Annotated in this window: 105 protein-coding genes and 2 pseudogenes (2 of these 107 only partly in view); 37 read left to right on the top strand and 70 right to left on the bottom strand. The window is 57.8% G+C overall.

Going from position 1 to position 115,343, the window contains the following annotated elements; translation table 11 throughout:
- On the top strand, positions 1–201 hold the end of the coding sequence (locus tag ABE456_RS03090) for an acyl-CoA thioesterase (protein WP_003253263.1). 285 nt of this gene lie to the left of the window's left edge; the window shows 201 of its 486 coding nt (coding positions 286–486); its start codon lies beyond the left edge, outside the window; it ends in the stop codon at positions 199–201.
- On the opposite strand, the gene pdxY is transcribed toward ABE456_RS03090, so the two are convergent.
- On the bottom strand, positions 198–1,070 hold the full coding sequence (pdxY, locus tag ABE456_RS03085; protein WP_346642644.1) for a pyridoxal kinase PdxY: 873 nt from the start codon (positions 1,068–1,070) through the stop codon (positions 198–200). The genes ABE456_RS03090 and pdxY overlap by 4 nt on opposite strands.
- Positions 1,071–1,190: 120 nt before the next feature.
- Between pdxY and ABE456_RS03080 the strand changes: the two genes are divergently transcribed.
- Positions 1,191–1,583, top strand: coding sequence for a DUF3301 domain-containing protein (locus tag ABE456_RS03080; RefSeq protein WP_346642643.1), 393 nt, complete (start codon positions 1,191–1,193; stop codon positions 1,581–1,583).
- On the opposite strand, the gene ABE456_RS03075 is transcribed toward ABE456_RS03080, so the two are convergent.
- Genes ABE456_RS03075 through zigA form a run of 3 tightly spaced genes read right to left on the bottom strand, consistent with a single transcriptional unit; the run spans position 1,584 to position 4,427 of the window.
- Positions 1,584–2,555: a CobW family GTP-binding protein gene (locus tag ABE456_RS03075; protein WP_346642642.1), complete on the bottom strand. Its 972-nt coding sequence runs from the start codon at positions 2,553–2,555 to the stop codon at positions 1,584–1,586. It abuts the gene before it with no gap.
- 40 nt (positions 2,556–2,595) lie between these two features.
- Positions 2,596–3,222 carry a DUF1826 domain-containing protein gene (locus tag ABE456_RS03070; RefSeq protein WP_346642641.1) on the bottom strand — a complete coding sequence of 209 codons (627 nt, stop codon included), beginning with the start codon at positions 3,220–3,222 and terminating at the stop codon, positions 2,596–2,598.
- Positions 3,219–4,427 carry a zinc metallochaperone GTPase ZigA gene (gene zigA, locus ABE456_RS03065; RefSeq protein ID WP_346642640.1) on the bottom strand — a complete coding sequence of 403 codons (1,209 nt, stop codon included), beginning with the start codon at positions 4,425–4,427 and terminating at the stop codon, positions 3,219–3,221. The genes ABE456_RS03070 and zigA overlap by 4 nt, the downstream gene beginning before the upstream one ends.
- A gap of 113 nt (positions 4,428–4,540) precedes the next feature.
- Here zigA and ABE456_RS03060 point away from each other — a divergent pair, with 113 nt between their 5' ends.
- Both ABE456_RS03060 and folE2 read left to right on the top strand, forming a co-directional pair.
- Positions 4,541–4,921, top strand: a complete 381-nt coding sequence (locus ABE456_RS03060) for a glutamine synthetase (RefSeq protein ID WP_346642639.1) — start codon at positions 4,541–4,543, stop codon at positions 4,919–4,921.
- A 25-nt stretch (positions 4,922–4,946) separates the two neighbouring features.
- A complete protein-coding gene (folE2, locus tag ABE456_RS03055; protein ID WP_346642638.1) occupies positions 4,947–5,852 on the top strand; it encodes a GTP cyclohydrolase FolE2 in 906 nt (301 codons plus the stop codon).
- On the opposite strand, the gene ABE456_RS03050 is transcribed toward folE2, so the two are convergent.
- Entirely contained in the window at positions 5,836–6,363 is a 528-nt protein-coding gene (locus ABE456_RS03050) for a DUF3617 domain-containing protein (RefSeq protein WP_346642637.1), read from the bottom strand. The two genes, folE2 and ABE456_RS03050, sit on opposite strands and share 17 nt — an antisense overlap.
- Positions 6,364–6,495: 132 nt before the next feature.
- Between ABE456_RS03050 and cls the strand changes: the two genes are divergently transcribed.
- Positions 6,496–7,935 (top strand): cardiolipin synthase, encoded by a 1,440-nt coding sequence (cls, locus tag ABE456_RS03045; RefSeq protein ID WP_346642636.1) that lies wholly within the window; start codon positions 6,496–6,498, stop codon positions 7,933–7,935.
- Positions 7,936–8,052: 117 nt separating this feature from the next.
- Here the strand turns inward: cls and cfaB are convergent, their stop codons facing one another.
- A complete protein-coding gene (cfaB, locus tag ABE456_RS03040; protein ID WP_346642635.1) occupies positions 8,053–9,237 on the bottom strand; it encodes a C17 cyclopropane fatty acid synthase CfaB in 1,185 nt (394 codons plus the stop codon).
- 207 nt (positions 9,238–9,444) lie between these two features.
- Between cfaB and lpdA the strand changes: the two genes are divergently transcribed.
- Positions 9,445–10,845: a dihydrolipoyl dehydrogenase gene (lpdA, locus tag ABE456_RS03035; protein ID WP_346642634.1), complete on the top strand. Its 1,401-nt coding sequence runs from the start codon at positions 9,445–9,447 to the stop codon at positions 10,843–10,845.
- Positions 10,846–10,929: 84 nt separating this feature from the next.
- Here lpdA and hcnC read toward each other — a convergent pair whose 3' ends face one another.
- The 5 genes from hcnC to ABE456_RS03010 all read right to left on the bottom strand — a co-directional run bounded on the left by hcnC (position 10,930) and on the right by ABE456_RS03010 (position 15,443).
- The gene (hcnC, locus tag ABE456_RS03030; protein ID WP_346642633.1) at positions 10,930–12,150 is read right to left on the bottom strand and encodes a cyanide-forming glycine dehydrogenase subunit HcnC; all 1,221 of its coding nucleotides are present in this window, start codon (positions 12,148–12,150) and stop codon (positions 10,930–10,932) included.
- Positions 12,151–12,152: 2 nt separating this feature from the next.
- Positions 12,153–13,547 carry a cyanide-forming glycine dehydrogenase subunit HcnB gene (hcnB, locus tag ABE456_RS03025; RefSeq protein ID WP_346642632.1) on the bottom strand — a complete coding sequence of 465 codons (1,395 nt, stop codon included), beginning with the start codon at positions 13,545–13,547 and terminating at the stop codon, positions 12,153–12,155.
- Positions 13,544–13,858 (bottom strand): (2Fe-2S)-binding protein, encoded by a 315-nt coding sequence (locus ABE456_RS03020; protein WP_346642631.1) that lies wholly within the window; start codon positions 13,856–13,858, stop codon positions 13,544–13,546. The genes hcnB and ABE456_RS03020 overlap by 4 nt, the downstream gene beginning before the upstream one ends.
- A 220-nt stretch (positions 13,859–14,078) precedes the next feature.
- A complete protein-coding gene (locus tag ABE456_RS03015; protein ID WP_346642630.1) occupies positions 14,079–14,834 on the bottom strand; it encodes an IclR family transcriptional regulator in 756 nt (251 codons plus the stop codon).
- 54 nt (positions 14,835–14,888) lie between these two features.
- The gene (locus ABE456_RS03010; protein WP_346642629.1) at positions 14,889–15,443 is read right to left on the bottom strand and encodes a VOC family protein; all 555 of its coding nucleotides are present in this window, start codon (positions 15,441–15,443) and stop codon (positions 14,889–14,891) included.
- Between the two features lie 98 nt (positions 15,444–15,541).
- On the opposite strand from ABE456_RS03010, the gene ABE456_RS03005 reads away from it, so the two are divergent.
- The 4 genes from ABE456_RS03005 (at position 15,542) to ABE456_RS02990 (ending at position 20,727) form a co-directional block, all read left to right on the top strand.
- Positions 15,542–16,387 carry a fumarylacetoacetate hydrolase family protein gene (locus ABE456_RS03005; protein ID WP_346642628.1) on the top strand — a complete coding sequence of 282 codons (846 nt, stop codon included), beginning with the start codon at positions 15,542–15,544 and terminating at the stop codon, positions 16,385–16,387.
- A gap of 54 nt (positions 16,388–16,441) precedes the next feature.
- Entirely contained in the window at positions 16,442–17,980 is a 1,539-nt protein-coding gene (locus ABE456_RS03000; RefSeq protein WP_346642627.1) for a bifunctional 3-(3-hydroxy-phenyl)propionate/3-hydroxycinnamic acid hydroxylase, read from the top strand.
- 83 nt (positions 17,981–18,063) lie between these two features.
- The gene (locus tag ABE456_RS02995; protein ID WP_346642626.1) at positions 18,064–19,404 is read left to right on the top strand and encodes an MFS transporter; all 1,341 of its coding nucleotides are present in this window, start codon (positions 18,064–18,066) and stop codon (positions 19,402–19,404) included.
- A gap of 72 nt (positions 19,405–19,476) precedes the next feature.
- A complete protein-coding gene (locus tag ABE456_RS02990) occupies positions 19,477–20,727 on the top strand; it encodes an OprD family porin (protein WP_346642625.1) in 1,251 nt (416 codons plus the stop codon).
- A gap of 856 nt (positions 20,728–21,583) precedes the next feature.
- On the opposite strand, the gene arsJ is transcribed toward ABE456_RS02990, so the two are convergent.
- From arsJ to ABE456_RS02950, 8 genes are read right to left on the bottom strand one after another with little or no spacing between them, the layout of a single operon-like run.
- Positions 21,584–22,816 carry an organoarsenical effux MFS transporter ArsJ gene (gene arsJ / locus ABE456_RS02985; RefSeq protein WP_346642654.1) on the bottom strand — a complete coding sequence of 411 codons (1,233 nt, stop codon included), beginning with the start codon at positions 22,814–22,816 and terminating at the stop codon, positions 21,584–21,586.
- Positions 22,817–22,825: 9 nt separating this feature from the next.
- On the bottom strand, positions 22,826–23,830 hold the full coding sequence (locus ABE456_RS02980; RefSeq protein WP_225789580.1) for an ArsJ-associated glyceraldehyde-3-phosphate dehydrogenase: 1,005 nt from the start codon (positions 23,828–23,830) through the stop codon (positions 22,826–22,828).
- Positions 23,831–23,862: 32 nt separating this feature from the next.
- Complete coding sequence (locus tag ABE456_RS02975) at positions 23,863–24,366, bottom strand: dual specificity protein phosphatase family protein (protein WP_094010870.1); 504 nt, start codon at positions 24,364–24,366, stop codon at positions 23,863–23,865.
- A gap of 12 nt (positions 24,367–24,378) precedes the next feature.
- Positions 24,379–25,095 (bottom strand): arsenical resistance protein ArsH, encoded by a 717-nt coding sequence (arsH, locus tag ABE456_RS02970; protein ID WP_051096016.1) that lies wholly within the window; start codon positions 25,093–25,095, stop codon positions 24,379–24,381.
- A gap of 3 nt (positions 25,096–25,098) precedes the next feature.
- Positions 25,099–26,160 carry an ACR3 family arsenite efflux transporter gene (gene arsB / locus ABE456_RS02965; RefSeq protein WP_135192580.1) on the bottom strand — a complete coding sequence of 354 codons (1,062 nt, stop codon included), beginning with the start codon at positions 26,158–26,160 and terminating at the stop codon, positions 25,099–25,101.
- A gap of 18 nt (positions 26,161–26,178) precedes the next feature.
- The gene (locus ABE456_RS02960) at positions 26,179–26,649 is read right to left on the bottom strand and encodes an arsenate reductase ArsC (protein WP_094010868.1); all 471 of its coding nucleotides are present in this window, start codon (positions 26,647–26,649) and stop codon (positions 26,179–26,181) included.
- 19 nt (positions 26,650–26,668) lie between these two features.
- Positions 26,669–27,025 carry a metalloregulator ArsR/SmtB family transcription factor gene (locus tag ABE456_RS02955; RefSeq protein WP_129931833.1) on the bottom strand — a complete coding sequence of 119 codons (357 nt, stop codon included), beginning with the start codon at positions 27,023–27,025 and terminating at the stop codon, positions 26,669–26,671.
- 8 nt (positions 27,026–27,033) lie between these two features.
- Positions 27,034–27,447, bottom strand: a complete 414-nt coding sequence (locus ABE456_RS02950; RefSeq protein ID WP_225789576.1) for an arsenate reductase ArsC — start codon at positions 27,445–27,447, stop codon at positions 27,034–27,036.
- A gap of 116 nt (positions 27,448–27,563) precedes the next feature.
- On the opposite strand from ABE456_RS02950, the gene ABE456_RS02945 reads away from it, so the two are divergent.
- A complete protein-coding gene (locus ABE456_RS02945; protein ID WP_225789575.1) occupies positions 27,564–27,902 on the top strand; it encodes a metalloregulator ArsR/SmtB family transcription factor in 339 nt (112 codons plus the stop codon).
- A 42-nt stretch (positions 27,903–27,944) separates the two neighbouring features.
- Positions 27,945–28,988: pseudogene (locus ABE456_RS02940) on the top strand (FAD-dependent oxidoreductase); the annotation flags it as partial.
- On the opposite strand, the gene ABE456_RS02935 reads toward ABE456_RS02940, so the two are convergent.
- From ABE456_RS02935 to ABE456_RS02920, 4 genes and pseudogenes are all read right to left on the bottom strand, one after another.
- Positions 28,963–29,487: an arsinothricin resistance N-acetyltransferase ArsN1 family A gene (locus ABE456_RS02935; protein ID WP_346642653.1), complete on the bottom strand. Its 525-nt coding sequence runs from the start codon at positions 29,485–29,487 to the stop codon at positions 28,963–28,965. The pseudogene ABE456_RS02940 and the gene ABE456_RS02935 sit on opposite strands and share 26 nt — an antisense overlap.
- Before the next feature lie 63 nt (positions 29,488–29,550).
- Positions 29,551–29,994, bottom strand: a pseudogene (locus ABE456_RS02930) (MarR family transcriptional regulator); the annotation flags it as partial.
- 401 nt (positions 29,995–30,395) lie between these two features.
- On the bottom strand, positions 30,396–32,093 hold the full coding sequence (locus tag ABE456_RS02925) for a phosphoethanolamine--lipid A transferase (protein ID WP_346642624.1): 1,698 nt from the start codon (positions 32,091–32,093) through the stop codon (positions 30,396–30,398).
- Between the two features lie 507 nt (positions 32,094–32,600).
- Positions 32,601–32,759, bottom strand: coding sequence for a hypothetical protein (locus tag ABE456_RS02920; protein WP_224459398.1), 159 nt, complete (start codon positions 32,757–32,759; stop codon positions 32,601–32,603).
- On the opposite strand from ABE456_RS02920, the gene ABE456_RS02915 reads away from it, so the two are divergent.
- From ABE456_RS02915 to ABE456_RS02905, 3 genes are all read left to right on the top strand, one after another.
- Positions 32,730–32,930: a zinc ribbon domain-containing protein gene (locus ABE456_RS02915; protein WP_224459391.1), complete on the top strand. Its 201-nt coding sequence runs from the start codon at positions 32,730–32,732 to the stop codon at positions 32,928–32,930. The genes ABE456_RS02920 and ABE456_RS02915 overlap by 30 nt on opposite strands.
- 55 nt (positions 32,931–32,985) lie before the next feature.
- A complete protein-coding gene (locus ABE456_RS02910; protein ID WP_346642623.1) occupies positions 32,986–33,891 on the top strand; it encodes a cation diffusion facilitator family transporter in 906 nt (301 codons plus the stop codon).
- A gap of 155 nt (positions 33,892–34,046) precedes the next feature.
- A complete protein-coding gene (locus ABE456_RS02905; RefSeq protein ID WP_346642622.1) occupies positions 34,047–34,397 on the top strand; it encodes a DUF3147 family protein in 351 nt (116 codons plus the stop codon).
- Positions 34,398–34,429: 32 nt separating this feature from the next.
- On the opposite strand, the gene ABE456_RS02900 is transcribed toward ABE456_RS02905, so the two are convergent.
- Complete coding sequence (locus tag ABE456_RS02900) at positions 34,430–34,756, bottom strand: DUF2790 domain-containing protein (RefSeq protein ID WP_013974870.1); 327 nt, start codon at positions 34,754–34,756, stop codon at positions 34,430–34,432.
- 699 nt (positions 34,757–35,455) lie between these two features.
- On the opposite strand from ABE456_RS02900, the gene ABE456_RS02895 reads away from it, so the two are divergent.
- Together ABE456_RS02895 and ABE456_RS02890 are read left to right on the top strand one after the other, a co-directional pair.
- Positions 35,456–36,130, top strand: coding sequence for a heavy metal response regulator transcription factor (locus ABE456_RS02895; RefSeq protein WP_094010859.1), 675 nt, complete (start codon positions 35,456–35,458; stop codon positions 36,128–36,130).
- Complete coding sequence (locus tag ABE456_RS02890) at positions 36,127–37,545, top strand: heavy metal sensor histidine kinase (protein WP_013974872.1); 1,419 nt, start codon at positions 36,127–36,129, stop codon at positions 37,543–37,545. The genes ABE456_RS02895 and ABE456_RS02890 overlap by 4 nt, the downstream gene beginning before the upstream one ends.
- A gap of 56 nt (positions 37,546–37,601) precedes the next feature.
- Here ABE456_RS02890 and ABE456_RS02885 read toward each other — a convergent pair whose 3' ends face one another.
- Entirely contained in the window at positions 37,602–38,189 is a 588-nt protein-coding gene (locus ABE456_RS02885; protein ID WP_182330087.1) for a hypothetical protein, read from the bottom strand.
- Between the two features lie 266 nt (positions 38,190–38,455).
- Here ABE456_RS02885 and ABE456_RS02880 point away from each other — a divergent pair, with 266 nt between their 5' ends.
- Entirely contained in the window at positions 38,456–38,677 is a 222-nt protein-coding gene (locus ABE456_RS02880; RefSeq protein WP_225789570.1) for a hypothetical protein, read from the top strand.
- Between the two features lie 940 nt (positions 38,678–39,617).
- On the opposite strand, the gene ABE456_RS02875 is transcribed toward ABE456_RS02880, so the two are convergent.
- From ABE456_RS02875 to ABE456_RS02855, 5 genes are all read right to left on the bottom strand, one after another.
- Entirely contained in the window at positions 39,618–39,941 is a 324-nt protein-coding gene (locus ABE456_RS02875) for a DUF2790 domain-containing protein (RefSeq protein WP_013974877.1), read from the bottom strand.
- Between the two features lie 182 nt (positions 39,942–40,123).
- On the bottom strand, positions 40,124–41,545 hold the full coding sequence (gene ltrA / locus ABE456_RS02870; RefSeq protein ID WP_346642621.1) for a group II intron reverse transcriptase/maturase: 1,422 nt from the start codon (positions 41,543–41,545) through the stop codon (positions 40,124–40,126).
- A 475-nt stretch (positions 41,546–42,020) separates the two neighbouring features.
- A complete protein-coding gene (locus ABE456_RS02865) occupies positions 42,021–45,182 on the bottom strand; it encodes a CusA/CzcA family heavy metal efflux RND transporter (protein ID WP_225789569.1) in 3,162 nt (1,053 codons plus the stop codon).
- A gap of 24 nt (positions 45,183–45,206) precedes the next feature.
- Positions 45,207–46,487, bottom strand: coding sequence for an efflux RND transporter periplasmic adaptor subunit (locus tag ABE456_RS02860; protein WP_013974879.1), 1,281 nt, complete (start codon positions 46,485–46,487; stop codon positions 45,207–45,209).
- A gap of 69 nt (positions 46,488–46,556) precedes the next feature.
- The gene (locus tag ABE456_RS02855; protein ID WP_080563836.1) at positions 46,557–47,828 is read right to left on the bottom strand and encodes a TolC family protein; all 1,272 of its coding nucleotides are present in this window, start codon (positions 47,826–47,828) and stop codon (positions 46,557–46,559) included.
- A 402-nt stretch (positions 47,829–48,230) separates the two neighbouring features.
- On the opposite strand from ABE456_RS02855, the gene ABE456_RS02850 reads away from it, so the two are divergent.
- Together ABE456_RS02850 and ABE456_RS02845 are read left to right on the top strand one after the other, a co-directional pair.
- The gene (locus tag ABE456_RS02850; RefSeq protein WP_013974881.1) at positions 48,231–49,574 is read left to right on the top strand and encodes an OprD family porin; all 1,344 of its coding nucleotides are present in this window, start codon (positions 48,231–48,233) and stop codon (positions 49,572–49,574) included.
- A gap of 490 nt (positions 49,575–50,064) precedes the next feature.
- Complete coding sequence (locus ABE456_RS02845; protein ID WP_225789568.1) at positions 50,065–50,739, top strand: heavy metal response regulator transcription factor; 675 nt, start codon at positions 50,065–50,067, stop codon at positions 50,737–50,739.
- 1,319 nt (positions 50,740–52,058) lie between these two features.
- Here the strand turns inward: ABE456_RS02845 and ABE456_RS02840 are convergent.
- The 8 genes from ABE456_RS02840 to ABE456_RS02805 form a co-directional block, all read right to left on the bottom strand.
- Positions 52,059–52,385 carry a four-helix bundle copper-binding protein gene (locus ABE456_RS02840; protein ID WP_346642620.1) on the bottom strand — a complete coding sequence of 109 codons (327 nt, stop codon included), beginning with the start codon at positions 52,383–52,385 and terminating at the stop codon, positions 52,059–52,061.
- A gap of 163 nt (positions 52,386–52,548) precedes the next feature.
- On the bottom strand, positions 52,549–52,899 hold the full coding sequence (locus ABE456_RS02835; protein WP_346642619.1) for a copper-binding protein: 351 nt from the start codon (positions 52,897–52,899) through the stop codon (positions 52,549–52,551).
- On the bottom strand, positions 52,896–56,054 hold the full coding sequence (locus ABE456_RS02830) for an efflux RND transporter permease subunit (RefSeq protein WP_346642618.1): 3,159 nt from the start codon (positions 56,052–56,054) through the stop codon (positions 52,896–52,898). Before ABE456_RS02830 ends, ABE456_RS02835 begins: the two co-directional genes overlap by 4 nt.
- Entirely contained in the window at positions 56,051–57,514 is a 1,464-nt protein-coding gene (locus tag ABE456_RS02825) for an efflux RND transporter periplasmic adaptor subunit (protein ID WP_346642617.1), read from the bottom strand. The genes ABE456_RS02830 and ABE456_RS02825 overlap by 4 nt, the downstream gene beginning before the upstream one ends.
- Positions 57,511–58,761, bottom strand: a complete 1,251-nt coding sequence (locus ABE456_RS02820; protein WP_346642616.1) for a TolC family protein — start codon at positions 58,759–58,761, stop codon at positions 57,511–57,513. Before ABE456_RS02820 ends, ABE456_RS02825 begins: the two co-directional genes overlap by 4 nt.
- Positions 58,762–58,847: 86 nt before the next feature.
- Complete coding sequence (locus ABE456_RS02815; RefSeq protein ID WP_060519763.1) at positions 58,848–59,195, bottom strand: hypothetical protein; 348 nt, start codon at positions 59,193–59,195, stop codon at positions 58,848–58,850.
- A 36-nt stretch (positions 59,196–59,231) separates the two neighbouring features.
- A complete protein-coding gene (locus ABE456_RS02810; protein WP_346642652.1) occupies positions 59,232–60,638 on the bottom strand; it encodes a heavy metal sensor histidine kinase in 1,407 nt (468 codons plus the stop codon).
- Entirely contained in the window at positions 60,638–61,315 is a 678-nt protein-coding gene (locus ABE456_RS02805) for a heavy metal response regulator transcription factor (RefSeq protein ID WP_129931848.1), read from the bottom strand. The genes ABE456_RS02810 and ABE456_RS02805 overlap by 1 nt, the downstream gene beginning before the upstream one ends.
- A 165-nt stretch (positions 61,316–61,480) precedes the next feature.
- On the opposite strand from ABE456_RS02805, the gene ABE456_RS02800 reads away from it, so the two are divergent.
- The 6 genes from ABE456_RS02800 to ABE456_RS02775 all read left to right on the top strand — a co-directional run bounded on the left by ABE456_RS02800 (position 61,481) and on the right by ABE456_RS02775 (position 66,463).
- Positions 61,481–61,687 carry a co-regulatory protein PtrA N-terminal domain-containing protein gene (locus ABE456_RS02800; RefSeq protein WP_060519770.1) on the top strand — a complete coding sequence of 69 codons (207 nt, stop codon included), beginning with the start codon at positions 61,481–61,483 and terminating at the stop codon, positions 61,685–61,687.
- 181 nt (positions 61,688–61,868) lie between these two features.
- The gene (locus ABE456_RS02795; protein WP_346642615.1) at positions 61,869–63,782 is read left to right on the top strand and encodes a copper resistance system multicopper oxidase; all 1,914 of its coding nucleotides are present in this window, start codon (positions 61,869–61,871) and stop codon (positions 63,780–63,782) included.
- A gap of 14 nt (positions 63,783–63,796) precedes the next feature.
- The gene (locus ABE456_RS02790; RefSeq protein ID WP_346642614.1) at positions 63,797–64,120 is read left to right on the top strand and encodes a hypothetical protein; all 324 of its coding nucleotides are present in this window, start codon (positions 63,797–63,799) and stop codon (positions 64,118–64,120) included.
- Positions 64,110–65,225 (top strand): copper resistance protein B, encoded by a 1,116-nt coding sequence (locus ABE456_RS02785; RefSeq protein WP_044047193.1) that lies wholly within the window; start codon positions 64,110–64,112, stop codon positions 65,223–65,225. Before ABE456_RS02790 ends, ABE456_RS02785 begins: the two co-directional genes overlap by 11 nt.
- 10 nt (positions 65,226–65,235) lie before the next feature.
- Complete coding sequence (locus tag ABE456_RS02780; RefSeq protein WP_013974894.1) at positions 65,236–66,018, top strand: cytochrome c; 783 nt, start codon at positions 65,236–65,238, stop codon at positions 66,016–66,018.
- Positions 66,008–66,463 carry a DUF411 domain-containing protein gene (locus tag ABE456_RS02775; protein WP_044047194.1) on the top strand — a complete coding sequence of 152 codons (456 nt, stop codon included), beginning with the start codon at positions 66,008–66,010 and terminating at the stop codon, positions 66,461–66,463. The genes ABE456_RS02780 and ABE456_RS02775 overlap by 11 nt, the downstream gene beginning before the upstream one ends.
- Before the next feature lie 105 nt (positions 66,464–66,568).
- Here ABE456_RS02775 and ABE456_RS02770 read toward each other — a convergent pair whose 3' ends face one another.
- Positions 66,569–66,757 (bottom strand): AbrB/MazE/SpoVT family DNA-binding domain-containing protein, encoded by a 189-nt coding sequence (locus ABE456_RS02770; protein ID WP_060519780.1) that lies wholly within the window; start codon positions 66,755–66,757, stop codon positions 66,569–66,571.
- A gap of 503 nt (positions 66,758–67,260) precedes the next feature.
- Between ABE456_RS02770 and ABE456_RS02765 the strand changes: the two genes are divergently transcribed.
- Complete coding sequence (locus ABE456_RS02765; protein ID WP_221933499.1) at positions 67,261–68,001, top strand: hypothetical protein; 741 nt, start codon at positions 67,261–67,263, stop codon at positions 67,999–68,001.
- On the opposite strand, the gene ABE456_RS02760 is transcribed toward ABE456_RS02765, so the two are convergent.
- The 5 genes from ABE456_RS02760 to ABE456_RS02740 all read right to left on the bottom strand — a co-directional run bounded on the left by ABE456_RS02760 (position 67,958) and on the right by ABE456_RS02740 (position 74,486).
- Positions 67,958–68,434, bottom strand: a complete 477-nt coding sequence (locus ABE456_RS02760; RefSeq protein WP_060519784.1) for a DUF488 domain-containing protein — start codon at positions 68,432–68,434, stop codon at positions 67,958–67,960. The genes ABE456_RS02765 and ABE456_RS02760 overlap by 44 nt on opposite strands.
- 193 nt (positions 68,435–68,627) lie before the next feature.
- A complete protein-coding gene (locus tag ABE456_RS02755) occupies positions 68,628–69,926 on the bottom strand; it encodes a HEPN/Toprim-associated domain-containing protein (protein WP_143494394.1) in 1,299 nt (432 codons plus the stop codon).
- Positions 69,927–70,189: 263 nt separating this feature from the next.
- Entirely contained in the window at positions 70,190–71,521 is a 1,332-nt protein-coding gene (locus tag ABE456_RS02750; RefSeq protein ID WP_346642613.1) for an AAA family ATPase, read from the bottom strand.
- Positions 71,518–73,527, bottom strand: a complete 2,010-nt coding sequence (locus ABE456_RS02745) for a transposase (RefSeq protein WP_283723455.1) — start codon at positions 73,525–73,527, stop codon at positions 71,518–71,520. The genes ABE456_RS02750 and ABE456_RS02745 overlap by 4 nt, the downstream gene beginning before the upstream one ends.
- Positions 73,524–74,486, bottom strand: coding sequence for a hypothetical protein (locus tag ABE456_RS02740; protein WP_346642612.1), 963 nt, complete (start codon positions 74,484–74,486; stop codon positions 73,524–73,526). Before ABE456_RS02740 ends, ABE456_RS02745 begins: the two co-directional genes overlap by 4 nt.
- Before the next feature lie 718 nt (positions 74,487–75,204).
- Here ABE456_RS02740 and ABE456_RS02735 point away from each other — a divergent pair.
- A complete protein-coding gene (locus ABE456_RS02735) occupies positions 75,205–76,749 on the top strand; it encodes a TnsD family Tn7-like transposition protein (RefSeq protein WP_346642611.1) in 1,545 nt (514 codons plus the stop codon).
- Between the two features lie 27 nt (positions 76,750–76,776).
- Here the strand turns inward: ABE456_RS02735 and ABE456_RS02730 are convergent, their stop codons facing one another.
- From ABE456_RS02730 to rpmH, 22 genes are all read right to left on the bottom strand, one after another.
- A complete protein-coding gene (locus ABE456_RS02730; RefSeq protein WP_346642610.1) occupies positions 76,777–77,691 on the bottom strand; it encodes a hypothetical protein in 915 nt (304 codons plus the stop codon).
- A gap of 480 nt (positions 77,692–78,171) precedes the next feature.
- On the bottom strand, positions 78,172–80,007 hold the full coding sequence (gene glmS, locus ABE456_RS02725) for a glutamine--fructose-6-phosphate transaminase (isomerizing) (protein WP_346642609.1): 1,836 nt from the start codon (positions 80,005–80,007) through the stop codon (positions 78,172–78,174).
- Positions 80,008–80,010: 3 nt separating this feature from the next.
- Complete coding sequence (locus tag ABE456_RS02720) at positions 80,011–80,787, bottom strand: DeoR family transcriptional regulator (protein WP_012274906.1); 777 nt, start codon at positions 80,785–80,787, stop codon at positions 80,011–80,013.
- A 226-nt stretch (positions 80,788–81,013) separates the two neighbouring features.
- Positions 81,014–82,381 (bottom strand): bifunctional UDP-N-acetylglucosamine diphosphorylase/glucosamine-1-phosphate N-acetyltransferase GlmU, encoded by a 1,368-nt coding sequence (gene glmU / locus ABE456_RS02715; RefSeq protein ID WP_346642608.1) that lies wholly within the window; start codon positions 82,379–82,381, stop codon positions 81,014–81,016.
- 121 nt (positions 82,382–82,502) lie between these two features.
- The gene (locus ABE456_RS02710) at positions 82,503–82,922 is read right to left on the bottom strand and encodes a F0F1 ATP synthase subunit epsilon (protein ID WP_201200279.1); all 420 of its coding nucleotides are present in this window, start codon (positions 82,920–82,922) and stop codon (positions 82,503–82,505) included.
- Between the two features lie 44 nt (positions 82,923–82,966).
- On the bottom strand, positions 82,967–84,343 hold the full coding sequence (atpD, locus tag ABE456_RS02705; RefSeq protein WP_003253197.1) for a F0F1 ATP synthase subunit beta: 1,377 nt from the start codon (positions 84,341–84,343) through the stop codon (positions 82,967–82,969).
- Positions 84,344–84,370: 27 nt separating this feature from the next.
- Positions 84,371–85,231 (bottom strand): F0F1 ATP synthase subunit gamma, encoded by an 861-nt coding sequence (gene atpG / locus ABE456_RS02700; RefSeq protein WP_346642607.1) that lies wholly within the window; start codon positions 85,229–85,231, stop codon positions 84,371–84,373.
- 48 nt (positions 85,232–85,279) lie between these two features.
- Positions 85,280–86,824, bottom strand: a complete 1,545-nt coding sequence (gene atpA, locus ABE456_RS02695) for a F0F1 ATP synthase subunit alpha (RefSeq protein ID WP_346642606.1) — start codon at positions 86,822–86,824, stop codon at positions 85,280–85,282.
- A gap of 21 nt (positions 86,825–86,845) precedes the next feature.
- A complete protein-coding gene (locus tag ABE456_RS02690) occupies positions 86,846–87,382 on the bottom strand; it encodes a F0F1 ATP synthase subunit delta (protein WP_003253191.1) in 537 nt (178 codons plus the stop codon).
- Between the two features lie 12 nt (positions 87,383–87,394).
- Positions 87,395–87,865, bottom strand: coding sequence for a F0F1 ATP synthase subunit B (locus tag ABE456_RS02685; protein ID WP_027917106.1), 471 nt, complete (start codon positions 87,863–87,865; stop codon positions 87,395–87,397).
- A 59-nt stretch (positions 87,866–87,924) separates the two neighbouring features.
- A complete protein-coding gene (gene atpE / locus ABE456_RS02680; protein ID WP_003097235.1) occupies positions 87,925–88,182 on the bottom strand; it encodes a F0F1 ATP synthase subunit C in 258 nt (85 codons plus the stop codon).
- A gap of 144 nt (positions 88,183–88,326) precedes the next feature.
- On the bottom strand, positions 88,327–89,196 hold the full coding sequence (gene atpB, locus ABE456_RS02675) for a F0F1 ATP synthase subunit A (RefSeq protein ID WP_003260030.1): 870 nt from the start codon (positions 89,194–89,196) through the stop codon (positions 88,327–88,329).
- 16 nt (positions 89,197–89,212) lie between these two features.
- Positions 89,213–89,620, bottom strand: a complete 408-nt coding sequence (locus ABE456_RS02670) for a F0F1 ATP synthase subunit I (protein ID WP_201200285.1) — start codon at positions 89,618–89,620, stop codon at positions 89,213–89,215.
- A 149-nt stretch (positions 89,621–89,769) separates the two neighbouring features.
- Entirely contained in the window at positions 89,770–90,642 is an 873-nt protein-coding gene (locus ABE456_RS02665; protein WP_346642605.1) for a ParB/RepB/Spo0J family partition protein, read from the bottom strand.
- Between the two features lie 9 nt (positions 90,643–90,651).
- Entirely contained in the window at positions 90,652–91,443 is a 792-nt protein-coding gene (locus ABE456_RS02660) for a ParA family protein (RefSeq protein ID WP_012274913.1), read from the bottom strand.
- A gap of 18 nt (positions 91,444–91,461) precedes the next feature.
- A complete protein-coding gene (gene rsmG / locus ABE456_RS02655) occupies positions 91,462–92,112 on the bottom strand; it encodes a 16S rRNA (guanine(527)-N(7))-methyltransferase RsmG (RefSeq protein ID WP_346642604.1) in 651 nt (216 codons plus the stop codon).
- Entirely contained in the window at positions 92,109–94,001 is a 1,893-nt protein-coding gene (gene mnmG / locus ABE456_RS02650) for a tRNA uridine-5-carboxymethylaminomethyl(34) synthesis enzyme MnmG (protein WP_346642603.1), read from the bottom strand. The genes rsmG and mnmG overlap by 4 nt, the downstream gene beginning before the upstream one ends.
- Positions 94,002–94,603: 602 nt before the next feature.
- On the bottom strand, positions 94,604–95,974 hold the full coding sequence (gene mnmE, locus ABE456_RS02645; protein WP_346642602.1) for a tRNA uridine-5-carboxymethylaminomethyl(34) synthesis GTPase MnmE: 1,371 nt from the start codon (positions 95,972–95,974) through the stop codon (positions 94,604–94,606).
- A gap of 88 nt (positions 95,975–96,062) precedes the next feature.
- Positions 96,063–97,745, bottom strand: coding sequence for a membrane protein insertase YidC (gene yidC, locus ABE456_RS02640; protein ID WP_346642601.1), 1,683 nt, complete (start codon positions 97,743–97,745; stop codon positions 96,063–96,065).
- A gap of 2 nt (positions 97,746–97,747) precedes the next feature.
- On the bottom strand, positions 97,748–97,993 hold the full coding sequence (yidD, locus tag ABE456_RS02635) for a membrane protein insertion efficiency factor YidD (RefSeq protein ID WP_346642600.1): 246 nt from the start codon (positions 97,991–97,993) through the stop codon (positions 97,748–97,750).
- Positions 97,986–98,390 (bottom strand): ribonuclease P protein component, encoded by a 405-nt coding sequence (gene rnpA / locus ABE456_RS02630; RefSeq protein ID WP_346642651.1) that lies wholly within the window; start codon positions 98,388–98,390, stop codon positions 97,986–97,988. The genes yidD and rnpA overlap by 8 nt, the downstream gene beginning before the upstream one ends.
- 13 nt (positions 98,391–98,403) lie before the next feature.
- On the bottom strand, positions 98,404–98,538 hold the full coding sequence (rpmH, locus tag ABE456_RS02625) for a 50S ribosomal protein L34 (protein ID WP_003253163.1): 135 nt from the start codon (positions 98,536–98,538) through the stop codon (positions 98,404–98,406).
- A 596-nt stretch (positions 98,539–99,134) separates the two neighbouring features.
- Here rpmH and dnaA point away from each other — a divergent pair.
- Genes dnaA through gyrB form a run of 4 tightly spaced genes read left to right on the top strand, consistent with a single transcriptional unit; the run spans position 99,135 to position 105,367 of the window.
- Positions 99,135–100,679 carry a chromosomal replication initiator protein DnaA gene (dnaA, locus tag ABE456_RS02620; protein ID WP_346642599.1) on the top strand — a complete coding sequence of 515 codons (1,545 nt, stop codon included), beginning with the start codon at positions 99,135–99,137 and terminating at the stop codon, positions 100,677–100,679.
- A gap of 40 nt (positions 100,680–100,719) precedes the next feature.
- The gene (gene dnaN, locus ABE456_RS02615) at positions 100,720–101,823 is read left to right on the top strand and encodes a DNA polymerase III subunit beta (RefSeq protein WP_346642598.1); all 1,104 of its coding nucleotides are present in this window, start codon (positions 100,720–100,722) and stop codon (positions 101,821–101,823) included.
- Positions 101,824–101,838: 15 nt separating this feature from the next.
- A complete protein-coding gene (gene recF / locus ABE456_RS02610; RefSeq protein WP_346642597.1) occupies positions 101,839–102,942 on the top strand; it encodes a DNA replication/repair protein RecF in 1,104 nt (367 codons plus the stop codon).
- A 4-nt stretch (positions 102,943–102,946) separates the two neighbouring features.
- Entirely contained in the window at positions 102,947–105,367 is a 2,421-nt protein-coding gene (gyrB, locus tag ABE456_RS02605; RefSeq protein WP_346642596.1) for a DNA topoisomerase (ATP-hydrolyzing) subunit B, read from the top strand.
- A gap of 61 nt (positions 105,368–105,428) precedes the next feature.
- Here gyrB and ABE456_RS02600 read toward each other — a convergent pair whose 3' ends face one another.
- Positions 105,429–105,836: an RcnB family protein gene (locus ABE456_RS02600; protein WP_346642595.1), complete on the bottom strand. Its 408-nt coding sequence runs from the start codon at positions 105,834–105,836 to the stop codon at positions 105,429–105,431.
- A 180-nt stretch (positions 105,837–106,016) separates the two neighbouring features.
- Positions 106,017–107,309: a sigma 54-interacting transcriptional regulator gene (locus ABE456_RS02595; RefSeq protein WP_346642594.1), complete on the bottom strand. Its 1,293-nt coding sequence runs from the start codon at positions 107,307–107,309 to the stop codon at positions 106,017–106,019.
- Between the two features lie 222 nt (positions 107,310–107,531).
- Between ABE456_RS02595 and ABE456_RS02590 the strand changes: the two genes are divergently transcribed.
- The 3 genes from ABE456_RS02590 to ABE456_RS02580 are packed head-to-tail and all read left to right on the top strand — an operon-like array spanning position 107,532 to position 110,540.
- Positions 107,532–108,416, top strand: coding sequence for an MBL fold metallo-hydrolase (locus tag ABE456_RS02590; protein ID WP_346642593.1), 885 nt, complete (start codon positions 107,532–107,534; stop codon positions 108,414–108,416).
- A 40-nt stretch (positions 108,417–108,456) separates the two neighbouring features.
- Positions 108,457–109,725, top strand: coding sequence for an FAD/NAD(P)-binding oxidoreductase (locus ABE456_RS02585; RefSeq protein WP_346642592.1), 1,269 nt, complete (start codon positions 108,457–108,459; stop codon positions 109,723–109,725).
- A complete protein-coding gene (locus tag ABE456_RS02580; protein ID WP_346642591.1) occupies positions 109,722–110,540 on the top strand; it encodes a sulfite exporter TauE/SafE family protein in 819 nt (272 codons plus the stop codon). The genes ABE456_RS02585 and ABE456_RS02580 overlap by 4 nt, the downstream gene beginning before the upstream one ends.
- Here the strand turns inward: ABE456_RS02580 and ABE456_RS02575 are convergent.
- Entirely contained in the window at positions 110,529–111,416 is an 888-nt protein-coding gene (locus ABE456_RS02575; protein ID WP_346642590.1) for a LysR family transcriptional regulator, read from the bottom strand. The two genes, ABE456_RS02580 and ABE456_RS02575, sit on opposite strands and share 12 nt — an antisense overlap.
- Before the next feature lie 176 nt (positions 111,417–111,592).
- Between ABE456_RS02575 and ABE456_RS02570 the strand changes: the two genes are divergently transcribed.
- Entirely contained in the window at positions 111,593–113,239 is a 1,647-nt protein-coding gene (locus ABE456_RS02570) for a GMC family oxidoreductase N-terminal domain-containing protein (RefSeq protein ID WP_346642589.1), read from the top strand.
- A gap of 97 nt (positions 113,240–113,336) precedes the next feature.
- Positions 113,337–114,956: an MFS transporter gene (locus tag ABE456_RS02565; protein WP_346642588.1), complete on the top strand. Its 1,620-nt coding sequence runs from the start codon at positions 113,337–113,339 to the stop codon at positions 114,954–114,956.
- 278 nt (positions 114,957–115,234) lie between these two features.
- Here ABE456_RS02565 and ABE456_RS02560 read toward each other — a convergent pair whose 3' ends face one another.
- Positions 115,235–115,343 carry the 3' portion of a lysophospholipid acyltransferase family protein gene (locus ABE456_RS02560; protein ID WP_346642587.1) on the bottom strand. Its footprint extends 677 nt past the window's final position, so only the last 109 of its 786 coding nucleotides appear in the window; the start codon falls outside the window, past its right edge — the gene reads right to left on this strand; it ends in the stop codon at positions 115,235–115,237.

Below are 115,343 nucleotides of genomic sequence, written 5' to 3'. Positions count from 1 at the left end.
CGCGAGCGCTCGGTGCGCCATTCCAACAGCTGCTTCTTCACCATGGTCGCGGTCGATGACAACCGCCGCCCGGTACCAGTACCGCCGCGCCAGCCGCACAGCAGTGAAGAAAAGCGCCGCTTCCTGCAAGGCCAGCAGCGCCGGCAGATCCGCCAGGAGCTGGAAAAGCGCTACCAGGACCTGAAAACCGACGCCATTTAAAGCGCCAGCTGCTGGGCTTCAAAGCGCACCCTTGGGTGGGCGATGCGATCCTGGGCCCGCACCAGCTGTAACTCATAGCTGGCGCAGGCCTGGGTTTCCAGCAGCACTTCGTGCACCGCTGCGGCGGTGAATTCGAACGCCTGCAACCAGCTGTCGCCAAGTAACACGCGGGCCAGGAACAGGCCGGAGGTCAGGTCGCCTACCCCCACCGGCTGGCGTGGGAACGCCAGCAGCGGCCGGCGTAGGTGCCAGCTGTGCTCGGCGGTCACCAGCAGCATCTCGAACTGGTCCTCGGCACGCCCAGGGTAGGCCAGGTGCTTGACCACTACCACCTGCGGCCCACGCTGCAGCAGGCTGCGCGCCATGTTCACGCAATCCTCCAGCGACTGCGCACGGCGCCCACAGAAGCTGTCCAGCTCCAGCTGGTTGGGGCAGAGGATGTCAGCCTTGGCAGCCGCTTCGTCGAGCAGGAACTCACTGACTTCCGGTGGCACGATGCAGCCCTTCTCCGGGTGCCCCATGACCGGGTCGCACAAGTACAAAGCCTTAGGGTTCACCGCCTTGATCCGTTCGACGCCTGCCAGAATCGCCCGCCCTTGCTCGGCACTGCCCAGGTAGCCGGAAAGCACTGCGTCGCAGTGGCCAAGCTCGCCAATGTTGGAAATGCCTTCCACCAACGCAGGAATTTGCGCCGGGGCAAGCACTTCGCCGGCCCACTGGCCATACTGTGTGTGATTGGAGAACTGCACGGTATTGAGCGGCCAGACATTGACCCCGATACGCTGCATGGGAAACACTGCGGCGCTGTTGCCGGCGTGGCCAAACACTACATGGGACTGGATGGCGAGCAGGTGCGGGGTACGTTTCATGCGGGAGGTTTCCAAAGCTGTTTCAGGGATTGTGCGCAGCGCAGTATGAACTCGATTGCCACCTGTACGACAGGCCAGGGACGCAGTTAAGCTGGATCTACCTGTTTGGAGCATATGCAAATGTTGACCCTGGAGAACCTCTTCGTCCTGATGCTGCTCGCCACGGCAGGCGCCTGGTTGTGGCACAACCACGGGTTGCGCGAAAAAGCCCTGGAGCGGGTCAAACAGCATTGCGCCAAGCTCGACCTCGAGTTGCTCGACGACGCCGTCGCGCTCAAGCGCATCGCCTTTGTCCGTGACGCAAATGGCCGCAAGCGCCTGGCGCGAGTCTACGCCTTTGAGTTCACCGTCACCGGCGAGCAGCGCCACCCCGGTACCGTGACCCAGTTCGGCGCGCACAGCGTGCAGATCGAGCTGGCGCCCTACCCGTTCGAAATCAAGACCCCACCGCGCGCCGACAACGTCATCGAGATGCAGCAGTGGCGCCAGGAACACAACCGCTGGCGCAACTGATCAACTGACGCGGCATTCGCTCAACCCGGCTTGCAGTTCGGGTTGCGATTGCGGCTGCTCGAAAATCAGCTCGATGCGGGTATCCCTGCGCCAGTCGCTGGGCTGCCAGGCGGGCATGTCCCCATTCAGGCCATTGAATGATTGCCAGCCCTCCACGCTGTGGATAACTCCTTTGGCCCGCCGCCACGGCCAGGCGCGCAAGAACGCCAGCAGCCGCTGTGGATAAAACTGCTGGCCGGGATGCCAGCGCCAGCCAATGCTCCAACCACCCTCCCCCTGCTGGGCAAGACAGACCGGCTGGCCGGGGTCTGTCCATAGCATTGCTGGGGCATGCTGCAGATTGTCGACAATCTTGTTTTCCACAAAAGGGCTGTCGACAATCTTCATGGATGCGGCTGGAAGGCCTGAAAAAGGCAGCTTTCCTTGGCTGATCCAGGTAATAGTCTTTTCAGGAAATTTATTAGTTATCAACAACTTAAATGATTCATCCACAGCCTCTGACTTGTTGAAAACAACGTTATCAGACGCGTCGAACGCTTGCTTTTGAGCGCCCGGAAGTTGCTCGTTCCGGGCCATTGACTGTGCATCTAAAACCATCAGCAACGGCTGTATTGTCAGCACTCCAGCCCACGGCGCTAGCTGCAACTGAGCGAGCAGTTGCAACGGATGACCCAGCCCGGAGGGCTCGATGAACAGGCGATCAGGACGAGCCTTGCGCAGCAGCCGGCCCAAACCGACCTGGAACGGCATGCCGTTGACGCAGCACAGGCAGCCGCCTGCGACCTCGCCGATGGCAATCCCGTCCTCATCGCGGCTAAGCAAGGCGGCATCCAGGCCCACAAGGCCGAATTCATTGATCAACACGGCCCAGCGCTCATTGGCCGGGCGCTGGGCCAGCAAGTGACGGATCAGGGTGGTCTTGCCGGCCCCCAGCGGGCCGGCAATCACATGGGTGGGAATGTTCTGCAGCATGGGGTGGCTTCAAGCGGTGGTGATGCCTCACTATGCGCCGTCAGGCCAACCAGTCAAGGCTGAGCAGCAGGCGCCCCTGCTGCACCGGGGGCGAGCGGTGCACCAGGCCTGCGCCTTCGTTGCCCTGCCACTTCTCGCCCTTCAGCACGGCCACTTCGCCGGCTTGCAGTCGCTGAATGTTATCCACAGCTGGTTTATCTGTGAGTAACTTAGCACGCTGGCTCTCGTGCTCTGGCAACCACTCACTGCCGGGGCCCACGTAGGTGGTTAGCAGGCGCAAGGGCACGTTATCCACATGGAAGCGTGGGCACATAGGGCCTGCCAATACCCGCAGCCGCAACCCAACCCGCCGTGCGCCTACCAGGCAGGCATAAGCAGCCACCAGCCAAGCCACATCAGCAACGAAGGCCTCGTAACCCTGCAGGTCTGCCGCTTCGCGCAACAGCTCGGTCAATACCGGCATCTGCTGCTCGTCCACATCGATCACACGCTGGTCAGCCAAGGGCTGGCCAAGGCTGACTAGCAACTCGGCAAAGTCCTCCAGCTGTGCCGGCAAGCGCCGGCGCCACACTGCCAGGTTCACGCCATCCTGCAGCACTTCGGTCAGCACCTGCGGTGTCTCGCCGAACACCTGGAAGATATCCACAGGCTGGTGCGCTAGTTTCATGCCGCCTCCTCCTCGTACCATGGGCCGAACGGATCAGGCAGGCGCAACCAGCCCATGTGTCCCAGGTCCATTTCCTGATCCGTCAACAGGCAGGCATCAAGTGCTGTGGATAATTTTTCAAAGTCGATATTCTGCCCTATGAACACCAGCTCCTGCCGGCAGTCACCGCTCTCGGCAACCCAATGTTTAAGGATTTCGGCGGTGTTATCCACACCCTCTGGCCACTGCTCGCGTGGCACGAAACGCCACCAACGGCCAGCCAAGCCATGGCGCATCATGCCGCCCGCCTGGGACCAGCTACCGGCCTCCTGATACTTGCTGGCCAACCAGAAGAAGCCCTTCGAACGCAGCAGTCGGCCGTTAACCCAAGGGGTGTGGATAAAGTCGAAAAAGCGCTGTGGATGAAGTGGGCGCCTGGCCTGCCAGGTCGTAGCCGCGATGCCGTACTCTTCGGTCTCTGGCACATGCTCGCCGCGCAACTCCCGCAGCCAGCCTGGCGCTTGAGCGGCCTGGTCAAAGTCGAACAGGCCAGTATCGAGGATGCATGCCAGCGGTACTTGGCCCATGACCATGGGCATGATCTGCGCCCGGGCGTTGAGGCTGCGCAAAATGGCGGTGAGTTCATCACGCTCGTGCTGGCTGATCAGGTCGATCTTGCTCAGCAACAGCACATCAGCAAACTCGACCTGTTCAATCAGCAAGTCACTGATCGACCGCTCGTCCTCTTCACCCAAGACCTCACCGCGGCTGGCCAGGCTGTCTGCAGCCTGGTAATCACGCAGGAAATTCAGGCCATCAACCACGGTAACCATGGTGTCCAGGCGCGCCATGTCCGACAGGCTGCGGCCTTGATCGTCACGGAAGGTGAAGGTCTCGGCCACCGGCAGTGGCTCCGAGATCCCCGTGGACTCGATAAGCAGGTAATCGAAGCGCCCTTGTTCAGCCAGCCGCGCTACCTCCTGAAGCAAGTCTTCACGCAGCGTGCAACAGATGCAGCCATTGCTCATCTCGACCAGTTTCTCTTCGGCGCGGTTGAGGCTGACGTTGCGCTGCACTTCGCTGGCGTCGATGTTGATTTCACTCATGTCGTTGACGATCACCGCAACCCGCAGGTTGTCGCGGTTACGCAGCACATGGTTGAGCAAGGTGCTCTTGCCGGCGCCAAGAAAGCCGGACAGCACAGTGACAGGGAGACGGTTGGACATGGCGGAACCTCTTCAGGCGGACGCATTCGAAACGATGCATTGCACAATGTTATAAAGTAACAATACAATTTCGCCAAGTCGTTCTCGACGGACGAGTACACCGGGGATCAAACATGAACCTGCCACGCGCCATGGTGTTGCTGTTGTGCGCCATGCCCACCTCGCTATTGGCCTTGCCGCAAGGCAGCCCATTGGCGCTGTGCACGCGCAGCGCGACGCTGCTTGCCTGCAAGGATGGCAAGGGTAGTTATTACAGCGTGCGTACCGAAGGCAGCACGTTGTACCTGCGCGGTTACGATATCGGCAGCCGACGCCTTTGGGCACAAACCAACAGCCGCTATGGCGCGCTGATTTTTTTCACCGGCCTGGCCAGCGATGGTGAGGCCTGGGTGGGTTACAGCCGTCGCGTTGGCTGGACTTCCTTGAACCGCGTATCCAGTTCCAGTGGGCAGCGCTTCAACCTGCATTGCAGCTTGATCGGTGGTTGCCGCTGATGCCACTTTTTGATTGGAAAGCCAAATGACCCAGCTCAAGCTCCCCGACGTCGCCGCACAAACCCAGAAGTACGCCTTGCCGTTGAACTGGGTAGGCATGTGCGGCATTGCCCTGCCTGTGCAATTCGAAGGGCGCACCGTAGCTGCCAAAGCTGATGCAGGTGTAAGCCTGGTAGACGGCAGCTCTCGCGGCATTCATATGTCGCGGCTTTACCTTGCCCTGGATACTTTGGAGCACCAGCCCCTTTCACCACTAGCAATCCGCCAGCTTCTGGCTGATTTCCTGAGCAGCCATGAGGGCCTTTCTTCCGCAGCCTATTTGCGCCTTAGCTTCGAGCACCTGCTGAAAAGGCACGCCTTGATCAGCCCATTGGCCGGCTGGAAAAGCTATGCCGTAACAGTCGATGCAAGGATCGAAAATGAAATGTTCCACGTGGAACTATCCGTTTCCGTACCTTACTCGTCCACCTGCCCATGCTCGGCTGCACTCGCACGGCAGCTGATTCAGCAGCAGTTCCAAGCGCATTTCAGCGGGGAGCAAGTCGACAAAGCTGCTGTGCTGCAATGGCTGGGTAGCACCGAAGGCATTGTAGCTACCCCTCACAGCCAACGAAGTAACGCGCAAATTCAGGTAAGGCTACGCAGCAATCAGCACGAATTACCAATTACCGAATTGATAGATTGCATTGAGGCCAGCCTGGGGACGGCAGTGCAAACTGCGGTGAAACGCGCAGACGAACAAGCCTTCGCCTTGGCCAACGGCCAGAACCTGATGTTCTGTGAGGACGCCGCCCGTCGCCTGCACAAGGCGTTACGGCAAATAGAATGGAGTACCGCCTTCAAGCTACGCGTGGAACATGCAGAAAGCCTGCATGCCCACGACGCTGTCGCCACCAGCCAGTGGCAATGGGATGTCAGCTACGCGGTTTGACCGTACCACAGTCATTACCCAGCCAAACCGCACGTGTGTTCATGCTGCCTTGCTGCTGCACACCCGAGGCGTTGAATGTGCCGTTGACCTGAGTGGTGAACTCCCGATCGCTGAGGAAGGTAGCCTGGCCACTGCCCTGGGCCTTCGGGCAACTGAACTGGAACTTCCAGACGTTGCCAGTCCGGTCGGTGATCCTCTGAGTACAACCTGACTTCGGGTCCTGCAGCGGGATGTCGTTAGTTGCCACCTGCTCTGGCGTCAGGCACGAACGCACGCCCTTACCGCCTACAGTTACCCCTTGTTTGGCCAACACCCCTTCCATCATCGCGCGCTGCTCCGGCGGCAGGTTTTTCAATTGGCCGAGCATGAACTCCATATCGGGTAACGGCTTGCCATCGACCTGCATGTTGCTGGTAGTCAGCTCCCATAAACCTGGCTGCAGCATCTGAGCATGCACCAGCGGGCTGCTCATACCTAGGGCCAACGCCAACAGTGGCAGACGAATCTTCATGGACGAACGCTCCTGGAAAAAGCCGGCCAAGCGGGCCGGGCTGAGCCTTAGACGCCAAATCCACCTGCGGGTTGCAAGGTGGCACTGGAACGTGTTCAGTTACCTCAAGTGTACTCGGCAAGCAGGATGCATATGGATTACCACAGCCCCTACTTCTTCGGTTACCTACTCGGCCTGGTTCACCTGCTGGGTATGGTTGCCGCGCTTCACGCACTGTTCACCGTGCGCACTGCCCAAGGTGCAATAGCCTGGGCCATGCCCTTGTTCTTCATCCCCTACTTCACCTTGGTCCCCTACCTGATCTTCGGCGCCCGCTCGTTCTATGCCTACATCAAGGCCAGGCGCCAGGCCAACCAGGAAATGCATGTGGCCATGGCCAACCTCAACTGGCGGCCTTGGGTGGAAGAAGCCCTCACCGCCCGCGAGTCGGAAAGCTACGCCGCCTTGCGCGCCATGCCCAAGTTGGGGCGCATGCCCTGCCTGGCGAACAACCAGGTGAAGCTGCTGATCAATGGCCAGGCGACATTCGATGCCATCTTCGCTGCCATCGAGAAAGCCCGCGAAGTGGTGCTGGTGCAGTTCTTCATCATCCATGACGACACCCTCGGCAAGGCGCTGCAACAACTGCTATTGCGCAAGGCCGCCGAGGGGGTGCAGGTGTTCGTGCTCTACGACCGGATTGGCAGCCATGCCCTGCCGGCCAGCTACAGCCAAGTGCTGCGTGACGGAGGTGTGCAGATCCATGCCTTCGCCACCCGCCGCGGCTGGTTCAACCGCTTCCAGGTGAACTTCCGCAACCATCGCAAGATCGTGGTAGTGGATGGCCTGCTCGGTTTCATCGGCGGGCACAACGTGGGGGACGAGTACCTCGGTGAACACCCGCAGCTTTCCCCTTGGCGTGATACGCATGTACAGATCATCGGGCCGGTACTGGCCTGCTTGCAGGAATCGTTCGCCGAAGACTGGTACTGGGCCACGCGCCAGCTACCGCCGCTGATCCTGCCAGATACCTACCCGGATAATGGCGTGCTGTGCCAGGCCTTGGCCAGCGGCCCGGCCGACCCGCAGGAAACCTGCTCGCTGTTTTTCCTCGAAGCGATTCATTCGGCCACCCGCCGGGTATGGATCACCAGCCCCTACTTCATCCCTGACGAGGCAGTGTTCGCCGCGTTGCGCCTGGCGGTATTGCGTGGCGTCGATGTGCGTGTGCTAATCCCTTCACGCCCCGACCATCGCATCGTCTACGCCGCCTCCAGCCTGTTCGCCTTCGAAGCGGTGCGGGCAGGTGTACGCATGTTCCGTTACCAGCCTGGCTTCCTACATCAGAAGGTAGTACTGGTGGATGAAGATGTCAGCGCGATCGGCAGTGCCAACCTGGACAACCGCTCGTTCCGCCTGAACTTCGAGATCACCCTGCTGACTGTCGACCGCGGTTTCGCCGACCAGGTCGAGTACATGCTGATCAATGACTTCGAACAGGCGCGGGAAATTACTGCCGAGGACAGCCGTGATACCCATCGGCTGCAGCAGTTGGGGATGCGGATTGCGCGGCTGATTTCGCCGATTCTGTAGCAACCCATTTTCACTCAGGCCCATGTGGGAGCGGGTTCACCCGCGAATGCATCGGTGAATCCACCATCGTATTCGCGGGTAAACCCGCTCTCACAGGTATGGGTTAGACCGCAGGTCTCAGCGGTAGAGGTCTTCCCGCGTCCAGGGCAAGTCATGGTGCCCATCGCCGTAAGGCTTCACCGCCAAAATCTGGTGCAGGTTGATCCAGCCCTTCTGGAAGGCATAGGCACACCCCGCCAGGTACAGGCGCCAGATGCGCAAAGTCTTCTCGGGTACCAAGGCCGCCGCCTTGTGCAGCTGGTTCTCCAGGTTCTCGCTCCAGTGGTGCAAGGTCTTGGCGTAATGCAGGCGCAGGCTTTCCACGTCCACCACCTCCAGCCCCGCTTCACAGATACTGGCGCTGATCATCGACAGGTGCGGCAGTTCACCATGAGGGAATACGTAGCGGTCGATAAACTCGCCAGCGCCACGCCCGACCGGGCGACCATCGACGTGCTTGGCGGTGATACCGTGGTTCATCACCAGCCCCCCTTCTCTCACGGCACCGAACAGCTTCTGGCAGTACAACGCCAGGTTGGCATGCCCGACATGCTCGAACATGCCAACACTGACCACTTTGTCGAAGCGACCATCCTGAGGTAAGTCGCGGTAGTCGAGAATCTGCAGGTCGACCTTGTCGGCCAGGCCTTCGGCTTTGACACGCTGGCGGCCTAGCTTGAGCTGCTCCTTGCTCAAGGTGATGCCGAATACCTTGGCGCCATATTCGCGCGCGGCAAAACGCGCCAGCCCACCCCAGCCACAGCCAACGTCAAGCAGGTAGTCACCGGCGTCCAGGCGCAGCTTGCGACACAGGTGATCGAATTTATCCTGCTGCGCCTGATCGAGCGTGTTATCCGGCTCGCGGAAGTAGGCACACGAATAGGCCATGTCCTGGTCCAGCCACAGCTGGTAGAACTCGTTGGAGACGTCATAGTGATAGGAGATGGCTTTGGCGTCAGTGCTCTTGTCATGGGACAAGCGCTGCGGCGGCGTTTCATCTTCCCCCGCCAACAGCGCTTCGCTCAGCTCATCGCACACACGGATGGCTTCGCCGATATCGCCCTCCAGCTCCAGCTTGCCTTCTACGAATGCAGTGCCCAGCTGGCCCATGCTCGGGTGGGTCAACTGGCTGATCAACTGTGGCTCTTTGACCAGGATGGTGACCTGCGGGCTAGGCCCCAGATCGAAATGGTTACCGTCCCACAGTTTCAGCCGCAGCGGCAGATGCAAGCTCTGCAATGCCGGTGGAAGTTGCGCAAGCATGAACGACCCTCCTATCCGTATTTGGCCACGACGCCTGATATTTCGAACGTCGCCGGATCAGAGTAGTTCATTCGTAGGGGGTTTCCTCTAAACAAGACCATGGTCTAGAACCAACTGATCTTATCTACGCAGCAGATTGTATACAATTTTTGCGTCTCAGCTTACCCTTGTGCCCCTCTCGCGCTTCTACATCCTGGAGTTGAACCCATGAAATCCTATGACGTGGTGATCATCGGCGGTGGCCCTGGCGGCTACAACGCAGCCATTCGCGCCGGCCAGCTGGGCCTGAGCGTTGCCTGCGTTGAAGGCCGCTCGACCTTGGGCGGCACCTGCCTCAACGTGGGCTGCATGCCTTCCAAGGCACTGCTGCATGCATCCGAACTGTACGAGGCCGCCAGCGGTGACGAGTTCGCCCACCTCGGCATCGAAGTGAAGCCCACCCTCAACCTCGCCCAGATGATGAAACAGAAGGACGAGAGCGTGACTGGCCTGACCAAGGGCATCGAGTTCCTGTTCCGCAAGAACAAGGTCGACTGGATCAAAGGCTGGGGCCGCCTGGATGGCGTCGGCAAAGTCGTGGTCAAGGCTGAAGACGGCAGCGAAACCACGCTGCAAGCCAAGGACATCGTCATTGCCACCGGCTCCGAGCCCACCCCTCTGCCAGGCGTTACCATCGACAACCAACGCATCATCGACTCGACCGGCGCACTGGCCCTGCCACAGGTGCCAAAGCACCTGGTCGTGATCGGTGCTGGCGTGATAGGCCTTGAGCTGGGCTCGGTCTGGCGTCGCCTGGGCAGCCAGGTCACGGTCATCGAGTACCTCGACCGCATCTGCCCAGGCACCGACACGGAAACCGCCAAGACCCTGCAAAAGGCACTCGCCAAGCAAGGCATGGTGTTCAAGCTGGGCAGCAAAGTGACCCAGGCCACTGCAAGTGCCGATGGCGTGAGCTTGACGCTGGAGCCTGCCGCCGGCGGCACCGCAGAAACGCTGCAAGCCGATTACGTGCTGGTGGCTATCGGCCGCCGCCCTTATACCAAAGGGCTGAACCTTGAAAGCGTGGGCCTGCAAACCGACCAGCGCGGCATGCTTGGCAACGAGCACCATCGCACCTCAGTGCCGGGGGTCTGGGTGATTGGTGACGTCACTTCCGGCCCGATGCTGGCGCACAAGGCCGAAGATGAAGCAGTGGCCTGTATCGAACGCATCGCCGGCAAGCCGCACGAGGTCAACTACAACCTCATCCCTGGCGTGATCTACACCCGCCCGGAGCTGGCCACCGTAGGCAAGACCGAAGAACAGCTCAAGGCCGAAGGGCGTGCTTACAAGGTCGGCAAGTTCCCCTTCACTGCCAACAGCCGCGCCAAGATCAACCATGAGACCGAAGGCTTCGCCAAAGTCATCGCCGATGCCAATACCGACGAAGTGCTGGGTGTGCACCTGGTGGGCCCAAGCGTCAGCGAGATGATCGGCGAATTCTGCGTGGCCATGGAGTTCTCGGCCTCAGCGGAAGATATCGCCCTCACCTGCCACCCTCACCCAACCCGCTCCGAGGCATTGCGCCAAGCAGCGATGAATGTGGACGGCATGGCCATGCAGATCTGAGTGGGCGCCGTTCGCAGCAGCAGGCCATTGCGGTGGGCTACCTGACGCTGCGGACGGCCATTTCAAGTTTGCGACCCTACCCTTTCAGGCAAATCTGGATGCCAGGAACGGCGAGATATCCAGCGGCAGGGTTTCGTTGTGAATCACCTTGTCCAGCATCACTCCAGTTATTGCCGAAGTCAGTATCCCGGTACGGAAATGCCCACAGGCATTGAAGTACCCCTCCACACCACTCACTGGGCCAAGTATCGGCAGTTCATCGGGCGAACCTGGGCGCAAGCCTGCCCAGGTGCGCTTGAGGTTCACCTTGGCAAGTTCGGGCAAACAGCGCACCGCCCCCTGCACCAGTGTGCTGATCTCCGGGAATGTGTTGCTGACATCGAAGCCTTTGTCCTCCGTAGTGCTACCAATCAGGATCTCGCCATTGTCCTTCTGCGCCAGGTAGCAATCACTGGTGGTCAGGCAACCGTTGAGCAACTTGGGCATGCGCTCGGTCAGTACGATCTGCCCCTTCACCGGCTTCACCGGTATTGCCTTGCCGGTCGCCCATTTGCTCAGGTCAGCAGCCCAGGCGCCAGCAGCATTTATCAGGCTCTGGCAGTGAATGTCCCCTGCGGTGTCGGTGTGCACGCCTTTGACCCGGTCGCCAATATGCATCACACCCGTAACATTGGTATTCAAGTAGAGATCAACACCGTTTTGCCGCGCCGCCTCCAGGTACGCATCGCCCAGCCGGAACGGACTTACCTGATGATCGCAAAGAAACTCCAGCGCCCCCTTGGCCTGGGTTGTTACCGCCGGCTCCGTTTCACGCAGCTCCCGCTGCCCAAGCCAACGCACCTGGTCGGCCAGATGCGGGATGTGCGAAACGATATGTTTGGCATAAAGCTGGTCTTCTTCATCCTGGATGATGTACTTCAAGCCGGTACGTTCGAACTTGAAATCCATACCGTGGCGTTCGATCAGTTCCTGGTGCAGTTGTGGATAAAGCGCATTGGATTGCAAGGCGAAGTCGAAGAAACACTGCGGCAAGATATGCGGCGTTGTGGCATCGACTGCTACCGAGGCGCCCTGGGCTTCGCGCTTGGCACGTGAAGACATCATGCGGAAAAAGATCACTCCACAGCCCAGCCCCACCGATTCGCCGATGGCCCATAGACCACCTGCGGAAGCTCGGGTAGCGTTGCCCGGGCGCTTGGCATCGATCAAGGCGATCCGCAAGTTGCCACGCCTGGACAATTGATAAGCGCAGGAAGCGCCGATCACACCACCACCGGCAATGACGATGTCGTATGTCTTGGTCATGCTCAGGCCTCCTTGTGCAGGTTCTCGAACGCTGAGAACGGGATCGGGTCGATAGGGAAGCGTGGCCGTAACCACCCCACATCCTGTTGGCCAGTCGCGTTCCTCAGGCGATCACTGCAATAGCCGATGCACATGCGCCCCTGGCAGTCGCCCATGCTCACCCGGGTGCGCATCTTCAGGCTGGCCATATCAGGCACGCCTTGCTCCAGGGCCAGGTCGATGGCACTGCGCGTAACGTGTTCACAACGGCAAATGACGGTGTCTGCCTCAGGCAGCTCAAGTTGCAATGGCCCACGGGCGGTGTAACGTTCCACACCTGCTCGGAAGCGTCGAATAGTGGCTAACTTGCTTTGGTAGCGCTCACGCTTTTGCAGCGCTTGTTTGATAGTGAGCACCCCCATCTGCTGCAAGATGGATAACGCTGCAATCCGCCCGGTCAGCAGCCCAGCCTCCCCTCCACAGATGCCAGCCATGTCACCGGCCAGATGAACATGAGGGGCATTGCTCTGCTGCCAGGCATTGCAATCGGCACGCAGGTAGCCATCTTCACTGTAGGAGTGGGTCAGCCCCAGTTGTTGACTGAGTTGTGTCCGCGGGATGAATCCGTAACCCACTGCAAGTGTTTCCGCGGTTTCGCTGCGCGCTCGGCTCAGGTCGGCTTTCCAGTGCTGGTCGTAAGGGGCCACCAGCACCTCGCCCAACTCCGCACCACCTTCGGCTTTCACCACACCCCAGCCATAGTGCATGGTTATGCCATGCAGCTTCATGTAGGCCAGCAGGCTCAAACCTTGAAGGAACAGTTGCGGCTTGTTCATCAAGGCCAGGCATTCCTTGGCCATCCGATTGAATGCACAGGCCTCGTAAACGCCAGCCACCTCTGCGCCGGCAGCATGCAACTGGCACGCTACCAGTGGCAGCAAGGGGCCAGTGCCGGCAATCAAAGTCTTGCCCAGTGGTTTTACAACACCACTCTTGATCTGCAGTTGCAGGCCACCGAGAAGCATCACGCCCGGTAGCGTCCAACCAGGGAAAGGCACACTGCGCTCATGACAGCCAGCTGCCAGCACCAGATGCCTGTAATCAACTTCGTGCAATTTTTCATCGGCATCGAGCGCCAGCAATCGGCGGTCATCACCTCCGACAATGCGGCTGTTAAGTCGGGTCTCGACCCATTGCGCGCATTTGCCGAAATCCTCATGTAACTGCCTGAGCGCTTTGCTGTAGCGGCTGCCCAGATAATCCAGTTCCACACCGCCGCGTAGCGGCCCCCTGTAAACAACCCCTCCAGTACGGGACGCTTCATCGAACAACAGGCTGGAAACACGATGTTCAGCCAGCTCAATGGCAGCGGCCATTCCCGCAGGGCCTCCTCCGACAATGATCGGGCGCTGGCTCATGAACGGCGCTCCTGGCTGACTTGGTTGACCTGGGTCTCGACGCGCATGCCGTCCCGTACCAGCGTCTGGCAGGCACGGCGTTTAGGCATGCCATCGATGGCAACCAGGCAACAATGGCAAACCCCCATGCCGCAGTACGAACCGCTGAGCTGACCGTGATCATTGCGGGCAAGCTGGCGCACCCCCACGGCGCTCAAAACGCTCAAGACGGTTTCACCAGCGGCCGCTGCAACAGCCATGTCATTCAGATAAAGGGTAAGTTGCCCTTCCTCGATGGGTTGGATGTCGTATTTTCGTTCATGTATCTGCATCACTCGTACCGCTCAATTTCGGGATCAGAGCGGTCAAGTTAATGCAGCCATCGATATTGAAATATGATCTGGATCGTACGGTTTGCTGAGCAATTTCCTAAATGATTGAAAGAAAAAAGCCCTCCGTGTGGAGGGCTTTGGGATTTAGAGAATAAAAACTGTCGCACCCCTCTAGCACGGTGCTTCCAGCTTGCATCAACGGGTCACGGAATTTCGCCGGCTACAGCTGTATGCCGAACTCTGCCACGCCAGCGCTGATTCGCTGAGCTGTCTTGCGCATCACCTCTAACAACTTGGTGCGATCAGTGACTTCAAAGCGGCTGGTGGTGGTGACCAACGCGAGCGCTGCGCAATTCTCTTTGCTGGAAAACCTCACTGGGACAGACAAGGAGGCGATGCCTTCTTCCAGCTCGCCGTGAGACTCGTAGAACCCATCGCGTCGAATAGCTAGCATGGCCTGCTGGAAGTCTTCCCAGTTCTGGCTGATCCCCGCAGAGGAAATTTCATCGGCGTGCCGGTCGTACAGGGACCGAAGCTTCTTCGGTTGATAGTGAGCAATGATGACCTTCGGTGCCCCGCCCAAGAACAATGGGCGTGGTCGACCCCGTCCATAGTTCAGCTGCACATCGCGCTCCGGCCGCTCATGGTGCAGGTCGAGGAAGAAATCCCCGTCCATTCGAGACAGCACGCAGCGGCATTCCGTCTTTTCGACGAGCTCGCGCATCAGTGGAATGCTCAGGCCCAGCAGTGGATCGGTTGTCCGGATGATGTAGTCCAGCAGCGCAATACGAGGCCCCAAGGCGTAGTAACCGCCATTGAGCCGCTGCAGCAGACCTGCCTGCATCAGCTCTTTCAGGTACCGGTACCCCGTTGGGGTGGAGCAGCCCAGCGCCTCGACGATCGCGTCAGCCTCCCACACGGGGCGTTCGCTGGTAAAAACGTCGAGTACCGACAGCATGCGGTTCAGGCTGGACATTTGGGCACCTTGTGAGAAATGAACCCATTGTACTGCCTGCAGAGCAACGAAGAATCAACTGGCATTCATCAGCTCGTGCATGCGTTTTTCCCATTCGGTACGCGAGCAGAACCCAGGCAGGCTCCTGGCGTGCTTCTCAACTACAGCGAGGAGCTCGTCGTCCGGCAGTTCTAGGTCCACTGGAACCTTCATCGGCTGGCTGACGTACCAGGGAGTATCAAAGAACAACTCCAAGCGATTCCCCTCAGGGTCCCGAACGTAGAACGAGACAGCGTTGCCATGGGTGATCGCATCGATATCCCGTGCGCCTCGATCAACGAGGAGGTGGTACACCTGGCGCAAAGTGGCCAACGAATCGGCAGCAAGGGAAATCTGGTTGATTGGGTTGAACTCCAGCTTTTCCGGACGGCCGCTGGCCAACACAATCTGGTGGTGGGTGCGCGGGTCCCGGCTCAGGAACACAAGCTCCACCGGGCCTACTGGCCCCTGCAAACTTCCTCGGTCCGTCACGGTGAAACCCAGAACACCGGTGTAGAACGACTCCATGGCATCCAGATCATGGACATAAATGCCCATGTGGTTGAAAGAAAGGCCTGTTTGGCTGTGCATTTTTATCACCATTCGATAATTGTTGACATGACTGTATTTCAGGATCAGTCTCCATGCAACAAATTATCGCAATGTGATAAAAACAAGGAGTCACCAAAGTGAAATTTCTCAGCTTCATGTCCGACAACCGCCCAAGCTACGGGTACCTCACTCAAGACGGCATCGTGGATCTGGGCCGCCGCCTGGCCGGACGCGCCGATGACCTGCGCGCGCTGCTGGCCCAACCCGATCCGGTCGCTGTGGCCCTCGAAGCAGGTGGTGCTCCCGACTACCGTCTGGAAGATGTAGCTCTCCTGCCGGTCATCCCGAACCCAGAGCAGATCTTCTGCGTGGGCCTAAACTACGCAGACCACGTTGCAGAGACCAACCGGGAAAGCACTGCACAGCCTATGATTTTCCTGCGCGTACCAGCCTCTCAGGTTGGCCACGGCGAGCCGCTGCTCCGCCCGCGCGAGTCCGATCGTTTCGACTACGAAGGTGAGATCGCCGTGATCATCGGTAAGCCTGGTCGCCGAATCAGTGAGGAGGATTCGTGGGATCACATCGCTGGCTACTCCTGCTACAACGACGGCTCGGTCCGTGACTGGCAACTGCATACCCCACAGTGGGGCCCAGGCAAAAACTTCTACCGCACCGGCGGCTTCGGGCCGTGGATGGTCACCTCCGATGAGATCGGGCCTGATGAAGAAATGACCCTGGTGACGCGAGTCAACGGCGTTGAACTGCAGCGCGCCTCTACCCGCCAACTGATCCACAGCATTCCCAAGCTGATTGCTTACCTCTCCACCATCACTCCGCTGGTCCCAGGTGATGTGATCGTCACCGGCACTCCAGGTGGCATCGGTCTCAAGCGCACTCCGCCGCTGTTCCTCAAGCCAGGTGACACGGTTGAAATCGAAGTCGACCGCATCGGCACTCTGGTCAATGGTGTCGCCAACGACTGAGCCCTGGTAAGACCAAGGCCCGCCGATGGCGGGCCTCGCAGTGATGAGAAAATCATGAACAATAAAAATCCTCTGAGCGAACAGACCCCTACTGTGTATGACGTTGCAATCGTAGGCTGCGGCCCAACCGGCGCGGTGCTGGCCAACCTGTTGGCAGAGTGCGGCCACAGCGTATTAGTGCTTGAGCGCGAGGCCGGACCTTTGCAATTGCCGCGGGCGATTCGCTTCGACGCCGAGTGCATGCGAGTTTTCCAATCCATCGGCATGCTGCGCCGCCTAAATGAACAGGTGAGCCCTGCTCCAGGCATGAAGTTTGTGAATGGTGCCGGCGAGCTATTAATCGAATGGCAACGCCCAGTCGACCTTGGTAGCCACGGATGGAGCTCCTGCTACCGTGTTCATCAGCCTGACCTTGAGCAAGCACTGCGCGAACGCCTACAAGAGCGACCAGGCGTGCAGGTGCTGACCCGTCATGATGTTTTCGCCATCAGCGAGCATGCCGACCATGTGGACCTGCGCTACGAGAACATGCGCAACGGTGAGCTGCTGACTAGTCGGGCAAAATACGTGATCGGCTGTGACGGAGCCCGCTCGCTGGTTCGCCGCCTGATGGGTAGTACGCTTGAAGACCTGCAGCTGCATGAACGCTGGCTGGTCATCGACTTCATGCTCAAGCGCCCAATGCCTGAACTTGGCGAGTATTCCATCCAGTACTGTGACCCTGAGCGTCCAAGTACTTACATCTGCGGCGCAGGTGATCGCCGTCGCTGGGAAGTGATGGTCATGCCTGGCGACGATTCCGCGCAGATCAGTTCCCCGGAATGGATTTGGGAGCGCCTGTCTCGATGGATCGGGCCAGAAGACGCCGAGATCGAGCGCTCTGCGGTCTACATGTTCCATTCCGTCGTCGCGCAGCAGTGGCGACGCGGTCGTCTGCTGATAGCTGGTGACGCCGCGCACCAGACCCCTCCCTTTATGGGCCAGGGTATGGCTGCAGGTATCCGCGACGCCGCCAACCTCGCATGGAAACTGAATGCGCTACTGACTGGCCAAGCAAGCGATGAGCTCTTGGACACCTATCAGTCCGAACGCGTGCCGCATGTCCGTGAGTTCATCGAAGGTGCTGTACGCTTCGGCGATATCATCCAAGCCACCGACAGTGAGGCAGTGGCCGCGCGTGATGCGAGCCTGAGTTGCGCCATCGAAAACTTCCGTACTCCTGAGCCTGCCTTGGGCCCAGGTGCCCATGATGGCTCTCCGCAAGCGGCTGCGGGACAGGTAACACCTCAATTCCGTCTGTCTGACGGGAGCTTGATAGATGACTCGACCGGATACCGCTTCTTGCTGCTTTGCCGGCCTGAGTTGATGTCGGTCGCCCTTGGCTTGGTCGATAAGTCAGTAACGTGTCGGGCCGCAGATAATCCTGTCATGTTGGCTTGGCTTGAGAGTATGGGTACCAGCGCTGCGCTCATTCGCCCAGACCGCTATCTGTATGGTGTGGCGAAAGACTCGGCGGATCTGGAGCCGTTGCTGTCGCGTGCATTTCCCATGAGCCTGCGAGCAAGCAACGCCATTCGCTCGAACTGCGCCTAAGGCGCCGGCGGGAGGTTCTCCCGCCAAACTACCGATTACTACAAGAACAATATGCATGCTTTGAGCATGCCGGAGTGCCTATCATGCAACGCCTCGACCAGGCTGCCCCTCAGGAGGTAGCAGATGCATCGCTGCCGTCTTCAGAAAATGCTGACAAGGTAATGTCGCGCGTGTCACGTCGACTGCTCGGCTTCCTATTTGTACTGTTCATGTTTTCCTTCCTGGACCGTATCAACATTGGCTTCGCGGGAGCGACGATGAGCCGTGATCTCGGCCTGAGCGCCGCAGCGTTCGGTTTTGCCAACACGGTTTTCTATGCTGTCTACATTGCCTGCGGAATCCCAAGCAACCTGATGTTGGAGCGGATCGGCGCACGTCGCTGGATCGCGGTGCTCGTGGTCGCCTGGGGCATCGCGTCCACCTGCACCATGTTCGCTAGGGACGAGCAAAGCCTCTATCTCCTAAGGATGTTGGTGGGTATCACAGAAGCAGGCTTCCTGCCCGGCATGCTGCTCTACATAAGCCGTTGGTTCCCCAGCCAGTACCGCTCTCGGGCCAACGCTCTTTTCATGATCGCCATGCCCGTCACCGCCACCTTGGGGTCGATCGTCTCTGGGTTTCTGCTTGAGCTACACGGCACCCTGGGTCTGCACGGCTGGCAGTGGCTGTTCATGGTAGAGGGCCTCCCATGCGTGGCACTAGGCATCATCGCCTGGTACCGACTGGATGATTCGCCTGCAAGTGCCCGCTGGCTCAGCACTGAAGAAAAACGCGTACATGCCCAACTGATGGCACGTGATCGTGAAGAATCCGAGCGCAACTGCACAGGCGCATCCAGCGGGCGCTGGCTTACTGCCGGCACCCTCCGCCTTGCGGTCATCTACTTCTGCATGGTCACCAGCATGGGTATGGTGAACATCTGGGGGCCGCAGATGATCGCTGGCTTCAGCGCTGGTGCCGGTAACGTGGCAATTGGCTTCCTGGTCGCCATCCCGCAAGTGGTGACCGTAGTTGCGATGCTCTGGCTAGGAGCGCGGTCTGATCGCAAGCGTGAGCGACGTTGGCACACCTTCATGCCTCTTGCGATTGGGGCCCTCGGCTGGATGGCAGCGGCCTTTGTGCAGAACCCTCTCGTGCAACTGCTCGGAATCAGCCTCGCCTCGGCGGGCGCCTTCGGCGCAATGACCGTCTTCTGGGCATTTGCCGACCAGAACCTGTCGTCGGCGGCCAAGGTCGTCGGCATCGCGTTCATCAACGCTTTCGGCAACGCTGCCACGATTGTCAGCTCGGCGATGGTTGGGGTGCTCAAGGATCATACTCAAAGCTTTGCTGCCGGCATCTGCTATGCCTCCGTTTTGCTGCTCATCGGCGCAGTGCTGGTGACCAACAGAGCTCAGACTCGTAGAGCAACGGTTCACGCCTAATTAAAAAAGCATCGACTCGCTGCGGGGTATCCCCGCGGCGTGATCTCTCACGTCTGCAAAAAGAATAAAGCCATGACCAGACAGATGTTTTCGATCCTCGCTCTCTTCACCTTCACGCCCGTGTGGCAAGCCCAGGCTGAAGGGTTTTTCACGCATAGCACCGGCAAGTTGCAACTGCGCAACTACTACTTCGATCGTGACTTTCGGAGCGGTAGTGGCCAATCCCAAGCCCAGGAATGGGCGCAAGGCTTCTTGCTCAAGGTTCAATCTGGCTATACGCCAGGAATTATGGGCTTTGGACTGGACGCCAGTTCCATGGCAGGGTTCAAGCTCGACACGTCTCCCGATCGAGTGGGCACAGGCCTAATCCCGTACAGCCCAAACAGCCGAGAGCCAAATGACCACTGGGCCGAGGCAGCTCTGACTGCCAAGTTCAAACTGTCCAAAACGGAGCTGAAAGCCGGCCAGGTCGATCCTTTCTTACCAGTCATCCTTCCCGTGATGTCACGGCTCTTCCCGCCCACCTTCCGCGGTGTGGATATCAGCTCTCGCGAGCTGGATGGCCTAACTCTCCGAGCCGGCCGGATTGACCGGATCAACCTGAGGGACTCGACGAACTGGCAGCCACTGCAGGTCTCCAGCCAATTCCGGCGATTCACCTCTGGTGCTGAATCGAAGGAGTTTCTGTACGGCGGCGGGGACTGGGCTTTTGACGAAACCGGCACGCTCAGCTACTACCGTGCTCAGCTGACAGACATCTATGAACAGGACTACCTGGGGCTGCAGAAGAAATGGCCAATCGGGCCCGGCACTTTCAAGGTAGACCTGCGCTTCCATGCTAGCCGTGAGGATGGCCAGGCCAAAGCCGGTCATGTGGACAACCGAGCGTATCAGTACAACCTGTCCTACTCCGTCGCAGGGCATACGCTGGCATTTGGTCAGATGCATCTGACTGGCGACACCGCTTTGCCCTACCTCGCTGGTACCGACGTAAACGTCATTACCGAAGGCTCACTGGTGTCCGAGTTCAGCAACCCACAAGAGCGAACCTGGCAGGCGCGTTACCAGTACGACTTTGCAGCGGCAGGTATCCCAGGGCTGAGCGCGCTCTACCGGTACATTGATGGCAGCAATGTGCACTTCGCTGGAGCCGGCGGTGACAACGATGAAACCGAACAGTCCTGGGAGCTCGCTTACGTCATCCAGTCCGGCCCTGCGAAGGGACTGTCTATGCGCTATCGTCAAGGTCATTACACCAGCAACTACTTCCGCGACGTCGATGAGCAGCGCGTGAACATCGACTACACGATCGCGCTCTTCTGATCTGCAATCATCCCCTTCTGGACGTCAGAAATGACGTCCTTTTTTGTCCCACACAACAAGGCCAAGGCGGAGTTAACCACCTGGTTGAATGCCCTTGTTTTCATAGACACTCTCGAAGCTCAGAAAATAGCGTTTCTCAGACTCTGCTGAAGACAGTTACATAGCCCTGCTGTGTCGGTGTTTAGGGTTAGTGAACATCTCGATGTAATCGAAAATATCACTTCGCGTCTCTTCGTGAGTTGTGTAGACCTCCCATCTTCAGAACGTGACGAGTCGCGAGCAGCTCAAAGACCGGTGCAACTTTTATGTGCCAGCTGAGGAGTAGATTTCGCCGCACGGAAGAAGCGAGCGATTCATAGGCCCGAATTTGCAAAGACATGGACGAGCGTCAAAGCAGGGTTGCGGCCAGCGCAACAGGAAAAAGGAAAACCGTGTCGACGAAGGGAGCCAGGCTCGGCTCCCTCCTTCTGCGACAGATTTTATTGTTTAGCGACAGTGTTAATTCTCAGAAACCAGCTTTTATGAAGTTAGAGAATTAAAACTGTCGCAACGGGAGCCCGAATTCCGGGGGCTTGCGACCTTGATTGGAGAAAGCGCAAAACTGTCGCAGGCCGCTCAAAAGCTGCTTCCAGCGATTGCGCTAGAGAATTAAAACTGTCCCCGCCAGTAACGACGCGGCTTTGAGCGGGGATCCTGCCTCAGTTATTGCTAGATCTGGATTCCCACTTCGCAAGCAAGAACATAGCCATGGAGCCCGCCAGGTTTACGTGACCCGTACAGCCCGCAGCACTGTTGCTGAGATCCAGCAGTTCATGGTGAAAGCGGAGGCTTGAGCGCCTCCGCTCTCCCTTTACGTTCAGTGGGTCTGCTGCGCCATTTCGCTGCGTCTGGGCAACCCGATCGAGATGAGCGCGGCGGCCAATACGAACATGCTAGAAATCCACAGGCAGGCCTGCAAACCATAGGCTTGGAACACCCAGCCTGACAGCAGCGTGCCGACCAGCCGCCCCAAGGCGTTGGACATGTAGTAGAAGCCTACGTCCAGGGAGACGCCGTCTTCCTTGGCGTAGCTGACGATCAGGTAGCTGTGCAGCGATGAGTTCACCGCGAACAGCACACCGAACAGCATCAGCCCGCCGAGCAGTACTACCTGGGCCGACCAGCCTGCCGATAGGCCCATACCAATGAGCGCGGGCAGTCCAGCCAGGGCGATCGCCCAGATAAAGGCCGCTCGACCGTCGGGTACATGACCGCGCTTCCTGCCGGTGATGTGAGGAGCAAACGACTGGACGATGCCATAGCCAATGATCCACGCGGCCAAGAAGCCACCGACCAGCCAAAAGTCCCAACCAAAAGCGGTACTCAAGTACACCGGCAGCGCCACTACGAACCAGACGTCCCTGGCACCGAAGAGAAACAGTCGTGCAGCCGAAAGGATGTTGATGGCCCGGCTCTTGGACAGCATGTCGCGGAACTTCGGTTTGGCCTTGGCCTTGCCCAAGTCCTTTTTCAGCAGCATCAGACTACCGATCCAGATCAGGGCCAGCACCGCCGCCATGGCCAGCACCGCCAGGGTAAAACCGAGCAACGCGAGCAGTGCTCCGCCAACTAAGAAGCCCACGCCTTTGAGCGCGTTCTTCGAGCCCGTCAGGATGGCCACCCATTTGTAGAGCGTCCCCTGTTGGCTGCCCGGTACCAAGAGCTTGATGGAGCTCTTGGCGCTCATCTTGTTCAGGTCCTTGGCGATGCCGGAGAGCGCCTGGGCGGCCATCACCCACGGCACCGTCAGCGAGGCTGCTGGTACCGTGAGCATCAGCAGGGCAACCACCTGCATTCCAAGGCCGATGTTCATCGTGCGGTTTAACCCCAGGCGGGCGCCGAGGTAGCCACCCACGAGGTTGGTGATCACGCCGAACACTTCGTAGAACAGGAACAGCGCCGCAATCTGCAGCGGCGTGTAGCCCAGCGAATGGAAGTGCAGTACCACCAACATGCGCAATGCGCCGTCGGTGAGGGTGAAGGCCCAGTAATTGCCGGTAACCAGCAGGTACTGACGCACTTCCGCAGACAGGGCTGACAACGCCTTCATGATCGCCATTTACTCCGCTGCGCCGACCAGGCGTGCCAGTTCAACCGCACGGTTGGCGTAGCCCCACTCGTTGTCGTACCAGGCGTAGATCTTCACTTGGGTACAGTTGACTACGAGGGTGGACAGCGCATCGATGATTGAGGAGCGTGGATCGGTGCGGTAGTCGATGGACACCAAGGGGCGTTCTTCGTAGCCCAGGATGTCCTTCAGCGGCCCTTCGGCTGCGGCTTTCAGCAGCGCGTTGACCTCTTCAGCCGTCGTCTCTCGTTCCACTTCGAACACGCAGTCGGTCAGCGAGGCGTTGGCCAGTGGTACACGTACAGCGTGACCATTCAGCTTGCCGCGCAGCTCGGGGAAGATCTCGGCGATTGCGGTGGCAGATCCCGTGGTGGTCGGGATCAGGCTCATGCCCGAGGCTCGGGCGCGTCGCAGGTCCTTGTGCGGTGTATCGAGGATGCTCTGGGTATTGGTGAGGTCGTGAATGGTGGTGATCGAGCCGTGGCGGATGCCCAGGTTCTCGTGAATCACCTTGACCACCGGAGCCAGGCAGTTAGTGGTGCAGGAGGCGGCGGTGACGATACGATGCTGCGCCGGGTCGAATAGGTGCTGGTTGACGCCCATCACCACGTTCAGTGCGCCTTTCTCCTTCACTGGAGCGCAGACGACCACACGTTTGACGCCTTGATCTAGGTAGGCCTGGAGTACGGCTACCGACTTCATCTTGCCGCTGGCCTCGATGACCAGGTCGCAGCCCGACCAGTCGGTGTCCGCGATGGTCTTGTTGGCGGTGACCTTGATGCGCTTGCCCTCGATCACTACCGCGTCACCCTCTGCGCGGGCTTCACGGTGCCAGCGTCCGTGGATCGAATCGAAGTTGATCAGATGGGCATGGGTCTCGGCGTCACCGGCCGGGTCATTGATCTGCACAAACTCGAATTTCGGCCAGTCCCAGGATGCGCGAAGCGCCAAGCGACCAATACGGCCAAACCCATTGATACCTACTTTGATAGCCATGTTCTTGTTCTCGAATCGCGATTAGCGAAAGGTCAGAGGGTGTCGCTGAACTGGTTGATATACCCAACGTGCGCAGGGTTCTGGATCGCACGTGGACGCAGGGCCTGGACCTGGGAAACAGCTTCCTGCACAGGGATGCCGCACTCGATCATCAGGCGGGCGGCAAACAGGCCGGTGCGGCCAGAGCCGCCCTTGCAGTGAATGGCGATCGTCTTACCGGTCATCACCAGCTCTTTCAGGCGTTCCCGGTGAGCCTCCCAGGCGGCCGCAAACGGCTCACCGGGCGCTTCGTCGTCCTCGACCGGCAGGTGGAACCATTCGAGGCCCAGCAGTTGGCACTCCTCGGGAAGCAGATCGATCTCGTTCTGCAGCAGTTCTTCACTCGGCATCAGGGTTACCAGCGCGCTCGCGCCGGCATCGTGCAACGTTGCCAGAGCCTGAGATACCGATGTCTCCTTGGTACCTGGGCACGGAGTGAAGATCAGCTGGCCGACCAGTTCGGAATTAGCCAACACGGAATACGGGTGCAATTGCATGCTCACAAAGCCTCAAATGGATCGTTGATTGACACGCTTGGATAGTTCTTCAGCAGACTCTTTACGTTCGGAGTAGCGATCGACCAGGTAGTCGGAGCGATCACGAAGCAGCAGGGTGAACTTCACCAGCTCCTCCATTACGTCGACGACACGGTCGTAGTACGAGGAGGGTTTCATACGACCCGCCTCGTCAAATTCCAGGTAGGCCTTCGGCACGGACGACTGGTTAGGGATGGTGAACATGCGCATCCAGCGGCCGAGGACGCGCAGCTGGTTGACCACGTTGAACGACTGCGAGCCGCCGCAGACCTGCATCACCGCGAGGGTTTTGCCTTGCGTGGGGCGCACGGCGCCCATGCTCAGTGGAATCCAGTCGATCTGCGACTTGAACACGCCGGTCATTGCACCGTGGCGTTCCGGCGAGCACCAGACCATGCCTTCGGACCACAGCACCAGATCGCGCAGCTCCTTGACCATGGGGTGGTCATCGGGCACGTCATCCGCCAGTGGCAGCCCGGTCGGATTGAAGATCCGCGTCTCGGCACCGAAGTGCTCTAGCAGGCGTGCCGCTTCTTCCGTCAGCAGGCGGCTGAACGAGCGTTCGCGGGTCGATCCGTACAGCAGCAGAATGCGAGGCTTGTGGGTGGACTTTTGCTCGACTGCCAACTTGTCTGCTGTCGGCAGGTCGACCAGATCGTTGTCGATATTGGGGATGTGGTGTTCGGTCATGATTTACTCCTGAGACAAGGCGCCAGATGGCTGATCGAACCAGCGGCGCTTGAGCCACAAGGCCACGCCCACCAGGGAGATCAGTACCGGCACTTCCACCAAGGGCCCGATGACGGTGGCAAACGCGACCGGCGAGGCAAGACCGAAGGTGGCGATGGCCACGGCAATGGCCAGTTCAAAGTTGTTGCTCGCTGCGGTGAACGCCAGCGCAGTGGTACGTGGGTAGTCAGCTTCCAGCAGCTTGCCCATCCAGAAGCTGATGAAGAACATCACCACAAAGTAGATCGTCAGCGGGATAGCGATGCGCAACACATCCAGCGGCAGTTGCAGCACCATGTCGCCTTTCAGGCTGAACATGGCGACGATGGTCAGCAGCAGTGCCACGAGGGTCAGCGGGCTGATCTTCGGGATGAAGCGCTCTTGGTACCAGGTCTCGCCCTTGCTGCTGATCAGGATCTTGCGGGTCAGGAAACCAGCCAGGAACGGGATGCCCAGATAAATCAGCACCGATTGGGCGATATCGAGGAAGCTGGTCTCAATGACGCTACCTTCAAGGCCAAACAGCGGCGGCAACAGGCCCAGGAAGATCCAGGCGTACACGCTGAAGAACAAGATCTGGAAAATGCTGTTGAAGGCGACCAGACCGGCCACGTACTGGTTGTTGCCACCGGCGATCTGGTTCCACACCAGCACCATGGCGATGCAGCGTGCCAGGCCGATGAGGATCAGGCCGGTCATGTACTCAGGCTTGTCGGAAAGGAAGACAACGGCTAGCCCGAACATCAGGACCGGGCCGATCACCCAGTTCTGGATCAGCGACAGAGCAAGGATGCGCTTGTCCTTGAAGACTTGCGGCAACTCCTCGTATTTCACCTTCGCCAGAGGTGGGTACATCATGACGATGAGGCCAATGGCGATGGGGATGTTTGTCGAGCCTACCGACAGGCTATTCAGCCACGCAGGCAATCCCTGGAACAGGCTGCCCAGACCAATGCCCAGGCCCATGGCCAGAAAGATCCAGACCGTCAGGTAGCGGTCTAGGAATGAAAGTCGGCTTTTGCTCATAGTGGATCTCCCAAAACGTCAGAGCGTTCCGATGCGGGCCAGCTCGACCTTGAGCTGGGCGGCATCCATTTGGTCGAAAGGCAGTGCGATGAATGCCTTGAGGCGTCGCTTGATCTGCTCAAGTGTGTTGTCGAATGCCGCGTCCAACTCTGCGGCACTAACGTGCAAATCCGAAGGGTCAGAAAGTCCCCAGTGGGCTTTCACTGCTGGTCCGAAGAACACGGGGCAGGCTTCGCCAGCGGCCTTGTCGCAGACGGTGATGACAAAGTCCGGTGCCAGCTCCGCATGCGCGTCACTGGACTTGCTGCTGAGGCCCTCGGTGGAGATACCGGCACGCTGCAGCGCGGTGATGGACAGCGGGTGCACCTCACCCTTTGGCTGGCTGCCGGCGCTGTAGGCCTTCATGCCGGCCGGGGCCAGATGATTGAAAACAGCCTCGGAGAGGATGCTGCGGCAGCTATTTGCGGTGCAGAGGAACAGAACTTTCATCGGTTTTTCTCGGCAATGATCAGCAGCAGGAGGCGACGCGTTGAGGGCGGTCACCCATTGTGTCCAGTCGTTTAGTGCTAGCACTCAGCCATTCGCGGTTGGCCTCCAGCGTCGTCGCCAGGACCTCACGTACCCAGCCGGGAAGCGATGGATGCAGGCGGTAATAAACCCACTGGCCCTGACGCCGGTCTTCCAGCAGGTCACACGTGCGCAGTTGCGCCAGGTGGCGGGAAACCTTGGGCTGGCTTTCTTCCAGCGCGCAGGTCAGTTCACAGACGCAGAGTTCTTCCTCGCGAGCGATCAGCAGCATCATCCGAATGCGGTTCTCGTCGGCGAGGCATTTGAAAACCTTGGTAGGTGTCAGCGAGTCAGTCATAGCAATTCTCAGTGTTTAGTTTTCACGAGGACGAACATCTTGATGCGCTCATGAATCTCGTGGAGCGTGTGTCGGAAGGCATCGTGTTGGTCACTGGTGACAGGGTCTTCGAAGTTCCACGCCAGAACCTCGCCGAAAGTCGGCAATGTATGGCACTCATGGGCTGCCTTGTCGCAGAGCGTAATCACGTAGTCGAACCGTTCCCCTGCAAACTCGTCGATGGACTTGCTGCGTAGAGCTTTGGTATCGATATCGAGATATTCGAGGGCGTCATAGGTGCGCGGATCGACTTGCCCAGGCTGGGTACCTGCGCTGAAAGCTTCGAAATTCACAGGGTCTGTGTGCCGGAGCAAAGCTTCGGCGAGCTGGGAGCGAGCAGTGTTTGCGGTGCAAACAAACAGGACGCGGATCTTGCCAGTCATCACTTGGTACCCAACTCGTATATGGTTTTTCGAATATACGCTTTTCCGAATATATCGCAACCCCTCGATGATGGGTGGCTTTACATGTGCGTGATCATGCACATATATTGTGCCGCATGACGATCAACCAAAATCTCCGCGCCCAAGCCATCGACGCCGCCATCGAGTCGCTGGACGAGGCCTTCTTCAAAGCGCTTTGCGAGCCTTCCAGAGTCGCGGTTTTCAAGCGCGTGCTTTTGCTGGGCCTGGCGGATGTCGGCGAAATCGCCAAGGACCTGCCGCAGGAGCGCTCGGTGATCTCCAGGCACCTACAGGTATTGCATTCCGCCCAGATCGTGAAAGCCAACAAGGTGGGCAGACAGGTGTTCTATGAAGTGAATGGTGAGGCGATCGTCGAGCGTCTGGAAGGTCTTCTCCAGCGAACCAAAGATCTGGTTTCGCTGTGCTGTCCGTAGGCCGGCCTTTTTTTGCCCCTATATATGCACGAGTGCGCATACATGAATTATTCGAATCAAATTCTAGATGTAGTCGTCATTGGTGGTGGGCAAGCAGGTTTGGCGACTGGCTGGCATTTGCAGCAGCACGGCGTGAAGTTCCTCATCTTGGATGAGCAGGCATCCCCTGGTGGGAACTGGCGTAACTACTACGACAGCCTGCAATTGTTCTCCCCAGCGGAGTACTCCTCGCTACCGGGAATGGTGCTTCCCGGCGATCGCAAGGGCTATCCGCTGCGAGACGAAGTGGTGCAGTACCTAGAGGCATACGCCGCCCAGTTTCAACTGCCTTTCCAGGGCGGTACCAGAGTGGTGACGGTCGTACAAAAGGACAAGACATTCGAGGTTCGCGCTGCCAATGGATCGACCTTCGCGGCTCGTGCGGTGGTAGCTGCATCAGGAGGATTCAGCCGTCCGTACATGCCTGACGTTCCTGGCCTGAAAAGCTTTTCAGGTACCTGTCTGCACAGCTCGGCGTATCGAACGCCTGAGGCCTTTGCTGGCCAGCGTGTCGTTGTGGTCGGCGCGGCGAACTCGGCGGTACAAATTGCCTACGAGCTTGCCAACGTTGCGCAGGTGGTGCTGGCGACCCGCGAGAAGATCCGCTTCTTCCCCCAGCGGATCCTGGGACTCGATTTTCACACTTGGTTGAAATTCACCCGGCTGGAGCACACGCGCTGGTTGAGTGACCAGAGCACGCCTGTGCTGGATACCGGCAAGTACCGGAAGGCCTTGGATACCGGGCGGCTCCAGCGCAGAGCGATGTTCCAGCAGGTGTTGCCTGACGGCGTCGTCTGGCCAGATGGAACCACCCACCAGACCGATGCGCTGATCTTCGCCACCGGTTTCCGGCCGAACATGGAGTTTCTGACAAAGCTTCCAGTCGCCGACCAGCAAGGTCATGTCCTGCAGCAAAACGGCGTGGCAGATCAGGTAGCCGGCCTGTACTTCGTCGGGCTGCCCAAGCAAAGGAACTTCGCCTCGGCAACCCTCAGGGGTGTAGGGACTGACGCGGGCTATCTCATTCCTCAACTGCTTCGTCATCTAGAACGGGTTGGTTCGACGGAAGCACCCGTTCAACGATCGCGCAATCCAGCCAGCGGCCTTCAAGGCAAGCGTGCTTCTCATAGACGCCAATCGTCCTGAAGCCGCAGGACTGGCAAAGCGCGAGGCTCGCCTCGTTGAAGGTGAAAATGCGGGAAAGGACCTTCCAGAAACCACGTGCCTCAGCCTCGCTGAGCAATGCCTTGAGCAGCGCCTTGCCGATGCCCCGTCTGCGGACGTCACGGTGAAGATAGATCGAGAAGTCGGCGATGCCGACGTAGCAGGAACGCGCGCGGTAACTGCTCAGGTTCGCCCACGCCACTACCGCCCCGTCCAGCTCGACGACCAGCACTGGATAGAGAGACATATCGGCAACCCAGGGCTGTATATCTGTGGCAGTACGCGGCTGGGTCTCGAACGTAGAGTTGCGGTCTTCGATCCCCTGATTGTAGATCTCGGCAATGGCCGGAGCATCACCGGTTTCAGCGAGGCGAATGTGCATCTGGCTTCCTTTGGGGAGATGGAACGACTTGGTTAAAGAGGCTTCACTTTTCTTGCCGCTGGGCTGGGTAGCACGAGTCAATTGGCGTAGCAGCGTCAGGGCCCCTTGACGTACGTCTGGCGGCAGGCAGCTGATCATTGCCTTCTCTTCGGCGATCAGGCTGGCACGAAAGCGTTCGTAGAGGTCGACGCCGGCTTCGGTAGCTTGCACCTGGACCGCCCGACGATCTTCTGGATCTTCTACTCGGGCGACATACCCCTTTCGCTCCAGGGTATCGACGACACGGCTGGCTTTGCTCTTGTCCAAGAACATCTGCTCGGCCAGGACCCTGGAGACGGAGTGATCCCTGCTCTACCAAAGCTTCAACCGCGTAGCACTGAGTTACCGATACGTCGTGGCAGCATATGCGGTCGCGATCCCTGAATTGGTAAACGTGCAAGAGCTGGGTAAGGCTTCGTGGAGATCTTCAGCATCCCGGCTGAGATCGTCGCTGTGCTTGCCCGACATGGCATTTCCAATTAGTTGTTACTCACAACGTTATGGCTGAAGGATGCGGTCGTCAACATTGACCAGCAAATTGATTGTGGTTGATCGGTTACGCGGATGGATTATGGGTATGCAGTTAAAAAAGCAGCTCGGAAGAGCTGCTTTTCTGCCTACTCCCCCTTTTTATGTTTGTGGGGTTTCAGGTCTGGGTGATCCTTCTGCTTCTCAGGCGTGACCCGCTGCCTCTTGTCCGGAGTGCCATCTTCGTTGGTGCGTTTAGGGCCTGGCTTGATGCTCATGCAAATTTCCTTTTCCGCTTGGGTTGTTGAGTACTGCTATGTAGTTAGTCGAGCTTCTGGCTGCTGTCAAAGCAACTCGATGTGGAATCGCTATCGACCTCACGTGTTCAGCCCTTTGCAGCATTAGAGGCCTGAATAGGTGCTTCCGGTCAAAGTCTTGCAAGGGGCAGTAAAATCAAGAGCTGAGCGATACGAGGATGTCTGGACGTTCATCATCCCGAGTACGGTGTGGAACAGGTTGTCGTGGCTCAGTGGCGAGCTCGTCTGTGCTTTCAAGCAGCCCACATTGAGGCGTTCGCTTTTCGCAAGAGAATCAGACATCCAGAGCATCAATGGCACCTTGGTTTGCTCATCTGGGGCCATCGCATAGGGCAGCCCATGCAGGTAAAGACCACCCTCTCCCAGTGACTCCCCGTGGTCCGAAACGTACATCAGCGCAGTGTCGAATTTGCTGTTCGCGGCCAGAATATCGATCAGCCCAGCCGTGACGTAGTCGGTGTAGAGGATCGAATTGTCATAGGCATTGATCACTTCCTGCTGCTCACATTTGTCGAGCTCATTGGTCTCGCAAACCGGCCCGAATTTCTTGAACTGCGTGGGGTAGCGCTTGTAGTAGGCCGGGCCGTGACTACCCTTGTAGTGGAGCACCAGGACTGCATCGCCTTCCTGACGCTTGATGAAGTCCTCCATCTCAGAGAGCAATACACCGTCCTTGCACTCGTCGCTGCCGCACAGCTGAGCATCTGCGTGTTGGGTAGCCTTGTGGTTTGGCACCCGATCACAGACCCCTTTGCAGCCCGAATTGTTATCAGCCCACATGATACTGATGCCTGCGCGCTGAAGCACATCGAGCAGCCCTTCGCGGCTCTTGGCCAAACCGTCCTTGTAATCATCCCTACCGACGTCCAAGAACATGCATGGCAGCGAAACCGCGGTGGCGGTGCCGCAAGAACTCACATTCGAGAAGCTGATGACATTGCGCTTTTCCAGCTCAGGATTGGTATCGCGGGAGTAGCCATTCAGAGAGAAGTTGGCGGAACGTGCGGTCTCCCCGACTGCCAGTACCAGTAGCTTGGGTTTACGAGCCGCTCCCTGCCTGGTCACCACGGCGTCGGTACCGATGGAGGTCAGCGCTTTCGGTGTGGCCAGCTTGCGTTTCAGGTAACCATGACCGGCAGCAAACAAATTGGTGGGAACCAGAATGAGCCGGATCTCCCGGTTGTTGCGTAGGAGGGAGGCATAAGACTGGTACTGGCTCAGCACGATACCAGCAAGGGTTACCAGTGCGAGCGACAGGACGATGAGTCTGCTACCCAACGCTTTGGTCCAGGGCTTGCGTCGCAGGGGCACCAGACAGATCAGGTAGACGGGCAATACCCCTACCATTGCCACCCAGAGGCCAAGTTTCCAGTTCAGTAGCTCGGACACCTCACCGACGTCGGTCTCCACGACGTTGGTGAACATCGTGTAATCAATGACGATGCCGTAAGCACTCATGAAGTAGCTGGCGAACGACGCGCTGATCAGCACCAGGCACAGCAGAGGTTTTGCGAGTCTTGACCATGACAGCAAGCTAAGTACGGTGAACACCCAAACGAACACTACGACTGGCAGGCTGGCGGCGAGCAACCAGTTAACTTCATCAGTGTTGAATGCCAGGCGCCAGAGCACACGCCAAAGCTCAGCGTTCGCGAACAACAACAACCAAAAAGTTACTAGCGCGATGAGTAAATTGGTGCTGATGCCTTCCTGTCTGACTTTGCGAATAGCATGGATCCATTTACTTAACAGGATGTGAACAATGGATTTAGAAGGTGTCATTATCAAACTCTAGGGAGCTGCTCATCCATGGCGCTGGTTATGAATAGTCGGGAGCTAAACGGCAAGCCATCGACAGACACTGAGCGAATCAGGCCGTACAGAGCGCCAGAGACCTTGATCCCCTTAGCCTGAGGACGCTTAGGATGTGTGAGGCATAGGATTAAATGAGAAATTAGCTCTCGCTAGGCGCATTATTTCCGCCACACGATAACGTCATGATGACTTCGCGATTACAATGCTGACAGAATCGCGATAATGACTTTTTCGATTGTAAATGCTCAGGCTATGATAAAAAATCGGATAGGTCCGACTCTTTGAGTAGTCAATGCCATCTGGCGAATTAAATTAAATTTCATAAACAAACCAGCTTCGTTTTGTCGTACGCTAATTTTGAACTTTTACTTTAACTTAAAAGTCATTCTAACGAGCAGAACACTTCTTTCACCTTTTGCTCGTGCTGATGTCACCTATCGATGAGGGACGAATACCATGAGTTTTCTCAAAAATTTATTGGGCGGCCACCACGGCCGTGGCAACCACGGCGGTGGCAAGCATCACGGTAGTGGGCACGGGAGTGATCGACATGACCGGCATGGTCGCTTCGAGCAGCAGCAATCCTGCGACAGTAATGACCGGGTGATTGAGGATGGTCGCGTAATAGCTCAAGCCCCAATCAAAGATCTGCAGACTTGCAGGCACTGCCGGACCGCAAACGCCCCGTCCGCACGCTTTTGTCTAAACTGCGGAACACCACTATCGAGTGGTTGCACGGCCTGCGGCTCATCCCTGACAGCAGGAGCAAAATTCTGCAGCCAGTGCGGCCAAGCCACCCATTAGCGCATGGCCACACTGGAAATCCAACGCGACCACTACCCTGTGCAAGGAGAAATACGTGGGATCGAATCATGATCATGGCAGTGCCGCGCTTCGTGAGGGGCATCAGAAGAAACTAGTCATGGCATTGGTCCTGACCGGTAGCTTCATGATCGCTGAAGTGATCGGCGCATGGATTACCGGCAGCCTGGCGTTGCTGTCGGATGCGTCTCACATGTTCACCGACACCGCCGCTTTGGCAATTTCGTTGATTGCGCTTCAGATCGCCAAGCGGCCGGCGGATCAGAAAAGAACCTTTGGCTATGCGCGGTTGGAGATCCTAGCCTCCACGTTCAACGCCGTGCTGCTCTTCCTGGTGGCGATGTACATCTTGTACGAGGCCTACCAGCGCTTCTTCATGCCAGCGGAGATCGCCACCGGGACAATGATGGGGATCGCGATTGCCGGCCTGATCATCAACCTGATTTCAATGCGACTGCTGGCATCTGCCAGCAACGAGAGCCTCAACGTCAAAGGCGCCTACCTCGAAGTCTGGAGCGACATGCTCGGATCGTTGGGTGTGATCATCGCCGCCCTCATTATCCGCTTTACCGGCTGGACCTGGGTCGACACGGTTGTCGCCGTAGCGATCGGCCTTTGGGTATTACCGCGGACTTGGCAATTGCTTCGAGAGAGCTTGGGAATTCTTATGGAAGGTGTACCCCGGGGACTCAACGTGGCGGCAATCGAGGCCACGATCCTCAAGGTCGACGGCGTCACGGATGTCCATGACTTGCACGTTTGGGCCGTCAGCAGCGGAAGCAACGTGATGACGTCGCACGTGGTCGTCCGAGACGCAGCAGATGGAGATGCTGTGCTAGCGGCCGTCGTGGATGCAGTCAGCGACGCGTTCGAAATCCATCACTGCACCATTCAGATCGAGCGCGCAGCTTTCCACGAGAACGTTCCGTCGCCGTCGCATTGATCGGCCGGTAGACACCTGATCAACACACCGCCGCCAACGTCGGGGGGGTGTTGTCGAGGAAAGGTAAGGATGGATAGGCGACAGCAGAAGCACGTCGTGAGTGCCTGGCGAATGATCCCAGGAGATCCACTCCACTAGCTCAAGTAGGTTCAGCGATGGCTTGGATCATTACGAAGTACCTGGTCACTGCCGCGATAGTGATTATCGTGTCTGAGCTGGCAAAGCGCAGTGACAAGCTGGGCGGCTTGGTTGCCGCCCTGCCATTGGTCACCGTCTTGACGCTCATCTGGCTCTACTTGGAGAACCAGAGCATGGAGAAGATTTCCAATCATGCCTGGTACACGTTCTGGTATGTGATTCCAACGCTGCCGATGTTTATCGCGTTTCCGGCACTGCTGAGCAAGTTGGGATTCTGGCCAACACTTATCTCCAGCATCCTCATCACCATGGCGAGCTTCGGAGGATTTGCCCTACTTCTAAGGCGATTGGGCATCGAGTTGCTTTGAGTCGGGTGTAGAGGAAAGCACTCGGTCACCGCTTACCGGCTGTTGATGCACTCACCTTTCACGAGGTAGCGAACCATGTGCAGTTCGCCCTTGGAATCCTCGTAAGTCATCATGCTTCTCACATTCCCGCAGTACCGCACGCTAGGCGAGACGTACACCAACTTGCCAACGTCCAAATCCATACCGTATGCGTAATCTTCAAGCTCGGGCATGGGTTTCTTCACGCTCTGTGCATAGCGTTCTGTAGCCTTCCTGGCAGACTGCTCAAGATCGTCGTTGATCTGAACGCTACTTTGGGCATTTGTCGACAGTGCAGAGAAAAGCATGAACGCGGCAATAGCCGATATAGTTGTTTTCATGAGAAGTCCATTAATAAAAAAGCGCCCATGGCGGGGCGCTAAAATTCACCTTACCAAAGGAGCGTATGGTTCCAAGGTGAATGCATTGGCGTGAGCAGGGTATCGTTACTCCCGCCATGCTGCTTCAGATGAGACTGGCCCAAAGCAGCGCTGCCTGTGTGCTGTTCTTAAACTAGCAAAAGCGGCTAACGACAAGATGATTGTGAAATTACAATTTGGACATGTAATAGATTGTAAAGTAATTATTCTTGCCCAATTAAGATGAAAAGCCATGCATGCTGGCCGGTTTAAGCCCGTTATCAAAGGGGCGAACGATCGGTGGCTTGCTACCACTCGGAGCTTGAGCTTGTAGGATTGAACGCCATAAATGCTGAGCAGCTTGGCAGAAACGCCACCCCTCTCGGCCGGATCCTCCTGTCAGTCCTGAGGACTGATAACCGCTGCAAGCCACAGAATCCGCTAAGCTCAGTAGGGAAAGCCGTCATGACTGTCAGCAATCTTGCGGCTACATTACAAATTTGTAGGATTTCGCCGCGGCCAGCGTCTTCGCGTTAAGATTCAAGCGTCCTCAGGTGACCCCGGCGTATGGACAGAGGTAGCGACTACCAGATGTCATGCACTCAGCCGAACCTTCAAACTGCCTGCAACCACAGTCTTGGCGGATTAGGCCAATTCCTTCCTCACACCTTGAGATAAGTTATGCGCGTTCTAGTTGTGGAAGACGAAATTAAAACTGCCGAATATCTTCAGCAGGGCCTATCCGAAAGCGGGTATGTCGTAGATATCGTGCACAATGGTGTTGACGCCCTGCACTTGTTCAATACTAACGTCTATTCGTTGGTTCTGCTGGACGTAAACCTTCCTGGCATCGACGGTTGGGACCTTTTGGAAACCATCAGGAAAACCAGCCGGGTCCGCATCATCATGCTGACCGCTCGTGGTCGCATCAACGACAAGCTCAAAGGCTTGGATGGCGGAGCCGACGATTACCTTGTCAAACCCTTCGAATTCCCGGAGCTGCTCGCTCGAATCCGTTCGCTGCAGCGGCGTGGTGATGAATTAGTCGAGAAGAGTTCGCTGAAAATTGCCGACTTGGAACTCGACTCAGTGCGCCATCGGGTTTTCCGCGCTGGCACACGCATCGACCTTACCACCAAGGAATTTTCGCTCCTGCACCTGCTTATGAGCAGGACGGGCGAAGCGTTGACTCGTTCCCAGATCATTTCGTTGGTCTGGGACATGAATTTTGACTGCGATACCAACGTCATCGATGTCGCTATCCGGCGCCTTCGCTCGAAGATCGATGACCCGTTTGAAACCAAGCTCATTCACACGCTTCGTGGCGTAGGGTACGTTTTTGAGGAACGCGCATGAGGCCATTCAGCCTGGCTGCAAAGCTGGGATTAAAGGTGGGATTGATGAGCGCAGCGTTGCTGCTTCTGTTCGCCACCTTCGGGTATCTGATGGTAGGCCAGGCGCTAGAGCGTAATGCTCGCAGTGACCTGGAAGTGAAGATGGCGGGCATGGCTCACAACCTGTCCATGATTTCCGACATCTCAGGCGTCAACGCAGACGCACATCAGCTTGTGGATCTGGTGATGGGCCACAACAACCTGTACGTCAGCATTTTCGAGTCGGCGCAGAGTGAAACGCCCCTGCTCTCGATTGGCTCGAAGCAGGTCAACGTGGAGGTGCACAAGTTTCAACCATCCGCACAGCCGAAGGAACATGAGTGGCGCGACACCCAGGACCGCCCCTTGCTGACAGCTTCTCGCACCATGAATTTGGGCGACGGAACCGAAGTCAGCGTGTACATGACTATGGACCAGTCGTCCAATGAAGCGCTGCTTGATGCATTGCTCACCTGGGCCCTGATGATTTCCCCGCTCATCATCGCGCTGATCCTCGCAATCGGCTGGTGGACCGTACGCAGAGGTCTGCTGCCTCTGACCAAGTTCCTGAAAGTCGCCTCGAAGATCTCCACCGAGAGTCTTGACCATCGTCTGCCGACTAATGGGATGCCAGCAGAACTCAAAGAGCTCGCCGACGGTATCAATATCATGCTGGCTCGCCTGGATGACGGGGTTCAGCAGCTCTCGCAGTTTTCTGACGATCTTGCTCACGAACTGCGAGCGCCGCTATCCAACCTGATGGGTAAAGCCCAAGTTGCACTGACCAGAGAGCGATCGCTTCCCGAGTACAGGGAAGTGCTGGAGTCGTGCACAGAAGAGCTGGACCGCATGAGCCGCATGGTTTCCGACATGCTGTTCCTCGCTCAGGTCAGTCATCCGGCATCCATGGTGGAGTTCGAACCTGTGTCCCTGGTCGATGAAGTTCAGCGGGTGTGTGATCTCTTCAGCATTTCGGCAGAGGATGGCGAGATCCAGCTGCAGATCTCTGGCAGTGATGACGTGGTGCGCGGTAACCGCCTGATGATTCAACGAGCCGTCTCGAACCTGGTGTCAAATGCGATTCGCTACTGCCCTCGCGGTCGCACGGTCTACGTGAAAGTGCAACGCGGTGGTAGCGGCACGACCTTGAGCGTCGGCAACCCGGGCCGCGGGATCGCCAAGGAACACCATGCGCATTTGTTTGAACGGTTCTACCGCGTAGATAAGAGCCGAGCACGAAGCGAAGGGGGGACCGGTCTTGGCCTTGCCATCGTGCAGTCGATCATGAGCCTGCATCAAGGCTCGGCGAGCGTGGAAGTGACCGAGGAAAATTTCACCTGGTTCCACCTTCACTTTCCCGAAGCCCAGCTAAAGCAGTCGGCAAAGACCGCTGCTTGATGCGCGCCCACTTGAAAAGGCCCGTCAATCGACGGGCCTTTTGTCTATGCAATGCCTCAGTGCCTAAGCACCACAGGGTCCATAGGTGACCGCAGAATTACCGACTTTATGATCTTTTGCTCTTCTGGGTTGGCGTTTCTCCACAGGTGGGAGAAGTATTGGGCATTCACTTTTTCCTGAGCGCTCACACTGCCGGCGGCCTCAATGAACTGCATGGTCGAGTACACACAGATCAGTGCCAGGATGAAGAATGCTGTCGCCACCACCATGACATAACGTTTGGCCAGCACCGGTGCCCGCTTTAGCTCCAGGATCGAGGCATCCGCTAATTTTGTCGCGGCAGTAAGCTCCGAAATCAGCGGTTGGATGGCGGTCTCGACTCCACGAGCGGCAGCGGAATATGCCTCTGCCGCAGCGCGTATGGCGACCTCTTCGGCATTGGACCAGGCTTTCTCAGCCTTTCGTACCTCCTCCTGAATCTGCCGACTGACAAGGTCAACCTCCTCCACCAGCTCGTTCGACTTTTCCAGAACAGCGTTGCAGGCCCTGGTCTGGGAGGCCAGCTCATCGAGCTGAACAGTGAGTTTTTCAGTGCTTCGGCGGAAGTCACCGATGGCAACTGACCAAGGCTCTATGTCATTCATGGCTATCTCCTAGAGCGGCCGGTGACGGCGCACGGTTTTATTTTGTTAGATATCAAAAATGTAATTTACGGAACAGTTTGAAGTCAGCCTCGACACAAGCGAGATAGACATGATCCTTCCAGATTTGCAGAATTGGCGCACCCCACCAGTCGCCTAAATAACGGAATTGTAATTATTGACTCACCTTGTCGTTAGCTTTGCGTTCCTAAACTACAAACCAACAAAGGCTGCCAGTCAGGCAGACCTAGTAAGAACCGAGGCACATAATGAAATTTGTCAAATCGATCGCTATTGGTAGCTTGCTGCTTGGTCTGATGGGAACCGCTTACGCTGAGGGTGGTTTCGAACGAGCGAAACAGTTCAATGAGAATTTCCGGAACGAACAGGCCCGCCTATGGAGTGATGACTCTACGGAGCAAAACAAACAACAAGTCGCTCAAGAGCAAAAGAAAGAAAACACGGATAGCAAGGAACAAGCCGATAACTAAACGGCGGTTAAATAGGACTTCCAATGACAAAAGCAACCGACAAAAAAGCCAGGGTAAAACCTGGCTTTTTTGTGTGTGGAACTTAGCCTTCGTTTGTCCGAGGCGTTTCCGCATTGCTTTCTCCGACCATACCTTCGGCACCTTGCTTGGCGTCTTTCCAACGGCAAAGCAATAGCTGGCTAGCGTTCGCTACAGTGATCTCGACACATCCCAGGTTGGCAGGCAGCTCAGCATTGCTGTCGAGTAAGCGCCGGGACAGGTAGAAAGAGCTGTCACGAGGCCACTTTGCTGGGTACTATACGTTTTCGGACTTCCCGCTGCTGTAGAACTCCGAAGAATTCAAGCCGCGACCAGGGTAGATCAGAGGGGCCGATTGAGCACATTCAACCAGGCCTGAACGACATCTCGCTGGTTTTGAGGCCTCTGCATCAACACCCCGGCATAGATGATGTCGACGCCGATGAGTGGCAGTATCAACGCTCGCGGCGGCGCCCTGGTGATCCTTCGGCCAACCTCATTGATCCGACCGGACAGGAGCAACGCCGAGACAGGTACAGAACCAGCGGCAGCCTGTCGGTCAGCCCTAGTTTTCCTGCGAGCGCTCCGGCTCCGAGCAGGGCACCACAGATCAGCGCGAAAACCAGCTCGGTGTTCATACCAAAGATGCCGTCATGCTCATGGCTCAGCCCTTCATGCTCTGCTTGGTCATCTGGGCGTTCAAGCGAACTTTTTCATAACTCGCCCCTTCTGGGGGCAAGACTATAAACTGCCCTGTGCAGTTGGAAGACATTACTGTTGTGTAGCTGAGGTTTATTTCACAGCTAACCCAGGGGCAGTCATTAAGGCATCTAGCCTAAATGACGTTCATCGAGCTCAATAAAAAATGCCAGGCACTGCCTGGCATTTATGAATTCTCTAAGTATTCTACTCACAGCAATTACTACTTGTTGTTGATGCATTGCGAGTACATGGAGTAGCGAACCGTCTTAAGCGTACCCTGAGAGTCCTCGAAGGTCATCAATCGCGGGTAAACTTGGCAGGTACGCGGGTCTTGGGACTGACGCACGAATTTCGCAACATCGATCTTCATGCCGTAATTGTAGTCCTGGATCTCCGGCATCGGTTTGCCATTTCTCTCGGCATAGTTCGCTACAGCAGTCTGATGCTCCTTGATGTATTGCAGCTGCTTGCTTTCAGAGTAAGTATAAGCCTGCGAAGCCATCGAGAACATAACAAGTGCAGCAGCAACAATTAGCTTTTTCATAGGAACCTCTCAAATTCAAATCATCTCGGGCGTAACTTTAGCAACGCAGAGGCATCACCGGCATGACGAGAAACTTACAATTTTGAAAGGTAAGTGCATCTATTTCATATAATCGAGTAGGAGGCGGGCTCACACCCGCCGTCCTCTCACACCACCGTGCGTACGGTTCCGTACACGGCGGTTCAAGCTATGCGGCTAAGCCGGTTGATCGTATCCAGTATCGAGACTAACCCGAGTCGATCCCATAGCTTCTTCGGCAGCGCCTGATTCAGATGTGGCGCCCCCGAGTTCCACCACGGGCCTCGGCCGTTATAGGCCGATTTACAAGCACGCTCTTCGCCTAAGCCCAGACGCATCAGGTTGCGCGCCCTCGTAGAGGGCTGCTTCCATTGGCGCCAGATGGCACAACGGAGTTTGTGCCTGATCCAGCCATCCAGCTCCTCAAGTGGCCGTTTGCTCTGGCTGAGCCGGAAGTAGCCTGCCCAGCCTCGCAGAACAGGGTTTATCCACTCGATGACGTTAGCCATCTTGCGACCCCGAGCAGCACGCAGCCATTCTCTCAGCCGACTACGTATGCGACCTAGACTCATCGTCGCCACACGCAGCCTCGGCTGCAGGTGCCGGCTCATTCCATAGCCCAAGTAGTCACACTTCCAGGCCCTTGCGACGCGGCTCTTCTCTCGATTCACCGTCAGCTTCAGGCGCTGGCTCAAGAAGCGCTCGACACTGACCATCACTCGTTCGCCAGCACGATGGCTGCGGACATAGATGTTCGCATCATCGGCATAGCGTACGAAGCGATGGCCACGTCGCTCCAGCTCACGATCGAGTTCGTCAAGCAGGATATTCGACAGCAACGGCGACAGCGGACCGCCTTGCGGCGTCCCCTCCTGCCGTTGGTTGACGACTCCGTCCGACAGGATCACAGCCTCAAGGTAGCGGCGGATTAGCCTGAGCACTCGCTTGTCTTCGATACGGCGCTGCAAACAGGCCATCAGGATGTCGTGGTTAACCCGATCAAAGAACTTTTCAAGGTCAAGCTCCACGCACCAGCGATGTCCCGCCGCCACATGGGAGCGGGCCATTTCAACGGCTTGGTGAGCGCTTTTGCCCGGACGAAAGCCGTAGCTGTAGTCCGAAAACAGCGGGTCGAAGAGTGGCGTGAGCTGTTGCTGCAAGGCTTGCTGGATCAGGCGATCCACGACGCTGGGGATACCCAGTTGCCGGGTGCCGCCCTGCGGCTTGGGAATTTCAACCGCCCGCACTGCCTGGGGATGGTATTCACCGGCCAGCAACCTGACCTTGAGGGTTGGCCAATACTGTTTCACGTAGCCCGCCAAGTCAGCTACCGTCATGCCATCGGCACCCGGTGCTCCCTTGTTGCTGACCACGCGTCGATACGCACGTCTGAGGTTGGCCGGTGCAAGCACCCGCTCCATCAGCGTGTCCGGCTCCGCGTTCGTCCACGTTACTGACGCCGTCGATACCTTTGCACTGTCATGCATCACCCTCGGCTTCTGGCCGGGGTTCGGGATGACAGTTTCCGTTGTAGAAAATTTCTGCATTACGGTTACCAACGAGACTGTAACGCCTTCTGGCGGCATAACCTGTTCGGCCCTTGGTGACGCGGTTAACCGCCACTTACTACGGCCTCGGCTGACTTCTGCACGTTCATCCCGTCGTCTCTCGACGCTCGGTAGCACAGTGGCAAACGCACAGATCTCCCAGGGTAATTCGCGCGACCTTCCTGCTTATGCCTGTCGGATCTACGGCGTAGCGTTCCGTGCAAGTATCGGGCTTTGAAGATGTTTGCCTTCTCACCCCACTGCGCCGCCTCTATCCGCTTCCTGTTCGTCAGGCCAGCATTTTGCCTCGGGCTTCCTTCAGATTCGCAGTCACCCGCGACACCCTTGCCTCTGGCTAACACTTCCCCTTGCCGGGTGCGTAGAGGACTTTCACCTCCAAGTCACCTGCTTGGCCACCACAGCCAAACGGGTTGCGCTAACGCGCAACGCGCCATGCCTGGCGCACAAACAAAAAACCCACAACGCGTGTTGTGGGTTTTTGTATCTGGGGGGATCAGCTTACGGCTTCTGCCTCGTCGCCGTCTTCATCCTTGCGATGTGCCCAATGATACAGGGCCGGCAGGACCAGCAAAGTCAGCGCGGTGGAGGAAAGGATCCCACCAATTACCACTGTAGCCAGAGGCCGTTGGACCTCCGCACCGGTACCGGTGGCCAAGGCCATTGGGATGAAGCCCAGGGACGCCACCAAGGCTGTCATCAACACTGGTCGCAGTCGGGTGAGTGCGCCTTCATCGACTGCCTGCCTGAGCGTTCGTCCCTCTTCTCGCAATCCGCGAATGAAGGCAATCATCACCAGGCCGTTCAGTACCGCGACGCCGGAGAGTGCGATGAAGCCTACCCCTGCCGAGATCGAGAGCGGGATATCACGCAGCCAAAGGGCCACGACCCCGCCAGTGAGAGCGAATGGAATACCGGTGAAGACCAGCATGCCGTCCTTCAGGTTGTTGAACATCAAGAACAGCAAGGTCATTACCAGCAGTAAGGCTACCGGAACCACAATCTGCAGGCGCTTGGCTGCCGACTGCAGCTGCTCGAACTGGCCGCCCCAACTGGTCCAGTAGCCTGCTGGAATTTCCACCTTCGTTGACAAGGTAGATGCCGCCTCATCAACGAACGACCCAAGGTCACGGCCCCGGACGTTGGCGCTTACAATAACCAAGCGCTTACCGTTCTCGCGGCTGATCTGGTTCGGGCCCAACTGCAAGTCCAGCTTAGCGACCTGCGAAAGTGGAATGAAACCGATCTGATTAGCGCCCTGAGCCGCATTGGCAGGCACAGGAATCAGCAAACTAGACATACCCGCGACGTCGGTGCGTACAGCCTCAGGCAGGCGCACCACCATGTCGAATCGGCGATCACCCTCGTACAACGTTCCCGCTGTACGACCACCCACAGCAATCGCGATCGAATTCTGCACGTCCGCAATGTTCAGGCCGTAGCGTGCTGCTTTTTCCCGGTCGATGTTAATGGTCAGCACTGGCAGACCTGTGGTCTGCTCAACCTTGACCTCCGAGGAGCCTGGTACCGCTTTGAGCGCTGCGGCGATCTTATTGGCCGTGCTGTTGAGCACATCCATGTCGTCACCATAAACCTTCACCGCAACATCGCTGCGCACCCCGGAGATCAGTTCGTTGAAACGAAGCTGGATAGGCTGGGAGAGTTCATAGTTACTGCCCGGGACACTGGCTGCCGCCTTTTGAACCTCGGCAATGAGCTCCTCCCGCGACTTGTCGGGATCGGCCCATTGGTCCTTTGGTTTGAGCATGACGTAAGCATCGGAGATATTCGGTGGCATTGGGTCAGAGGCGATTTCAGCCGTACCGGTTCGGCCGAACATACGCTCAACTTCCGGTACCTGCTCGATGACTGCTTTTTCCAAACGCTCCTGCATGTCCACCGACTGGCTGAGGCTAGTACCAGGTACGCGCAAGGCTTGAAGAGCGAAGTCCCCCTCACTGAGACTTGGGATGAACTCGCTCCCCATGCGACTGGCAAGTACACCGCTGAGAACGACCAGTGCTAGTGCGGCGGAGAAAGCGATATTCCGATGCCCAAGCACCCACTGCAGCACAGGCTCATAACGCAGCCGCGCAGTGCGCATAACAACGCCCTCTTCCTCCTTGACCTTGCCAGTGACGAACATGGCGATCGCTGCCGGCACGAAGGTAACGGAGAGGATCATTGCACCCAATAGCGCCATCACAACGGTGAATGCCATGGGGTGGAACATTTTGCCCTCCACGCCGGTGAGGGCGAAGATGGGCAGGTACACCACCATAATGATCAGTTGCCCGAAGATCAGTGGCCGACGCGCTTCGCGGGCAGCAGCAAAGACCTCATGGAAGCGTTCGGTTTTGGTGAGCATACGGCCATGTTTGTGCTGCGCATGTGCTAATCGACGGATCGCGTTCTCCACGATGACCACGGCCCCGTCGACGATGATGCCGAAGTCGAGTGCGCCCAAACTCATTAGGTTGGCACTGACCTTGTTATTGAACATCCCTGTGAAGGTGAACAGCATGGACAGCGGGATCACCATCGCGGTGATCAACGCTGCACGGATGTTGCCGAGGAACAGGAACAGAATGGCGATAACCAGGATCGCACCTTCAACCAAGTTCTTCTTCACCGTCGCAATGGCTTTTTCAACCAAGTTGGTACGATCGTAAACGGTGACCGCAACCACGCCCTTTGGCAGAGTACGGTTGATGTCCGCAAGCTTCGCTGCGACAGCTTGGGACACAGTGCGGCTGTTCTCACCGATCAGCATGAATACTGTACCGAGCACGACCTCGCGGCCATTCTCAGTGGCAGCACCAGTACGAAGCTCCTTACCGATGCTGACGTCGGCGACGTTGCTGATGCGAATCGGTGCACCATCCACACTGGTGATTACGATGTTGGCGATGTCTTCGATGTTGCCGACTTGGCCCGGTGCACGAATGAGCAACTGCTCACCATTACGCTCGATGTAACCGGCGCCTACGTTGGCGTTGTTGCTTTCCAACGCGGCTACCAGATCATTCAGGGTCAACTTGTAGGTAGCCAGGCGCTTCGGATCCGGCGCAACCAGGAACTGCTTGGCAAAGCCACCGATGGTATTGATCTCTGCCACGCCAGGTACGTTGCGCAGCTGAGGCTTGATGATCCAGTCCTGGATTACCCGCAGGTCGGTGGGCGTGTAGGGCGTACCGTCTTCTTTGACCGCGCCCTCTTCGGCTTCAACGGTCCACAGGAAAATTTCGCCGAGGCCGGTTGAGACCGGGCCCATGACGGCATCTACGCCCTCTGGCAGCTGTTCCTTTGCAACCTGTAGCCGCTCATTGATCAGCTGGCGGGCAAAGAAGATGTCGGTGCCGTCCTTGAAAATCACGGTCACCTGAGACAGGCCCGAGCGAGACAGCGAACGGGTCTGCTGAAGACCTGGAAGACCAGCCATGGCCGTTTCAACTGGAAACGTGATCCGTTGCTCGGTTTCCAATGGGGAATAGCCAGGCGCTGCAGTGTTGATCTGCACCTGGACGTTGGTAATGTCAGGAACGGCATCGATCGGCAGCTTTTGGTAGCTGTAGATGCCGATACCGGCCATGATCAGGACAGCGATCATTACAACGATCCGCTGTTCAATGGCAAATCTGATGATACGTTCAAACATAAGAAATCATCCTGTCAGTTCGCATCAGTGACTGTGCTCGGCAGAGGCTTTGCCGAGCTCAGACTTGAGTGTGAAGCTGCCATTGGTAGCCACTTGAGCGCCCGCTTCGATGCCGTCCGTGATTTCCACGTACCCACTGTCACGGCGGCCCAGCTTTACTGGGCGGGTGTCGAAGCCCTCGGCGGTGCGTACGAAGACCGATGGTTTGTCCTCAACGGTCTGCACGGCGTGTTCCGGGACAGCCACCGCCACGCGATCAGTCTGGGACGTGACTGCGATGTTCACGAAAAGACCAGGACGCCAGGCCCCGTTGGGATTGGTCAACGTAACGCGGACGGTCGCTGCTCGGTTTTGCTCGCCCAACAGGCTGCCGACATAACCCACCTTGCCCTCGACCTCCACGTTCATGTCAGGTGAGGAAACCTTCACGGCGCGGCCGGTAGTGACCTTGGCCAAATCGGTAGGCGGTACAGCGAAAGTGGCCCAAACTTGGTTAAGGTCGGACAGAATAAAGGCGTTAGTCGCCTCGCTGACGACTTCCCCGACGGTCAAGTGTTTCTCCACCACTACGGCGTCAAAGGGAGCCCTGAGTTCGTAACGGTTACCGCCTACCGAATTGACCGAGGCACCGATCGCGCTGACTTTTTGCTTGGCGTTGGCCAGAGAGATTTCGGCTTCCTGCAGCGCCTGGCGAGCCTGGAGGTAGTCCTGCTCCGCAGAAATCTTGTCCTGCCAGAGCTGCTTCTCTCGGCTAAAAGTCACGCGCGCAAGTTCGACACGACGCTGAGCGGCTTGTTGCTCGCTGCGCAGGTCAGAGATCTGCTGGCTGGCAATCACCGCAAGGACTTGACCCTTCTTGACGGACTCACCCAAATTCGCCTGGACTGTTTCGACAACGCCTGGAACGCGAGGAACAACGTGCGCAGTGCGGTCCTCGTCAAAACGAATCTCACCCGGGAAGCTCACGACGGTTCCCAAATCACGAGGCGCTGCCGATTCCAGAGTCACGCCAGCTGCTTTGATCTGTTCAGCACTAAGGGTTAGCTTACCTTCTTCCTCACCGCCTTCTTCACTGTGGCCCTCCTCGCCATGACCTTCTTCACCGTGCCCATCTTCACTATGCTCCGCTTCACTGTTCTCTTTGTTAGCTGATCCGGCCTTCTTGTCATGGCCGTGACCATCGTCAGCACCATGTTCTGCGTTAGTCGCCGCTTGTTGATCGGAACTGCTGTTCCAGGCGAGGCTGCCAAATCCAAGGATTGCCACAGCGGCTACCGCGAGGGCGATCTTGCGTTTGTTTTCCATTGCTACTCCTGCTGATCGTAGGCACCGGCAGGTTTAAACGCCGAGTGCCGAGAAAAATGTATGCCCCGTTCAGCGTGCGCCGGCGGTCGAGCCTACTTCGCCATAAACCCTTTCTACTTGCGCACGCGCATTGGTCGCCGCTGCCAGCGAGTCGAGATACTGGCCACGAGCAAGGATCAAGGTGCGCTGGGCGTCCAGTACTTCGATAAAGCCGAATTTCCCCATCTCGAATCCGCGGGTTGCGGTATCCACGGCCTGCTGGGCTGAGGGCAGAATGGTCTTGTCGTAGGACTCAACTTCTTGCATGGCGGTGGACCACTGGTTCAGCGCGGTTTGGGTTTGGGCGCGCAGTCTCAACTCGACAGCGTTACGCAGGTCGCGGGCCTGATCGGCACGTCGAGAAGCGGAAAGAATGTTGCCTTGGTTACGATCAAACAGCGGCAAAGGCATGGACAGACCAACGACATTGACTCGCTCGCGCACCGAGCGGTCGTACTGGCTACCCACGCTTACCGTGAGGTTTGGAATACGCTGAGCTTTTTCTGCGCCAAGCGAGGCATCGCTCTTATCAATCTCCACCACTGCCTGCCGCATTTCCGGAGTCTGATCGAGCTTTGCCAGCAACTCTTCAGTGCGCGGCGGCAAGCCAGGAGACAAGGTTGGTGATTCAAGGCGATCGAATATGGTCACAGAACTCCCCGTGACTTGGGCGAGTTGCTGGTAAGCATTCGCTTTTTCCGTTTCGGCGCGACGGACCTGCAACCGGGCTTCAGCCAGTTGAACCTGGGCGCGGGTAGCCTCCACAGGTGAAGATTTACCTGCGCGAACTCGACCATCGACAATGCGAAGGCCGCGCTCAGTAAGTTCAAGGGATTGTTTAGCGAGGTCGAGTCCGGTTTGGGCTCGTAATGCAGCGTAAAACGCCTGCACGACGTCTGCACGCAGACCATTCACGCGTCGGTCCAGTTCCAGTTGTGCAACACTCTGGCCGTATGTGGCGACATCTACGCGGGCTCCCCGCTTACCACCGAGCTCCAAGGTCTGACTTAGCGTAACGGTCGTTGTGCTGGTGTTACGCCGTGTGTCCTCCATCTCATACGAGATTTCGGGGTTTGGAATCAGCCCGGCTTGCTTGCGCGCACCGTCCGCGATGCCGATTTCCTGACGTGCCGCCGCGAGGTCTGGGTTGGCATCCATTGCCGTCGACAGCGCTTGGGGCAAGCTGATGCTTTGGGCAAATGCGGTGGGTGCCAGCAACCCGGAAATCACCGCACAGAGAGCGGCAATTTTCCACGGTGAGACGTAGGTCTTGGATAAGACATTGCGGTTATACCGGAGCACTTTCTTGGTCCTCGTGCACAAACTTCGTTAGCTTGGCCAGAACGCCGAAATAGCTGCCAAGCCCCACTGGATTAGGTGATGGCACTCTAAAGAGCGGTAGCTATCAGAGGGGTGGCTAGAAAATTACAATTTCGTAAGAAAAGCTTGTAATGCCCGAAAACGCTGATGACACAGTCGAACCACCGAATTTCATTGCGAACGCGAGAGATGGCTAGCATGCGGCGTCAATGACCAAAATAACGACCAGATGACGAAATTGTAATTTTCCTATCACCATCCCGTTATCTTCCGCCTGCAAATATGAGCTCGGCGCTACGCGAGGCGCGCCGCCGGCTCAGAACTTATAACGACACCCGCGCCGGAAAACATAATAAAAACTGCCGTAAATCAAAGGAGCATCGGATGAAAATCAAAGTACCACTGTATTTGGCGGCAGTTTCGGCGCTGTCTGGAAGCTATGCAGTTACTGCTCAAGCTGAAGATAAGCCCGAAGGTTTCATCGAAGGTAGCAGCCTTACAGTGCTCAACCGCAACTTCTATTTCAATCGTGATAACCGCGACAGCTCAGCTCCCACTTACAACAGCGGCAAGGGCAACACCAATGGCTACTCCGAGGCCTGGGCGCACGGGATCATCACCAAATTCAACTCTGGTTTTACCCAAGGGACGGTCGGCGTTGGTGTTGATGCCTTTGCCATGATAGGGCTTAAGCTCGATACTGGTGACGGGCGCAACGGCGGTCGTAGTTCATTCGACGTCATGCCTGTTGATAACAAAGGCGAAGCTCGCGACGAATACACCAAGGTTGGCGGGGCGGCTAAAGTTCGCTTGTTTGATACGGTCGTGAAAGTGGGTGATGTTTTCCCGTCGACGCCAGTTGTTGCATCAGGCGACTCGCGCCTGTTGCCTGAAAGCTTCCGCGGTGTGACCGTTGAGAACACCAGCATCCAGGGCCTCACCCTGCAGGGTGGCCGACTGCATGCGATGAGCCAGCCGGTCTCCAGCAATCTGAATGATAACTTCGCAACTTTCTACGGTGGCCCGGTTAACTCGCCTTGGGTAGGCTACGGTGGCGGTGATTACGCGATCAACGATAACTGGACCGTGAGCGTATACGCCAGTCAGTTGAAAGAAGTCTGGAACCAGTACTACGCTGGCACCAGCTTCGCCTATCCACTGAATGACGACCTTGCGCTGATTGGCGGCTTCAACTATTACAAAGCTGTGGATGAAGGGAAGCAGCGCCTAGGCGAGTTTGACAACGATATCTGGAGTGCCAAGGTCGGGGTCCGTTACGGCGCTCACACCCTGGCCCTGTCGCACCAACGCAACAACGGCGACGATGATTTCGACTACCTGCGTCAGTCAGACTCGATTTTCGTCGACAACTCTATCCAGTACAGCGACTTCAACTCGCCGAAAGAGCGTTCCTGGATGCTGCGCTACGACCTGAACTTCACCAGCTACGGCATTCCTGGTCTGACGTTCATGACCCGCTACGCTAGAGGCTCGGGCGCAGACTACTCGAACGCCAACCAGTTCTACATGCGCACCGACGCCAACGGTGATCCGCTCACCAATCAGAAACGTTGGGAGCGTGACGTAGAGGTTAAATATGTCGTGCAAACTGGTCCAGCAAAAGACCTGTCCTTCCGGTTGCGCCAGGCCACCACGCGTGCCACTGCATTCGAATCGGATCTGGATGAAACTCGTGTGATCATTGAGTACCCGCTTTCGATCCTGTGATTCTCTAAGGGGATCAGTTTATTCGTAAACTGGTCTCTTCAGAAAAATGTGCATTACGAATTCACCTTGAGTGGCTTAAGTGCTCCTTTGGTAAAAGGTGGATATTTGGCGCCCTTTGGGCGCCTTTTTTTTACCTAAAATTCAATCAACCGTTCGAGTGTACGCATTGCATGCCGGTGAAACTCATGGCTGCACCAATGACCAGTTTCCTCGACATGAGTAACTTCGCCGTCATCTGAACGGAACAAAGTCAACACAAAGAAGAAAACAACCACATACTTCATAAGGTCAAATTACCTATTGGAGAGAGGGCCCGCACCTGTCAAACCCAAACCGCGAAAAGATATACCTCCAGACTATCAATCATATTACCTGGAAATTACAAATCCGTCATTTAGGCCCCGCCCAGCTCATTTTGATTTACCATTCCTTTCAATAATGCCGGCGCGCGTGCGCGGTTAATTGCTCAGTGATATCGAGACAAAATCCCATGCGAATTCTGGTAATTGAGGACGAAGTAAAAACTGCGGAATATGTGCGTCAAGGCCTTACAGAATGCGGTTATGTCGTCGATTGCGCGCATACCGGGTCAGATGGGCTATTCCTAGCCAAGCAACACGAATACGAGTTGATTATTCTTGATATCAATCTGCCAGAAATGGATGGGTGGCAGGTACTTGAGCTTTTGAGGCGTAAAAATTGCCCCTCCCGCATCATGATGCTCACGGCGAGAAGTCGTTTGGCAGATAAGGTCCGGGGTTTGGAGAACGGTGCAGATGACTACCTGATCAAACCATTTGAGTTCCCAGAACTGCTAGCCCGGGTTCGCGCCTTAATGCGCAGGTCTGAACACCCTGCATCTGTGGAGATCATTCGTGTCGCTGACCTGGAGCTAGACCAGAGCCGTCACAGGGCCTTCAGGGACGGCCAGCGTATTGATCTGACGACGAAAGAGTTTGCACTTCTGCACTACCTAATGCGCAATACCGGCGTGGTGCTCAGCCGCACACAGATCATCTCACAGGTCTGGGATATGAACTTCGACTGCGATACAAACGTTGTAGAAGTGTCGATTCGAAGACTTAGAGCCAAGATCGATGACCCTTTCGAGACGAAGCTGATCCATACGCTTCGCGGTGTGGGCTATGTGCTTGAGAAGCGTTGATCGCCCGCTACTTAGTCATGAAAACAGAGCCAGGGATCATGCATGTAAGTCGAGCCATACTGTTTTTGACCCTTAGCGCGCGTTTCCTCACTAAACGTATGAGGTGTGCTGGACATAAGGTATAGCATAGATTATCAACAGGTAACGGAAGGCCAAGCGTATGCCAGAGCTGACGCACGCTCAGCGGACATTGTTTTTAACAGCGCCATGGCTTACCTCTGATACTGTGCGCCGGCGATGAGGTTAACCTCCCGACTACAGCACCAAGCAGGCTCAGTCGCCGCTCAACGATGATGGCGCCCGCCGGCTTTTCTGGTTCGTTGCAGGGCTACTCACGGTCATTGCCTTCGTCATGGCCACCCTCTCTGTGCATCTTCTCGCCTCGCTCAAGGAACTTGGCCTTCCAACGGTCACGGTGTTGGCGGTGGGGATGGTCCTTGGGCCGGCCCAGGTGGTGGCAAGAGTATTGGAGTTCTCGCTTGCTCGGCATCTTCACCCAACCTGGTCGGCCGTGCCGGCGTGTTGGTGAGCTTCATCGGCATCTGCTTATTCATTCCTGGCGTGCCTTGGCTGGCATTCCCTGCAGCAGCGCTGTAGGGCGCCGGCATCGGGATTCTCACTATTGCCAGAGTCATCTTGCCTCTGGTGCTGTTTGGCAAGGGTATCGCGCACGCATGGGAGCATTAGCTCGCCCAATGGTCTTGGCGCAGGGCACGGGGCCGTTTGCTACGGCCTTTGTGCTGAGTACTCAAGGCGCACCTGTGCTCTTGCTCATGGCGGCGATGGTCGCTGTCGCGCTAGATAGCAGTTTCAAACTGCCCCTCAACCCAGTGCAACGTAGGTGAAGCTGGTGATTCTGCCCTCAAATCGGGGTACCCGCTAGATTTCCCCCCTAGCTTTGCCTTTGACTCTGCCTGGGGGTATACCGCCAGGGGATAATCGGCCTGCTTTGTCTTTGCGGATTGCCCTGCCAATTGACGGGGCCTACATAAGCCGTTTCCAATGCCCTCGACGTAGAACCATTCGCTCCGGCCGAAGCTGGCTGGTGGGCGTGAGCCAAGAGGCGTATCCTACAAATGCTTGCTCCGAGACTTGTTGGCCTACAGCCTCCCCTGGGAGACATCTGATAGCCCGCCGCCGAGGCGGGCTTTTTTGTCATCAGATCCGTAAGGCAGCGCCTTGGTGAATGGCTGCCCAAGCTAGGCTCCGCCAGAGCGCATGCTCAACATCAGCGGTCTACCCGTCTCCCTAGCCAGACGGTTAACGACGTATCCATATCCTTTGTCAGGCGCATGGAAAGCTGACTGGGCGACATACGCTTACGCAGCCATTGCTTCGCAGGATTGTGCGCAGGCCAAACAGGCCTGTGCGCAATGCTGACAGTGGTCTGCCTTATGCTTACTGCACTCCTCCCCGCAGGCGCGGCAAATCCTTGCGCACAACGCACAAAATTCCTTGGCGAGCATGCTTTCTCGTGCCATCAAGGTAGCCGCCAGCCTGCACATATCTGCGCAATCCCTGCCCAGCTTGATGCAGTCAGCCATCATTTTTACATCCTGTTCTTGCAGGCAGGCTGACGAGCAGCCTTCACAGGCCAGCGCACAGCGCAGGCATTCCGAGATGCATTCATCAAAGCTACTGTTCATGATCATATCTCCGGTATCGGGTCGATGTGATGCCAGTGCACCGTCTCATGACGGTATGTAGCGTTCGACCTGACGGGGTCCTGAAGATTGATTACATTTCTGTAAGCTTGTCCGAATCATCTCGGTATGAAGGCGTGCCCGGTCATTCCAGGCTTTTTAATCACTACTTCTGGATGCTCACGATTTTCGCGACGCTTCCCTCCATACGGAACCCAAATTTCACCTTGTCGCCTACATTCAAGCCCTTCAGCTGCGAAGGCTCAGCTTGGAAGCCCATGGTCATCGCCGGCCATTTGAGCTCCGCTACCGGGCCGTGCGCCAAGGTGATTTTCCCGCTTTGAGGATCCAGCGCCTTTATTGTCCCTTCAGCATGCGCAGTGGGTGCCGCCTGGCTGCCTTGGTCACCCTCGGCGGAGGCTGGCATTTTCTTCATGTCCATACCATCCATGTCCTGGGCATGCGCACTGGCGGCGAAAGCTGTGACCAGGCCTGCGATAACAATTAGCTTTTTCATTGGATTTCTCCTGAGAGGTTGGGGGTAGTTACAGCAAGTTCGCGGCGACGGATCAGCCAGTACGCCGCAGGGATTACAAAAAGGGAAAGTAAGGGGGCGGTGAGCATGCCGCCCACCATGGGCACCGCGATGCGGCTCATGACCTCGCTGCCGGTACCGCTGCTCCAGAGGATGGGCAGCAAGCCTGCAACGATGACGGCCACAGTCATTGCCTTGGGCCTGATGCGTTGCACCGCGCCCTCACGGATCGCATCGAGCAGCGCTGCTCGTTTAGTTTCGCCGTTGGCCTGACGCTCAGCCCAAGCGTTATTCAGGTAGATGAGCATGATCACTCCGAACTCCGCCGCTACGCCGGCCAGGGCAATGAAGCCAACGCCTGTGGCCACTGAGAGGTTGTAGCCCAGCAGGTAGAGCAGCCAGACGCCCCCGGTCAGGGCAAAAGGTAAGGTGCCCATGATGAGCAGTGCTTCACCGAGGCGCCCAAAGGTCAGGTAGAGCAGCACGAAGATGATGGCCAGCGTCGCTGGCACCACCCAGGCCAGACGGGCGTTCGCCCGCTCCAGGTATTCGAACTGGCCGGAGTAGCTCAAGCTCATACCTGGACCGAGCTTTACCTCGCTGTCGATCGCCTGGCGTAGGTCTGCAACAACAGACGAAAGGTCCCGGCCGCGCACATCGATGTACACCCAGCCCGAGGGGCGAGCATTCTCGCTCTTCAGCATTGGCGGACCATCGGTGATACGTATGCGCGCCACGCTGCCGAGCGTCAGCTGGCCGCCCTGCGAGGTGTAGATCGGCAGCTGACGCAACGCCTCCACAGAATCACGCCATTCGCGTGGATAGCGCACGCTGATGGGATAGCGGGCCAAGCCTTCAACCGTTTCCCCGATGGTTTCGCCACCAATGGCGCCGGCCACGATGGCCTGTACGTCGGTGATGTTCAGACCGTAACGGGCAGCGGCATGGCGGTCGATATCCAGATCAATGTAGCGGCCACCAGTCAAACGCTCTGCCAGCGCCGAAGTCACTCCAGGCACCTTTTTCGCTGCCCGCTCCACAGCGAGGGTAGCCCGGTCTATCTGGTCCAGGTCGCTGCCGGCAACCTTGACGCCGATTGGACTCTTGATGCCGGTGGCCAGCATGTCGATGCGGTTGCGGATGGGCGGGATCCAGATGTTGGTTAGTCCAGGCACACGCACAGTGCGGTCAAGCTCCTCGATGAGCTTTTCCGTGGTCATACCGGGACGCCACTCACTCTTGGGCTTGAGCCGTACCGTCGTCTCGAACATCTCCAGCGGTGCCGGGTCGGTAGCCGTCTCGGCGCGGCCGGCTTTACCAAAGACAGTGGCCACTTCGGGAACGGTTCGAATCAGCCGATCCGTTCGCTGCAAGAGCTCTGAAGCTTTCTGCGCCGAGAGTCCAGGCAAGGCTGAAGGCATGTAGAGCAGATCACCTTCATCGAGCGGAGGAAGGAACTCGCCCCCAAGATGCTTCAAGGGCCACAGACTGCTGAGCAGGATGAGCAATGCTCCAGCGAGGGTAACCAGAGGCCGGCGCAGGACAACCTCCAATGCCGGACGGTACAGCCGGATGAGGCCTCGGTTGAGCGGGTTGCGCTGTTCCGCAGGCAGTGGCCCTCTGATCCAGTACCCCATCAGCACCGGAATCAGGGTCACCGATAGCGCAGCCGCCGCTGCCATTGCGTAGGTCTTGGTAAACGCTAGGGGTGCAAAGAGTCGCCCTTCCTGGGCTTGCAGCGTGAACACCGGGATGAACGAAAGCGTGATGATCATGAGGCTGAAGAACAGTGCCGGCCCTACCTCGACGGCCGCCTCCGTCATTACCCTCCAATGCGCTTCGCCTCGCAACGGCTGATCAGGATGTCGGGCATGCCAAGCCTCAACGCGTTTGTGGGCGTTCTCGATCATGACCACGGCAGCGTCCACCATTGCACCGATGGCAATAGCGATTCCGCCAAGTGACATGATGTTGGCGTTGATGCCCTGATGACGCATGACGATCAGCGCTATCAGGATTCCCACGGGCAGCGAAACGATAGCCACCAATGACGAGCGCAGGTGCCAGAGAAAGGCTCCGCATACCAACGCCACTACCACGAATTCCTCGATCAGCTTGTGACTGAGGTTCTCCACGGCACGGTCGATCAACTGGCTGCGGTCGTAGACGGTGACAAGCTCCACCCCGGCTGGCAGGGCTTTCTTCAGGGTTTCGAGCTTAGCCTTGACGTGCGCGATGGCCTCACGAGCATTCTTCCCGCTGCGCAGGATCACCACACCTCCTACGGCTTCGCCGAGGCCGTCCAGTTCGCCTATGCCTCTGCGGGCTTCCGGACCTATCTGCACCGTAGCGACGTCGCCTAATGTCACCGGCACGCCCTTGGTAGCCAGTCGCAGGGGTATCGCTCTGAAATCATCCAGCGATCGCAGGTAGCCGGCCGCACGTACCATGAATTCCGCTTCGCCTTGCTCCAGTACACCGCCACCGGTCTCCTGGTTGGCCTTGCCTATAGCCTCCACCACCTCAGCCTGGGTGATACCGAGGCTGGCCATGCGCAGCGGATCGAGCACGACCTGATACTGCTTGACCATACCGCCGATGGTGGCCACTTCAGCGACATCCGGCAGCGTCTTGAGCTCATAGCGCAGGAACCAGTCCTGCAGGCTGCGCAGTTGCGACAGGTCATGGCCGCCGTTACGATCGACCAGCGCATATTGATAAATCCAGCCCACCCCGGTGGCGTCCGGGCCCAGTACCGGCTTGGCTGCGGCAGGTAATCGCGATTGCGCCTGGCTCAGGTACTCAAGAACCCGAGAGCGCGCCCAATACAGATCGGTGCCGTCCTCGAACAGCACATAGACGAAGCTGTCACCGAAGGCGGAGAAGCCGCGAACCGTTTTGGCCCCCGGAACCGAGAGCATGGTAGTGGTCAGCGGATAGGTCACCTGATTCTCAACGATCTGGGGAGCCTGGCCTGGGTAGGACGTGCGGATGATCACCTGCACGTCCGACAGGTCGGGCAAGGCGTCGATTGGTAGGCTACGCACCGAGACGAAGCCCCATGCCACCAGAAACAGCGTGGCGAGGAGCACCAGCACACGGTTGCCTACCGACCAGCGGATCAGTTTGGCAATCATGGTTGGCCCTCCAACACTTTGATCTGCTCAACGACCATGCCCTCGTCGCGTTCGCGTATGCCAAAGCGAATCTGCGCACCGATCTTGAGGCCATCAAGGAGAGACTGCTCAGCCACAGGGAAGGTCATGGTCATCCCTGGCATGCCCAGGGTGATGAAAGGACCGTGGGCAACGGTGAGCTGGGTGCCGTCTATCTGCACGACACGGCCATCCGCTTCATGCAGGGCTGGCCCCGCATTAGGCTGACTATCCTGCACCGTCGCCGCCTCGATGCCTTTCAAATTAGCGTCGGAGTCCAACAGGAATTGCCCGGACGCGACGATGCGCTGTCCTGCCTGAAGACCCTGCAACACCGCAACTTGGCCTTTGCTCTCCTGGCCCAACACGACTTCCACCGGCCGGAAGCGACCACCGTCTTCAGCCAGCATCACCAGGTCTCGCTTGCCGGTGCGGATGACCGCCTCGGCAGGCACCAAGAGGCTTTGCTTGGCAGACTCGCCGGGATGGAGAGCCACTTGAGCGGTCATCCCAGGACGAAGCCGCCCATCTCGGTTGGGCAACTCGATACGCAGGCGCAACGTGCGGCTCTGCAAATCGGCATCGGCCAATAGCGCAGTCAACTTGCCCGGTATGGGATCGCCTGGGAACGCTGGCAATTGCGCCTGCACAGGCTGGCCTTCGCGAAGGCCTTGAGCCTGGGCTTCCGGCACAGCCGCTTCCAGCCAGACGTTGGCCACTCCATTGATCCTTGCTAAGGTAGCGCCCGGCGTCAGCGTCATGCCGGGTCGCAGATCGAGAACCTGGATTACACCGGCAGTGGGTGCGGAGAGTGTGACCGAGAGCTGCACCTTCCCAGTGCTCGCGACCCGGTTGATCAAGTCGGCCGGCATGCCGGCGAGCACGAGCCGCTGTCGTGCCGCCGCCGTCAGCTGAGCGTCGCCAGAATGCCGCAACGCCAGGTATTCCTCCTGCAGACCCGCCCACTCCGGGGTCAGCACATCGGCTAGAGGAGCCCCTTTGGCAACGATGTCCCCCGTCGCTCGACCATAGACGCGTTCGACGTAACCGCCAGTCCGGGCCTGCAACACGCTGAAGTCGCGTTCGTCGAACGTCAGAACGCCGCTCACACTTAGGGTCCGTTCTAGCCGGCCAGCCGTCACCGTTGCCAATCGAATCCCAAGGTTTTGCTGGAGCCCAGCCGAGACCTGAACCGCAGGCTGCTCCTCGCCAACCGTGTCATCCGAATACTTGGGCACGAGCGGCATGTCCATGAACGGCGATTTTCCGGGCGCCGGGAAGTGCTGCTGGGGATACATCGGGTCGTACCAGTACAGCGCTTTTTTTTCCTGACCTAAGGGCTGCGATGGCGAATACGCACCTCTCCCACCTAGCCAGAAGCCAGCGCCTATCCCAATAGCTAGGGCAGTAGCCACGAGCAAACCAATCGACCTATTCCTCATGCCCGCACCTCTCCATAAACGAAATGCAGACGCGCTGCTGTTGCTGCCAACTGTCCTTGCAGGTCCATATCCTGTAGCAGTGCTTCCACACGCTGCCGGCGTGCCGACAGCACTTCACTCAACGGCGACTTACCGGCGCGGTAATCCGCCAGAGCGAGGCGTACCCGGTCCTCGGCCAGGGGCAAAAGTGTTTCGCGACTGCGCCGCACTGCCCGTTGCAAGCGGTGGTACTCGGCAAGGTCTGTTTCAAGCTGGGCTTGATGCTCGCGCAGGGCAGCGTCCTGCTCATCTTCCAATTGGCGAACTTGTGCGCGTCGTGCCGCAATCATCGGGTCTTGCCGTGAGCTGGTGAACAACGGCAACTGGAAGCTGACTTGCAGACTGACCATGTTGCTGAAGTCCGGGCCACGGCGCTGATAATCCACTCCCCAGGACCAATCCGATTTCTTTTCCGCCTGAGCCTGGTGTACCTGGGCCTGAGCCTCGCGTGTCATGGCGTTGTAGGTATTGAGCTCCGGATGGGCATGGACGGAGTGCAAATATTCAGCTGCGTCTACAGGCCAGACAGGGAAGGTCGGCGCGCCTACTTCGGCGTCCTGCCCAATCCAGCGCTTCAGCGCGGCTCGCGCTTGGGCTGCCTGACTCAACAAAACGTCTTTCTGCTCGTCCAGCTGCGCGGCTTCTTGCTTGGGAGCCAGCGTATCGGCGCTGGAGCCTGCGCCTCCGGCCAGGCGGGCCCGCACCGTGGAAGCCAGCAGCTGGTTTTCTTTGTAGAAAGCGTCGAACTGTTCAAGCTTTCGCTGCACGGTGTACGCAGTAACCCAAGCCTGTGCGGTTGCCGCCCTAACCTTCAAGCGTTCGAAGATCGCCTCGGCATCGGCTCGCTCGACCGTGGCCTGCGCTGTCTCTACGCGAGCTTTGCGCTTGTCCCGGTTCGGTACTTCTTGGGACAGGCCAACCACCTGCATGGTCATGAAGTCTCTGTTCATGCTCCAGCGATCGGTGCCTTCAATCGGCAGGTTTTGTACCCCGAGATTCAGGCGCGGATCGGGTAGTTCGCCCGCTGGAATGACTGCGCTGCGCGCAGCTGATGCCTGCTCCTGGCGGGCCTGTAGAGAGGGAGCGTTACGTTCAGCCAGTTGCAGCGCCTCATCCAGCGACAGCGTTGCAGCCTGTGCCGAGACAGCCGGAAGCAGTATGAACAGGACGGCCGTGGTTATCCGTCCCTGAAAACGTTGGGGAGTCATGAAAATGATTCCTCGAAAGATCAGCGCCCAGGCGCGTGCCATCGCCCCGCTGCTAGGCGGAACGACGGTGTGAAATTAAGAGGGAATCAGACGCGGGGAGGCCGCCATGGATCGGGGGGAGAGCCTGTTGCTATGCCTACCGCGTAGGTATCGGCAGGTCGTGGCTTGGCAAAGGTCAGCCCAGGCGTCAGGAAGCTGAGCTGTACGGTACTGGCAGTCCTGCACTCCTGGCCGACCTTGCAGGATTTGGCGTGATCGCCGGCCTTGCCCAGGTCTTGGTCCTGGCAGCAGTCATGATCCATACCCGCCATCATTTCCATGCCCATGGTCTGCATTGGGCAAGGTTCAGTCGCCGAATCGATGCCCGCCATCCCGTTAAGCGGAAGCGCCACGATAAGCATCAGGATGGTGAGCAGTCGAATGAACCGATTCATGATGGGCGAGTATAGGTTACCGGGATGAGTTCAGCATTAAGGGGTTGGGGCTGCACTAACCAACCGCTTGGAGGCTGGGAGACTGATGAAGAAGGTTGTGACACCCTCCGCTGAAGTACACCAGATTCGTCCGCTGTGAGCCTCGATGATAGAGCGGGTTATGGACAAACCCAGGCCTGCATTGCTTGGGCCGCCTTCGCGCCTGGCTGGATCGGCTCGATAGAATCGGTCGAAGATCTTGCCAATGTGCTGGGGATCGATGGTTACCCCGCTGTTACGCACGGAAAGCGTCACGCTTTCAGGCGTCTGCTCGATCTGCACTGATATCTCGTTGCCTTCCGGGGTGTAGCGCAACGCGTTGGATAGGAGGTTGGAAAGCGCTCGGTCAATCATCAGGCGATCGCCACGAACCTTACCCTGCCCGTGCAGGGTCAGCTGGGTGCCTTGATCCTCAGCCAGGAACTGGTAGTACTCGAACAGCTTGGATACGAGTTCAGAGAGCTCCACATCGATCTGCTCGGGCACGATCAGACCGTTATCAGCCTTGGCGAGGAACAGCATGTCGTCGATCATGCGCGACATGCGCTTGAGGTCTTCCAGGTTCGAATAGAGGTTTTCCTCATAGGCATCCAGGTCACGCTTCTTGGTGAGCACCACTTCGGTATGGGTCAGAAGGTTGCTGACTGGCGTTCTCAACTCGTGAGCGATATCGGCAGAGAAGTTGGACAACCGAACGAATGCATCCTCCAACCGTCCCAGCATCCCGTTGAAAGACAGGATGAGCTCCTGAAGCTCAAGCGGTACGGGCTCCAGGGGAATGCGCTCGCGGAGCGATCTTGCCGACATCCCGGTGGCCACTTTGGTGATTTGCCCAACAGGCCGAAGCCCACTCTTGGCCACGACCCAACCCAAGCCTGCGCTCACAATCGCGCTGATCACCAGGCCGATGCCGAACCACCATTGCAGGGTGACAAAGAAATGCGCGTGAGTGGTGACATCGAGCATCAGCACGGCCGTCACCGGTTCCGGCTCGCCTGCAATGGTCAGCTGGGCGGTAATGCCGCGAAAGTTCTGCGATTCATCCTGCCATTCCCAGACCGCACCCCGGTGCGCCTGCTCGAATCGCTGAGGAATTTGGGAGGCTTTGGGGTCTGAAAAAAGGACCGTACCGTCAGCCTTGGTGATTTTCGCCGACAAATCCTGATGTGCGCCGAGCAATGCCCGCAGCTGCTGCTCCTGATCGTGGAGCCCGCCTCGCGCTGCTGAGATGGACAGGATATGACGCGTTGACTCCAGCTTTTCGGAAAGCGCCTGCTCATCCAGCATCCGGAAATGGTGCTGACTGAGCCCGTAGAAAGCCACCCCGGCAACCACCAGGACAGCAGTCACCGCGAACATGAACATCAGGGTCAGTCGCTTGACGAGCGATGATTGCGGGCGCATCACTCGGGCACATCCATCATGTAGCCCATGCCTCGGGCGGTATGGATGAGCTTTGGCGCGAAGTCGTCATCGATTTTGGCCCGCAGTCGGCGAATTGCTACCTCGATCACGTTGGTGTCACTGTCGAAATTCATGTCCCAGACCTGAGAAGCGATCAGCGACTTTGGGAGGACCTCGCCGCGACGGCGCATGAGCAGCTCCAACAGGGAAAACTCCTTGGCAGTAAGGTCAATCCGCTTGCCGTTTCGCGTAGCTCGACGCTTGAGCAGGTCTACCTCAAGGTCTGCCATCTTCATAGTGGTTTGAGCAGAACCACCGTTGCCTCTGCGCAGCAACGTGCGAACCCGAGCCAGCAGCTCCGAGAACGCAAAGGGCTTCACCAGGTAATCATCCGCGCCCAGTTCCAAGCCTTTCACGCGGTCGTCTACGCCGTCTCGGGCCGTCAAGAAAAGGACCGGCACATCCTGCCCCGCCGCACGGATCTTGCGCAGGACCTCCCAGCCATCGAGCCCCGGCATCATCACGTCGAGGATCAGCAAGTCATACGCTTCGCTCTGTGCCTGTTGCAAGGCGTCAGTGCCTGTCATCACCCGGTCAACGGTGAAGCCAGCTTCTGTCAGGCCTTGCTGGAGGTAGACACCGGTTTTTGGCTCATCTTCGGCTACGAGTAATTTCATCTGCTCTCATCCACGCGGGGTGCATCTCCAGTTTGCAGGAAAAAAGTCGCCCAACCAGAAGCTGACGGAAAAGTAATGTCGAGATCAGTTTTCTGACAGCACCGCGAAGCTAACTTGACCCTGTACCTGACGCCATGAGGCGCAGAACCCACTGAGGATCTCCAGATGAACATGGTCAAAGCAATTGTGATGGTCGTTACCTTCGGCATGGCAGGCATCGCCCTGGCAGAGGGCGGCGCGGACCGGACCTTTGCGCGGATGGAAGCGGCTCGCCAAAGCTCCATGCAGGCATTCCAAGTTGCGCAGGAGAAGAAAGAGCAGGCGCCAGTCGCCGCCCAGTCCAGCAAGCATGCCGGCCACGAAAGCTGCTGATCTGAGCTTACAGAAATGTAATCACTCCGGAATCTGAACTATGGCAGTTTCAGACTACGGCCTCTCATCAGCCTCGCGCAGTGGCGAAAGTCTACGAGACTGGTGAGAGCTCCAATGAACCCAAGGGCTGCGCCATCGAGCAGCCTGGATATCAGCGATCTACCTGACTGGACGCAACGGCATGCAAAGCAAAACCACGAGACGATCTTTCGTCAAAGGCCTGGCCGCTACCGGAATTTTGGGTGGGCTCGGCATGTGGCGCGCGCCGGTCTGGGCCGTGACCAGCCCTGGCCAACCGAACGTGCTCAGCGGCACGGACTTCGATCTGTATATCGGCGAACTGCCCGTCAACATCACGGGTGCAGCTCGTACGGCCATGGCCATCAACGGCTCCGTGCCAGGGCCGATCCTGCGGTGGCGCGAAGGCGACACCGTGACGCTGCGCGTACGCAACCGGCTGAAACAGGACACCTCCATTCACTGGCACGGCATCATCCTGCCCGCCAACATGGACGGTGTGCCGGGCTTGAGCTTCCACGGCATCGCTCCCGATGGCATGTACGAATACAAGTTCAAGGTCCACCAGAACGGCACTTACTGGTATCACAGCCACTCAGGCTTCCAGGAGCAGTCCGGGGTCTATGGGGCGTTGGTGATCGATGCCAAGGATCCGGAGCCGTTTGTGTACGACCGTGATTACGTCGTCATGCTCAGCGATTGGACGGATGAAGACCCGGCGCGGGTGCTCTCCAAACTCAAGAAGCAATCTGACTACTACAACTTCCACAAGCGCACAGTTAGCGACTTCGTTGACGATGTGAGCGAGAAAGGCTGGTCGGCCGCTGTAGCGGATCGGAAGATGTGGGCTGAAATGAAAATGAGCCCCACCGACCTCGCTGACGTGAGCGGGTATACCTACACCTACCTCATGAACGGCCAGGCTCCGAACGGCAACTGGACGGGTATCTTCAAGCCCGGCGAGAAGATCCGCCTGCGCTTTATCAACGGCTCGGCCATGACCTATTTCGATATCCGGATTCCTGGGCTCAAGATGACGGTTGTGGCTGCCGACGGCCAGTACGTCAAACCCGTATCGGTCGATGAGTTCCGGATCGCCGTTGCCGAAACCTACGATGTCATCGTCGAACCTGAAAACGAGCAGGCCTATACAATCTTCGCGCAATCCATGGACCGTACCGGGTACTCCCGAGGCACCCTGGCAGTTCGTGAAGGCTTGCAAGCGCCCGTACCGGAGGTAGATCCACGCCCGATCATCGCCATGAGCGATATGGGCATGGACCACGGCAGCATGGGCGGAATGGATCACGGCGGCATGGCTGGCATGGACCAGGGGAACATGGCCGGCATGGATCACAGCAAGATGGCTGGGATGGACCATGGCAGCATGGCCGGCATGGACCACAGCAAGATGGCTGGAATGGATCACGGCAACATGGCCGGCATGGACCACAGCAAGATGGCTGGAATGGACCAGAGCAACATGGCCAGCATGGATCACAGCAAGATGGCTGGGATGAGTCATGAGGGCATGGCCGGCATGAGCGGTGCAATGCAGAGCCATCCGGCTTCCGAGACAAACAACCCGTTGGTCGATATGCAGACCATGTCGCCGACCCCGAAGCTGAACGATCCGGGAATTGGCCTGCGCAACAACGGGCGCCGAGTGCTGACCTACGCCGATTTGCGGAGCACCTTCATCGATCCCGATGGTCGAGAGCCTGGACGCACAATCGAACTGCACCTTACCGGGCACATGGAGAAGTTCGCGTGGTCGTTCGACGGTATCAAGTTCTCCGACGCTGAACCGCTGCGGTTGAAATATGGCGAGCGTCTTCGCATCACCTTGGTCAACGACACCATGATGACTCACCCCATCCATCTCCACGGTATGTGGAGTGATCTGGAGGACGAGAACGGCAACTTCATGGTTCGCAAGCACACCATCGACATGCCACCTGGCTCAAAACGAAGCTATCGCGTCACCGCAGATGCCTTGGGACGTTGGGCCTATCACTGTCACCTACTGTTCCACATGGAAATGGGCATGTTCCGAGAAGTCCGGGTGGACGAATGAACTGGAGATATGAGATGAGCAAACCAATGAAACGAAGCGCCTTTTTCCTCTCTGCTGCGATGGTCGGCATGTTGGCTGTTTATGCCCCGTCGTCGTGGTCTAGCGACAACCACGATCAGCATTCCCAGAAATCCACCGAGGCCGGTAAAGCCAAAGGTTCGCAGGACAAGCAGGGCCAGGGCATGAACCATGAAGGCATGGACCATGGGTCCATGGAAGGTATGGACCACGGCTCGATGAAGGGGATGGACCATGGCTCGATGGAAGGCATGGACCACGACAAAATGATGGAATCGCATGGCAGCGACAAAGCTAAGGCAGGGAAAAATGGTCAATAGCCTTGGGCGGCCTTCGCTGCTGGCCCTGACTGTTTCAATCGGCATGCTGGGCGTAACGCCCAGCTTCGCCGCTGAAGAAATGGATCACTCGGGCATGGATCATTCGAAAATGGGGCACGGTTCCATGCAAATGGATGCTGCTCCGTCCGAATCGATGCCGGCGATGGATCACAGCAAGATGGGGATGAGCAAACAGCAGAAACAGCCTGCCCCTGTTGATCACAGCCAGATGGGGCATGCTCAAAGCCAGAGCAAATCCAGCCCGGTGGACCATAGCAAGATGGACCACAGCAAAATGGGCCATGGAAACATGAAGGGCATGGATCACGGTTCGATGAAGGGCATGGACCATTCCCAGATGAATCCTGGTTCAGCGACTTCTCCGACCACAACGAGCCGCACGCCGATTCCAGTGCTCACTGATGCCGACCGCGAGGCAGCCTTTCCGCCTTTGGGTGGCCACCAGGTGCACGACAGCGGAATCAACAGCTTCTTCCTGTTGGACCAGCTCGAATACCAGGACGCCGATGAGGGCAGCACCCTGGCTTGGGATGCATCTGGCTGGGTAGGTAGCGACATCAATCGACTCTGGGTTCGGTCGGAAGGCGAGCGCACCAACGGGGTAACCGAAGATGCTGAGCTGCAACTGCTATACGGGCGCTCGGTCAGTCCTTGGTGGGACGTGGTCGCCGGGGTCCGTCAGGATTTCAAACCGGAATCACCGCAGACCTGGGCAGCCTTTGGTATTCAGGGCATGGCCTTGTATGACTTCGAGGCCGAAGCTACGGCGTTCATCGGCGAAAACGGCCAGACTGCTGCGCGTCTTGAAGGCGAATACGACATCCTGCTGACCAATCGCTTGATTTTGCAGCCCACGGCTGAGGCGAACTTCTATGGCAAGAACGATCCTGAGCGCGGTGTTGGATCGGGTCTGGCCAATACCGAAGTCGGGCTGCGTCTACGGTATGAAATCGTCCGCCAGTTTGCCCCGTACATAGGCGTTACCTGGAGCCGCTCCTACGGCAACACCGCTGACTTCATCCGAGACGAGGGTGGAGATGTTGATGAGGCACGCTTCGTTGCCGGTATCAGGATGTGGTTCTGAGAATTCCAACATGAAAAGAACAATTACAACGCTGCTTGTGGCCGGTGCTGTCGGAAGTGCTGCGGTATTGGGCACCGCGTATTTCGGCTTGGTGAATGTCGGCGCCGATGATCCTCACTTCCCGGCTGTCCATTCGTTTCTCGCCATGGCTCGCGACCGGTCGATTGAGGTTCGAGCGCGAGACATTGAAGTGCCTGACCTGAAGAACGCTGCGTTGATCAAGGCAGGCGCAGGCAACTACAACGCCATGTGCATTGGGTGCCACCTCGCCCCTGGCGTTGGAAAGACAGAACTCAGCCAAGCGCTATACCCGTCGCCACCTGACCTCACCAAGGTGGGTGTCGGAGACGATCCGGCTGCCGCATTCTGGACGATCAAGCACGGCATCAAAGCCACCGGCATGCCCGCCTGGGGCAAGAGCATGGGTGATGAGTACATCTGGGGAATAGTCGCGTTCCTTGACCAACTGCCCCAAATGAATTCTGAGCAGTACAAGGCGTTGGTGGCCACGAGCGGCGGCCATCAGCACGGCGGCGGTGAAAGCGATATGCATAATCATGAGGGCCAGCACGGCGGGAGCGGTCATGCCGAGCGTGGCGATCACGACGAAGCGGCAGATGACGACCATGCTCAGACAGCTCACGACCATGGAGCTGCACCCGCAGGCGCCGCCCAAGCGGCAGATCATCACGGTGACCACAATGCGGCCGAAGCCCATTCGGACGCCCACCCGAAATCGTCGACAAAGACGCATGTTCACAAAGACGGTAAGGAGCACACTCATGCCAACTAACCGGATACTCGTTCGGCTAGCCGCAATCGCTGGGCTGCTGGTGGCCTCGGCGGCCTACGCCGCAGAGTCATTGTCCATCGACGTTCACCGAGATGCGAACTGCGGTTGCTGCAAGAAGTGGATCGCGCACCTGGAAGCCAATGGTTTCAAAGTGACCGACCATGTTGAGACGGACATGAGCGCAGTGAAACAGAAGCTGGGCGTAGCGCCACGGTTAGCCTCCTGCCACACAGCCGTGATTGACGGAAAGTTTGTTGAAGGTCACGTGCCAGCTGAGCAGATTCGAGAACTCAAGGAGCGGAACGATCTGGTAGGGATCGCCGTGCCAGGAATGCCAGCTGGATCCCCAGGCATGGAGGTTGATGGTGTAAGCCATGCCTACCAGGTTATTGGTTTGACCAAAAGCGGCGAGGACCAAGTAGTCGCCAACTATCCAGCCAAATAACGCACCGACCAGAAGGACGGCAGTAGGCTGACTGCCGTCCCATAAATCCCCGCTAGAAAGTTTCATCAGCTCAACACGACGACACAGAGGGCCTGCAAAGCGTAGCTAATCAGATTCACGGCGCTCGCGGACTGGCTTGAGTACGATATCGCCGTTGATAAGCTCGATGGAGAGTCTGTCGCCCGTCGTGACCCCGAGCTCGCGCAGAATGTCGTCGGGTAGTTCCACAATCACATCGCCGGAGCCGTCGCCGGGATCAAGGCACTTGACCGTGGTGCGCGCTGATTCAGTCATTGGGCTCTCCTGCCAGAGCTACCAGTCCCCATCATACTCCAGCAGCCATGCAAGCGGTGATTTGCTCAAGCATCTTTGCAAATGCCATTTTGTTGGAATGTTCAGTACGCCGGAAGCCCCTTGCGACTGAGCTAGATCCCATCGACGAACATCGAAAGGGGCCGCAACCCCAAACGGTGCGTAGCTCGTCCGCTTCAATCGGACGGCAAGTTCGTGCCGAAGCTGCGTTCAATCTTTCTGCGGTCCAGCCCGGTTAGGCAATCCCTAGCAGCAGCTATGCCTGAATTGCTCGCTCTTGGTGATGACCCTCAGTGGCAGCCGCTCATGGATGAGGTTTGTCGGGACAGGGCGATATCATATGGCCAGTTTACGCTCTGGTCGCTACAGTATCAGCAGTACAATAAGGACGTGCCTGTATGAGAAGGAAAGCTCGCATACTAATCCTATGCAAAACATACCCGTCACCCAGCGCTGCCTATACAGAGACTTCGTGCGTTGCGGGGATGGACGAGGCAGGCAATCTGATCCGTCTTTACCCTGTACCGTTCCGCCTGGTCACTGATGATCAACGATTTTCAAAGTGGCAGTGGATCGAAGCCTCCATCGAAAAAAGCTCCAACGATCACCGACCTGAAAGCCATAAGATTGGCGTGGATACGATTCAGCCCCAAGACATTATTCCAACCTCGAAAGCGTGGATTCAAAGGAGGGAAATGCTTAGCAAGCTGCCCATCTACGACAGTTTTGAGGCTCTGGAGCAGGCTCGACAGAATTCCAATGTCACGCTCGGCTTGATCAAGCCTAAGCGAATTATTGGATTAGAGATCCGTAAAGCCGCGTCAGAAAGCTGGACTGATGAGGAGCTTGAAAAACTGGAGAGACTGCAGCGCCAGCCCGGTTTATTCGATCAGGACGATGTCAAAGCCAGCATCAAGCGTCTAGAGAAGGTGCCCTTCGATTTCTACTACAGCTATGAGTCAGTACTTGATGGTGAGGTAAAGATTTATAAGCACAAGATCGTAGATTGGGAGGCAAGCCAGCTGTACAGAAACATGCGCCGAGCTCATGGGCCTAACGGCTGGGAAGCGCCGTTTCGGCAGAAGCTGGAGGTCGAGTTACCAGGAAAAGATCTTATGCTTCTAATGGGAACGATTCATCGATTTCCGCAACAGTGGCTTATCATCAGTCTCATCTATCCACCTAAGCAACCGCCCGAAGCAAATCAGCAAATTTCTCTATTTTGAGAGGCAGATGCCGCGTATCCAGGGATGAATCCAATTCACTCGCAGCCTCGGCGATAAGGCTGCGGTGACAAAAATTCGCGTCAGCTTCGTAGCAAACCATACAAATGCGCTGGCTTGAGGCATCAGCTGTCAGGTTCTCCAGAAGGTCCATCCGGGTACGGATGTAAGCCCTGAAGTCGCGCGCATAGACCCCCCAATCGCCATCGACCTTATAGCGGTTTCGAATCGGTTTTGGGCAACCCAAGGGAGGGGAATGCTCGTAGGCAATTCCTGCATCCGCCAAGCACTGGGCGAAAGCCTTCTTGGAGAAACCAGGCTTTCTGGACAGAGGGTACTCGCGAACGTCCAGAACCTTGTCGATCTGAGCTTGCTTAAGACGAGCGATGAAGGCGTCGATAGACAGCCCTTCATAGCCTGCGGTGTAGATCGCCATGTGAAATCTCCCAGCGGCTTCCTGCGGCTGTTCTGCAAATAAATGAGAGACTATACCATGCTAGCCATGCTGTACCCCATGGGCATTGGATGGATGGCCATCTCCAAGAGGTAGCGACGAGCGGATGGTAGGGGCCAGAAATCATCTCGGTCCGCGTTAGGTGGAAGCGCCTTCGCCGAGAGGCTATTGAGGTTTAGGACTTCGAATAGAGCATCGCAGCAGCCAAACCAGTGCATTCCTCAAGAAGCGCCGCTATCACGGATCGGAGCTTACTCGCGTCATACACACCTGATTCAACATCCTCCTGAGTGGTTTCATAAAACGCCTTTGCGTAGCTATCTTTGAAATCGAGGGCGCCCTGATAAATACCTAACGACTCCTTGTAATTCGTCCAGGTCACCTGCGCTGGGGGTCGCCCCTTAAGATTGAGATCGAGATAGCACTCGATAGCGGCCGCGCAGCCGTTGATGTCAGCGTTGGCAACACCACACGGGCCTTTCGCCGGAAACTCGCGCAGCTCGTCCAAGTCAGGAAGAACCATAGCTTTCATGTTCACTGGGAATTGAAAGCGTTTGAGTAGATTTTTATAGGTATCCACTCCTTCGGCGTCGTTATCGAACAGGAAGACCACGCGATTGTGAACATCAATTTTGACCAGTCCCTCGGCGAACTTGGACAGATTACCTGTACCGGAAAATGGGTGACGCTCCTCGATGTCAATGAATCGAAAAAAATCCTCGATGTCCGGGCGGAGCAGCGCCAGACCCCGCTTCAGAATGTGGGTATCAGAAGTGCCTTCAGTCGCTATCAAATAGGTCTGGGTCCGACGTGCGTTCCCAATGAAATCCTCATTTTTAGCCCATCCTGCATCCACAAAATTGCCGTAATCCCAGACGACATCTTCACCTAGATTAGCGGGGTTTTCGGCAAGGATTCGCAGAGTTGCATATGGGCTCAGAAATCCTAACATTGAGCCGAAATGGCTGCGCTCGGAGTAGCCTCCGATGTCTCGATCAAACACTCCCGTCGGGAGTAGAGATGCCGCTGGATCAGCGGCAAAGCGGCCCCGGCCCTGTGCATGATCGGAATCGTAGCTGGCCACATAGTCGCTTTTTAGATCTCGCAATGCATACGCTTTGATGAAGTCGATAAATTGATCGAAAGTCAAACGGTCGGATCGACGCTCACCTGGCAGGTATTCCTCGAACTGGTCTCTGTCGAGCACGACCTGATTTTCGTATTCCGACCTCACCGCCGCCAATGTGTATCCGAGCAGCTCCAACCGTGGCACCATCGAACCAAGTGTCCGGCAAAAACACAGCTCCATTTGCTCCAGACTTTCAGGGCTATGAGCGTAGTCGTAGTCGATGCTCTCATGCCGACGGTGCCGACGGTCACACTCTTGATAAAGCATCCCGTGATCCATGCCCATGTAGCCCGTATTGTATGTGAGATCGAGGTCGCCTACTGACAGCGTGATTGGTGTGCTCATAGGATCTTTGTACCTGGAGTTAACTCTCTACCGCCAGTGCATGACGCGAATCTGGACTAGTTGTGCTGGCACGTGATAGCACATTTCAGCGGCGTCGGAGATGCATCCGAGCTCAGGTGCGTTATCCAGCTGTACCTGCCCCTCGCTAACTCACGCGTGTAAACCTGTTTTTTTCACTGTAAACCACCACAGTTAACAGTGAAAAAAATAGGTTTACAGGCCAGCAATCATTGGGCCAGGGAACGGAATTCTTCGCCATACCATCACCTGGGTTTGGGGTCCTTATCGTCCTCCATCCAAGCATAGAAAGCTTTGGCCTGATCTTCATCGGAGAGCTCCTCAACCGGAGGCCGCCGCGGACGGGCATTCGGCTTCTGCAGAGCATTCGCTGAGGCATCCAGTTGCTTTTTCACAGATCGTTCCGATGCAGTGAGCGATGAGTCGAAAACCTTCTGGGCGACTCGCTCCTGCCGTTCAGCTCGCGCAAACTTGACTACATTGGACGTGAACGAAGCGGGCAGATCAAACGGACATCGCAGGTCTGGATGCTGTTTGGACACCCGGCCACCTAGTGCCAATTTTTGAAGGTGTTCGACTTGTTTGGCACTGGACGTGTACGCCGCTGAGCGGTAAGCCTGGCCGATGTCTTGAAGTGATGCTGCATGACGGCCTGCACTGCGGCACTCAATGTACGCCTGCTTCAACAATTCCACCGCTAGGCGCTTGATACCGAAGGTGCAACGGTAAACTTCCCGGGCTAAATCACCCTGATTACCGCAAATCGCGCCGTTGCCCACACGTACACATTCATCGATGAAAGCGTTCCAGTCGGCACTGCCAGGCTCATCGGGTAGCATGATTCTAGGATCGGTCAGCAAGCGCTGTTGATCCTCACTGTTCCTCTCAAACAGCTTATGTCCCAAGCTGTAATTGCACACATAGACCATTGGTGGTCCGATACCAGCCATGTTCAAAAGGATATCTGTGACCTTTGCTGCACCGAGCCCCTTTTGGATGTATTGCATCTCATCCAGGATGACTAACGACACCCCATCACGGTTCGCCCTACGTCGGCATTCAATCAGCAGCTCAGCAACGGTCAGTCGCGACAGAGGCACCTCAATGAACTCCCGAAGAAGGGCCTTAGCATTGGTGGTACCTCGGGCGCTTGCGTACCAATGCGACCGCAACGGCAGATCACCCTGGAAGTGATCGCAGGACAGATCCACGGGGCCCGGCAAAACCTTGCGCAGCGCAGCAATCGTCTGGCTCTTCCCAACCCCTGCAAGCCCTGTAAAACATACTGGCACAGCATCGACTGCAGGTGCTTCGTAGAGCCGGCGAGCGTACTCGCTCTCATCAGAGAACAATGATCGCGCATGCAGCGCTGCGCGCCCCACCATCTCTTGGATGAACTCAATCGTAAATGCGCTGGGAATAAAAGACTCACGCAATGCTTGAGACAGCACCTCTGCCGCCAACCGTGATTCGATTTCGTACAAACTTTCCAATGGCTCAGGGCGACGCGTGATGATCTGGCGGATCTGATCAGCCGTTTGACAGCCGTCGAACCAGATAGCTATGGCCTCATTCATTTGGCTTTGCCTCGGAATCGATCATAGTCATCTGCATCTCGCTGCGCCGATGCCGATTTAGGTGGCCGACCAATTCGTCTCACGCCACCTTTACACTCCTCGCCGGTATCTTCTTTGAATCTATCATCGTGAAATTGATGAATTGCCGGTATCTCATTGCGAAGCGCAGTTTGAGATTTTCGCCTTAAGGCATCTAGTGACTGCAGATCACGTAAAGATATGTCCCGATCACCGTCAACGGTCCTTTGCGTCGTTACAAAGTCCAGCTCGAACAGAGTGCCCCCTACCTCAATCCATATATGCCGAACGCACATAGTCAGTACGTATACGTGAACTTCAATGACACCGCTGCGAGCAATTCGATCGAAAATCCCGGTGTTAATCAAATCAACAGACCTATACTTGCGCCCGTACAAATAGACTGCGTCTTGCCGTACAACGGCCGGGTGCACAGACAGGAAGCTCTTTATGGCGACCTCTTGCTGCATCCCGATTGCAGAATTACGGAAGCGGCTGTCCCAGTAATTCCAGATACCCAGCGGGGTGGGCTTTATTCCGCACCAGTACATTTCCGCTTCCATGCGTCCACTTGCATCAGACGACCGATTGTCTTTCAGGACTTGGTGAATCTCCCTGCGGGCCATCTGGACAAAATTCAGGGTGCTATGGACATAGGTGGGCTGATCGAGGTCAGATTTTGCTCGCGGGTGCGATGACTCAACCGTAGCTTTAGATTGGCCAGAGAAAACCGGCGTATTCTCAAGGGTGCCTAGCCAATGGATCTCAGGCTCAGTGTCTAGGGCCGCTGCAGGCCCTCGATCAAATACGAGCCCACCTGCCAAACCTTCGCAGGGCCACCACTCCGGTTTGATGGTTACTCCGAAAAGCCCACAAAACCATACTTTGTCTACAGCCATGGAAAACAGACACATCTGATAAGCTTCTTTGGTTTCCTTACTCTCGGCAAATCCAATGCCAACTACCATTCCTGACAAGCCACACACGGCACGAACGACGCAAAATCCGTCAACGGGGCTGCCTTCTGTCAGGCCGGAAAGTTTTTCAACTACGTAGTAACCATCAAATTCGACCTGTTGATTTAGATTCGTCAACCTTTCTGAGAAACTTCCCAAGCTTCCGCTCTGGTCGCGGGTCTTTTGCTTACCCCTTACGCCAATAGACTTTTCTTTAGCGCTGACTTGTTGTTCGATGCAGTATCGCACCTGATCAAAAGTTGGAAATGGGTGCCCTTTACGATTGATGAAAAATGCTGCTCCATTTCGTTCAACGGAAACGCAACCAAATTCCTCAGTAAGAATTTTTCGGTAAACTTGGTTATGGGTTTTGTCCGCGGAACGGAATCTAAGATACGCAGCAAGTATTCTTTCCCTCATGGCGCTATCGGCTCGGTAACCCCACTCTTTGCCATTGGGTGATGGCCTTCCCAACCTACGTACTTTCCCGGGCCCCTCCCTGTCCCACTTACCAATGCGGTGCAGGGGAGGCATGAGAGCCCACTTGTTTTGTCCAAAAGTAATGTAGGTGTAGAACCACAACCTTAAGCGAGCTGTATTTTGCTGAGGCGACTGGCTTTTGGCGTGAGCGTTAATTACAGCGTCCGGATCGTCACTGGCTAGAACCTCCTGGAGACGAACCAACAGGCCTGAGATAGCCAGAAAACGGCGGTTGACCTTTTGGTCGTAGGTTTCCTTAGCAGAAACCCGCTTCGTTTCACGATCTGAAATTGCGATCCCCTTAATCGGTTCCAGCCATGGCGGGAATTTGTCCGTCTCCCCTGACGCCAGCAGCGCACCCGCTTCGAGCGCTTCTTCGAACTCGAACCTTGTGAGGGTGATCAAGGTGGTGCGCACGTCTTTCCCTAGATCACTGAACTCCACCAAGCGCACACGGTTGTGGACCGCATCACTGTTCAGGAAATGGTAATAGTGGCCTTTGACAAGGCTCCGATAACCTTCAGGCGCAAATAACCTAGCGCCCGTGATCACGGCTCAATCTCCAAGAAAAATTCGCCGTAGGCTGCCAGCAGATCACCACCGTCGGTATCGAGAGGATGGTCGATCAGAATCGGCTTGAAGAAATTTACTGGCAGCTTTCGGTCCCAGATGTCTTGGTAGACCCTCGCAATAAACTGGTCACGCTTACCCCATCGGGCTGCATACCGGTAAATGATGGGGTGGATCAAGGCCCCAGCATGCACAGCGCCCTCAATCTCAGCGCTAAACTCCCTGAGCAGCTCAGGTTCGTGGGTCAGCGGCAAGCCATGCATCGGAAATAGCAGATCGAGATTGCCCATGACGATCGGGTCCAGACGATCCAAAGACATTTGCACGGTCCTGATACCGCCGCTTGCGTAATGCAGTTGCTCTAGGGCTGTGCGTAGCTCAGCATGATCACGGTCCTTTTTTTGCTGATTAGGGGTCTTGGCTGCTGAGTAGCGCCTCTCGCTGAAGGCGTGAGCTTGATCCTTCACTGTCCAATTGACCGCGTAGGGTTTCCCATCTGAATCCATCAAATACAGTAAAAGGTCCCCCTGATAGGGAAAGGGCATTCTCTGTCGGCTACCAGCTTTAGTGGTAATCACCACCTGGTGATGCTTGAAGCCAATTTGCTTGGCAATTTCCATCGTCCCAGTGACAGGATGAGAAAAATGTCCTTTGGTGAGTGGATGCCCGTGCAATGGATGCGGGGCGTGATATGGCCACAGCATCTTCTGCTCGTGAATATCGAGCAGCTGAGGATGGAAGAGCGCGAGCTGTGCGAACACCGCTTCTGGGGTGGACAGTGAGTGAATCGCACGGCCGAGCTTCCGGCTATTCATTCTGCTGATACGAGAGCCCTTAGGGGCTTCTCGTGGAACCGCTAAAATCGAAGGCGTGTAGATATCGCCCCACGCGAAGTGAGCTTGTCGGCTCCTGATGAGGGCAAATCTCTCCTGCAAAGTCATCAATACAGTCCAATGTCTACGGACCTAGGATCGTCATCCAGCCTGGGGATAATTTGCTGGATGCTCCTATAGCCCTTGCCTCCCGGGCGTGCCCAAGAGTGCGGGTTGTGGATAACGCTCACCTTCTTGTGGATGAACGAAGTCCTGCAGGACTTGACGTCCCGCATGTTCGGAATAGACAATGGAAAGGTCAGGTCGCTAAATTCTGACTTATCCACAGAGGCCCAAGGTCGCACTTGGGCCTTTGTCTATCTGAATTCTAGCGTTAATTAACTAGTCAGATTTCATTCAATACTTCCTTATTATTCATACGTGTTAAGAATCTAGGACATAGTTAGAAGCTATCTGCAATGGATTCGCTGGGTGTACACGTATCTGTGTGCACATTTTAAAGCGCTTCGCTTAGCAGGGTATGTTACCGCCGTGGTTAACAGGGTGACAACTGAAAAGTCATCCCTCTCTGGGTCGCGACTGGATTCAAAATTGTCCAGTTTGGATCATTATCTAGATCAACCGTGCGCCTCACACCCATCGGATATATATCTTCACTCCCTTATCTCAACTGATAATTTAAGGGTTTAGCCCCAATCAAATAAAATGTTGAAAACGACAAGCGTTTGGTGAGGGAGATGGCTGATTCTGCAAATGCATCTGTCCCTGTCGTTCGATGGCTACCGGATGAGACCTTTTTCAGCATTTGTTGTCGTCAGCACGTTTTATGTGCCACGTTACTAAGGCTAGCACCACTGCATGGCTATTTGGTGAGGGATCAAGTAGTGTGCAGCATGACTTCCCTAGCAGACTAAACTCTTTGCCCCAAAAAGCCAAAGAAGTATGGGGAAGCCCATTCAACATCATTACAGAACATACGATATTGCCGTTGTTTTTTCCTTTTCAATCTAAGGAAAGAATCGAAGACGTCTTTGATACAGTTTCAAACAATTCTTTAGGCACCTTAAAATTTCGCATGGGTCTGGTGACCGGTCGCTTTGGCGCAGAGCACCCATTGAAAGCATGTCTCGAATGCTTAAGGGAAGACCGTATCCAGCATGGTGTGGCCTACTGGCATCTGTCCCATCAGTATCCAGGCGTCACGCTATGCCATAAGCACGGAACTCTGATCGGGATTTGCTCGGCCAACCGGCAGTGGTCGGAATCTGCGCACTGGGTATTACCTGACGAGGACCTAATAGAGAGCGTTGCCGAGCAGCCCGTATGCCCGACAGTGGTACAAACCCTCAAGCGTTTAGGACACTCAGTGATTGAGTTAGCCAAGCTAGGAATTTCTGAGCAATTTCGTCCAGAAAATGTCACGGCTGCTTATAACGAAGCTATTCGTCGCCTCTCAGTCAATACAGAAGCATGCTTTGATGCCCAAGCAGACCTAGCGTCGTTCGCTTCACAACTGCAACCGTATCTTCCACTGGCCTCGCTTCCGACCACTCCAAAGAGAGCTGAAACTTTTATACAGAGTCTGACCCGTACACCGCGCGTTTACTCCCATCCGCTCAAACATCTGATTTTGATCACCTGTATATTCGGCGAGTTTGCGCCGTTTTTATGTGCGTTAAAAAGATTTCAGTCTCCAGGGGATCAGGAAACCCCAGTACAGTCTCCAGACCACGGAAGACGAGCAGTAGGCGAAAAAGCAGCACACCGATTTAAAGGTCAGGAAATCAGGGGTAGAGTCTTCAAAAAACTGAAGCCTAAAAAGCTGAAACCCGAGCTTCGGGAACAAATCTTGGGTTGCTTGGGCAAAGGAGTGGAGAAACATTCCATAGCGGAACGATATGACGTTTCGGTTTCTACAATAAACAGGATCCTAAGTGCTGATCCTCTACTGATGGCTGCTTGGACAACTCAGCGCAGGGAGCTACTGCTACACAATCACCGTGCGGAGTGGGTTAGCGCCATCGGCATGAATCCAGACGCCAGTCCGAAAAGCCTGAGATCAATGCTCCCCAAGGTCTATCAATGGCTATACCGGAACGATAATGACTGGTTGATGGCTCAAACTAAGCGGATGCCAAGTGGTCGCGTAGGCAACAATCAAAAAATCGATTGGAGTGCTCGCGACAGGCAACTATGCGAATCAATTGAATTGAGCATTCAAAGACTGAAATACTCGGCCACGAATTTCCCTGTTCGAGCTAGTCATATTTTCGCGTTGGTGCCCACACTGCATCGGTGCCTAGAAAAAAGGAATCGCTACCCAGAAGCACGAAACCTACTAGAAATTGTTACCCAATCGACCAAGACTTAACATGCAAGTGCAGCAACGCTCAGTCAGCTATTCCCGACAAGTGGTCGCATACCTACCATTACCATAATTACGCCATAGAGACTCAATAGGAATCAAATCTTTATCATACTCGTACAAATCAACAACAAATTCATCGAAAGTCTCATAGGCATAAACCACGATTTTCAAAATTTCTTCGGGGAAAAATTCCGACTTTACAACAGGACTCTCGAATCTTTTTTCCTCCAAATTATTTGAAATCCGATCGAGATACTCAATCATGGCTGTCCGCTCAGATTTCATCCGCTTCGTCAGTTTCTTGAGGCTGCGCAACTTATCGGAGAGAATGGCCACTGCAGAATGGATTGAAATGGAGAATTCATAAGCGCATAGCGCTTCTACGAAGCGAGCATGTTTGAGAGCATCTTCATCTAAGTTCATTACGCTCTCTGCGTTACCGAGGTGTCGCCCAGAACACTTTCTCCACATCACATCGAGATTGTGGCCTTTTGATGAGAAAGGTTGATCGCAATATGGGCAAGTGGACAGCAGCACCACATTGTGTGTGGCACACACGCTCACATGATCAGGGAAATTTCGTCGCCAGTAGGAAAAGCCCAAATCCTGCACGTCCTGCCTGACGCATTCCGGGCAGTAGGCGTGCAAGTCGGAATTAGTAATCGCCATTCGGGGTTTGAGATACGCCGTTCGAGAATAACTGGCATCTCGGGTATCTCTGATAACAAACTGAAGGGGCAATTGAGTGTGTTCGTGCAGCAAGCGGTTGAAGCCATAGCATCCTTGCCAACCCATCATTGAGGCGATCACCTTAACTGCTTGGTGAGTAATCTCCCCTTCAGAAAGCCAGCGTAACTTATCTACCCTCCAGTCCATAAAATTCACGAGCAAATTGCGGTCAACATATGAGCGCAAAGATTCATCAGGTTGGATACGCAACAGCATGGATGGGTTGGCCCCTCAGCGACTGATCCCGCGTCATCGTTCAAAGGTTGCGGTTGAGCAAACATTGCCAGAAATCAGGTGTAAAAAAGGCACCCAAAGGTGCCTTCTCGGAAGGTTCGAGGAGTAGTCGCAGCGATCCTTTAACTCCCAGCCTTGCGACCTTGGGTTCAGAATCCGACCGGCTATGCCCGTCGTCACTACTTCAGAGAAACCAGCATTCTCTGCTGCCGAAATTGCGGGGGGGCCTTGCTGGTACCCAGTCCCAACGGATGCGCAGTTGCAGTCCTCGACTACAAGCCTATACAGGGTGACACACGTGTCAATTAGATTCTGGGGCGTAATTCCAAGTCGGGACAACGGCGTGCATCACTGCACCCCGCCAACCCGGATTGGTCACGAACAGGGTTACCCGCGACAGCTTTATTTCCCTTGCGACAGGTTTAATTCCCTAAATCTATTTAACCAGCAAGTGACTGTTAGTTACTCGACAGTAACCGACTTGGCCAGGTTGCGCGGCTGGTCCACGTCGGTGCCTTTGAGCACGGCCACGTAGTACGACAGCAGCTGCAGCGGAATGGTGTACAAGATCGGCGCCAGGGCGTCGATGATGTGCGGCACCTTGATCACGTGAGTACCTTCGCCATTGGTCATGCCAGCCTGCTCGTCGGCGAACACCACCAGCTCGCCACCACGGGCACGCACTTCCTGCAGGTTGGACTTCAGCTTTTCCAGCAGTTCGTTGTTCGGCGCAACAGTTACCACTGGCATGTCATTGTCCACCAGCGCCAGCGGGCCGTGCTTCAGCTCGCCTGCCGGGTAGGCCTCAGCGTGGATGTAGGAGATCTCTTTAAGCTTGAGCGCACCTTCCATTGCCACCGGGTATTGCGCACCGCGACCAAGGAACAGGGTGTGATGCTTGTCGGCAAACAGCTCGGCGATTTTCTCGACGGTGGCGTCCATGGCCAGGGCTTCGCCCAGGCGGGTCGGCAGGCGGCGCAGCTCTTCAACCAGCTCCGCTTCGACGCCGGCTTCCAGAGTACCGCGCACCTGGCCCAGGGCCAGGGTCAGCAGCATCAGCGACACCAGCTGGGTGGTGAAGGCTTTGGTCGAAGCTACGCCGATTTCCGGGCCAGCCAGGGTCAGCAGGGTCAGGTCCGACTCACGTACCAGCGAGCTGATGCCCACGTTGCAGATCGCCAGGCTGCCGAGGAAGCCCAGCTCCTTGGCGTTACGCAACGCAGCCAGGGTGTCGGCGGTTTCGCCGGACTGCGAGATGGAAACGAACAGGGTATCCGGCTGCACCACCACCTTGCGGTAACGGAACTCGCTGGCCACCTCCACCTGACAAGGGATGCCAGCCAGGCTTTCTAGCCAGTAACGGGCAACCATACCGGCGTGGTAGCTGGTACCGCAGGCAACGATCTGCACGTTGCGCACCTTGGCGAACAGTTCGGCAGCCTTCGGGCCGAAGGCCTGGACCATCACGTTGTCCTTACCCAGGCGGCCTTCCAGGGTGCGTTGCACCACGCTTGGCTGCTCGTGGATTTCCTTGAGCATGAAGTGACGGTAGTTACCCTTGTCGGCAGCTTCGGCGCCTTCATGGTACTGCACGGTTTCACGCTGGACCTTGTTGCCGGCCTGGTCCCAGATAGTGACCTGGTCACGGCGGATTTCGGCGATGTCGCCTTCTTCCAGGTACATGAAGCGGTCGGTGACCTGGCGCAGGGCCAGCTGGTCGGAGGCCAGGAAGTTCTCACCCAGGCCCAGGCCGATAACCAGCGGGCTACCGCTGCGTGCAGCTACCAGGCGATCAGGCTGTTTAGCGCTGATCAGTGCCAGGCCATAGGCGCCATGCAGGCGCTTGACCGCTGCCTTCAGAGCATCGGTAAGGTCTGGAATGCTCTTCAGGGTGTGATGGATCAGGTGGACGATGACTTCAGTGTCGGTCTGCGAAGTGAAGACGTAGCCCAGGCCCTTCAGCTCTTCGCGCAGTTCTTCGTGGTTCTCGATGATGCCGTTGTGAACCACGGCCACTTCGTCGCCGGAGAAGTGTGGGTGAGCGTTGCCTTCAGTCGGTGCACCGTGGGTTGCCCAACGGGTGTGGGCGATGCCCAGCTGGCCAGCCAGCGGGTCAGCAGCGACAGCAGTTTCCAGCTCGCTGACCTTGCCGATGCGGCGACGGCGCTGCAGTTCACCGTTCTGGGTAAGTACGGACAGGCCGGCGCTGTCGTAGCCACGGTACTCCAGACGCTTGAGGCCTTCAATCAGGATGGCTGTGATGTTGCGCTCAGCTACGGCACCAACGATTCCACACATGTTTTATTGCTCCTGGCTGATCGCGGCGCAGATCAGATTGATGCCGCGGGCTTGAATTTGTTCGCGAGCCGCTGCGGGCAGGCGTTCGTCAGTAATAAGGGTGTGCACGCTGCCCCAGGGCAGCTCAAGGTTAGGGATCTTGCGCCCCACCTTGTCCGACTCGACCATCACGATCACTTCACGGGCAACTTCGGCCATGACCCGGCTCAGCCCGAGTAACTCATTGAAGGTGGTGGTGCCCCGGCCGAGATCGATGCCATCGGCACCGATGAACAGCTGGTCGAAATCGTAGGAGCGCAAAACCTGCTCGGCCACCTGGCCCTGGAACGACTCGGAATGCGGGTCCCAGGTGCCGCCGGTCATCAGTAATACCGGCTCGTGTTCAAGGTCGCAGATGGCGCGAGCCACATTCAGCGAATTAGTCATCACCACCAGGCCGGGCTGGCGCCCCAGCTCTGGGATCATCGCTGCCGTGGTGCTGCCACTGTCGATGATGATGCGGGCATGCTCACGGATACGCCCAACAGCGGCGCGGGCAATGGCCTTTTTATAGGACGACACAGGCTGGGCGGGTTCACCGAGCAGCTCTTGCGGCACCGGCACCGCACCACCGTAGCGGCGCAGCAACAGGCCGTTGGTTTCCAAGGCGGCGAGGTCTTTGCGAATGGTCACTTCCGAGGTTTCGAAACGCTTGGCCAAAGCATCCACACTCACCTCGCCCTGCTCGCTGAGCAAGGCCAGAATGTTGTGCCGACGTTGAGGGGTGTTTCGTTTCGACATGAGCGCTTAAGTTTCGTTTCGAAAGATAATGGTTGCAATCAAAACCTAAGATGAGCGATTCGTCAAGCTGTGGATAAATCTTCGCGACAACTCGCTCCCACAGGGGATCGCGCCGGTGTTTAGAAGTCGAGCAAGACTGTTAATTCCAAGAGGAATGTGTCCAGCCCAAAAAAAAAGCCGACTTATTCACATAAGTCGGCTTTCGATCGAAACAGCTGTGTATAAATCAGCTCTTCTTGATCTTCTCCGGTCGCTTCCAGCCCGAGATATTGCGCTGGCGTGCACGGCCCACTGCCAGGTCACCAGCCTCAACGGTCTGGGTAATGGTCGAGCCGGCCGCCGTAGTCGCACCAGCCTTGATTTCCACAGGCGCCACCAGCGAGTTGTTCGAGCCGATGAACACGTCCTCGCCCATCACGGTCTTGAACTTGTTGGCGCCATCGTAGTTGCAGGTGATGGTGCCAGCGCCAATATTGGTGCGCGCACCGATCTCGGCATCGCCCAGGTAGGTCAGGTGACCGGCTTTGGCGCCTTCACCCAGGTGGGCGTTTTTCAGTTCGACAAAGTTACCCACATGGGCCTTGGCGTCCAGTACGCTGCCTGGGCGCAGGCGGGCGAACGGGCCGGCATCGCTGCCTTCGCCCATCACGGCGCCTTCGAGGTGGCTGTTGGCCTTGATCACCGCACCTTTGCGCAGGGTGCTGTTCTTGATTACACAATTAGGGCCGATCTGCACATCGTCCTCGATGACCACCTTGCCTTCGAGAATCACGTTGATGTCGATCAGCACGTCGCGGCCCACGGTAACTTCACCGCGTACATCGAAACGTGCCGGGTCGCGCAGGGTCACACCCTGGGCCATCAGCCGGCGGCCTTCGCGCAGCTGGTAGTGACGCTCCAGTTCGGACAGCTGGCGACGGTCATTGGCGCCCTGCACCTCCATCGGGTCGTGCGGCTGTTCGGTGGCCACCACCAGGCCATCGGCCACCGCCATGGCGATGATGTCGGTCAGGTAGTACTCGCCCTGAGCATTGTTGTTCGACAGGCGGCCCATCCAGTCGGCCAAGCGCGAAGCTGGCAGGGCCAGAATACCGGTGTTGCCTTCCTTGATTGCTTTCTGCGCATCGTTGGCGTCCTTGTGCTCAACGATGGCGTTAACCTTGCCTTGCTCGTCACGCACGATGCGGCCATAGCCGGTCGGGTCGTCGAGAGTAACCGTCAGCAGGCCCAGCTGCTGCTCGTTGGCCTTGGCCAACAGACGCTGCAGGGTCTCCACTTCGATCAACGGCACGTCGCCGTAAAGCACCAGCACGGTATCGGCAGTCAATGCCGGCAGTGCCTGGGCAACTGCATGGCCGGTACCCAGCTGCTTGTCTTGCATGACGAAGTTCAGGTCATCAGCGGCCAGGCGCTCGCGCACCAGTTCGGCACCATGGCCAATGACCACGTGAATACCTTGCGGCTGCAGCTGTCGCGCGCTGTGGATAACATGGCCGAGCATGGAGTTGCCGGCTACCGGGTGCAGCACCTTGGGCAGCGCCGAGCGCATACGGGTGCCTTGGCCGGCGGCGAGAATTACGATATCGAGTGACATTACTGGCTACCAATCCTGGGCGGTCAGCTACGTGACCAAAATAGAAATTCAGAAAAAGAAAAAGGGTAGCCGAGGCTACCCTTTAACTCAATCGCAACGGAAGTACCTGGCGTAAGCCGGATTACTTGCCTCTGCGCAATTGCTGGACAGTACGCAGCTGAGCAGCAGCCTCGGCCAGACGTGCGGCGGCAGCGCCGTAGTCGAAATCCGAGCCTTTAGTGTTCAGCGCGTTCTCGGCAGCCTTGAGGGCTTCCTGAGCCTGAGCTTCGTCCAGGTCGGCAGCACGTTGCACGGTGTCGGCAAGTACCTTCACCATGTTTGGCTGCACTTCGAGGAAGCCACCGGAGATGTAGAACACCTCTTGAGTGCCACCCTGCTTGGTCAGCGTGATCGGACCAGGCTTGAGATTGGTGATCAGCGGCGCGTGGCCTGGAGCGATACCCAGATCGCCCAGGTTGCCGTGCGCTACTACCATCTCGACCAGGCCGGAGAAGATTTCTCCTTCCGCGCTGACGATGTCGCAATGGACTGTCATAGCCATCTGCTTGCCTCAACCTGATTAGCGCCCCTTGCGGGGCGCCGGGATTACAGTTTCTTGGCTTTCTCGATCGCTTCGTCGATGCTGCCGACCATGTAGAACGCTTGTTCTGGCAGGTGGTCGTAGTCACCTTTGAGGATGCCGCTGAAGCCAGCGATGGTGTCTTTCAGGGAAACGTACTTGCCTGGCGAACCGGTGAAGACTTCGGCCACGAAGAACGGCTGCGACAGGAAGCGCTGGATCTTACGAGCGCGGGCTACCAGTTGCTTGTCGGCTTCGGACAGTTCGTCCATACCCAGGATCGCGATGATGTCTTTCAGCTCTTTGTAGCGCTGCAGAACATACTGAACGCCACGAGCGGTCTCGTAGTGCTCGTTGCCAATCACGTTCGGGTCCAGCTGGCGCGAAGTCGAGTCCAGTGGGTCGACCGCTGGGTAGATACCCAGGGAGGCGATGTCACGGGACAGAACGACGGTGGCGTCCAGGTGGGCGAAGGTGGTCGCTGGCGACGGGTCGGTCAGGTCGTCCGCAGGTACGTATACGGCCTGGACGGAGGTGATCGAACCTTCCTTGGTGGAGGTGATACGCTCTTGCAGAACGCCCATCTCTTCAGCCAGGGTCGGCTGGTAACCTACTGCCGAAGGCATACGGCCCAGCAGTGCGGATACTTCGGTACCGGCCAGGGTGTAACGATAGATGTTGTCGACGAACAGCAGAACGTCGTTACCTTCGTCACGGAACTTCTCGGCCATGGTCAGGCCGGTCAGCGCTACGCGCAGACGGTTTCCTGGTGGCTCGTTCATCTGACCGTAGACCAGCGCTACCTTGTCGAGAACGTTGGAGTCCTTCATCTCGTGGTAGAAGTCGTTACCCTCACGAGTACGCTCACCCACACCAGCGAACACGGAGTAACCGCTGTGTTCCATGGCGATGTTACGGATCAGTTCCATCATGTTTACGGTCTTGCCGACGCCGGCACCACCGAACAGACCAACTTTACCACCCTTGGCGAACGGGCAAACCAGGTCGATAACCTTGATGCCGGTTTCCAGCAGGTCGTTGCCGCCTGCCTGGTCAGCGAACGAAGGCGCTGGCTGGTGGATACCGCGACGCTCTTCTTCGCCGATCGGGCCGGCTTCGTCGATCGGGTTGCCCAGTACGTCCATGATACGGCCCAGAGTGGCCTTACCAACAGGAACGGAAATGGCAGCGCCGGTGTCAACGACATCCAGACCGCGCTTCAGGCCTTCGGTCGAGCCCATCGCAATGGTACGAACCACGCCGTCGCCCAGCTGCTGCTGAACTTCCAGGGTGGTTTCCGCGCCTTGTACTTTCAGCGCGTTGTATACACTCGGCACGACGTCACGTGGGAACTCCACGTCGATGACGGCGCCGATGATTTGAACGATACGTCCGCTACTCATAGCTGGATCCTCTGAATTTTTGAACCGTTAAACCGCGGCAGCGCCGCCGACGATTTCCGAGATCTCCTGGGTGATCGCAGCCTGACGCGCCTTGTTGTAGATCAACTGCAGCTCTTTGATCAAATCACCGGCGTTGTCTGTGGCGTTCTTCATGGCGATCATCCGGGCCGCTTGTTCAGCAGCGTTGTTCTCGACCACCGCCTGGTATACCTGCGACTCCACGTAACGCACCATTAAGCCGTCCAGCAGCTCTTTTGCGTCGGGTTCGTACAGGTAATCCCAGTGATGCTTGAGATCCTGATCCGGGGTTGCCACCAACGGTACCAATTGCTCGACCGTCGGTTTTTGGGTCATGGTGTTGATGAACTTGTTCGAAACCACCGAAAGGCGATCGATACGGCCGTCCAGGTAGGCGTCCAGCATCACTTTGACGGAGCCGATCAGATCATTGATCGATGGCTCTTCGCCCAGGTGGCTGATCGCGGCTACAACGTTGCCGCCAAAGATGCGGAAGAAAGTCGCACCCTTGCTGCCGATCACGCACAGGTCGATTTCAACGCCCTGTTCGCGGTTTTCGTTCATGTCCTTGACCAGGGCCTTGAACAGGTTGGTGTTCAAGCCACCGCACAGACCACGGTCACTGCTCACCACAACATAACCGGCGCGCTTTACAGGGCGCTCGATCATGAACGGGTGGCGGTATTCCGGGTTGGCGTTGGCCAGATGACCGATCACCTGGCGGATACGCTCCGCGTAAGGACGGCTAGCAGCCATGCGCATTTGTGCCTTGCGCATTTTGCTGACCGCCACTTTCTCCATGGCGCTGGTAATTTTTTGCGTGCTTTTGATGCTCGCAATCTTACTGCGAATCTCTTTTGCGCCTGCCATGTATCACCTATCAGGTTAGCAAGCGGGGGCCTGGGCCCCCGCTGCGGCTTACCAGGTCTGGGTGGCCTTGAACTTCTCGATACCGGCTTTCAGGCCAGCGTCGATTTCGTCGTTGAAGTCACCCTTCACGTTGATCTTCGCCATCAGTTCGGCGTGATCACGGTTGAAGAAGGCGATCAGAGCTTGCTCGAAGCTGCCGACCTTGGAGACTTCTACGTCAGTCAGGAAGCCACGCTCAGCGGCGTACAGCGACAGGGACATGTCCGCGATGGACATTGGCGCGTACTGCTTCTGCTTCATCAGCTCGGTTACGCGCTGACCATGCTCCAGCTGCTTGCGGGTCGCTTCGTCCAGATCGGAAGCGAACTGGGCGAATGCAGCCAGTTCACGGTACTGAGCCAGAGCGGTACGAATACCACCGGACAGCTTCTTGATGATCTTGGTCTGAGCGGCACCACCTACGCGGGATACCGAAACACCGGCGTTCACTGCAGGGCGGATGCCCGAGTTGAACATGGCCGATTCCAGGAAGATCTGACCGTCGGTGATGGAAATCACGTTGGTCGGAACGAACGCGGAAACGTCGCCAGCCTGGGTTTCGATGATCGGCAGGGCGGTCAGGGAACCGGTCTTGCCAGTGACTGCGCCGTTGGTGAACTTCTCGACGTACTCTTCCGAAACGCGCGATGCACGCTCCAGCAGACGGGAGTGGAGATAGAACACGTCACCTGGGTACGCTTCACGTCCTGGTGGACGGCGCAGCAGCAGGGAGATCTGACGGTAGGCAACGGCCTGCTTGGACAGGTCATCGTAAACGATCAGGGCGTCTTCACCGCGGTCACGGAAGAACTCGCCCATGGTGCAGCCGGCGTATGGCGCCAGGAACTGCAGTGCGGCGGATTCCGAAGCACTGGCAACGACCACGATGGTGTTGGCCAGGGCGCCGGATTCTTCCAGCTTGCGAACGATGTTGGCAACGGTGGAACGCTTTTGGCCGACTGCAACATAAACACAGAAAATACCGGAGTTTTTCTGGTTGATGATGGCGTCGATGGCCATGGCGGTCTTGCCGATCTGACGGTCACCGATGATCAGCTCACGCTGGCCACGGCCGACAGGGATCATGGCGTCGACGGACTTGTAGCCAGTCTGTACAGGCTGGTCTACCGACTTACGCCAGATCACGCCTGGGGCTACTTTCTCGACCGCGTCGGTCTGGGTGTTGCCCAGCGGACCTTTGCCGTCGATCGGGTTGCCCAGTGCGTCAACGACGCGACCCAGCAGTTCCTTACCAACCGGAACTTCCAGGATGCGGCCGGTGCACTTGGCGCTCATGCCTTCGGCGAGGGTGTCATAGGCACCCAGGATCACTGCACCTACGGAGTCTTGCTCCAGGTTCAGGGCCATGCCGTAGACGCCGCCAGGGAACTCGATCATTTCGCCGTACATGACGTCGGCCAGACCGTGGATCCGCACGATACCGTCGGAAACCGAAACGACGGTACCTTCGTTACGGGCTTGGGAGCTCACATCGAGGTTGTCGATGCGGCCCTTGATGATTTCACTAATTTCGGAAGGATTGAGTTGCTGCATTGCTCTGCTGCCCCTTCAAACTCAAGATTTCAATGCTTCGGCCAGTTTCGCGATTTTGCCGCGAACCGAGCCATCGATTACCAGGTCACCAGCGCGGATGACGACGCCGCCAATCAGGCTGGCATCCTCCGACGCGTGCAGGCGCACTTCCTGGCCTAGCCGTGCACTGAGAACCTTGGCGAGTTTGTCTTGCTGTTCTTGGTTCAACGCGAAGGCACTGGTGACTTCCACGTCCACGGATTTCTCTTGCTCGGCCTTGTACAGGTCGAACAGAGCGGCAATCTCCGGCAGGAGCAGGAGACGGTCGTTTTCCGCGGCAACATGAATGAAATTCTGTGCCTGTGCATTGAACTTGTCACCGCACACGTCAATGAACGTGGCGGCCTTTTCTGCGCTCGTCAGTCGCGGGGCCTTGAGCAGGCGCTGCATGGTGTCGTCTTGCGACACCGCAGCAGCCAGGCCGAGCATGGCTGACCAATTGGCCAGTTGCTGATGGGCCTGGGCATGCTCAAAGGCAGCCTTAGCGTAAGGTCGGGCCAACGTGGTCAGTTCTGCCATGATCGCCCTCGCTTAAATTTCAGCGGCCAGTTTGTTAACCAGCTCCGCATGCGCGTTTTGATCGATTGTGGCGCCAAGGATCTTTTCAGCACCGCCAACAGCCAGGGCACCCACTTGGGCACGCAGGGCGTCTTTAGCGCTGTTCAGTTCCTGTTCGATCTCGGCCAGAGCCTGAGCCTTCACACGGTCAGCTTCGACGCGGGCCTGGTCACGGGCTTCCTCGACAAGCTGAGCAGCGCGTTTCTTGCTTTGCTCAATGATTTCGGCTGCCTGTGCTTTAGCTTCACGCAGTTGCTGACCCACTTTCTCTTGGGCCAGCTCCAGGTCGCGAGCTGCGCGGTTGGCAGCGTCCAAGCCGTCAGCAATCTTCTTTTGGCGCTCTTGCAGAGCAGTGATGACCGGAGGCCATACATACTTCATGCAGAAGAGTACAAAAATCAGAAAAGCAACGGATTGGCCAATCAGGGTTGCATTAATGTTCACGCCAACACCTCGCTCGGTCTTTGGTTCATCACAGCTATCAACTCGTGGTTAACGAGTGATTAGCCGGCGATTTGACCAACGAACGGATTCGCGAAGGTGAAGAACAGAGCGATACCAACACCGATCATGGTTACGGCGTCGAGCAGACCGGCAACGATGAACATTTTAACCTGCAGCATTGGAACCATTTCTGGCTGGCGAGCAGCGCCTTCCAGGAACTTGCCGCCCAGCAGGCCGAAACCAATGGCGGTACCCAGAGCACCCAGGCCGATCAGCAGAGCAACAGCGATAGCGGTCAGACCAACTACAGTTTCCATCTTTCCTCCCGACTTTTACGTCGTATTGGTTAGGTTTTTAAGTTGAAGCGGTAAAACAAATCGTTTGGTACAGCATGCCCTTGCGGACTTTTTAAGCCCTCCCCCCAAACGGGCGAGGAAGGCTATCAGACACGCCAGGCGGTCTTAATGGTTATCTTCGTGAGCCATCGACAGGTAGACGATGGTCAGCATCATGAAGATGAAAGCTTGCAGGGTGATGATCAGGATGTGGAACACAGCCCACGCCCATTGCAGCACCACACCCAGGCCGCTCAGCCAGAGCAGGCCCGAGCCGAACATGACAGCGATCAGGATGAACACCAGTTCGCCGGCATACATGTTGCCGAACAGACGCAGTGCCAGCGAGATCGGCTTGGCGATCAGGGTGACGAATTCCAGCAGGAAGTTGACCGGAATCAGCAGGATCTGCACGAAGATGTTCTTGCTGCCGAACGGGTGCAGGGTCAGCTCACCGATGAAGCCGCCCAGGCCCTTGACCTTGATGCTGTAGAAGATGATCAGGGCGAACACGCAGAAGGCCATGGCCAGGGTCGCGTTCGGGTCGGTGGTCGACACGGCGCGGAACGGAATGTGCGGATCACCGGAAATCAGGATGGCCAGCTGAGGAATCCAGTCGACCGGTACCAGGTCGACGGCGTTCATCAGGAATACCCAGACGAAAATGGTCAGTGCCAGCGGTGCGATTACCGGGCTACGGCCGTGGAAGGAGTCCTTCACGCTGCCGTTGACGAAGTCGACCATCACTTCCACGAAGTTCTGCAGGCCGCCAGGCTGACCGGAAGTCGCCTTCTTGGCCGCCATGCGGAAGATGAACAGGAAGATCAGACCCAGCGCAACGGACCAGCCAAGGGTGTCCAGGTGGAACGCCCAGAAGCCCATTGCCTTGGCTTCTGCAGCCGAATGGGCGAAGCCCCAGCTGCCGTCTGGTAGTTGACCGTAGGTCAGGTTCTGCAAGTGGTGCTGGATATAGCCCGAAGCGGTTTCTGCTGCCATGGTTGCCTCAAACGCCCTAAGGTCTCGAAAGTCTTTTATTCATTAGCAGTGGCGCGAACCAGCTGACCATGAGGGTCAGCAGGAAGACGCCGAATACTGCTAACGGCGCCAATGGCTTCACTCCTGCGAAGGTCAGTGCAAACAACACTGCCGTCAAAATCATTTTGCCTGCCTCGCCAGCGTAGAACGACTTGACGATGGCCTGCGCTGCCCGGGCTCCGCTAAAGCGAAATGCCTTCCAGGCGAAGTACAGATTGGGTAGCCAGGCAATCAAACCTCCGCAGAGACCTGAATATCCACTGACCGCCCCTTTCCACTGCCACAACACCAACGTTGCCAGCAGCGCTACAACAAATTGAGTCAGCAGTACCGGAAAAACCGCCCAGCGATGGAAAGGCAGGCGGTTTGGCGTGCGTATTTCCATCACAACTGCTCCTCGGAAGTCGACCAACAAGTCAGCAATGACTTGGCATAATTTGTGCCGACAAAATGCGCGCAGAGTATAGGGGTGGATTAACCCCTATTCAACTCTTCGGTAGTGATTTCCGACTGCGCGCTACAACGGGAATTGTTTCAGCGGATGTGAGCAAGCACGCCTTGCAACTCGTCAAGCGAGTTGTAGCGAATAACCAATTGGCCTTTGCCCTTGTTGCCATGACGGATCTGAACGGCCGAGCCCAGGCGCTCTGCGAGCCGCTGTTCAAGGCGTGCGATATCCGGATCAGGTTTGCTCGGTTCGACCGGATCAGGCTTGTCGCTGAGCCACTGACGGACCAGTGCCTCGGTTTGGCGCACGGTGAGGCCACGTGCGACAACATGACGCGCCCCCTCCTCCTGACGGTTTTCGTCCAGGCCGAGCAATGCACGGGCGTGGCCCATCTCCAGGTCGCCGTGGGCGAGCATGGTCTTGATCGCCTCAGGCAGGGTGATAAGGCGCAGCAGGTTGGCGACGGTTACCCGCGACTTGCCCACGGCGTCGGCCACCTGTTGCTGGGTGAGTTCGAATTCCAGCTGCAGGCGCTGCAGGGCCAGGGCCTCTTCCAGCGGGTTGAGGTCTTCGCGCTGGATGTTCTCGATCAGCGCCATGGCGATGGCGGCTTCGTCGGGCACTTCGCGGACCATGGCCGGGATCTTGTCCAAGCCAGCCTGCTGGGTGGCGCGCCAGCGGCGCTCACCGGCGATGATCTCGTAGCGGTTGCCATCGATCGGGCGCACCACGATCGGTTGCATAACGCCATGGTTGCGAATCGAATGCGCAAGCTCTTCCAGCGCCTCCGGGTCCATGTCCCGGCGAGGCTGGTACTTGCCACGCTGGATCAGCTCGACCGGCAGGTGTTGCAGTTCTTTCTGGTCGATCTTCACGGCCTGCTCTTCGAGCGCGCTGACGGAAGGACCACTGAGCAGTGCATCCAACCCACGTCCGAGACCCCGTTTCTTGACGGCCATACGGATTCCTTAAGTTGTTTGTGCAGTGCGTGATTGACGGCGTTGACGGCGGACCAGTTCCCCAGCCAGGGCCAGATAAGCCAGCGCGCCGCGCGATTGCTTGTCGTAGGCCAGGGCCGGCATGCCGAAGCTGGGGGCCTCGGCCAGGCGAATGTTGCGCGGAATGACCGTGTCGTACAGCTGCGGGCCAAAGTGCTCCTTCAGCTGCGCCGATACATCGTTGTTCAGGCTCAGGCGCGGATCGTACATGGTCCGCAGCAGGCCCTCGATCTTCAGCTCCGGGTTCAGCCGGGCGGCGATGCGCTTGATGTTATCCACAAGGTCACTGAGGCCTTCCAGTGCGTAGTACTCGCACTGCATCGGGATAATCACGCCATCGGAAGCGACCAGGGCGTTGAGCGTGAGCATCGACAGCGACGGTGGGCAGTCGATGAGGATGTAGTCGTAGTTCTCGCGGATCGGCGCCAGGGCGTTGCGCAGGCGGCTCTCCTTGACCTGCATTTCCAGCAGCACCACTTCGGCGGCGGTCAGGTCACGGTTGGCCGGCAGCAACTGGAACCCACCGTGCTCGGAGTAATGCATGGCCTGGGCCAGGTCGCATTCCCCGATCAGCAGGTCGTAGACCGAATGCTCGAGCTCGTGCTTGTCCACACCGCTGCCCATGGTTGCGTTGCCCTGCGGATCGAGGTCGATCAGCAGCACACGACGCTTGGTCGCGGCCAGCGAGGCGGCGAGATTGATACAGGTGGTGGTCTTGCCCACACCACCTTTCTGGTTCGCGATTGCGAATACCTTAGCCATTGATGCGCGTGTTCCCAGTCATGCCTTGCGGCGCAGTATCAGCAGATGGCGCTGGCCCTGGCAACCCGGAACGGTCAGGGCCTGCTCGCTTTCCACTGTGAAGTCTGCGGGCAATGCTACCAGTTCATCGGCAGGATGCAGCCCCTTCATTGCAAGCCATTGCGTCCCGGTGTCGCCAAGGTGGCGGGTCCAGTTGGTGAAGTTCTCCATGCTGCTGAAGGCACGGGAGACAATTCCGTTGAACGGTTGTGCCGGCTGGAAAGCCTCGACCCGGCTGTGGATAACCGTGAGGTTGTCCAGCTTTAGCTCCATTTTCACCTGGGTCAGGAAACGGGTCTTCTTGCCATTGGCATCCAGCACCGTCACGCGTTTGTGCGGATGCAGGATAGCCAACGGAATGCCGGGCATGCCACCGCCACTGCCGACATCCAGCCAATTATCACGCTCGCTGTGGATAAACGACATGACGCTGAGGCTGTCGAGCAGATGGCGCGACACCATCTCGTCCGGGTCGCGCACGGCAGTCAGGTTGTAGGCTTTGTTCCATTTGATCAACAGGGCCAGGTAACCAAGCAGCTTTTCGTGCTGCTCGGCGCTGAGCTCGACACCGAGCTGGCGCGCACCTGTGGACAACTCTTCAGCGTGTTGCGGGGTGACCAGGGAACTCAAGCGCTTTGCTCCAATTCGCGGCCAGCGCCGCGTTTTTTCAAGTGAATCAGCAACAGGGAAATCGCCGCCGGGGTCACGCCCGGGATGCGCGATGCCTGGCCCAAGGTTTCCGGACGGGTCTGGCCCAGCTTGCCCTGGATTTCCTTGGACAGCCCGGAAATGCTCGAGTAGTCGATATCCACAGGCAGGCGGGTGTCTTCGCTGGCGCGCAGGCGGGCGATTTCATCCTGCTGACGGTCGATGTAACCGGCGTACTTGGTGCGGATCTCGACCTGTTCGGCGACCTGTGGATCAATCGCTTCACCGCCGGTCGCCTCGATCAGGCCGGCGTAGTCGATTTCGGGGCGCGCCAGCAGGTTGAGCAGGCTGTACTCGTGGCTGAGCGGCGTACCGAACTTATCCACAACGGCCTGGCCTTGCTCGGTATTCGGCCGAACCCAGGTCGACTTCAGGCGCTGTTCCTCACGCTCGATGCCATCGCGCTTGGCACAGAAGGCGGCCCAGCGCTGGTCATCGATCAGGCCCAGTTCCCGGCCCTTTTCGGTCAGGCGCAGGTCGGCGTTGTCTTCGCGCAGGATCAGCCGGTATTCGGCACGCGAGGTGAACATGCGGTACGGCTCCTGGGTACCCAGGGTAATCAGGTCGTCGACCAGCACGCCGATGTACGCCTCATCACGGCGCGGGCACCAGCTGTCACGGCCCTGTGCACGCAGCGCAGCGTTGGTCCCGGCCAGCAGGCCCTGGGCGCCGGCTTCTTCGTAACCGGTGGTGCCGTTGATCTGGCCGGCGAAGAACAAGCCGCCGATAACTTTGGTCTCAAGGCTGTACTTGAGGTCGCGCGGGTCGAAGTAGTCGTACTCGATGGCATAGCCCGGGCGCACGATGTGGGCGTTTTCCATGCCGCGGATTGAACGCACCAGCTCCAGTTGCACGTCGAACGGCAGCGAAGTGGAAATACCGTTGGGGTACAGCTCATGGGTGGTCAGGCCTTCCGGCTCGATGAACACCTGGTGGCTTTCCTTGTCGGCGAAGCGGTGGATCTTGTCTTCGATCGACGGGCAGTAGCGCGGGCCGACACCTTCGATCACGCCCGAGTACATCGGCGAACGGTCGAGGTTCGAAGCAATGATCTCGTGGGTGCGCGCATTGGTGTGGGTAATCCAGCAGCTCACCTGGCGCGGGTGCATTTCGGCATTGCCCATGAACGACATCACCGGGATCGGGGTATCGCCTGGCTGCTCGGTCATCACCGAGAAGTCCACCGAACGGCCGTCGATGCGTGGCGGGGTACCGGTTTTCAGGCGGCCGACGCGCAGCGGCAGTTCACGCATGCGGTGTGCCAGGGCGATCGAAGGTGGATCACCGGCGCGACCGCCGGAATGGTTTTGCAGACCAATGTGGATAAGGCCGCCGAGGAATGTACCGGTGGTCAAGACCACCGATTCGGCGAAGAAACGCAGGCCCATCTGGGTTACCACGCCTTTGACCTGGTCCTGCTCGACGATCAGGTCGTCACAGGACTGTTGGAATATCCACAGGTTCGGCTGGTTTTCCAGGATTTCACGCACCACTGCCTTGTAGATGGCGCGGTCGGCCTGTGCACGGGTGGCGCGTACGGCCGGGCCCTTGCGGTTGTTCAGAACGCGGAACTGGATGCCGCTCTTGTCGGTAGCCAGCGCCATGGCGCCGCCGAGGGCATCGATCTCTTTGACCAGATGGCTTTTGCCAATACCGCCGATGGCGGGGTTGCAGCTCATATGACCGAGGGTTTCCACGTTATGGGTCAGCAGCAGGGTTTTCACACCCATGCGTGCAGACGCAAGCGCAGCCTCGGTACCGGCATGGCCGCCGCCGATGACGATCACTTCAAAACGGGAAGGGAAATCCACCACGCACCTCGTGCCTGTTTTTGCGAATAGAGAAGGTAAGCGGACAAGTATAGGGACTTACCCCCCTTTAAAGAAACCGTCTGAGCAAATTTTGACCAGTCTGTGGATGAGTGGCAAACAACAGAAATCAAAAAGGAAAAATTTAAAAAAGCTTTGTTTTTATGTTTATTCTTATACACAGACTTATCTGTGGATAAGGTCCTACAGCCCTTAAGTCACGCTGTGTAGAGAGAAATTAAACCCTGTGGTTGGAGTGCCATGAGGGCTATGGATAACGCGATTTAGCCTGTGGATTAAATGGCTATTTACCCACAGGCGGGTTTGTCCTCAAAAAAAGAGCCTGCTTATCAACGGAGCTGAAGGTGAGTTTTCCACAGGGCTCCTGAGAGCGGTTTGGTGTCTGTGTATGAAAAAATGTGAGCTTGCACGGGCCTCTTCGCGGGTAAACCCGCTCCCACAGGAGGGTAACCACCCCGGAAAGCAGAGGCTTGTCTTGGGGGGAGCTGGCTTGCCGGCGATGAGGTCGTGCGGCAAATGCATAAATTTCAGGCAAAAAAAAGCCGCTCCCGAAGGAGCGGCCCGTGGCCTTGCCTGGCTGTGGACTATTTACCGATGCAGAAGCTGGAGAAGATCCGCCCCAGCAAGTCATCCGAACTGAATGCCCCGGTGATCTCGCCCAGGGCGTGCTGCGCCTGACGCAGGTCTTCCGCTAGTAGCTCTCCCGCGCCCGCCAGGGTCAGTTGTGCACGGCCATGCTCCAGGTGCTCGCTGGCCTGGCGCAGCGCATCCAGATGGCGCCGGCGGGCGCTGAAACCGCTCTCGGCCGTCTGTTCATAACCCATGCAGGCCTTCAGGTGGTCGCGCAGCAGCTGCAGCCCTGCATCGTCGCCCTTGGCGCTGAGGGTGATGGTCACATGGCCGTCATCGCACTGTTCCAGTGCTACCCGTTCACCACTCAGGTCGGCCTTGTTGCGAATCAGCGTGACCTTGGCCGGGTCTGGTCGCTGGTCGAGAAACTCTGGCCACAGGGCGAACGGGTCGCTGGCCTCGGGCGCGGTGGAGTCGACCACCAGCAACACGCGGTCGGCCTCGCCAATGGCCTTCAGGGCGCGTTCCACGCCGATCTTTTCCACATGGTCATCGGTATCACGCAAACCGGCAGTATCGACTACATGCAGTGGCATGCCATCGATGTGGATATGTTCGCGCAGGATGTCCCGGGTGGTGCCGGCGATATCGGTGACGATGGCCGCTTCCCGGCCAGCCAGCTGGTTCAGCAGGCTCGACTTGCCGGCATTCGGCCGGCCGGCGATGACCACGGTCATACCGTCACGCAGCAGGGCGCCCTGCCCGGCTTCACGCTGTACGGTGGATAACTCGCCGCGCACCGCATCGAGCATCGACAGCACGTGGCCATCGGCGAGGAAGTCGATCTCTTCCTCAGGGAAGTCGATTGCCGCCTCGACGTAGATGCGCAGGGCAATCAACGCCTCGGTCAGGCTGTGCACACGCTTGGAGAACTCCCCCTGCAGCGAGCGCAGGGCATTGCGCGCGGCCTGGCTGGAGCTGGCCTCGATCAGGTCGGCGATGGCTTCGGCCTGGGCCAGGTCGAGCTTGTCATTGAGGAACGCGCGCTCGCTGAATTCACCTGGGCGGGCCAGCCGGCAGCCAACTTGTACACAGCGCTGCAGCAGCATATCCAGGACCACCGGGCCACCGTGGCCCTGCAGCTCCAGCACATCCTCGCCGGTGAACGAATTCGGCCCCGGGAAGAACAACGCAATCCCCTCGTCCAGCACCAGCCCTTCCTCGTCGCGGAACGGGCCGTAATGGGCATGCCGCGGCGTAAGCGTACGGCCGGTGATCAACTGGCCAGCCTTGGCAGCCAGAGGACCGGACAACCTGACAATACCCACACCGCCGCGGCCCTGTGCGGTGGCGATGGCAGCGATGGTTTCACGCACAGTATTCATGCTCGAAAGCCTCTACGACAAAAACGACAGATAGCAAAAACGCCCCACTAGGGGGCGTTTTTATTCACAGCTTAGCTTGGCAGCCCTGTCAAGCAGCCGCTTTTTTGCTAGCTGCTTCGATACTACGGGTGATGTACCACTGCTGAGTGATCGACAAGCAGTTGTTCACAACCCAGTACAGCACCAGACCAGCCGGGAACCACAGGAAGAAGAAGGTGAAGATGATCGGCATCATTTTCATCACCTTGGCCTGCATCGGATCCGGCGGAGTCGGGTTCAGGCGCTGCTGGATGAACATGGTGGCGCCCATGATGATCGGCAGGATGAAGAACGGATCCTTGATCGACAGGTCGGTAATCCACAGCATCCAAGGGGCCTGGCGCATTTCCACGCTTTCCAGCAGTACCCAGTACAGGGCCAGGAATACCGGCATCTGCACCAGGATCGGCAGGCAGCCGCCCAGCGGGTTGATCTTCTCTTTCTTGTACAGCTCCATCATCGCCTGGGACATCTTCTGGCGATCGTCACCAAAGCGTTCCTTCAGTGCGGCAAGCTTGGGCGCAACGGCACGCATGCGCGCCATGGAGCGGTAGCTGGCAGCCGACAGCGGGAAGAACAGGCCTTTGATCAGCATGGTCAGCACGATGATCGACCAGCCCCAGTTACCCAGCAGGCTGTGGATATGTTGCAGCAGCCAGAAGATCGGCTGGGCGATGAACCACAGGAAGCCGTAGTCGACGGTCAGTTCCAGGCCTGGGGACAACTCTTTCAGCTTGGACTGGATCTTCGGACCGGCGTACAGCATGGCGCTGGTTTCGACCTTGCCACCCGCAGGTACGTTGAGAGCCGGGCCGGTGTAGCCGATGATGTAGTTACCCTGGCTGTCCTTGCGGGTCTGAACAACGTTGTTGTCCGACTTGGCCGGAATCCAGGCGGTCACGAAGTAGTGCTGCAGCCAGGCAACCCAGCCGCCAGACACATTTTCTTTCAAACTACCTTTGTCGATGTCCTTCATCGAGACCTTTTTGTAAGGCTCGGAAGCTGTCCACAGGGCGGCGCCCAGGTAGGTTGCGGTGCCGGTGGCAGTGCTCGAAGACGGATCGCCGCTGGCGTCACGCTTGAGCTGGGCAAACATGTTGCCGCTCCAGGCCTGGCCGCTCTGGTTGTCGATCAGGTAGCTGACATTCAGGTCGTACTCACCGCGCTTGAAGCTGAAGCGCTTGATGTAGTTGACACCGTTGTCGCTGAACTTCAGGTCGACCACCAGTTGTTCCTGGCCGTCGGCCAGCTGGTAGCTCTTCTGTTCGGCAGCATACAGAGGGCGGCCGCTGGCGCGGGCATCCGGGCCGTTGGCACCGGTCAGGCCGCTTTGTGCCAGGTAAACACGCTCACCACCGTTGTCGAACAACTGGAATGGAATGTTCGGGTGGTCCTGACGGCGTGGGTACTTCGGCAGGTTCAACTGGACGATGTCACCACCGACCGGATCGATAGCCAGTTCCAGAACGTCGGTCTTGACTCGGATCAGGTCCTTGCTGAGTGCGACCGGTGCCAGTTCGGCAGGGCTCGATTCGGCGTTGGCGCTCGGTACATCGGCGCTGGCACCGTTGTTACCGGCGGGGACGCCATCGGGCAAGCCCGGAGCAACAGTGCTGGCAGCAGTATTCTGAGTCGGCAGGGCAGCCTGGCCGTAGTCATCGTTCCACTTCAGGACCATGACGTAGGACACGACTGCCAGCGCGGCGATCAGGATCGTGCGTTTAATATCCATGATTACTCGGCTATCGAAGAAGTTCGGGAGGAAGGAGCGGGTGGAACGGGGTCAAAACCACCGTCATTCCACGGATGACAACGCCCCAGGCGACGAACGGCCAGCCACCCACCACGCCAGATGCCGTGGTTTTCGATGGCTTCAAGAGCGTAACAGGAGCAACTGGGGAAGAAACGACAGTGGTTGGCCATCAGAGGACTAATGGCGTAACGGTAAAACTGGATCGGAACGAGCGCCAGTTTACGCATCTTGGCTGTCTACCCCTGCGGAATTGGCGGTTACTGCTGGAGTTGGCCGGCTGCGCGCCAGGCGTTTCCAGAGCTTGCCAAAGTGTTGGTGCAATTCCGGGTTTTCTACCTCACCCAATCCCTTGCGCGCGACGATCACAATGTCCAACCCGGCAAGCATGTGCTGGTTCAGACGAAAGGAATCGCGCATCAAGCGCTTGAGGCGATTGCGTTGAACGGCGAGCTTGACGCTCTTCTTGCCGATCACCAGACCAAGGCGTGGGTGATCGAGGCCGTTCTCGCGAGCAAGGATCAGCAGGTTTTTCCCTGGAACCTTGCCGGTTGGGGAGTCGAAGACCGCTTTGAAATGCCGGGGTGTAAGCAGTCGCTTTTCCCGACTGAAGTCCTGACTCACCACCTGTGCCGAAAAATCAAATGGCCAGACGCTTACGGCCTTTGGCACGACGACGCGACAGAACAGCGCGGCCGTTCTTGGTAGCCATACGGGCACGGAAGCCGTGGGTGCGCGCGCGCTTGATGGTGCTTGGTTGGAAAGTACGTTTCATGGCGTGTTACCTGGTTTGTCGACGACGGGCCGGGATGGCCCCCTTTTTAAGAGACCGGCGATTCTAGAGAAAGCAAGCCCATAGGTCAATTTCCAACCAGCTTTTCCATATAGAGCGTGTGATGGACGGTGCCTTCGGGTGGGCCACCGGAGGGGTGCTTGATCGGACACACGAATTGGGGACAACATGAAAAAAAAGAAGAGACATATAAAAAGCTTTTCTGAAGAATCTATAAATCTTAAGTGGATAACCTTCTGTGGATAACTTGCTTGAGGCCTTAAAATACGGGATGTACAGAGTTTTACAACTATGTTCTCAACCGGTGCTGCGCTTGTTTTCTTCATGGTCGAAAGCTGTGGATTAAAACGCCGCTTATCCACAGCTGAGTTATCAACAGGGCTGAGGTCTAGGTTGTGCATAGCCCTCATGCCGGTTTATCCACAGGGCTTATTCACAGTGCGGTAAAGCTGTTTTGGTCGATAAATGGCTGTTTTGTCATGGTTCCTAACGTGTCCACATGTGGATAACTGAACGCTCGACCGGTACAATGGCGGTTTGTTTTTGCCTCATCCGGCTTTCAAACTCAGGGGATATCCGTGTCAGTGGAACTTTGGCAGCAGTGCGTGGAGCTTCTGCGCGATGAACTGCCTGCCCAGCAATTCAACACCTGGATCCGTCCGCTACAGGTCGAAGCCGAAGGCGACGAGTTGCGCGTCTATGCGCCTAACCGTTTCGTTCTCGATTGGGTCAATGAAAAGTATCTGGGCCGCTTGCTCGAGCTGTTGGGTGAGAACGGCAGCGGCATTGCGCCTGCCCTTTCCTTATTAATAGGCAGCCGCCGCAGCTCGGCACCGCGGGCCGCGCCCAACGCGCCGGTCAGCGCCGCCGTGGCCGCTTCGCTGGCGCAGACCCAGGCGCAGGGCCAGGCACAAAAGACTGTGCCGGCAGCGCCGGCGGTCGAACCCGTCGCTGTAACGGCCTCTGAGCCTGTGCTGGTTGATGAACTGGCCGAGCCGTCCTCGCGTGACAGTTTTGACGCCATGGCCGAGCCTGCTTCGGCGCCGGCCGGCAGTGCCCGGACCGAACAGCGCACCGTGCAGGTTGAAGGTGCGCTCAAGCACACCAGCTACCTGAACCGTACCTTTACCTTCGACACTTTCGTTGAAGGTAAGTCGAACCAGCTGGCGCGCGCGGCTGCCTGGCAGGTGGCTGACAACCCCAAGCATGGCTACAACCCACTGTTCCTTTATGGCGGTGTTGGCCTGGGTAAAACCCACCTTATGCATGCTGTGGGTAACCATCTGCTGAAGAAGAACCCGAACGCCAAGGTCGTGTACCTGCATTCGGAGCGCTTCGTCGCCGACATGGTCAAGGCGCTGCAGCTCAACGCAATCAACGAATTCAAGCGCTTCTACCGCTCGGTGGATGCGTTGCTGATCGACGATATCCAGTTCTTTGCCCGCAAAGAGCGCTCGCAGGAAGAGTTTTTCCACACCTTCAACGCCCTGCTTGAGGGTGGCCAGCAGGTAATCCTTACCTCTGACCGCTACCCCAAGGAGATCGAAGGCCTGGAAGAGCGCCTGAAGTCGCGCTTTGGTTGGGGCCTGACGGTGGCAGTCGAGCCGCCAGAGCTGGAAACCCGCGTGGCAATCCTGATGAAGAAGGCTGACCAGGCCAAGGTCGAGCTGCCGCATGACGCGGCCTTCTTCATTGCCCAACGCATTCGCTCCAACGTACGTGAGCTGGAGGGTGCACTGAAGCGGGTGATTGCCCACTCGCACTTCATGGGCCGCGACATCACCATCGAGCTGATCCGTGAGTCGCTGAAAGACTTGCTGGCGCTGCAAGACAAGCTGGTCAGTGTGGATAACATTCAGCGTACCGTCGCTGAGTACTACAAGATCAAGATCTCCGATCTGTTGTCCAAGCGTCGCTCACGCTCCGTTGCGCGTCCACGCCAGGTGGCCATGGCGCTTTCCAAGGAGCTGACCAACCACAGCCTGCCGGAAATCGGCGACATGTTCGGTGGTCGAGACCATACGACCGTACTGCACGCCTGCCGCAAGATCAACGAATTGAAGGAATCCGACGCGGACATCCGCGAGGACTACAAGAACCTGCTGCGGACGCTGACGACCTGATGGCCGTCTGCGCAGCTAATTGAAGGCAAGGGACTAGACCATGCATTTCACCATTCAACGCGAAGCCCTGTTGAAACCCCTGCAACTGGTCGCCGGTGTCGTCGAGCGCCGCCAGACCTTGCCGGTCCTGTCCAACGTATTGCTGGTCGTGCAAGGCCAGCAATTGTCGTTGACCGGTACCGACCTGGAAGTCGAACTGGTAGGCCGCGTGCAACTGGAAGAGCCGGCCGAGCCTGGCGAAATCACTGTCCCGGCACGCAAGCTGATGGACATCTGCAAAAGCCTGCCTAACGACGCCCTGATCGATATCAAGGTCGATGAGCAGAAACTGTTGGTCAAGGCCGGTCGCAGCCGCTTCACCCTGTCGACCCTGCCAGCTAACGACTTCCCGACCGTGGAAGAAGGCCCGGGTTCGCTTACCTGCAACCTGGAACAGAGCAAGCTGCGCCGCCTTATCGAGCGTACCAGCTTCGCCATGGCCCAGCAGGATGTGCGTTATTACCTCAACGGTATGCTGCTGGAGGTTTCCCGCAACACCCTGCGCGCGGTATCCACCGACGGCCACCGCCTGGCGCTTTGCTCCATGAGCGCGGCGATCGAGCAGGATGATCGCCATCAGGTTATCGTGCCACGCAAAGGTATCCTGGAGCTGGCGCGCCTGCTGACCGATCCGGAAGGCATGGTCAGCATCGTCCTGGGCCAGCACCACATTCGCGCCACTACCGGTGAATTCACCTTCACCTCCAAGCTGGTGGACGGCAAGTTCCCGGACTACGAGCGCGTGCTGCCCAAGGGCGGTGACAAGCTGGTGGTCGGTGACCGCCAGGCGCTGCGTGAAGCCTTCAGCCGTACTGCGATTCTTTCCAACGAAAAGTACCGCGGTATCCGCCTGCAACTGGCTGCTGGTCAACTGAAAATTCAGGCCAACAACCCCGAGCAGGAAGAAGCTGAAGAAGAAATCAGCGTGGATTACGAAGGTAGCTCGCTGGAAATCGGCTTCAACGTCAGCTACCTGCTGGACGTGCTGGGCGTGATGACTACTGAGCAAGTTCGTCTGATCCTGTCCGATTCCAACAGCAGTGCCCTGCTGCAGGAAGCTGGCAACGACGATTCTTCCTACGTTGTCATGCCGATGCGCCTGTAACCCGTAGCAGGCGAAATGTCCCTTCGACGTATCATGGTCACCGCGGTGCGCAACTTGCACCCGGTGACACTCTCACCCTCCCCCCGCATCAATATCCTTTACGGCGCCAACGGCAGCGGCAAGACCAGCGTGCTTGAAGCCGTGTACTTGCTTGGGCTGGCGCGCTCATTTCGCAGCACCCGCCTGAACCCGGTCATCCAATATGAGCAGCCTGCCTGTACCGTATTTGGCGAAGTGCAATTGACCGAAGGCGGCACCAGCAACCTGGGTGTATCCAGAGAGCGCCAGGGGGAGTTCACTATTCGCATTGACGGGCAGAATGCGCGCAGTGCAGCACAATTGGCTGAATTGCTGCCGCTTCAGCTCATCAACCCAGACAGTTTCCGGCTGCTGGAAGGTGCCCCGAAAATACGCCGCCAGTTCCTGGATTGGGGGGTGTTCCACGTGGAACCTCGTTTCCTGCCCGCCTGGCAACGGCTGCAGAAGGCGCTGCGGCAGCGGAACTCATGGTTGCGTCATGGTACACTTGACCCAGCTTCGCAAGCCGCCTGGGACCGGGAATTGTGCCTGGCCAGCGCGGAAATAGATGAATACCGTCGCAACTACATCAAGGCCTTGAAGCCCGTCTTCGAGCGAACCCTGAGCGAACTGGTCGAGCTGGACGGGTTGACCCTGAGCTACTACCGAGGCTGGGACAAGGACCGGGAACTGCAAGAAGTACTCGCCTCCTCTCTCCTTCGCGATCAGCAGATGGGCCATACCCAGGCCGGGCCGCAGCGCGCTGATTTGCGTCTTCGTCTGGCTGCCAACAATGCAGCCGACATCCTGTCGCGTGGTCAGCAAAAACTGGTGGTGTGCGCATTGCGCATTGCCCAGGGCCACCTCGTTAGTCAGGCTCGTCGCGGTCACTGTATTTATCTCGTGGATGACTTGCCGTCCGAACTGGACGACCAGCATCGCCGCGCGCTATGCCGCTTGCTTGAAGAATTACGCTGCCAGGTGTTCATCACCTGTGTAGATCACGAATTACTGAGGGAAGGCTGGCAGACGGAAACGCCAGTTGCTTTGTTCCACGTGGAACAAGGCCGTATCACCCAGACCCACGACCATCGGGAGTGAAGGCATGAGCGAAAATCAAACGTACGACTCCTCCAGCATCAAGGTGCTGAAAGGTTTGGATGCCGTACGCAAGCGTCCCGGCATGTACATTGGCGACACCGATGATGGTAGCGGCCTGCACCACATGGTCTTCGAGGTGGTCGACAACTCGATCGACGAAGCCCTCGCCGGTCACTGCGATGACATCACCGTCATCATCCACCCGGACGAATCCATCAGTGTGCGCGACAACGGTCGCGGCATTCCGGTCGACGTGCATAAAGAAGAAGGCGTTTCCGCAGCCGAGGTCATCATGACCGTGCTGCACGCCGGCGGTAAGTTCGACGATAACTCCTACAAGGTATCCGGCGGTCTGCACGGTGTAGGTGTTTCGGTTGTGAACGCCCTGTCCGAGAAGCTGGTACTGACCGTTCGCCGTAGCGGCAAGATCTGGGAACAAACCTACGTTCACGGTGTTCCACAAGCGCCGATGGCGGTTGTCGGTGACAGCGAAACCACCGGTACCCATATCCACTTCAAACCGTCGGCTGAAACCTTCAAGAACATTCACTTCAGCTGGGACATCCTGGCCAAGCGTATCCGTGAGTTGTCGTTCCTCAACTCGGGCGTTGGCATTCTGCTGAAGGATGAGCGCAGCGGTAAGGAAGAGTTCTTCAAGTATGAAGGCGGTCTACGTGCGTTCGTCGAGTACCTGAACACCAACAAGACCCCGGTCAACTCCCAGGTCTTCCACTTCAACGTTCAGCGTGACGATGGTGTGGGTGTTGAAGTCGCCCTGCAATGGAACGACAGCTTCAACGAAAACCTGCTGTGCTTCACCAACAACATTCCGCAGCGTGACGGCGGTACTCACCTGGTGGGCTTCCGCTCTTCGCTGACCCGTAGCCTGAACAGCTACATCGAGCAAGAAGGCCTGGCCAAGAAGAACAAGGTGGCAACCACTGGCGACGACGCCCGTGAAGGCCTGACCGCGATCATCTCGGTAAAGGTGCCGGACCCTAAGTTCAGCTCGCAGACCAAAGACAAACTGGTCTCCTCGGAGGTGAAAACCGCCGTGGAACAAGAGATGAACAAGTACTTCGCCGACTTCCTGCTGGAAAACCCGAACGAGGCCAAGGCCGTCGTTGGCAAGATGATCGATGCTGCGCGTGCCCGTGAAGCGGCGCGTAAAGCCCGTGAGATGACTCGCCGTAAAGGTGCGCTGGATATCGCCGGCTTGCCAGGCAAACTTGCCGACTGCCAGGAAAAAGACCCTGCTCTTTCCGAACTGTACCTGGTGGAGGGTGACTCCGCAGGTGGCTCGGCCAAGCAAGGCCGCAACCGTCGCACTCAGGCGATCCTGCCGCTGAAGGGTAAAATCCTCAACGTTGAGAAGGCTCGCTTCGACAAGATGATCTCGTCCCAGGAAGTGGGCACGCTGATCACGGCGTTGGGCTGTGGCATTGGCCGCGAAGAGTACAACATCGACAAGCTGCGTTATCACAACATCATCATCATGACCGATGCTGACGTTGACGGTTCGCACATTCGTACCCTGTTGCTGACCTTCTTCTTCCGTCAGCTGCCGGAGCTGGTCGAGCGCGGCTACATCTACATTGCCCAGCCACCGCTGTACAAGGTGAAGAAAGGCAAGCAGGAGCAGTACATCAAGGACGACGAGGCCATGGAAGAGTACATGACCCAGTCGGCCCTGGAAGATGCCAGCCTGCACCTGGACGAGGCGGCGCCAGCAGTTTCCGGTGTGCAACTGGAAAACCTGGTGAACGAATTCCGCGGTGTGATGAAAACCCTCAAGCGCCTGTCGCGCCTGTACCCGGAAGACATCACCGAACACTTCATCTACCTGCCGGAAGTGACCGTCGAACAACTGGCTGACCACGCTGCCATGCAAGCCTGGCTGGTGAAGTTCCAGGAGCGCCTGAGCAACAGCCAGAAGTCGGGCCTGGTGTATCAGGCCAGTCTGCGCGAAGACAAGGAGCGCAACGTATGGCTGCCAGAAGTGGAAGTTACCTCCCACGGCCTGGCCAGCTACGTCACGTTCAACCGCGATTTCTTCGGCAGCAACGACTACCGCACAGTGGTCAACATCGGTTCCAAGCTGTCCAGCTTGCTGGGTGAAGGTGCCTACGTTCAACGTGGGGAGCGCCGTAAGGCGATTGTCGAATTCAAGGAAGGCCTGGACTGGCTGATGAACGAAACCACCAAGCGCCACACCATCCAGCGATACAAAGGGCTGGGTGAGATGAACCCTGAGCAGCTGTGGGAAACCACCATGGACCCAACCGTGCGCCGCATGCTCAAGGTCACCATCGAAGATGCGATCGCTGCCGACCAGATCTTCAACACCTTGATGGGTGATGCAGTAGAGCCGCGCCGTGACTTCATTGAAAGCAACGCGCTGTCGGTGTCGAACCTGGACTTCTGATCAGGTGTAGATTTACAGGCACAAAAAAGCCCGCAAATGCGGGCTTTTTTGTGCCTGTAAATCAGTAGCCACTGAGGATGTTGACGATCACACCACTGGCGATATCCACCAGCACATAGTCCCCGTTCACATACAGCCAGCGGTGATCATGCGGCGGCGCATACAGGTGACGGGCTTTCCAATTGGTCACCCAGTAACGGTCGCCACGGTAATGCGGGTCGACCGCATGGCCACGCTGCCACTGCTGATGAGGTATCGGCATGCCTTGTTGTGGTCGGAAGTTCGGGTCGCGGTAGGCAGGACCGCGGCCATTGTCATGGCGGCCCTGTTGCTGCGGCTGGCCATGCGGCGGGTTGCCCTGGTGCGACGGGCCATCATCATGCCGGTCAGGCGGGCCTGGCTGGGCGAAGCTGGCCAGAGGTGCGCTGAGCATCAGCGCGGCGCAGATCACGGTTAGGGCTTTCTTCATTTGTTGCTGTCCTCTGTACGGTTAACCAATCAGACCATGGATTTGGCCGTTCAATGTCAGGACAGAGGTAAAGGTCGGGTAAAGGTGCAGGAGGGCTGAACGCTGTGAGAGCAGCTGTCCTGCATTGATTCTCTGACTTGCGCGGTCAGTGTGGGAGCGGCCCGCGTCTGTCATCAATACCTAGTTCAGGCCGAGCGCCTTCAAGCGGCGATACAGCGTGCGTTCGCTCAATCCAAGGTGAAGGGCCAGTTCACTGCGCGAGCCCTTGAACTGTTCAAGGGCCAGCGCCAGCTCCCCTAAATCATTACGCCGTCCGCCTGACTTCACCAGCGAAGATGGCCCAATGTCTTCCGGCAAATGTTCCGGCCGAATCACCCCGTCATCGGCAAACAGACGCGCCCTTTCCAGAATATTACGCAGCTCGCGGATGTTACCCGGGAACGGATGCAACCCAAGCTGTTCCAAGGCATCGTCGCTCAACCTGGGCGCTGGCTTGCCGGCCATACGTTGCAGCAGGCTTTGCGCGAGCAAGGGCAGGTCTTCAACCCGCTCGCGCAATGCCGGCAGACGAATTGGGAAACCGCTGATGCGGTAATACAAGTCCTCACGGAAGGTGCCTTCCACAACCATCTGCCTGAGCGGTTTGTGCGTCGCCGACACCAGGCGGAAATTCGAATGCACCGTGCGCAGGCTACCCACCGGGCGGAAGCTGCCGGACTCGATCAGGCGCAGCAGCTTTACCTGCATCGCCAGCGGCACTTCGCCAATTTCGTCGAGGAACAGGGTGCCGCCATGGGCCGCTTCGGCGAGGCCGATCTTGCGCTGGTTAGCGCCGGTGAACGCGCCCTTCTCGTATCCGAACAACTCGCTCTCGAACAACGACTCGGTCAGGCCTGTGCAGTCGACCACCACCAACGGCCCGTTAGCCCTGGGGCTACCCAGGTGCACCGCACGGGCGAACAGTTCTTTGCCGGTGCCCGACTCACCCTGCAGCAACACCGGGATCTGTGCTGGCGCCGCACGCTGCAGGCTGGCCAGGGCGGCCTTGAAAGCTGGCGCCCGGCCAACCAGCCCTTGTTCCTGAGGCTGGGCCGAAGCGAGGGTGATGCTGGTCAGGCGTTCGACAAAGGCCACCACCCTGCCCTGTTCATCCAGAATCGGCCGCAGTTCGACATCCACATGCTCGGGCCCGCGTGGCGTGTGATGGATGTGCAACACCCGCTCAGGCACCTTGCTGTCCCATGCCTTGCGCATCGGGCAATGCTCGCCGGCCTGGTCGCACGGTACGGCATAGTGGTGCGAGACCTTGTGGCACTTCTCGCCCAGCGGCGCCTGGTCATGGCTACCGAACTGGCGGCGATAGGCAGCGTTGGCAGCGAGGATGTTGTAGTCGGTGTCCAGCACGATGGTCGGCAGGGCATCGTGCTCAAGGTAGGAAACCAGAGCTAGGATGAGGGGATGAGCTTCAGGCATGACGGCACCGTTTGGATGACTGGCGCAGGGTAACAAGGACTGCCAAACACTGCCATTGGCTGACAGTCGACTGCCACCTGGGCTGCCAGCATTGCAGTCAGTTGTCAGTAATGGGCCGGTTTCATTGGCCTGAGTACGGTAAAAAGCCTGGCATGCATCTTGATAAACCTCCTGGCACTGCCTACGCCTGTACAAGGCGGGGCAGATAAATTGGAGAACGTGATGATCATCGGCAACAACCTTCACGTGGACGCCTTTTTCGACAAGGCGACCTCGACCATCAGCTACCTGGTCATGGACCGTGAAACCCGGCAATGTGCATTGATCGACAGCGTGCTGGATTACGACCCCAAGTCCGGGCGCACCTGCAGCGCTTCGGCGGATCGCCTGATCGAGCGCGTGGCCGAATTGAATGCCAAGGTGCAGTGGGTGCTGGAAACCCATGTGCATGCCGACCACCTTTCAGCAGCTGCTTACCTGAAGGAAAAGCTGGGCGGCCATACCGCTATCGGCGCGCATATCACCCAGGTGCAGAAAGTGTTCGGTGCCTTGTTCAACGCCGAGCCCGGCTTTTCCCGAGATGGCAGCCAGTTCGATGTGCTGTTCGAAGATGAGGAAGGCTTTCGCATCGGCAACCTGCATGCCCGCGCCTTGCACACCCCCGGGCACACCCCTGCGTGCATGAGCTTTATGATCCAGGATGCCGGCGAGATTGCGCTGTTCGTTGGCGACACCCTGTTCATGCCCGACTACGGCACCGCACGCTGTGACTTCCCGGGCGCCGACGCCCGCACCTTGTACCGCTCGATCCGTCGCCTGCTGGCCTTCCCCGACCAGACCCGGCTGTTCATGTGCCACGATTACCTGCCAGGTGGGCGGGAGATGCAATACGTCACCACCGTGGCCGAGCAGCGCGCCAGCAACATCCACATCCATCAGGGTATCGATGAGGACAGCTTCGTCGCCATGCGCGAAGCCCGCGACAAGACGCTCGACATGCCCGTGCTTATCCTGCCTTCGGTGCAGGTGAACATGCGCAGCGGTCAGCTACCCGCGCCGGAGGAGAACGGCGTCAGTTACCTGAAGATCCCGCTGAACAAGCTGTAAGCGCCCTGCCCCATAACCAGATTTTCCAGGATTTACCGCCATGCCTGCCTTGTTGTCCCCTGCCAATACCGACCACCACAAGGTGGTCATCGTCGGTGCCGGTGCCGCTGGTATCGCCACCGCCTCCAGCCTGATCAGCCGTGACCCGTCGCTGGACGTGACCTTGATCGACCCCGCCGAGGTGCATTACTACCAGCCCGGCTGGACCATGGTCGGTGCCGGTGTGTTCAAGGCGCCGAGCACAGCCCGCACCATGGCCTCGACCATCCCGCGCGGTGTGCGCTGGGTCAAGGCGCGGGTGCAGGGTTTCGACCCGCTGGGCCAGTTGGTCATCCTCGAAGACGGCCGCGCCATCAGCTATGAACAACTGGTTGTCTGCCCTGGGCTCAAGCTGGACTGGGCAGCTATCGATGGGCTCAGCGAAACGTTGGGTCGCAATGGCGTCACCTCCAACTACCGCTACGACCTGGCACCCTATACCTGGGAGCTGGTGCAAAAGCTCAAGCAAGGCCGCGCCGTGTTCAGCCAGCCGCCGATGCCGATCAAGTGCGCCGGTGCCCCACAGAAAGCGCTGTACCTGTCTTGCGACCACTGGCTGCGCCATGGCCACCTGGGTGCGGTGAAAGCCAGCTTCTACAATGCTGGCGCGGTTTTGTTCGGTGTGGCGGACTATGTTCCCGCGCTGATGAAGTACATCGACAAGTACGCCGTGGACCTCAATTTCTCCCACCGCCTGGTAGCCGTAGACGGCCCGAACAAGCGCGCCACCTTCATGCGCAGCCTGCCTGATGGCAGCAGCGAAACCAGCATCGTGGCCTTTGACATGCTGCATGTTGTACCGCCGCAGGTGGCGCCGGACTTCATTCGCGAAAGCCCTTTGGCCGACAGCGCCGGCTGGGTCGATGTCGACCCGCATACCCTGCGCCATCGCAAATACACCAACGTTCATGCCCTGGGCGACGTGGCCAATACCAGCAATGCCAAGACCGCTGCGGCTGCGCGCAAGCAGGCACCGGTAGTGGCCAACAACGTGCTGGTTGCGTTGGGCAGGTTGCCGACCCTGGCCCAATACGATGGTTATGGCTCGTGCCCGCTTACCGTCGAGCGCGGCAAGATCGTGCTGGCCGAGTTCACTTATGGCGGCAAGCTGGCACCGAGCTTCCCCAACTGGCTGCTGGATGGCCGCAAGCCAACGCGCCTAGCCTGGCTGCTCAAGGCGCAGGCGCTGCCACCGTTGTACTGGCAAGGCATGCTCAAGGGCCGTGAGTGGCTGGCGCGCCCGCAGCTGGTAGCCGAGGGTGGGCAGTGATCGAACATCAATTGTTGGGGGCGGGCCTGGGCGCAATAATCGGCGCGGTGCTGGCATTGACCGGCGCAGGCGGAGGCATTCTCGCCGTGCCTTTGCTGGTGTTCGGCCTGGGGCTGTCGATGGTCGAAGCGGCACCGGTAGGCCTGTTGGCGGTGGGCCTGGCCGCGGCGGTAGGTGCCGTACTGGGCTTGCGCCAGGGGCTGGTGCGCTACCGGGCGGCGCTGTTCATCGCATTGGTCGGTGTGGTGGCGGCGCCGTTCGGGTTGATGCTGGCGCACCGTCTGCCCAATACACCTTTGCAGTTGGTGTTCGCCGGGGTGCTGGTGTACGCCTGCCTGCGTATCTGGCGCAAGGCGGCCAAAGAACTGCGCGGCGAAGCCAATGACGCCCATCGCTTTATCGAGCCCTGTGTGCTGAACCCGTTGCAGGGCCGTTTACGCTGGACCCTGCCCTGTGCACGCGCGTTGGCTTTCACGGGGGCTTTGTCTGGGTTGCTGTCCGGCTTGCTTGGCGTTGGCGGTGGGTTCGTCATCATCCCGGCCCTGAACCGCTACACCAACCTGCGCATGGCCAGCATCGTCTCCACCTCACTGGCTGTGATCGCTCTGGTCTCTACCGGCAGCGTAGTCACCGCCAGCCTTGCAGGTGTCATGCACTGGCAGGTCGGCGCTCCGTTCGCCATCGGCGCGGTACTCGGCCTGCTGCTGGCGCGGCCATTGGCGGCCAGGCTGGCCGGGCCGCGCTTGCAGCAGATGTTTGCCGTGGCAGGTTGGGCCGCTGCCCTGTTGTTGGCTGGCAAGGCGCTACTGGGCTAGCAGCTCGCTCTGTTCAGCCGCGCACAGCGCCAGCAGGTAGTCCCACACCACCCGCAGGCGCACCGACTTGTGCAGTTCGCGGCGGGTGCAGATCCAGTAGCTGCGCTGGATGGTTTCGCCAGGCAGCACGCGTACCAGGGTTGGGTCATGGCGGGCCATGTAGTTGGGCAGCACGGCGATCCCCAACCCGGCACGGGCGGCGGCCTGCTGGGCGATCACGCTGGTGCTGCGAAATACCACATTGGGTGCCCGGCAGAAGCTGTTGAGAAACAGCAGCTCCTGGCTGAACAGCAAGTCGTCGACGTAGCCGATCCAGCTGTGTCGGGCCAGGTCCTCGCGGTTACGCAATGGCGGCGCGCGGTCCAGGTAAGCCTGGCTGGCGTACAAGGCCAGGCGATAGTCGGTGAGCTTGCGGGTGATCAGCAGGTCGGCGTTGGGCCGTTCCAGGTGGATGCTGATCTCCGCCTCGCGGTTGAGGATGCTGACGAAGCGCGGCACGGCCACCAGTTCCACTTCCAGGCCTGGGTAGCGCTCGAACAGCGCGTTCATGCGCGGGGTGAAGAACATGATGCCGATGCCTTCGGTCACCCCTAGGCGAATCTTGCCTAGTGGGGTGATGGCCTGAGTGATTTCTTCCTGCGCCAGCAGGGCGACGTTCTCCATGGCTTCGGCATGCTTGAGCAGGGCCTGGCCCGAGGGGGTCAGCTCGTAGCCTTGGGCATGCTGCACGAACAGCGCAGTGCCCAGGCTTTGCTCGATGCTCTCGATGTGCCGGGCCACGGTGCTGTGGGTGGTGTTGAGGCGCTTGGCGGCGGCAAGCAGGCGGCCGCTGCGCTGCAACTCGAGGAAAAACCGCAGATCGTTCCAGTCGAACATGCTGATCCTTGTGGCTGTTCGTCCGGCCTCTTCGCGGGCACGCCCGCGAAGAGGCCAGCACAGACTTACCGCTGTGCTAAAACGCACAGCGGCTGCGCGAAATCTCGTGTTTCCCCCACGAAATTACTCACTAAGATGGATCGGGACAAGAATAAAAAACAGGCCCGAGGTTGCACATGCCATCAGCCGATTCTGTCTTCGACTACGTGGTCGTAGGGGCCGGCCCTGCCGGTTGCCTGCTGGCCAATCGTTTGTCTGCCGACCCTTCCTGCCGCGTGCTGCTGCTGGAAGCGGGTGGCCGCGACAACTATCCCTGGATCCACATCCCCGTCGGTTATCTCTACTGCATCGGCAACCCCCGCACCGACTGGTGCTTCAAGACCGAGGCACAGCCCGGCCTGGGCGGCCGTGCGCTGGGTTATCCACGGGGCAAGGTGCTCGGTGGCTGCTCCTCGATCAACGGCATGATCTACATGCGCGGCCAGGCCGCCGACTATGACCATTGGGCCGAGCAAGGCAACGACGGCTGGGCCTGGAAAGACGTGCTGCCACTGTTCAAGGTCAGTGAAAACCACTTTGCTGGTGCCAGCGAACACCATGGTGGTGATGGCGAGTGGCGGGTCGAGCGCCAGCGCTACAGCTGGCCAATCCTCGATGCCTTCCGCGATGCCGCCGAACAAAGCGGCATTGGCAAGGTCGATGACTTCAACACTGGCGACAACCAAGGCTGTGGATACTTTCAGGTCAACCAGCGCAGCGGTGTGCGCTGGAATGCCTCCAAAGCGTTCCTGCGCCCGATCAAGGGCCGCCCCAACCTCACCGTGCTGACCGGTGTTCAAGTTGACCAGGTATTGCTCAACAACACCCGGGCACGGGCTGTGAAAGCGTTCTGGCAAGGCGCCTGGCACGAGTTTGCCGCGCGCCGCGAAATCATCCTCTGTGCGGGCGCCGTGGGTTCGCCCGGTATTCTGCAGCGCTCCGGCATTGGCCCTCGCCAGCTGCTGGAGGGCTTGGGCATTGGCGTACGTCACGACATGCCAGGCGTCGGTGGCAACCTGCAGGACCACCTGCAACTGCGGCTGATCTACCAGGTCCGTAACACCCGTACCTTGAACCAAATGGCCAACAGCCTATGGGGCAAGATGGGCATGGGCCTGCGCTACCTCTACGACCGCAGCGGCCCGTTGGCCATGGCGCCAAGCCAGCTGGGCGCATTTGTGCGCTCCAGCCCGGAGCAGGCCACCGCCAACCTGCAATACCACGTGCAGCCGCTGTCACTGGAGCGCTTTGGCGAGCCGTTGCATCAGTTCCCGGCCTTTACTGCTTCGGTGTGCAACCTGCGCCCGGTCAGCCGCGGGCGTATCGATATCCGCAGCACTGACATGAACAGCACGCCGCTGATCGACCCCAACTACCTCAGCGACCCCCAGGACCTGCGCGTTGCCGCCGATGCCATCCGCCTCACCCGGCGCATCGTCCAGGCCCCTGCCCTGGCCGCGTTCGAGCCCAAGGAATACCTGCCGGGCCCGTCGCTGCAAACCGAAGAAGATCTATTCGAAGCTGCCGGCAAGATCGGCACCACCATCTTCCACCCGGTCGGTACCTGCCGCATGGGCAATGGCGCCCTGGACGTTGTGGATAACCAGCTGCGTGTGCATGGCATCCCCGGCCTGCGCGTGGCCGATGCCTCGATCATGCCGCAAATCACCTCCGGCAATACCTGTTCACCCACCCTGATGATCGCCGAGAAGGCGGCGCAACTGATCCTCAAAGGAGCTGCTACTCAGACCTACTTGAACGAAGACGCGTTACCGACCCCCTGACCCGGGTGCGTGCAGTAGCGGCAGCTTGCGGTCGAAAGCTGCCGACAGTGGAACAACAAGAATAATCACTGTGGCCTACGGGCCGAGGACAGCAACGATGTCGGATTACATCCAAGAGCAGGGTGCGGCGGCCAGCAGCTCCAGCCGCCGTGAAGAACGCAAGATCATTTTCGCGTCATCCCTCGGGACGGTTTTCGAGTGGTATGACTTTTTTCTGTACGGCGCGCTGGCAGCGGTTATCAGCAAGCAGTTCTTTGCTGGCGTCAACGACACCACCGCTTTCATCTTCGCCCTCATGGCCTTTGCCGCCGGCTTCCTGGTGCGGCCGTTCGGTGCGCTGGTGTTCGGCCGCCTGGGCGACATGATCGGGCGCAAGTACACCTTCCTGGTCACCATCGTGCTGATGGGCCTGTCCACCTTCGCCGTGGGGCTGTTGCCCACCTATGCCAGCATCGGCATCGCCGCACCGATCATCCTGGTGATCCTGCGCATGCTGCAGGGGCTGGCGCTGGGCGGTGAGTATGGTGGTGCGGCTACTTATGTGGCCGAGCATGCGCCAGCTGGAAAGCGCGGTTTCCACACCGGTTTCATCCAGTCCACCGCTACCCTTGGCCTGCTGCTGTCGCTGCTGGTGGTACTGGGTAGCCGCTATGTGAGCGGCGACCAGTTCGAGACCTGGGGCTGGCGCCTGCCGTTCCTGCTGTCGATCGTGCTGCTGGCCATCTCCACCTGGATCCGCATGAGCATGCACGAGTCGCCGGCTTTCGTGAAAATGAAGGCCCAGGGCAAGGTCAGCAAATCGCCGATCCGTGAATCGTTCACCTCTTGGCCGAACCTGAAAGTGGTGCTTACCGCACTGTTCAGTATCAACGCCGGGCAGGCCGTAACCTTCTACACGGCGCAGTTCTACGTACTGTTCTTCATGACTCAGATGCTGAAGATGGACCCGGCCCAGGCCAACACCCTGCTGATTATCAGTGTGGTGATCGGTGCGCCGTTCTTCGTGTTCTTTGGCTGGTTGTCGGACCGTATCGGCCGCAAGCCGATCCTCATGCTTGGCCTGCTGCTGGCCACGGTGCTGTACTTCCCGCTGTTCAAGGCGCTGAGCCACTATGCCAACCCACAGATCGACGCGGCCAGCCGGCAGGCGCCAATCGTGGTCACTGCCGACCCGCAAGGCTGCACCTTCCAGTTCGACCCGGTAGGCAAGGCACGTTTCGACAGCCCATGCGACAAGGTCAAGACCTTCCTGGTCAAGCAGGGCCTGCCGTACAGCTCCGTCAACGTGGCGGGCAGTGATGTGGTGGTCAACATTGGCGACAAGACCATCGACGGCTTCGACGAAGCGGCCATGCGTGCGGCGGTGGAACAGGCCGGCTACCCGGCCAAGGCCGACCCAGCGCAGGTCAACCAGGTGATGGTGGTGGTGTTGATCGTGGCGATGATCCTGATCGCGACCATGACCTATGGCCCGCTGGCGGCGGTGATGGTCGAACTGTTCCCCACCCGCATCCGCTACACCTCGATGTCATTGCCCTACCACATTGGCAATGGCTGGTTCGGTGGCTTCCTGCCTACGGTGTCGTTCGCGCTGGTGGTGTACACCGGGGATATCTTCTATGGGCTGTGGTACCCGATATTGGTCACCGGCATCAGCCTGGTGGTGGGGATCTTCTGCCTGAAAGAAACCAAGGATGTGGATATCGATAAGATCTAACGACTGAAGGGGCCCCAGGATTTCTGCCTTGATGCACAAATTGCTGGGGCTGCTTTGCAGCCCTTTCGCGACACAAGGCCGCTCCTACACAAAGCGATCCGTGCTTGCATGGACCCATAAAAAAACCGGCTGTAAAAGCCGGTTTTCTTATACCCCGAAAAAACTTATGCACGATTTTCAGAAAAATGTCATACACAGAAATAAACAGCTAATTCAATAACTTAGCGCTAACTTCAAGCATTCGATCGAAAAATTGCTCACAAGTTATCCACAGATGCTCAGGCCATCTGTTCCTGGGGTTTTTCCTCTGCTGGTGGCAGCGAACCCATGGCCCGCTGGGTTGCCTCGTTCCATGCTGCGGCGCGGTCGTTGAGCTCGGCGATGGCA

Source organism: Pseudomonas sp. TWI929 (genome assembly GCF_039673335.1).
GTDB lineage: Bacteria > Pseudomonadota > Gammaproteobacteria > Pseudomonadales > Pseudomonadaceae > Aquipseudomonas.
Note: the sequence above shows the minus strand (reverse complement) of the source record. Positions and strands in the feature narration are given on the sequence as shown.

Bases quoted from the DNA above. Each gene is read 5' to 3' on its own strand.
- pdxY (WP_346642644.1), bottom strand. From the start codon at position 1,070: ATGAAACGTACCCCGCACCTGCTCGCCATCCAGTCCCATGTAGTGTTT.
- ABE456_RS03080 (WP_346642643.1), top strand. From the start codon at position 1,191: ATGTTGACCCTGGAGAACCTCTTCGTCCTGATGCTGCTCGCCACGGCA.
- ABE456_RS03075 (WP_346642642.1), bottom strand. From the start codon at position 2,555: ATGCTGCAGAACATTCCCACCCATGTGATTGCCGGCCCGCTGGGGGCC.
- ABE456_RS03070 (WP_346642641.1), bottom strand. From the start codon at position 3,222: ATGAAACTAGCGCACCAGCCTGTGGATATCTTCCAGGTGTTCGGCGAG.
- zigA (WP_346642640.1), bottom strand. From the start codon at position 4,427: ATGTCCAACCGTCTCCCTGTCACTGTGCTGTCCGGCTTTCTTGGCGCC.
- ABE456_RS03060 (WP_346642639.1), top strand. From the start codon at position 4,541: ATGAACCTGCCACGCGCCATGGTGTTGCTGTTGTGCGCCATGCCCACC.
- folE2 (WP_346642638.1), top strand. From the start codon at position 4,947: ATGACCCAGCTCAAGCTCCCCGACGTCGCCGCACAAACCCAGAAGTAC.
- ABE456_RS03050 (WP_346642637.1), bottom strand. From the start codon at position 6,363: ATGAAGATTCGTCTGCCACTGTTGGCGTTGGCCCTAGGTATGAGCAGC.
- cls (WP_346642636.1), top strand. From the start codon at position 6,496: ATGGATTACCACAGCCCCTACTTCTTCGGTTACCTACTCGGCCTGGTT.
- cfaB (WP_346642635.1), bottom strand. From the start codon at position 9,237: ATGCTTGCGCAACTTCCACCGGCATTGCAGAGCTTGCATCTGCCGCTG.
- lpdA (WP_346642634.1), top strand. From the start codon at position 9,445: ATGAAATCCTATGACGTGGTGATCATCGGCGGTGGCCCTGGCGGCTAC.
- hcnC (WP_346642633.1), bottom strand. From the start codon at position 12,150: ATGACCAAGACATACGACATCGTCATTGCCGGTGGTGGTGTGATCGGC.
- hcnB (WP_346642632.1), bottom strand. From the start codon at position 13,547: ATGAGCCAGCGCCCGATCATTGTCGGAGGAGGCCCTGCGGGAATGGCC.
- ABE456_RS03020 (WP_346642631.1), bottom strand. From the start codon at position 13,858: ATGCAGATACATGAACGAAAATACGACATCCAACCCATCGAGGAAGGG.
- ABE456_RS03015 (WP_346642630.1), bottom strand. From the start codon at position 14,834: ATGTCCAGCCTGAACCGCATGCTGTCGGTACTCGACGTTTTTACCAGC.
- ABE456_RS03010 (WP_346642629.1), bottom strand. From the start codon at position 15,443: ATGCACAGCCAAACAGGCCTTTCTTTCAACCACATGGGCATTTATGTC.
- ABE456_RS03000 (WP_346642627.1), top strand. From the start codon at position 16,442: ATGAACAATAAAAATCCTCTGAGCGAACAGACCCCTACTGTGTATGAC.
- ABE456_RS02995 (WP_346642626.1), top strand. From the start codon at position 18,064: ATGCAACGCCTCGACCAGGCTGCCCCTCAGGAGGTAGCAGATGCATCG.
- ABE456_RS02990 (WP_346642625.1), top strand. From the start codon at position 19,477: ATGACCAGACAGATGTTTTCGATCCTCGCTCTCTTCACCTTCACGCCC.
- arsJ (WP_346642654.1), bottom strand. From the start codon at position 22,816: ATGAAGGCGTTGTCAGCCCTGTCTGCGGAAGTGCGTCAGTACCTGCTG.
- ABE456_RS02980 (WP_225789580.1), bottom strand. From the start codon at position 23,830: ATGGCTATCAAAGTAGGTATCAATGGGTTTGGCCGTATTGGTCGCTTG.
- ABE456_RS02975 (WP_094010870.1), bottom strand. From the start codon at position 24,366: ATGCAATTGCACCCGTATTCCGTGTTGGCTAATTCCGAACTGGTCGGC.
- arsH (WP_051096016.1), bottom strand. From the start codon at position 25,095: ATGACCGAACACCACATCCCCAATATCGACAACGATCTGGTCGACCTG.
- arsB (WP_135192580.1), bottom strand. From the start codon at position 26,160: ATGAGCAAAAGCCGACTTTCATTCCTAGACCGCTACCTGACGGTCTGG.
- ABE456_RS02960 (WP_094010868.1), bottom strand. From the start codon at position 26,649: ATGAAAGTTCTGTTCCTCTGCACCGCAAATAGCTGCCGCAGCATCCTC.
- ABE456_RS02955 (WP_129931833.1), bottom strand. From the start codon at position 27,025: ATGACTGACTCGCTGACACCTACCAAGGTTTTCAAATGCCTCGCCGAC.
- ABE456_RS02950 (WP_225789576.1), bottom strand. From the start codon at position 27,447: ATGACTGGCAAGATCCGCGTCCTGTTTGTTTGCACCGCAAACACTGCT.
- ABE456_RS02945 (WP_225789575.1), top strand. From the start codon at position 27,564: ATGACGATCAACCAAAATCTCCGCGCCCAAGCCATCGACGCCGCCATC.
- ABE456_RS02935 (WP_346642653.1), bottom strand. From the start codon at position 29,487: ATGCACATTCGCCTCGCTGAAACCGGTGATGCTCCGGCCATTGCCGAG.
- ABE456_RS02925 (WP_346642624.1), bottom strand. From the start codon at position 32,093: ATGACACCTTCTAAATCCATTGTTCACATCCTGTTAAGTAAATGGATC.
- ABE456_RS02905 (WP_346642622.1), top strand. From the start codon at position 34,047: ATGGCTTGGATCATTACGAAGTACCTGGTCACTGCCGCGATAGTGATT.
- ABE456_RS02900 (WP_013974870.1), bottom strand. From the start codon at position 34,756: ATGAAAACAACTATATCGGCTATTGCCGCGTTCATGCTTTTCTCTGCA.
- ABE456_RS02895 (WP_094010859.1), top strand. From the start codon at position 35,456: ATGCGCGTTCTAGTTGTGGAAGACGAAATTAAAACTGCCGAATATCTT.
- ABE456_RS02890 (WP_013974872.1), top strand. From the start codon at position 36,127: ATGAGGCCATTCAGCCTGGCTGCAAAGCTGGGATTAAAGGTGGGATTG.
- ABE456_RS02885 (WP_182330087.1), bottom strand. From the start codon at position 38,189: ATGAATGACATAGAGCCTTGGTCAGTTGCCATCGGTGACTTCCGCCGA.
- ABE456_RS02880 (WP_225789570.1), top strand. From the start codon at position 38,456: ATGAAATTTGTCAAATCGATCGCTATTGGTAGCTTGCTGCTTGGTCTG.
- ABE456_RS02875 (WP_013974877.1), bottom strand. From the start codon at position 39,941: ATGAAAAAGCTAATTGTTGCTGCTGCACTTGTTATGTTCTCGATGGCT.
- ltrA (WP_346642621.1), bottom strand. From the start codon at position 41,545: ATGCCGCCAGAAGGCGTTACAGTCTCGTTGGTAACCGTAATGCAGAAA.
- ABE456_RS02865 (WP_225789569.1), bottom strand. From the start codon at position 45,182: ATGTTTGAACGTATCATCAGATTTGCCATTGAACAGCGGATCGTTGTA.
- ABE456_RS02860 (WP_013974879.1), bottom strand. From the start codon at position 46,487: ATGGAAAACAAACGCAAGATCGCCCTCGCGGTAGCCGCTGTGGCAATC.
- ABE456_RS02850 (WP_013974881.1), top strand. From the start codon at position 48,231: ATGAAAATCAAAGTACCACTGTATTTGGCGGCAGTTTCGGCGCTGTCT.
- ABE456_RS02845 (WP_225789568.1), top strand. From the start codon at position 50,065: ATGCGAATTCTGGTAATTGAGGACGAAGTAAAAACTGCGGAATATGTG.
- ABE456_RS02840 (WP_346642620.1), bottom strand. From the start codon at position 52,385: ATGAACAGTAGCTTTGATGAATGCATCTCGGAATGCCTGCGCTGTGCG.
- ABE456_RS02835 (WP_346642619.1), bottom strand. From the start codon at position 52,899: ATGAAAAAGCTAATTGTTATCGCAGGCCTGGTCACAGCTTTCGCCGCC.
- ABE456_RS02830 (WP_346642618.1), bottom strand. From the start codon at position 56,054: ATGATTGCCAAACTGATCCGCTGGTCGGTAGGCAACCGTGTGCTGGTG.
- ABE456_RS02825 (WP_346642617.1), bottom strand. From the start codon at position 57,514: ATGAGGAATAGGTCGATTGGTTTGCTCGTGGCTACTGCCCTAGCTATT.
- ABE456_RS02820 (WP_346642616.1), bottom strand. From the start codon at position 58,761: ATGACTCCCCAACGTTTTCAGGGACGGATAACCACGGCCGTCCTGTTC.
- ABE456_RS02815 (WP_060519763.1), bottom strand. From the start codon at position 59,195: ATGAATCGGTTCATTCGACTGCTCACCATCCTGATGCTTATCGTGGCG.
- ABE456_RS02810 (WP_346642652.1), bottom strand. From the start codon at position 60,638: ATGCGCCCGCAATCATCGCTCGTCAAGCGACTGACCCTGATGTTCATG.
- ABE456_RS02805 (WP_129931848.1), bottom strand. From the start codon at position 61,315: ATGAAATTACTCGTAGCCGAAGATGAGCCAAAAACCGGTGTCTACCTC.
- ABE456_RS02800 (WP_060519770.1), top strand. From the start codon at position 61,481: ATGAACATGGTCAAAGCAATTGTGATGGTCGTTACCTTCGGCATGGCA.
- ABE456_RS02795 (WP_346642615.1), top strand. From the start codon at position 61,869: ATGCAAAGCAAAACCACGAGACGATCTTTCGTCAAAGGCCTGGCCGCT.
- ABE456_RS02790 (WP_346642614.1), top strand. From the start codon at position 63,797: ATGAGCAAACCAATGAAACGAAGCGCCTTTTTCCTCTCTGCTGCGATG.
- ABE456_RS02785 (WP_044047193.1), top strand. From the start codon at position 64,110: ATGGTCAATAGCCTTGGGCGGCCTTCGCTGCTGGCCCTGACTGTTTCA.
- ABE456_RS02780 (WP_013974894.1), top strand. From the start codon at position 65,236: ATGAAAAGAACAATTACAACGCTGCTTGTGGCCGGTGCTGTCGGAAGT.
- ABE456_RS02775 (WP_044047194.1), top strand. From the start codon at position 66,008: ATGCCAACTAACCGGATACTCGTTCGGCTAGCCGCAATCGCTGGGCTG.
- ABE456_RS02770 (WP_060519780.1), bottom strand. From the start codon at position 66,757: ATGACTGAATCAGCGCGCACCACGGTCAAGTGCCTTGATCCCGGCGAC.
- ABE456_RS02765 (WP_221933499.1), top strand. From the start codon at position 67,261: ATGGACGAGGCAGGCAATCTGATCCGTCTTTACCCTGTACCGTTCCGC.
- ABE456_RS02760 (WP_060519784.1), bottom strand. From the start codon at position 68,434: ATGGCGATCTACACCGCAGGCTATGAAGGGCTGTCTATCGACGCCTTC.
- ABE456_RS02755 (WP_143494394.1), bottom strand. From the start codon at position 69,926: ATGAGCACACCAATCACGCTGTCAGTAGGCGACCTCGATCTCACATAC.
- ABE456_RS02750 (WP_346642613.1), bottom strand. From the start codon at position 71,521: ATGAATGAGGCCATAGCTATCTGGTTCGACGGCTGTCAAACGGCTGAT.
- ABE456_RS02740 (WP_346642612.1), bottom strand. From the start codon at position 74,486: ATGACTTTGCAGGAGAGATTTGCCCTCATCAGGAGCCGACAAGCTCAC.
- ABE456_RS02735 (WP_346642611.1), top strand. From the start codon at position 75,205: ATGTGCCACGTTACTAAGGCTAGCACCACTGCATGGCTATTTGGTGAG.
- ABE456_RS02730 (WP_346642610.1), bottom strand. From the start codon at position 77,691: ATGCTGTTGCGTATCCAACCTGATGAATCTTTGCGCTCATATGTTGAC.
- glmS (WP_346642609.1), bottom strand. From the start codon at position 80,007: ATGTGTGGAATCGTTGGTGCCGTAGCTGAGCGCAACATCACAGCCATC.
- ABE456_RS02720 (WP_012274906.1), bottom strand. From the start codon at position 80,787: ATGTCGAAACGAAACACCCCTCAACGTCGGCACAACATTCTGGCCTTG.
- glmU (WP_346642608.1), bottom strand. From the start codon at position 82,381: ATGTCACTCGATATCGTAATTCTCGCCGCCGGCCAAGGCACCCGTATG.
- ABE456_RS02710 (WP_201200279.1), bottom strand. From the start codon at position 82,922: ATGGCTATGACAGTCCATTGCGACATCGTCAGCGCGGAAGGAGAAATC.
- atpD (WP_003253197.1), bottom strand. From the start codon at position 84,343: ATGAGTAGCGGACGTATCGTTCAAATCATCGGCGCCGTCATCGACGTG.
- atpG (WP_346642607.1), bottom strand. From the start codon at position 85,231: ATGGCAGGCGCAAAAGAGATTCGCAGTAAGATTGCGAGCATCAAAAGC.
- atpA (WP_346642606.1), bottom strand. From the start codon at position 86,824: ATGCAGCAACTCAATCCTTCCGAAATTAGTGAAATCATCAAGGGCCGC.
- ABE456_RS02690 (WP_003253191.1), bottom strand. From the start codon at position 87,382: ATGGCAGAACTGACCACGTTGGCCCGACCTTACGCTAAGGCTGCCTTT.
- atpE (WP_003097235.1), bottom strand. From the start codon at position 88,182: ATGGAAACTGTAGTTGGTCTGACCGCTATCGCTGTTGCTCTGCTGATC.
- atpB (WP_003260030.1), bottom strand. From the start codon at position 89,196: ATGGCAGCAGAAACCGCTTCGGGCTATATCCAGCACCACTTGCAGAAC.
- ABE456_RS02670 (WP_201200285.1), bottom strand. From the start codon at position 89,620: ATGGAAATACGCACGCCAAACCGCCTGCCTTTCCATCGCTGGGCGGTT.
- ABE456_RS02665 (WP_346642605.1), bottom strand. From the start codon at position 90,642: ATGGCCGTCAAGAAACGGGGTCTCGGACGTGGGTTGGATGCACTGCTC.
- ABE456_RS02660 (WP_012274913.1), bottom strand. From the start codon at position 91,443: ATGGCTAAGGTATTCGCAATCGCGAACCAGAAAGGTGGTGTGGGCAAG.
- mnmE (WP_346642602.1), bottom strand. From the start codon at position 95,974: ATGAATACTGTGCGTGAAACCATCGCTGCCATCGCCACCGCACAGGGC.
- yidC (WP_346642601.1), bottom strand. From the start codon at position 97,745: ATGGATATTAAACGCACGATCCTGATCGCCGCGCTGGCAGTCGTGTCC.
- yidD (WP_346642600.1), bottom strand. From the start codon at position 97,993: ATGCGTAAACTGGCGCTCGTTCCGATCCAGTTTTACCGTTACGCCATT.
- rpmH (WP_003253163.1), bottom strand. From the start codon at position 98,538: ATGAAACGTACTTTCCAACCAAGCACCATCAAGCGCGCGCGCACCCAC.
- dnaN (WP_346642598.1), top strand. From the start codon at position 100,720: ATGCATTTCACCATTCAACGCGAAGCCCTGTTGAAACCCCTGCAACTG.
- recF (WP_346642597.1), top strand. From the start codon at position 101,839: ATGTCCCTTCGACGTATCATGGTCACCGCGGTGCGCAACTTGCACCCG.
- gyrB (WP_346642596.1), top strand. From the start codon at position 102,947: ATGAGCGAAAATCAAACGTACGACTCCTCCAGCATCAAGGTGCTGAAA.
- ABE456_RS02600 (WP_346642595.1), bottom strand. From the start codon at position 105,836: ATGAAGAAAGCCCTAACCGTGATCTGCGCCGCGCTGATGCTCAGCGCA.
- ABE456_RS02595 (WP_346642594.1), bottom strand. From the start codon at position 107,309: ATGCCTGAAGCTCATCCCCTCATCCTAGCTCTGGTTTCCTACCTTGAG.
- ABE456_RS02590 (WP_346642593.1), top strand. From the start codon at position 107,532: ATGATCATCGGCAACAACCTTCACGTGGACGCCTTTTTCGACAAGGCG.
- ABE456_RS02585 (WP_346642592.1), top strand. From the start codon at position 108,457: ATGCCTGCCTTGTTGTCCCCTGCCAATACCGACCACCACAAGGTGGTC.
- ABE456_RS02575 (WP_346642590.1), bottom strand. From the start codon at position 111,416: ATGTTCGACTGGAACGATCTGCGGTTTTTCCTCGAGTTGCAGCGCAGC.
- ABE456_RS02570 (WP_346642589.1), top strand. From the start codon at position 111,593: ATGCCATCAGCCGATTCTGTCTTCGACTACGTGGTCGTAGGGGCCGGC.
- ABE456_RS02565 (WP_346642588.1), top strand. From the start codon at position 113,337: ATGTCGGATTACATCCAAGAGCAGGGTGCGGCGGCCAGCAGCTCCAGC.